This is a genomic window from Amycolatopsis granulosa (genome assembly GCF_011758745.1).
Taxonomy (GTDB): domain Bacteria; phylum Actinomycetota; class Actinomycetes; order Mycobacteriales; family Pseudonocardiaceae; genus Amycolatopsis_E; species Amycolatopsis_E granulosa.
Genome location: NZ_JAANOV010000001.1, coordinates 2,361,782 through 2,473,933 on the forward strand (window position 1 = coordinate 2,361,782; position 112,152 = coordinate 2,473,933).

At 72.2% G+C, this 112,152-nt stretch carries 120 protein-coding genes (2 of these 120 only partly in view); 53 read left to right on the top strand and 67 right to left on the bottom strand.

Features of this window, described 5'->3' with window-relative positions:
- Positions 1–91: the 3' portion of a DUF4873 domain-containing protein gene (locus tag FHX45_RS11365; protein ID WP_167099837.1), read on the top strand. The gene continues 266 nt to the left of window position 1, outside the view; the window shows 91 of its 357 coding nt (coding positions 267–357); the start codon falls outside the window, past its left edge; its stop codon occupies positions 89–91.
- A 65-nt stretch (positions 92–156) separates the two neighbouring features.
- On the opposite strand, the gene FHX45_RS11370 is transcribed toward FHX45_RS11365, so the two are convergent.
- Both FHX45_RS11370 and FHX45_RS11375 read right to left on the bottom strand, forming a co-directional pair.
- A complete protein-coding gene (locus tag FHX45_RS11370; RefSeq protein ID WP_167099838.1) occupies positions 157–387 on the bottom strand; it encodes a DUF3107 domain-containing protein in 231 nt (76 codons plus the stop codon).
- 43 nt (positions 388–430) lie between these two features.
- Positions 431–1,078 (bottom strand): ferritin-like fold-containing protein, encoded by a 648-nt coding sequence (locus FHX45_RS11375; RefSeq protein ID WP_167099840.1) that lies wholly within the window; start codon positions 1,076–1,078, stop codon positions 431–433.
- Between the two features lie 337 nt (positions 1,079–1,415).
- On the opposite strand from FHX45_RS11375, the gene FHX45_RS11380 reads away from it, so the two are divergent.
- From FHX45_RS11380 to FHX45_RS11390, 3 genes are read left to right on the top strand one after another with little or no spacing between them, the layout of a single operon-like run.
- Positions 1,416–3,023 carry a DEAD/DEAH box helicase gene (locus FHX45_RS11380; protein WP_167099841.1) on the top strand — a complete coding sequence of 536 codons (1,608 nt, stop codon included), beginning with the start codon at positions 1,416–1,418 and terminating at the stop codon, positions 3,021–3,023.
- Positions 3,024–3,068: 45 nt separating this feature from the next.
- Complete coding sequence (locus tag FHX45_RS11385; protein ID WP_341771431.1) at positions 3,069–4,421, top strand: Rv3212 family protein; 1,353 nt, start codon at positions 3,069–3,071, stop codon at positions 4,419–4,421.
- Positions 4,418–5,254 carry an alpha/beta fold hydrolase gene (locus FHX45_RS11390; RefSeq protein WP_167099843.1) on the top strand — a complete coding sequence of 279 codons (837 nt, stop codon included), beginning with the start codon at positions 4,418–4,420 and terminating at the stop codon, positions 5,252–5,254. Before FHX45_RS11385 ends, FHX45_RS11390 begins: the two co-directional genes overlap by 4 nt.
- Here the strand turns inward: FHX45_RS11390 and FHX45_RS11395 are convergent.
- The 4 genes from FHX45_RS11395 to FHX45_RS11410 form a co-directional block, all read right to left on the bottom strand.
- Positions 5,225–7,147: a M48 family metallopeptidase gene (locus FHX45_RS11395; RefSeq protein ID WP_167099845.1), complete on the bottom strand. Its 1,923-nt coding sequence runs from the start codon at positions 7,145–7,147 to the stop codon at positions 5,225–5,227. The two genes, FHX45_RS11390 and FHX45_RS11395, sit on opposite strands and share 30 nt — an antisense overlap.
- A gap of 3 nt (positions 7,148–7,150) precedes the next feature.
- Complete coding sequence (locus FHX45_RS11400; protein ID WP_167099847.1) at positions 7,151–7,738, bottom strand: LemA family protein; 588 nt, start codon at positions 7,736–7,738, stop codon at positions 7,151–7,153.
- A gap of 131 nt (positions 7,739–7,869) precedes the next feature.
- Positions 7,870–8,202 carry a hypothetical protein gene (locus FHX45_RS11405; protein WP_341771432.1) on the bottom strand — a complete coding sequence of 111 codons (333 nt, stop codon included), beginning with the start codon at positions 8,200–8,202 and terminating at the stop codon, positions 7,870–7,872.
- Between the two features lie 432 nt (positions 8,203–8,634).
- Positions 8,635–9,492 carry a PD-(D/E)XK nuclease family protein gene (locus FHX45_RS11410; protein WP_167108762.1) on the bottom strand — a complete coding sequence of 286 codons (858 nt, stop codon included), beginning with the start codon at positions 9,490–9,492 and terminating at the stop codon, positions 8,635–8,637.
- Between the two features lie 100 nt (positions 9,493–9,592).
- On the opposite strand from FHX45_RS11410, the gene FHX45_RS11415 reads away from it, so the two are divergent.
- Together FHX45_RS11415 and FHX45_RS11420 are read left to right on the top strand one after the other, a co-directional pair.
- Complete coding sequence (locus FHX45_RS11415; RefSeq protein ID WP_167099850.1) at positions 9,593–10,327, top strand: ESX secretion-associated protein EspG; 735 nt, start codon at positions 9,593–9,595, stop codon at positions 10,325–10,327.
- Between the two features lie 59 nt (positions 10,328–10,386).
- The gene (locus FHX45_RS11420; protein ID WP_167099853.1) at positions 10,387–11,826 is read left to right on the top strand and encodes a hypothetical protein; all 1,440 of its coding nucleotides are present in this window, start codon (positions 10,387–10,389) and stop codon (positions 11,824–11,826) included.
- A 9-nt stretch (positions 11,827–11,835) separates the two neighbouring features.
- Here the strand turns inward: FHX45_RS11420 and FHX45_RS11425 are convergent, their stop codons facing one another.
- From FHX45_RS11425 to FHX45_RS11440, 4 genes are read right to left on the bottom strand one after another with little or no spacing between them, the layout of a single operon-like run.
- Complete coding sequence (locus FHX45_RS11425; RefSeq protein WP_167099856.1) at positions 11,836–12,465, bottom strand: MarC family protein; 630 nt, start codon at positions 12,463–12,465, stop codon at positions 11,836–11,838.
- A gap of 2 nt (positions 12,466–12,467) precedes the next feature.
- Positions 12,468–13,316 carry a PHP domain-containing protein gene (locus tag FHX45_RS11430; RefSeq protein WP_167099859.1) on the bottom strand — a complete coding sequence of 283 codons (849 nt, stop codon included), beginning with the start codon at positions 13,314–13,316 and terminating at the stop codon, positions 12,468–12,470.
- A gap of 56 nt (positions 13,317–13,372) precedes the next feature.
- A complete protein-coding gene (locus FHX45_RS11435) occupies positions 13,373–13,933 on the bottom strand; it encodes a PH domain-containing protein (protein WP_167099862.1) in 561 nt (186 codons plus the stop codon).
- 20 nt (positions 13,934–13,953) lie between these two features.
- Positions 13,954–14,118: a hypothetical protein gene (locus FHX45_RS11440; protein WP_167099864.1), complete on the bottom strand. Its 165-nt coding sequence runs from the start codon at positions 14,116–14,118 to the stop codon at positions 13,954–13,956.
- A 170-nt stretch (positions 14,119–14,288) separates the two neighbouring features.
- Here FHX45_RS11440 and FHX45_RS11445 point away from each other — a divergent pair, with 170 nt between their 5' ends.
- Positions 14,289–14,690 (top strand): NUDIX hydrolase, encoded by a 402-nt coding sequence (locus tag FHX45_RS11445; RefSeq protein WP_167099867.1) that lies wholly within the window; start codon positions 14,289–14,291, stop codon positions 14,688–14,690.
- 257 nt (positions 14,691–14,947) lie between these two features.
- On the opposite strand, the gene FHX45_RS11450 is transcribed toward FHX45_RS11445, so the two are convergent.
- Genes FHX45_RS11450 through FHX45_RS11460 form a run of 3 tightly spaced genes read right to left on the bottom strand, consistent with a single transcriptional unit; the run spans position 14,948 to position 18,197 of the window.
- The gene (locus FHX45_RS11450; protein WP_167099870.1) at positions 14,948–16,540 is read right to left on the bottom strand and encodes an acyl--CoA ligase family protein; all 1,593 of its coding nucleotides are present in this window, start codon (positions 16,538–16,540) and stop codon (positions 14,948–14,950) included.
- 39 nt (positions 16,541–16,579) lie between these two features.
- Positions 16,580–17,683 carry a DUF2332 domain-containing protein gene (locus tag FHX45_RS11455; protein WP_167099873.1) on the bottom strand — a complete coding sequence of 368 codons (1,104 nt, stop codon included), beginning with the start codon at positions 17,681–17,683 and terminating at the stop codon, positions 16,580–16,582.
- Positions 17,684–17,693: 10 nt separating this feature from the next.
- Entirely contained in the window at positions 17,694–18,197 is a 504-nt protein-coding gene (locus FHX45_RS11460) for a MaoC family dehydratase (RefSeq protein ID WP_167099876.1), read from the bottom strand.
- A 313-nt stretch (positions 18,198–18,510) separates the two neighbouring features.
- On the opposite strand from FHX45_RS11460, the gene corA reads away from it, so the two are divergent.
- The 3 genes from corA to FHX45_RS11475 all read left to right on the top strand — a co-directional run bounded on the left by corA (position 18,511) and on the right by FHX45_RS11475 (position 21,283).
- A complete protein-coding gene (gene corA / locus FHX45_RS11465; RefSeq protein ID WP_167099879.1) occupies positions 18,511–19,596 on the top strand; it encodes a magnesium/cobalt transporter CorA in 1,086 nt (361 codons plus the stop codon).
- A 173-nt stretch (positions 19,597–19,769) separates the two neighbouring features.
- Complete coding sequence (locus tag FHX45_RS11470) at positions 19,770–20,438, top strand: metallophosphoesterase family protein (protein WP_167099881.1); 669 nt, start codon at positions 19,770–19,772, stop codon at positions 20,436–20,438.
- Complete coding sequence (locus FHX45_RS11475) at positions 20,435–21,283, top strand: ParB N-terminal domain-containing protein (RefSeq protein WP_167099884.1); 849 nt, start codon at positions 20,435–20,437, stop codon at positions 21,281–21,283. Before FHX45_RS11470 ends, FHX45_RS11475 begins: the two co-directional genes overlap by 4 nt.
- 8 nt (positions 21,284–21,291) lie before the next feature.
- On the opposite strand, the gene FHX45_RS28385 is transcribed toward FHX45_RS11475, so the two are convergent.
- The 8 genes from FHX45_RS28385 to FHX45_RS11515 form a co-directional block, all read right to left on the bottom strand.
- On the bottom strand, positions 21,292–22,692 hold the full coding sequence (locus FHX45_RS28385) for a nitroreductase family protein (protein ID WP_167099887.1): 1,401 nt from the start codon (positions 22,690–22,692) through the stop codon (positions 21,292–21,294).
- A gap of 147 nt (positions 22,693–22,839) precedes the next feature.
- Positions 22,840–24,024, bottom strand: a complete 1,185-nt coding sequence (locus FHX45_RS11485; RefSeq protein WP_167099890.1) for an ABC transporter ATP-binding protein — start codon at positions 24,022–24,024, stop codon at positions 22,840–22,842.
- A gap of 4 nt (positions 24,025–24,028) precedes the next feature.
- On the bottom strand, positions 24,029–24,871 hold the full coding sequence (locus FHX45_RS11490; protein ID WP_167099893.1) for a carbohydrate ABC transporter permease: 843 nt from the start codon (positions 24,869–24,871) through the stop codon (positions 24,029–24,031).
- Entirely contained in the window at positions 24,871–25,821 is a 951-nt protein-coding gene (locus FHX45_RS11495) for an ABC transporter permease subunit (RefSeq protein ID WP_167099896.1), read from the bottom strand. Before FHX45_RS11495 ends, FHX45_RS11490 begins: the two co-directional genes overlap by 1 nt.
- Positions 25,818–27,134: an ABC transporter substrate-binding protein gene (locus FHX45_RS11500; RefSeq protein WP_167099899.1), complete on the bottom strand. Its 1,317-nt coding sequence runs from the start codon at positions 27,132–27,134 to the stop codon at positions 25,818–25,820. The genes FHX45_RS11495 and FHX45_RS11500 overlap by 4 nt, the downstream gene beginning before the upstream one ends.
- Before the next feature lie 157 nt (positions 27,135–27,291).
- A complete protein-coding gene (locus FHX45_RS11505; RefSeq protein WP_167099902.1) occupies positions 27,292–27,825 on the bottom strand; it encodes a YflT domain-containing protein in 534 nt (177 codons plus the stop codon).
- An 84-nt stretch (positions 27,826–27,909) separates the two neighbouring features.
- On the bottom strand, positions 27,910–29,133 hold the full coding sequence (locus FHX45_RS11510) for an acyl-CoA dehydrogenase family protein (RefSeq protein ID WP_167099905.1): 1,224 nt from the start codon (positions 29,131–29,133) through the stop codon (positions 27,910–27,912).
- A gap of 77 nt (positions 29,134–29,210) precedes the next feature.
- Positions 29,211–30,044 (bottom strand): slipin family protein, encoded by an 834-nt coding sequence (locus FHX45_RS11515; RefSeq protein WP_167099908.1) that lies wholly within the window; start codon positions 30,042–30,044, stop codon positions 29,211–29,213.
- Between the two features lie 344 nt (positions 30,045–30,388).
- Between FHX45_RS11515 and FHX45_RS11520 the strand changes: the two genes are divergently transcribed.
- From FHX45_RS11520 to FHX45_RS11530, 3 genes are read left to right on the top strand one after another with little or no spacing between them, the layout of a single operon-like run.
- Positions 30,389–31,681: a magnesium transporter MgtE N-terminal domain-containing protein gene (locus FHX45_RS11520; RefSeq protein ID WP_167099911.1), complete on the top strand. Its 1,293-nt coding sequence runs from the start codon at positions 30,389–30,391 to the stop codon at positions 31,679–31,681.
- Entirely contained in the window at positions 31,674–32,195 is a 522-nt protein-coding gene (locus FHX45_RS11525) for a DUF1003 domain-containing protein (RefSeq protein WP_167099914.1), read from the top strand. The genes FHX45_RS11520 and FHX45_RS11525 overlap by 8 nt, the downstream gene beginning before the upstream one ends.
- 9 nt (positions 32,196–32,204) lie before the next feature.
- The gene (locus tag FHX45_RS11530; RefSeq protein ID WP_167099917.1) at positions 32,205–33,359 is read left to right on the top strand and encodes a P-loop NTPase; all 1,155 of its coding nucleotides are present in this window, start codon (positions 32,205–32,207) and stop codon (positions 33,357–33,359) included.
- A 134-nt stretch (positions 33,360–33,493) separates the two neighbouring features.
- Here the strand turns inward: FHX45_RS11530 and tatB are convergent, their stop codons facing one another.
- From tatB to sigE, 4 genes are all read right to left on the bottom strand, one after another.
- The gene (gene tatB / locus FHX45_RS11535; RefSeq protein ID WP_167099920.1) at positions 33,494–33,904 is read right to left on the bottom strand and encodes a Sec-independent protein translocase protein TatB; all 411 of its coding nucleotides are present in this window, start codon (positions 33,902–33,904) and stop codon (positions 33,494–33,496) included.
- A gap of 102 nt (positions 33,905–34,006) precedes the next feature.
- Positions 34,007–35,533 (bottom strand): S1C family serine protease, encoded by a 1,527-nt coding sequence (locus FHX45_RS11540; protein ID WP_167099923.1) that lies wholly within the window; start codon positions 35,531–35,533, stop codon positions 34,007–34,009.
- A gap of 81 nt (positions 35,534–35,614) precedes the next feature.
- Positions 35,615–36,271: an anti-sigma factor family protein gene (locus FHX45_RS11545; protein ID WP_167099925.1), complete on the bottom strand. Its 657-nt coding sequence runs from the start codon at positions 36,269–36,271 to the stop codon at positions 35,615–35,617.
- On the bottom strand, positions 36,268–36,885 hold the full coding sequence (sigE, locus tag FHX45_RS11550; protein WP_167099928.1) for an RNA polymerase sigma factor SigE: 618 nt from the start codon (positions 36,883–36,885) through the stop codon (positions 36,268–36,270). Before sigE ends, FHX45_RS11545 begins: the two co-directional genes overlap by 4 nt.
- Positions 36,886–37,048: 163 nt before the next feature.
- Here sigE and FHX45_RS11555 point away from each other — a divergent pair, with 163 nt between their 5' ends.
- Together FHX45_RS11555 and FHX45_RS11560 are read left to right on the top strand one after the other, a co-directional pair.
- Positions 37,049–37,687 (top strand): class I SAM-dependent methyltransferase, encoded by a 639-nt coding sequence (locus tag FHX45_RS11555; RefSeq protein ID WP_167099931.1) that lies wholly within the window; start codon positions 37,049–37,051, stop codon positions 37,685–37,687.
- 110 nt (positions 37,688–37,797) lie between these two features.
- Positions 37,798–38,577, top strand: coding sequence for a helix-turn-helix transcriptional regulator (locus tag FHX45_RS11560; RefSeq protein ID WP_167099934.1), 780 nt, complete (start codon positions 37,798–37,800; stop codon positions 38,575–38,577).
- Between the two features lie 7 nt (positions 38,578–38,584).
- On the opposite strand, the gene FHX45_RS11565 is transcribed toward FHX45_RS11560, so the two are convergent.
- Positions 38,585–39,748: an MFS transporter gene (locus FHX45_RS11565; protein ID WP_424923834.1), complete on the bottom strand. Its 1,164-nt coding sequence runs from the start codon at positions 39,746–39,748 to the stop codon at positions 38,585–38,587.
- Positions 39,749–39,850: 102 nt separating this feature from the next.
- On the opposite strand from FHX45_RS11565, the gene FHX45_RS11570 reads away from it, so the two are divergent.
- Positions 39,851–40,780: a LysR substrate-binding domain-containing protein gene (locus FHX45_RS11570; RefSeq protein WP_167099937.1), complete on the top strand. Its 930-nt coding sequence runs from the start codon at positions 39,851–39,853 to the stop codon at positions 40,778–40,780.
- Between the two features lie 10 nt (positions 40,781–40,790).
- Here FHX45_RS11570 and FHX45_RS11575 read toward each other — a convergent pair whose 3' ends face one another.
- Both FHX45_RS11575 and FHX45_RS11580 read right to left on the bottom strand, forming a co-directional pair.
- Positions 40,791–42,206 (bottom strand): leucyl aminopeptidase family protein, encoded by a 1,416-nt coding sequence (locus FHX45_RS11575; protein ID WP_167099939.1) that lies wholly within the window; start codon positions 42,204–42,206, stop codon positions 40,791–40,793.
- A gap of 72 nt (positions 42,207–42,278) precedes the next feature.
- Positions 42,279–42,446, bottom strand: a complete 168-nt coding sequence (locus FHX45_RS11580) for a DUF3117 domain-containing protein (RefSeq protein ID WP_081617745.1) — start codon at positions 42,444–42,446, stop codon at positions 42,279–42,281.
- 167 nt (positions 42,447–42,613) lie between these two features.
- Between FHX45_RS11580 and FHX45_RS11585 the strand changes: the two genes are divergently transcribed.
- Positions 42,614–43,408, top strand: coding sequence for an enoyl-CoA hydratase-related protein (locus FHX45_RS11585; protein ID WP_167099942.1), 795 nt, complete (start codon positions 42,614–42,616; stop codon positions 43,406–43,408).
- Between the two features lie 38 nt (positions 43,409–43,446).
- Here the strand turns inward: FHX45_RS11585 and FHX45_RS11590 are convergent, their stop codons facing one another.
- From FHX45_RS11590 to FHX45_RS11605, 4 genes are read right to left on the bottom strand one after another with little or no spacing between them, the layout of a single operon-like run.
- Positions 43,447–44,016: a DNA-3-methyladenine glycosylase I gene (locus tag FHX45_RS11590; protein ID WP_167099945.1), complete on the bottom strand. Its 570-nt coding sequence runs from the start codon at positions 44,014–44,016 to the stop codon at positions 43,447–43,449.
- Positions 44,013–44,468: an SRPBCC family protein gene (locus FHX45_RS11595; protein WP_167099948.1), complete on the bottom strand. Its 456-nt coding sequence runs from the start codon at positions 44,466–44,468 to the stop codon at positions 44,013–44,015. The genes FHX45_RS11590 and FHX45_RS11595 overlap by 4 nt, the downstream gene beginning before the upstream one ends.
- Positions 44,465–44,767 (bottom strand): DivIVA domain-containing protein, encoded by a 303-nt coding sequence (locus tag FHX45_RS11600; RefSeq protein WP_167099951.1) that lies wholly within the window; start codon positions 44,765–44,767, stop codon positions 44,465–44,467. Before FHX45_RS11600 ends, FHX45_RS11595 begins: the two co-directional genes overlap by 4 nt.
- The gene (locus FHX45_RS11605; protein ID WP_167099954.1) at positions 44,764–45,714 is read right to left on the bottom strand and encodes a glucosyl-3-phosphoglycerate synthase; all 951 of its coding nucleotides are present in this window, start codon (positions 45,712–45,714) and stop codon (positions 44,764–44,766) included. Before FHX45_RS11605 ends, FHX45_RS11600 begins: the two co-directional genes overlap by 4 nt.
- A gap of 47 nt (positions 45,715–45,761) precedes the next feature.
- Here FHX45_RS11605 and FHX45_RS11610 point away from each other — a divergent pair, with 47 nt between their 5' ends.
- Positions 45,762–46,433 (top strand): 1-acyl-sn-glycerol-3-phosphate acyltransferase, encoded by a 672-nt coding sequence (locus FHX45_RS11610; protein WP_167099957.1) that lies wholly within the window; start codon positions 45,762–45,764, stop codon positions 46,431–46,433.
- 48 nt (positions 46,434–46,481) lie between these two features.
- On the opposite strand, the gene FHX45_RS11615 is transcribed toward FHX45_RS11610, so the two are convergent.
- Positions 46,482–47,096 (bottom strand): TetR/AcrR family transcriptional regulator, encoded by a 615-nt coding sequence (locus FHX45_RS11615; RefSeq protein ID WP_167099960.1) that lies wholly within the window; start codon positions 47,094–47,096, stop codon positions 46,482–46,484.
- An 87-nt stretch (positions 47,097–47,183) separates the two neighbouring features.
- On the opposite strand from FHX45_RS11615, the gene FHX45_RS11620 reads away from it, so the two are divergent.
- Entirely contained in the window at positions 47,184–47,957 is a 774-nt protein-coding gene (locus FHX45_RS11620; RefSeq protein WP_167099963.1) for an SDR family oxidoreductase, read from the top strand.
- Between the two features lie 114 nt (positions 47,958–48,071).
- On the opposite strand, the gene FHX45_RS11625 is transcribed toward FHX45_RS11620, so the two are convergent.
- Genes FHX45_RS11625 through dapE form a run of 3 tightly spaced genes read right to left on the bottom strand, consistent with a single transcriptional unit; the run spans position 48,072 to position 50,511 of the window.
- Positions 48,072–48,638, bottom strand: a complete 567-nt coding sequence (locus FHX45_RS11625) for a TIGR00730 family Rossman fold protein (protein ID WP_167099966.1) — start codon at positions 48,636–48,638, stop codon at positions 48,072–48,074.
- On the bottom strand, positions 48,639–49,409 hold the full coding sequence (locus FHX45_RS11630) for a TIGR00730 family Rossman fold protein (protein WP_167108766.1): 771 nt from the start codon (positions 49,407–49,409) through the stop codon (positions 48,639–48,641).
- A 25-nt stretch (positions 49,410–49,434) separates the two neighbouring features.
- On the bottom strand, positions 49,435–50,511 hold the full coding sequence (dapE, locus tag FHX45_RS11635) for a succinyl-diaminopimelate desuccinylase (RefSeq protein WP_167099969.1): 1,077 nt from the start codon (positions 50,509–50,511) through the stop codon (positions 49,435–49,437).
- 34 nt (positions 50,512–50,545) lie between these two features.
- On the opposite strand from dapE, the gene FHX45_RS11640 reads away from it, so the two are divergent.
- Positions 50,546–50,980, top strand: coding sequence for a hypothetical protein (locus FHX45_RS11640; RefSeq protein WP_167099972.1), 435 nt, complete (start codon positions 50,546–50,548; stop codon positions 50,978–50,980).
- Between the two features lie 15 nt (positions 50,981–50,995).
- Complete coding sequence (gene dapD, locus FHX45_RS11645; protein WP_167099975.1) at positions 50,996–51,976, top strand: 2,3,4,5-tetrahydropyridine-2,6-dicarboxylate N-succinyltransferase; 981 nt, start codon at positions 50,996–50,998, stop codon at positions 51,974–51,976.
- 76 nt (positions 51,977–52,052) lie between these two features.
- Here the strand turns inward: dapD and dapC are convergent, their stop codons facing one another.
- Positions 52,053–53,144 carry a succinyldiaminopimelate transaminase gene (dapC, locus tag FHX45_RS11650; RefSeq protein ID WP_167099978.1) on the bottom strand — a complete coding sequence of 364 codons (1,092 nt, stop codon included), beginning with the start codon at positions 53,142–53,144 and terminating at the stop codon, positions 52,053–52,055.
- Positions 53,141–53,461 carry a ferredoxin gene (fdxA, locus tag FHX45_RS11655; RefSeq protein WP_020420964.1) on the bottom strand — a complete coding sequence of 107 codons (321 nt, stop codon included), beginning with the start codon at positions 53,459–53,461 and terminating at the stop codon, positions 53,141–53,143. Before fdxA ends, dapC begins: the two co-directional genes overlap by 4 nt.
- Positions 53,462–53,579: 118 nt before the next feature.
- On the opposite strand from fdxA, the gene FHX45_RS11660 reads away from it, so the two are divergent.
- The 5 genes from FHX45_RS11660 to FHX45_RS11680 are packed head-to-tail and all read left to right on the top strand — an operon-like array spanning position 53,580 to position 57,540.
- A complete protein-coding gene (locus FHX45_RS11660; RefSeq protein WP_167099981.1) occupies positions 53,580–54,335 on the top strand; it encodes a GNAT family N-acetyltransferase in 756 nt (251 codons plus the stop codon).
- Positions 54,332–55,327 (top strand): 2-phospho-L-lactate transferase, encoded by a 996-nt coding sequence (gene cofD, locus FHX45_RS11665; RefSeq protein ID WP_167099984.1) that lies wholly within the window; start codon positions 54,332–54,334, stop codon positions 55,325–55,327. Before FHX45_RS11660 ends, cofD begins: the two co-directional genes overlap by 4 nt.
- The gene (locus tag FHX45_RS11670; RefSeq protein WP_167099987.1) at positions 55,320–56,651 is read left to right on the top strand and encodes a coenzyme F420-0:L-glutamate ligase; all 1,332 of its coding nucleotides are present in this window, start codon (positions 55,320–55,322) and stop codon (positions 56,649–56,651) included. Before cofD ends, FHX45_RS11670 begins: the two co-directional genes overlap by 8 nt.
- Positions 56,648–57,181: an NUDIX domain-containing protein gene (locus tag FHX45_RS11675; protein ID WP_167099990.1), complete on the top strand. Its 534-nt coding sequence runs from the start codon at positions 56,648–56,650 to the stop codon at positions 57,179–57,181. The genes FHX45_RS11670 and FHX45_RS11675 overlap by 4 nt, the downstream gene beginning before the upstream one ends.
- Positions 57,178–57,540, top strand: a complete 363-nt coding sequence (locus FHX45_RS11680) for a GntR family transcriptional regulator (protein WP_167108770.1) — start codon at positions 57,178–57,180, stop codon at positions 57,538–57,540. Before FHX45_RS11675 ends, FHX45_RS11680 begins: the two co-directional genes overlap by 4 nt.
- Positions 57,541–57,551: 11 nt before the next feature.
- Here FHX45_RS11680 and FHX45_RS11685 read toward each other — a convergent pair whose 3' ends face one another.
- Entirely contained in the window at positions 57,552–58,448 is an 897-nt protein-coding gene (locus FHX45_RS11685; protein ID WP_167099993.1) for a DNA-3-methyladenine glycosylase family protein, read from the bottom strand.
- Complete coding sequence (gene manB, locus FHX45_RS11690; protein ID WP_167099996.1) at positions 58,448–59,527, bottom strand: mannose-1-phosphate guanylyltransferase; 1,080 nt, start codon at positions 59,525–59,527, stop codon at positions 58,448–58,450. Before manB ends, FHX45_RS11685 begins: the two co-directional genes overlap by 1 nt.
- Before the next feature lie 143 nt (positions 59,528–59,670).
- Here manB and FHX45_RS11695 point away from each other — a divergent pair, with 143 nt between their 5' ends.
- The gene (locus FHX45_RS11695) at positions 59,671–60,012 is read left to right on the top strand and encodes a hypothetical protein (protein ID WP_208405891.1); all 342 of its coding nucleotides are present in this window, start codon (positions 59,671–59,673) and stop codon (positions 60,010–60,012) included.
- A 31-nt stretch (positions 60,013–60,043) separates the two neighbouring features.
- On the opposite strand, the gene FHX45_RS11700 is transcribed toward FHX45_RS11695, so the two are convergent.
- Positions 60,044–60,916 carry a glycosyltransferase family 2 protein gene (locus FHX45_RS11700; RefSeq protein ID WP_167099999.1) on the bottom strand — a complete coding sequence of 291 codons (873 nt, stop codon included), beginning with the start codon at positions 60,914–60,916 and terminating at the stop codon, positions 60,044–60,046.
- A 106-nt stretch (positions 60,917–61,022) separates the two neighbouring features.
- Here FHX45_RS11700 and FHX45_RS28040 point away from each other — a divergent pair, with 106 nt between their 5' ends.
- Both FHX45_RS28040 and FHX45_RS11705 read left to right on the top strand, forming a co-directional pair.
- The gene (locus FHX45_RS28040) at positions 61,023–61,172 is read left to right on the top strand and encodes a hypothetical protein (RefSeq protein ID WP_243869001.1); all 150 of its coding nucleotides are present in this window, start codon (positions 61,023–61,025) and stop codon (positions 61,170–61,172) included.
- 57 nt (positions 61,173–61,229) lie between these two features.
- Entirely contained in the window at positions 61,230–61,556 is a 327-nt protein-coding gene (locus FHX45_RS11705; RefSeq protein WP_243869004.1) for a hypothetical protein, read from the top strand.
- A 113-nt stretch (positions 61,557–61,669) separates the two neighbouring features.
- Here the strand turns inward: FHX45_RS11705 and FHX45_RS11710 are convergent, their stop codons facing one another.
- Positions 61,670–62,815, bottom strand: coding sequence for a glycosyltransferase (locus FHX45_RS11710; protein WP_167100002.1), 1,146 nt, complete (start codon positions 62,813–62,815; stop codon positions 61,670–61,672).
- Between the two features lie 42 nt (positions 62,816–62,857).
- Entirely contained in the window at positions 62,858–63,907 is a 1,050-nt protein-coding gene (locus FHX45_RS11715; RefSeq protein ID WP_167100005.1) for a glycosyltransferase, read from the bottom strand.
- 18 nt (positions 63,908–63,925) lie between these two features.
- Between FHX45_RS11715 and FHX45_RS11720 the strand changes: the two genes are divergently transcribed.
- Genes FHX45_RS11720 through FHX45_RS11730 form a run of 3 tightly spaced genes read left to right on the top strand, consistent with a single transcriptional unit; the run spans position 63,926 to position 68,450 of the window.
- Positions 63,926–64,831: a glycosyltransferase gene (locus FHX45_RS11720; protein WP_167100008.1), complete on the top strand. Its 906-nt coding sequence runs from the start codon at positions 63,926–63,928 to the stop codon at positions 64,829–64,831.
- 36 nt (positions 64,832–64,867) lie between these two features.
- Entirely contained in the window at positions 64,868–67,372 is a 2,505-nt protein-coding gene (locus FHX45_RS11725) for a glycosyltransferase (protein WP_167100011.1), read from the top strand.
- Complete coding sequence (locus tag FHX45_RS11730) at positions 67,365–68,450, top strand: glycosyltransferase (RefSeq protein WP_167100014.1); 1,086 nt, start codon at positions 67,365–67,367, stop codon at positions 68,448–68,450. Before FHX45_RS11725 ends, FHX45_RS11730 begins: the two co-directional genes overlap by 8 nt.
- A 66-nt stretch (positions 68,451–68,516) precedes the next feature.
- Here the strand turns inward: FHX45_RS11730 and rfbD are convergent, their stop codons facing one another.
- Both rfbD and rfbB read right to left on the bottom strand, forming a co-directional pair.
- Complete coding sequence (rfbD, locus tag FHX45_RS11735) at positions 68,517–69,425, bottom strand: dTDP-4-dehydrorhamnose reductase (protein WP_208406929.1); 909 nt, start codon at positions 69,423–69,425, stop codon at positions 68,517–68,519.
- A 2-nt stretch (positions 69,426–69,427) separates the two neighbouring features.
- The gene (gene rfbB / locus FHX45_RS11740) at positions 69,428–70,420 is read right to left on the bottom strand and encodes a dTDP-glucose 4,6-dehydratase (RefSeq protein WP_167100020.1); all 993 of its coding nucleotides are present in this window, start codon (positions 70,418–70,420) and stop codon (positions 69,428–69,430) included.
- A 152-nt stretch (positions 70,421–70,572) separates the two neighbouring features.
- Here rfbB and FHX45_RS11745 point away from each other — a divergent pair, with 152 nt between their 5' ends.
- From FHX45_RS11745 to FHX45_RS11755, 3 genes are read left to right on the top strand one after another with little or no spacing between them, the layout of a single operon-like run.
- Complete coding sequence (locus FHX45_RS11745; RefSeq protein WP_167108775.1) at positions 70,573–71,847, top strand: LCP family protein; 1,275 nt, start codon at positions 70,573–70,575, stop codon at positions 71,845–71,847.
- A 53-nt stretch (positions 71,848–71,900) separates the two neighbouring features.
- A complete protein-coding gene (locus FHX45_RS11750) occupies positions 71,901–73,097 on the top strand; it encodes an LCP family protein (RefSeq protein WP_167100023.1) in 1,197 nt (398 codons plus the stop codon).
- Between the two features lie 56 nt (positions 73,098–73,153).
- Positions 73,154–73,852, top strand: a complete 699-nt coding sequence (locus FHX45_RS11755; protein ID WP_167100026.1) for a TIGR03089 family protein — start codon at positions 73,154–73,156, stop codon at positions 73,850–73,852.
- 86 nt (positions 73,853–73,938) lie between these two features.
- Here the strand turns inward: FHX45_RS11755 and FHX45_RS11760 are convergent, their stop codons facing one another.
- The gene (locus FHX45_RS11760) at positions 73,939–75,141 is read right to left on the bottom strand and encodes an acyl-CoA dehydrogenase family protein (protein WP_167100028.1); all 1,203 of its coding nucleotides are present in this window, start codon (positions 75,139–75,141) and stop codon (positions 73,939–73,941) included.
- Between the two features lie 63 nt (positions 75,142–75,204).
- Between FHX45_RS11760 and FHX45_RS11765 the strand changes: the two genes are divergently transcribed.
- Positions 75,205–76,863 (top strand): class I adenylate-forming enzyme family protein, encoded by a 1,659-nt coding sequence (locus tag FHX45_RS11765; protein ID WP_208405892.1) that lies wholly within the window; start codon positions 75,205–75,207, stop codon positions 76,861–76,863.
- On the opposite strand, the gene FHX45_RS11770 is transcribed toward FHX45_RS11765, so the two are convergent.
- From FHX45_RS11770 to FHX45_RS11795, 6 genes are all read right to left on the bottom strand, one after another.
- The gene (locus FHX45_RS11770; RefSeq protein ID WP_167100034.1) at positions 76,860–77,894 is read right to left on the bottom strand and encodes a F420-dependent hydroxymycolic acid dehydrogenase; all 1,035 of its coding nucleotides are present in this window, start codon (positions 77,892–77,894) and stop codon (positions 76,860–76,862) included. The genes FHX45_RS11765 and FHX45_RS11770 overlap by 4 nt on opposite strands.
- A 75-nt stretch (positions 77,895–77,969) precedes the next feature.
- Entirely contained in the window at positions 77,970–78,503 is a 534-nt protein-coding gene (gene purE / locus FHX45_RS11775) for a 5-(carboxyamino)imidazole ribonucleotide mutase (protein ID WP_167100037.1), read from the bottom strand.
- Positions 78,476–79,657 carry a 5-(carboxyamino)imidazole ribonucleotide synthase gene (locus FHX45_RS11780; RefSeq protein WP_167100041.1) on the bottom strand — a complete coding sequence of 394 codons (1,182 nt, stop codon included), beginning with the start codon at positions 79,655–79,657 and terminating at the stop codon, positions 78,476–78,478. Before FHX45_RS11780 ends, purE begins: the two co-directional genes overlap by 28 nt.
- A 16-nt stretch (positions 79,658–79,673) precedes the next feature.
- Positions 79,674–80,864 (bottom strand): glycosyltransferase 87 family protein, encoded by a 1,191-nt coding sequence (locus FHX45_RS11785; RefSeq protein WP_167100044.1) that lies wholly within the window; start codon positions 80,862–80,864, stop codon positions 79,674–79,676.
- Positions 80,839–82,170: a glycosyltransferase 87 family protein gene (locus FHX45_RS11790; RefSeq protein WP_167100047.1), complete on the bottom strand. Its 1,332-nt coding sequence runs from the start codon at positions 82,168–82,170 to the stop codon at positions 80,839–80,841. The genes FHX45_RS11785 and FHX45_RS11790 overlap by 26 nt, the downstream gene beginning before the upstream one ends.
- 43 nt (positions 82,171–82,213) lie before the next feature.
- Complete coding sequence (locus FHX45_RS11795) at positions 82,214–83,026, bottom strand: GGDEF domain-containing protein (RefSeq protein WP_167100050.1); 813 nt, start codon at positions 83,024–83,026, stop codon at positions 82,214–82,216.
- 166 nt (positions 83,027–83,192) lie between these two features.
- Here FHX45_RS11795 and FHX45_RS11800 point away from each other — a divergent pair, with 166 nt between their 5' ends.
- On the top strand, positions 83,193–85,391 hold the full coding sequence (locus FHX45_RS11800) for a sigma-70 family RNA polymerase sigma factor (RefSeq protein ID WP_167100053.1): 2,199 nt from the start codon (positions 83,193–83,195) through the stop codon (positions 85,389–85,391).
- A gap of 68 nt (positions 85,392–85,459) precedes the next feature.
- Positions 85,460–85,987 carry a GtrA family protein gene (locus FHX45_RS11805; RefSeq protein WP_167100056.1) on the top strand — a complete coding sequence of 176 codons (528 nt, stop codon included), beginning with the start codon at positions 85,460–85,462 and terminating at the stop codon, positions 85,985–85,987.
- A gap of 32 nt (positions 85,988–86,019) precedes the next feature.
- Here the strand turns inward: FHX45_RS11805 and FHX45_RS11810 are convergent, their stop codons facing one another.
- Together FHX45_RS11810 and FHX45_RS11815 are read right to left on the bottom strand one after the other, a co-directional pair.
- Positions 86,020–87,309, bottom strand: coding sequence for an ATP-binding protein (locus tag FHX45_RS11810; protein ID WP_167100059.1), 1,290 nt, complete (start codon positions 87,307–87,309; stop codon positions 86,020–86,022).
- Complete coding sequence (locus FHX45_RS11815; protein WP_167108779.1) at positions 87,309–88,001, bottom strand: response regulator transcription factor; 693 nt, start codon at positions 87,999–88,001, stop codon at positions 87,309–87,311. The genes FHX45_RS11810 and FHX45_RS11815 overlap by 1 nt, the downstream gene beginning before the upstream one ends.
- Before the next feature lie 47 nt (positions 88,002–88,048).
- Here FHX45_RS11815 and hisN point away from each other — a divergent pair, with 47 nt between their 5' ends.
- Positions 88,049–88,831, top strand: a complete 783-nt coding sequence (gene hisN / locus FHX45_RS11820) for a histidinol-phosphatase (RefSeq protein ID WP_167100062.1) — start codon at positions 88,049–88,051, stop codon at positions 88,829–88,831.
- Positions 88,832–88,900: 69 nt separating this feature from the next.
- On the opposite strand, the gene FHX45_RS11825 is transcribed toward hisN, so the two are convergent.
- The 6 genes from FHX45_RS11825 to FHX45_RS11850 form a co-directional block, all read right to left on the bottom strand.
- Complete coding sequence (locus tag FHX45_RS11825; protein ID WP_167100065.1) at positions 88,901–89,179, bottom strand: hypothetical protein; 279 nt, start codon at positions 89,177–89,179, stop codon at positions 88,901–88,903.
- Complete coding sequence (locus FHX45_RS27785) at positions 89,176–90,945, bottom strand: TNT domain-containing protein (RefSeq protein ID WP_208405894.1); 1,770 nt, start codon at positions 90,943–90,945, stop codon at positions 89,176–89,178. Before FHX45_RS27785 ends, FHX45_RS11825 begins: the two co-directional genes overlap by 4 nt.
- Before the next feature lie 2 nt (positions 90,946–90,947).
- Positions 90,948–91,268 carry a PE domain-containing protein gene (locus tag FHX45_RS11835; RefSeq protein ID WP_167100067.1) on the bottom strand — a complete coding sequence of 107 codons (321 nt, stop codon included), beginning with the start codon at positions 91,266–91,268 and terminating at the stop codon, positions 90,948–90,950.
- Positions 91,265–91,690 carry a YbaB/EbfC family nucleoid-associated protein gene (locus FHX45_RS11840; RefSeq protein WP_167100070.1) on the bottom strand — a complete coding sequence of 142 codons (426 nt, stop codon included), beginning with the start codon at positions 91,688–91,690 and terminating at the stop codon, positions 91,265–91,267. Before FHX45_RS11840 ends, FHX45_RS11835 begins: the two co-directional genes overlap by 4 nt.
- 234 nt (positions 91,691–91,924) lie before the next feature.
- Positions 91,925–92,470, bottom strand: coding sequence for a PH domain-containing protein (locus tag FHX45_RS11845; protein ID WP_167100073.1), 546 nt, complete (start codon positions 92,468–92,470; stop codon positions 91,925–91,927).
- Positions 92,471–92,492: 22 nt separating this feature from the next.
- On the bottom strand, positions 92,493–93,314 hold the full coding sequence (locus tag FHX45_RS11850) for a biotin--[acetyl-CoA-carboxylase] ligase (RefSeq protein ID WP_167100076.1): 822 nt from the start codon (positions 93,312–93,314) through the stop codon (positions 92,493–92,495).
- A gap of 99 nt (positions 93,315–93,413) precedes the next feature.
- Between FHX45_RS11850 and FHX45_RS11855 the strand changes: the two genes are divergently transcribed.
- The gene (locus FHX45_RS11855; RefSeq protein ID WP_167108785.1) at positions 93,414–94,550 is read left to right on the top strand and encodes a C40 family peptidase; all 1,137 of its coding nucleotides are present in this window, start codon (positions 93,414–93,416) and stop codon (positions 94,548–94,550) included.
- A gap of 380 nt (positions 94,551–94,930) precedes the next feature.
- On the opposite strand, the gene FHX45_RS11860 is transcribed toward FHX45_RS11855, so the two are convergent.
- From FHX45_RS11860 to FHX45_RS28050, 3 genes are all read right to left on the bottom strand, one after another.
- On the bottom strand, positions 94,931–95,329 hold the full coding sequence (locus FHX45_RS11860; RefSeq protein ID WP_208405895.1) for a DUF5360 family protein: 399 nt from the start codon (positions 95,327–95,329) through the stop codon (positions 94,931–94,933).
- 85 nt (positions 95,330–95,414) lie between these two features.
- Entirely contained in the window at positions 95,415–96,074 is a 660-nt protein-coding gene (locus FHX45_RS28045; RefSeq protein WP_341771433.1) for a zinc-dependent alcohol dehydrogenase family protein, read from the bottom strand.
- On the bottom strand, positions 96,064–96,429 hold the full coding sequence (locus FHX45_RS28050) for an alcohol dehydrogenase catalytic domain-containing protein (RefSeq protein WP_243869006.1): 366 nt from the start codon (positions 96,427–96,429) through the stop codon (positions 96,064–96,066). The genes FHX45_RS28045 and FHX45_RS28050 overlap by 11 nt, the downstream gene beginning before the upstream one ends.
- A gap of 181 nt (positions 96,430–96,610) precedes the next feature.
- Here FHX45_RS28050 and FHX45_RS11870 point away from each other — a divergent pair, with 181 nt between their 5' ends.
- Entirely contained in the window at positions 96,611–97,336 is a 726-nt protein-coding gene (locus FHX45_RS11870) for a helix-turn-helix domain-containing protein (RefSeq protein ID WP_208406938.1), read from the top strand.
- Between the two features lie 53 nt (positions 97,337–97,389).
- Here FHX45_RS11870 and FHX45_RS11875 read toward each other — a convergent pair whose 3' ends face one another.
- On the bottom strand, positions 97,390–97,956 hold the full coding sequence (locus tag FHX45_RS11875) for a peroxiredoxin-like family protein (RefSeq protein ID WP_167100079.1): 567 nt from the start codon (positions 97,954–97,956) through the stop codon (positions 97,390–97,392).
- Positions 97,957–98,029: 73 nt separating this feature from the next.
- Between FHX45_RS11875 and FHX45_RS11880 the strand changes: the two genes are divergently transcribed.
- Positions 98,030–98,638, top strand: a complete 609-nt coding sequence (locus FHX45_RS11880) for a TetR/AcrR family transcriptional regulator (protein WP_167100082.1) — start codon at positions 98,030–98,032, stop codon at positions 98,636–98,638.
- A 44-nt stretch (positions 98,639–98,682) separates the two neighbouring features.
- On the opposite strand, the gene FHX45_RS11885 is transcribed toward FHX45_RS11880, so the two are convergent.
- Positions 98,683–100,158 carry an MFS transporter gene (locus FHX45_RS11885; RefSeq protein ID WP_167100084.1) on the bottom strand — a complete coding sequence of 492 codons (1,476 nt, stop codon included), beginning with the start codon at positions 100,156–100,158 and terminating at the stop codon, positions 98,683–98,685.
- 243 nt (positions 100,159–100,401) lie between these two features.
- Between FHX45_RS11885 and FHX45_RS11890 the strand changes: the two genes are divergently transcribed.
- The 5 genes from FHX45_RS11890 to FHX45_RS11910 are packed head-to-tail and all read left to right on the top strand — an operon-like array spanning position 100,402 to position 104,643.
- The gene (locus tag FHX45_RS11890; protein ID WP_167100087.1) at positions 100,402–100,713 is read left to right on the top strand and encodes an ArsR/SmtB family transcription factor; all 312 of its coding nucleotides are present in this window, start codon (positions 100,402–100,404) and stop codon (positions 100,711–100,713) included.
- Positions 100,710–101,654, top strand: coding sequence for an SRPBCC domain-containing protein (locus tag FHX45_RS11895; RefSeq protein WP_167100090.1), 945 nt, complete (start codon positions 100,710–100,712; stop codon positions 101,652–101,654). The genes FHX45_RS11890 and FHX45_RS11895 overlap by 4 nt, the downstream gene beginning before the upstream one ends.
- 55 nt (positions 101,655–101,709) lie before the next feature.
- Positions 101,710–102,702, top strand: a complete 993-nt coding sequence (locus tag FHX45_RS11900) for a hypothetical protein (protein WP_167100093.1) — start codon at positions 101,710–101,712, stop codon at positions 102,700–102,702.
- A 47-nt stretch (positions 102,703–102,749) separates the two neighbouring features.
- A complete protein-coding gene (locus tag FHX45_RS11905) occupies positions 102,750–104,390 on the top strand; it encodes an acyl-CoA carboxylase subunit beta (protein ID WP_167100096.1) in 1,641 nt (546 codons plus the stop codon).
- A gap of 10 nt (positions 104,391–104,400) precedes the next feature.
- Positions 104,401–104,643: an acyl-CoA carboxylase epsilon subunit gene (locus FHX45_RS11910; RefSeq protein ID WP_167100099.1), complete on the top strand. Its 243-nt coding sequence runs from the start codon at positions 104,401–104,403 to the stop codon at positions 104,641–104,643.
- Positions 104,644–104,689: 46 nt separating this feature from the next.
- On the opposite strand, the gene FHX45_RS11915 is transcribed toward FHX45_RS11910, so the two are convergent.
- Positions 104,690–105,940 carry an MFS transporter gene (locus FHX45_RS11915; protein ID WP_341771434.1) on the bottom strand — a complete coding sequence of 417 codons (1,251 nt, stop codon included), beginning with the start codon at positions 105,938–105,940 and terminating at the stop codon, positions 104,690–104,692.
- 59 nt (positions 105,941–105,999) lie between these two features.
- On the opposite strand from FHX45_RS11915, the gene FHX45_RS11920 reads away from it, so the two are divergent.
- The 5 genes from FHX45_RS11920 to FHX45_RS11940 all read left to right on the top strand — a co-directional run bounded on the left by FHX45_RS11920 (position 106,000) and on the right by FHX45_RS11940 (position 110,893).
- Positions 106,000–106,647: a GntR family transcriptional regulator gene (locus FHX45_RS11920; protein WP_167100102.1), complete on the top strand. Its 648-nt coding sequence runs from the start codon at positions 106,000–106,002 to the stop codon at positions 106,645–106,647.
- Positions 106,648–106,745: 98 nt separating this feature from the next.
- On the top strand, positions 106,746–107,384 hold the full coding sequence (locus FHX45_RS11925; RefSeq protein WP_167100105.1) for a PadR family transcriptional regulator: 639 nt from the start codon (positions 106,746–106,748) through the stop codon (positions 107,382–107,384).
- A complete protein-coding gene (locus FHX45_RS11930; RefSeq protein WP_167100109.1) occupies positions 107,368–108,816 on the top strand; it encodes an MFS transporter in 1,449 nt (482 codons plus the stop codon). The genes FHX45_RS11925 and FHX45_RS11930 overlap by 17 nt, the downstream gene beginning before the upstream one ends.
- A gap of 18 nt (positions 108,817–108,834) precedes the next feature.
- Positions 108,835–109,461, top strand: a complete 627-nt coding sequence (locus tag FHX45_RS11935; RefSeq protein ID WP_167100112.1) for a Maf family nucleotide pyrophosphatase — start codon at positions 108,835–108,837, stop codon at positions 109,459–109,461.
- Positions 109,462–109,561: 100 nt separating this feature from the next.
- Complete coding sequence (locus FHX45_RS11940; protein ID WP_167100115.1) at positions 109,562–110,893, top strand: cation:dicarboxylate symporter family transporter; 1,332 nt, start codon at positions 109,562–109,564, stop codon at positions 110,891–110,893.
- Positions 110,894–110,917: 24 nt separating this feature from the next.
- Here FHX45_RS11940 and FHX45_RS11945 read toward each other — a convergent pair whose 3' ends face one another.
- On the bottom strand, positions 110,918–111,574 hold the full coding sequence (locus FHX45_RS11945) for a hypothetical protein (RefSeq protein WP_341771435.1): 657 nt from the start codon (positions 111,572–111,574) through the stop codon (positions 110,918–110,920).
- Positions 111,575–111,720: 146 nt separating this feature from the next.
- Between FHX45_RS11945 and FHX45_RS11950 the strand changes: the two genes are divergently transcribed.
- On the top strand, positions 111,721–112,152 hold the 5' portion of the coding sequence (locus tag FHX45_RS11950) for an ATP-binding protein (RefSeq protein ID WP_167100118.1). The gene runs 1,371 nt beyond the window's last position; 432 of the gene's 1,803 nt are visible here — the first part of the coding sequence; it begins with the start codon at positions 111,721–111,723; its stop codon lies off the right edge, out of view.

The following is a 112,152-nucleotide window of genomic DNA, read 5'->3' on the forward strand; positions in this document are numbered from 1 at the left end:
TCCCGACCCCTGGGGCCGCTACCGCATCCTCGGCACGAGCACGCCACCGTTCACGGTGCCGAAAACCCTCGCCCAGCTGGCCGATCAGTGAAAGCCGGTCAGTGAAAAAAGGGGCGCCCGCCGAATTCGGCGGGCGCCCCTTTTTCCGGGAAGACTTCAGGAGCCGACCGCGAACCCGACCCGGCGCACGTCCGAGGGGGCGATCTCGACGTAGGCGATCCGGTCCGACGGGACCAGGAACTTCCGGCCCTTGTCGTCGGTGAGGCTGAACAGGCCGTCCGCGGTCTTCAGCGCGTCGGCGACCAGCTTCTCGACCTCCTCGGCGGACTGGCCACTGGACACCACCAGCTCACGCGGGGTGTCCTTGATGCCGATCTTGACCTCCACCTGTTACCTCCGACTGGTTCTGCCACGTTCTGCAAGGCCCAGGCTAGCCCAGCCCGAGCACCTGCATCCGTTTGGTGTGCCCCTGCTGCAACCGGCGGAACAGTCCCGCGATTCCCGACAGGTCGCCCGAGGAGGACACGATCAACTCGGCCAGCGGGTCCCGCTCGGCCACCACGTACTGCGCCTGGGTGAGCGCCTCGCCGAGCAGCCGCCGCCCCCACAGGGCCAGCTTGTCCCGTGTCTTCGGATCGGCCTGGATGCCGGCGGCGACCTCGCGCTCGGCGAAGGCCGAGTGCCCGGTGTCGGCCAGCACGGTGACCACGAGATCCTTGGTCTCCGGGTCCAGCCAGCTGCCGACCTCCCGGTACAGGTCGGCCGCCAGCCCGTCGCCGACATACGCCTTGACCAGCGATTCCAGCCACGACCTGGGCGCGGTGGAGGCGTGCCAGGCGTCGAACCGGGCCACGAACGGCGCCATCGCGTCCTCGACCCGCCGGCCGTGGTCGGCGAGGAACTTCGCGAGCATCTCGTAGTGCCCGATCTCGGCGGCCGCCATCGACGACAACGCGGCGCGCCCGGCCAGGGTGGGCGCCTTGCGGGCGTCCTCCGCCATCCGGTCGAACGCGGACAACTCGCCGTAGGCGATGACCCCGAGCAGGTCGACGACGCCTTCGCTGATCTCTCGTGTCACGGGCGTGAGCGTACCGCCGTGACGAAGAGACGAATCTTACGCGGACACACCGGGCCGAAATACCGGGGCCGGGCCGGTACCGGTTACAATTGGACGGGAAAGCTACCGCATCCGCAGTAGCGCGCCCCATCCGAGGCACCCCCGCCTCGACTCGCCGGAGGACGAGCAGACCCGGGCGCCATTGCGAGCGGCAGGTAATGCGCGTGCACGCCGTCCAGGCAATCCCGGTGGACCTTCCCGCCGGTTGAGTGCCCAGTCTCGACCAGGCCGTGCGCGCTGGTAGAGAGAGGCGATCACACTGACCGCGACCGAATCCGACCACAACCAGATCGACCCGGTGGCCCTGGAGCACAGCGAGACCGGGGTCCCCGATACCGACACCTCCCACCCGCTGCAGGCCGACCACCTCGAACCGGCCACGCCGACCTTCGCCGAGCTGGGCGTCCGCCCCGAGATCGTGCGGGCGCTCGCCGAAGCCGGCATCGAACGCACCTTCGCGATCCAGGCCCTGACCCTGCCGCTGGCGCTCGCCGGCGACGACCTCATCGGCCAGGCCCGCACCGGCATGGGCAAGACCCTCGGGTTCGGCGTGCCGCTGCTCCAGCGCGTGGTGACGCCCGGTGACGGCACGCCGCAGGCACTGGTCGTCGTGCCGACCCGCGAGCTGTGCCTGCAGGTCACGCGCGACCTCACCGACGCCGGCAAGCACCTGGACGTGCGCACCCTGGCGATCTACGGCGGCCGCCCGTACGAGCAGCAGATCAGCGCCCTGCGCAAGGGCGTCGACGTGGTCGTCGGCACCCCCGGCCGCCTGCTGGACCTGGCCGAACAGAAGGCGCTGGTGCTGGGCAAGGTCCGCGCCCTGGTGCTGGACGAGGCCGACGAGATGCTCGACCTGGGCTTCCTCCCGGACATCGAGCGCATCCTGGGCATGGTGCCCGACCAGCGCCAGACGATGCTGTTCTCGGCCACGATGCCGGACCCGATCATCAAGCTGGCCCGCACCTTCCTCGACCGCCCCACGCACGTGCGGGCCGAGGAGAACGACTCGAGCGCGGTGCACGAGCGCACCGCGCAGTTCGCCTACCGGGCGCATTCGCTGGACAAGCCGGAGCTCATCGCCCGCGTCCTGCAGGCGAAGGACCGTGGGCTGACCATGATCTTCACCCGCACCAAGCGCACCGCGCAGAAGGTGGCCGACGACCTCGCCGAGCGCGGGTTCGCGGCGGCCGCGGTGCACGGTGACCTGGGCCAGGGCGCCCGCGAGCAGGCGCTGCGCGCGTTCCGCTCGGGCAAGGTGGACGTGCTGGTGGCCACCGACGTGGCGGCACGCGGGATCGACGTCACCGACGTGACGCACGTGATCAACTACCAGACGCCCGAGGACGAGAGCACGTACGTGCACCGCATCGGCCGCACCGGCCGCGCGGGCAAGACCGGTGTCGCGATCACCCTGGTCGACTGGGACGACCTGCACCGCTGGCAGAGCATCAACGACGCGCTCAAGCTCGGCATGCCCGAGCCGGTGGAGACGTACTCGACGTCGAAGCACCTGTTCAGCGACCTGGACATCCCGGCGGACGCCACCGGGCGGCTGCCGCTGTCCCAGCGCACCCGGGCCGGCCTGGCGGCCGAGCCGGAGGAGCAGATGGGCGGGCGCCGGCGGACCGCCGCGCCGCCCCGCGCCCGCCGGCGCACGCGGGGCGCGAAGACGACCGAGGGCGAAACGGCCGAAACCACCGAAACCGCTGGTGAGGAGCGCCGCCGGCGGCGCACCCGCGGCGGCAAGGCGACCGGTGAGACCTCCGGACCGGCGGAGAAGGGCCCGGCCGAGCGCGAGGCCGGCGAGTCCGCCGACCGTCCCGCCCGCCGTCGCCGCCGTCGCCGTCCGGGCTCGGCGGGGGCCGCGGCGAACACGTCTGATACACCGGGTTCGGCAGACTGAGGCCGACCGGCGCCGTCGGCGCCGTCGAACACCGGGAGCAGGAACGTGAGCGAGCCCGTGGAAGGGGGACGTCATCGCCGTCCCGAGGGCGGTGAGACCACCGGGCTGATCGGCGCGGAGGACGTGCTGGCCGGCGGCCCCGCCGCGGCTCACGGTACGAAGCCACGCCGGAGCCGCCCGTCGCCGTGGAACCGCCCGCGCGACCGGGTGACCGCGGTCGTGCTCGCCGTCGCCGTCATCGCCACCGGCCTCGCCGTCTGGGCCGGAAGCGAGAGCCGGGCCACGGTCCAGCAGACCTCCGCGCCCGGCGCCCCGGTGCCGCTCGGGCCGGACGCGGTGCCGGCGACCCTGCGTGAGCTGTGGCAGGCGCCCAGCGGCGCGGCCCCGGTCCCGATCGCCGAGGGGACGGCCGTGGCCACCGCGAACGGCGACGAGATCACCGGCCGGGACCCGTTCACCGGCCAGGTCCGCTGGCGCTACGCCCGCGACCTCCCGTTGTGCACCGCGGCGGAGGTGTGGGGCCGCGTACTGGCGGTCTACCGCAAGGACGGCCTGGACGGTCGGTCCGGCTGCTCGGAGGTCGTCGGCCTCGGCATCGACACCGGCCTGCGCAAGGCCCAGCGCACCGGCAGCGCCGAGCTGGGCACGGGGCTGGTGACCGACGGCAGCCAGGTCACCGCGACCGGCCCGGACCTGCTCGTGACGTGGCGGGACGACCTCGTCGAGACCAACGAGTACGGCCGGGTTCCCGCGCTGGTCAACCCGGACAAGCAGCCGCGCACCGGGTGCACCTACGGCTCGGTCGCGATGGCTTCCGGCCGGGTCGGCGTGATCGAACGCTGCGCGGGCGACCCGGGCGACCGGTTGACCGTGATGAAGGCTGTGCCGAAGGAGTCGGACCAGCCGCAGGTCTCGTTCAGCACGATCGTGGCCGGTCACCACGCGCAACTGGTCGCGATGTCCGGCGACTACACCGCGGTGGCGCTGCCAGACCAGCGGCTGCTGGTCCGTTACGACGCGGACGGCGAGCAGACGGCGGCGTACCCGCTGGACCTGCCGGCGCCGGACCTGGGGCAGGATCCGCCGGGCCGGGTTGCCGCGACGGAGTCCACCTCCGCGAACGTGTACTGGTACACCGGGTCGAAGGTGCTGGCGCTGTCCCGGGACAACCTGACTCCACTGTGGACGGTTAATGGCGCTCTCGGTCCGGGGGTCACCTTCGCGCACCAGCTGGTCGTGCCGATCCCGGGCGGGCTGGCGGTGCTGAACGAGTCGGACGGCTCGACGATCCGCACGATCGCGGTGGACCGGCACGGCTACCCCGGCCCGGTGCGCCTGGCCGCACTGGGGCCGGTGCTGCTCGAACAGCGCGGCGGGACGCTGGCCGCGTTGTCGTGACCGCTCAGTTGACGCCGCACGGCGCGGAGAAGGTCCGGGTGCGGGGCCTGGCGGCGTTGCGGACTCCGGCTCCGGCGAAGGCGACGGCCGTGCTGGTTCCCGGCTACACCGGGTCCAAAGAGGACTTCGCGCCACTGCTGGACGGATTGGCGGCCGGTGACTTCCGCGCTCTCGCCATCGACCTGCCGGGCCAGTTCGAGTCGCCCGGTCCGGCGGATGAGACCGCCTACCTGCCCGCACCGCTGGGCGCCGTGGTGGCCGGGCTGGTCGAAGACGTCGCGGCCGAGGGGCCGGTGGTGCTGCTCGGGCACTCCTACGGTGGCCTGGTCGCGCGCGCCGCGGTGCTGGCGGGCGCGCCGGCAACGGGGCTGACCCTGCTGGACAGCGGCCCGGCCGAGCTGCCCGACGGTGCCCGGCGGCAGGCGCTCGGCGCCGGTGAGCCGGTGCTGCGGGCGTCCGGCCTGGACGCCGTGTACCGGGTGCGCGAGCAGGTGAGCGCACGGTCACCGCTGTGGGCCGCGCTGCCACCTGATCTGAAGGACTTCCTGCGGGAGCGGTTCCTGGCCTCCAGCCCGGCCGGCCTGCTGGGGATGGCCGCGGGGCTGCGCACGGAACCGGACCGGGTCGAGGAGCTCGCCGCGACCGGCGTGCCGATCCTGGTGGTGGCCGGTGAGCGCGACGACGCGTGGAGCGTGCCTGCGCAGCGCGCGATGGCCGCGCGGCTCGGCGCCCCGTTCGAGCTCATCCCGGGCGCCGCGCACTCGCCGAACACCGAGAATCCCGCTGCACTCGTGCGTGTGCTGCTACGTGCGTGGCGGCAGTGGCTGGTGTGAGACGCCCACGGTCATCAGCGGCGGCAGCGGGCAGTGCAGCATCGCGCAGACGGTGCGCAACAGCTCGCTCTCGGCCACGCCCACCACGCCGTCGTTGCCGATGACCGTGGTCAGCCCTTCCACCACCAGTGCCTTGTCCGGCCCGGCAAGACCGTCGAGGACCGGCCACACCCCGTCCAGCGCCTGCCACGCCTGAGCGGGCGGCTGGAACGGGACCGTCGCCACGAGCACGACCCGCGACAGCCCGGCGCGGAACGCGGCCTCGGCCGCCGCCTGCTCCCGGTGCCCGACCGCGGCGACCACGGCGAACAGCGCGGCGACCGCGGGTCCGGCGTGCGGCAGCGCGATCCGCCGCACCGGCCACGGCGGCCGGTGGTGCACGGCCTCGTGCAGGTCACGACTGAGCAAAGTGGACAGGCAATACTCGAAGGTGTCCACGTTCCCGTCGAGACGGACCACTTCGGACAGCACCGCCTGGACCGCGTGCAGCTCGTGCGCGGGCCGTCCGCTCAACGCGGGGAAGGCCAGTTCGGTGAGCGGCAGCCGCAGCGCGGGATCGAGCCCGCGGAGCCGCTCGCCCTCGCGCCACGCGGCATCGGCGAGCGGGGTGCCCAGCCGGGCCGCGAGCAGCCGGTACTGCGCCGTGCGCATGTGCGGTTGCGCCGACAACAGCAGGCCGAGGACCAGCGGCACGACGGTTTCGGCTCGCCGCGCCTGCGCCTGCACGTCCTCCGGGATGCCGCGCAGCAAGCCGCCGGCATGACCGAAGGAGCCGCTCGCCGGGTTGCCGATCGACGCGACCACCGTGGCGGGTGGCGCGGCCACCGAGGCCGGTACGGCCACCGGCGCCGCGGGACCGGCCAGGCCGAGCGCCCGGTCTTCGTCCGTGCCGGACGGTGGCACGGCCGTCCACCGCGCGCCCAGCTCGTCCAGCTCGCGCACGTCGAAGGCCGGGTCGAGCAGCTGGATGCGGCGCTCCAGCGGCGGGTGGGTGGCGAACAGGGGCAAGGACTTCCGGCCTTCCCCGAACAGCATGTGGCTCACGTCCTCGGCTTTCGCCGCGTGCAACCGGGAACCGGCGGGCACCCCGCCGATCTTCTTCAGCGCACCCGCGAGCCCTGCGGTCTGCCGGGTGAACTGCACGGCCGAGGCGTCGGCGAGGAACTCCCGCTGACGGGACACGCCGGCTTTGATGAGCCGTCCGATGAGGACACCGGCGTACCCGGCGGCCACCGCGGCCAGCGCCGGGAGGACCAGCGGGCCGGCCTGGCGCCTGCTGCCGCGCCCGGACAGCAGCATCCGGCCGAGGACGGCGAGGCCGACGATGCCGGCGAGCACGCCCATCAGCCGGATGTTGAGCCGCATGTCGCCGTTGACGATGTGGCTGAACTCGTGCGCGACCACGCCCTGGAGCTCGTCGCGGTTGAGCCGGGCGAGGGCCCCGCCGGTGACGACGATGGCCGCGTTGGCGGGAGTCCACCCGGCCGCGAAGGCGTTGATGCCGGGCTCGTGCGGCAGCACGTACAGCTGCGGCACCGGCATGCCGGAGGCGATCGCGATCTCCTCGACCACGTTCCGCAGGCGCCGCAGGCCCGGGGCCGCGGTGTCCGGCGGGACCACCACCCCGCCCAGGGCCACGGCGACCTTGCCGCCGCCACCACGGCGCAGCAGCAGGGTGCGGATCCACGAGGTGAGACCGATGACGAGCACGGTGAGCAGACCGGCCGCGACCAGCACGCGCACGGCAACGCCGGTGGGCCGGTGCCCCAGCCGGAAGGCCACCCAGACGGCCAGGTCCACGAACGCGACGATGATGAGCACGGCGAGCGCGAACAGCCACACCAGCCGCGCCGAGGCGCGGCGCACTTCCAGTTGTCGTTCGAAGAAGTTCATGGGTCAGAAGGAGATCCGGGGCGCCTCGCGCTGTTCGGGCGACTCGATCTCCAGCAAGGCGGCCGGGGCGAACCCGGACACGCTCGCGATCAGGTTGCCGGGGAACACCTCGCGCTTGGTGTTGTAGGCCATCACCGAGTCGTTGTAGCCCTGCCGCGCGAAGGCCACGCGGTTCTCGGTGGAGGTCAGTTCCTCGGACAGCTGCATCATGGTCCGGTCGCCCTTGAGGTCCGGATAGGACTCGGCGAGCGCGAACATGCGGCCCAGGGACCGGGTGAGGGTTTGCTCGGCGCCGGCGAGCCGCCGCATCGCGCCGGGCTCGCCCGGGTTCCCGCGGGCGGCGGCCCGGGCGCGGACGGCGCCGCCGCGGGCCGCGACGACGGCTTCGAGCGTCTGCCGCTCGTGCTGGAGGTAGCCGCGGGCGATCTCCACCAGGTTCGGGATCAGGTCGTGCCGGCGCGTCAGCTGCACGTCGATCTGCGCGAACGCGTTCCGGTACGCGTTGCGTCGCTTGACCAGCCCGTTGTAGATCCCGATCGTCGCGATGGCGAGCACCAGCACGACGACCACGACCAGGATCGCCACTGTCACCCCAGTACCGTTCCCTTGAACCGTGTTCTCGGCGGGAACGATAGGGGTGCCGCGGAACCGGCGGAGTCCAGTTCGCGAAGATCGCCTCGGCTGTACCCGTTAGGGTGAAATGGGTGAGCCGGGGGCCGGGTCTAGGCCCACCAGAAGGTCCACAGCGCCACGGCAACGATGACGACGACCGCGACCCCCGCGACACCGGCCACCGGACCGTCCCGCCGATCGGCGGCGCGTTGCGCGAGGAGGGCGAGCACGGCGGCGACGGGGTGAGCGATCATCGGAACGGCACCGGGGCCGGGCACGTCGAGGAAGGTGCACAGCAGCCCGGCGCCCAGAACCACGACCGCGAGCGCGACGAGACCCGCGGCGAGCGAGCCGGTGAACCCACGCCACCAGCGGGACATCCACCGCCGCCCACCGGCCGGGGGCCGTGCCAGCTCCTCGGTGTCCATCGTTTCGTCGCTCACCAGTGCCACCGGATTCCTCCCCACCGAGCCGCCGTCGAAGATTCCACCATGCCCCACGCCCCGGGGAACAGGACCACCCGGGCCGGGACCTCGTGCGCGTGCCCGTGCCATGGCGTCCGGGTCGGAGACCCACCGGCGCCACCGACGCCACCGGCCCGCCACAACGCCCTGCTCCGCCGGCCCGGTGCAGCCCAGCACTCCCGGCCTCTCCCCCGGCCCGCGGGAACCCACCCCGAGCCGGCCGCCCAGCCACCGTTCCCCACCTGCGCCCTGCCCTTCCGGCTCACCACGTCCGCGCACCCCGGCAACCGGCAGACGCACCCGACCACGAACCCGGCCGACGCTCGCCCCTCATCTCCGGCGCCGGTCCGCCGGATCCCAGCTCCCCGCGGCCACCGTCGGTAACCCATCCGCGAACCCGTCCGCGAACCCCTACGGGGACAACAGCTCCCACGGCTTCGCGGCGGGACCCGCTTCCCGGCCCACTGCGCAGCTGGGACGGAAGTCGCACCAGGCGCAGCGGCGATCGGGGCGGGCGGGAAACAGCTCGTCGGCGTCGCCGCCCGCGTCGAGGCTGTCCGTGGCCAGCCGGACGTCCTCCGCGGTCTCCTGCGCGCGGCGGAGGTGCCGGGTCAGGCTTTCCGGCGTGTGCGCCGCCTCGGCGACCGTGCCGCTGGGCAGGTGGTGCAGCTCGACCTTCCGGCACGGCCGCCGCAGCGTGCGTTCGGCCGCCACCGCGTACATCGCCAGCGCCTGTGAGCTACGCGCCTCGAACTCGTCCGGCGCGCGGCGGCCCGTCTTGTAGTCCACGATCACCAGTTCGCCGCCACGCTGGTCGATGCGGTCGGCCCGGCCCTCGATGATCATCGACGCGGGCTGCCCCGGCTCCGGGTTCACCGGCGCGGACACCCACCGCTCCAGTCCGACCGGGTCGCTGCTCACGTCGTGGTGCTCGGCGTACCCGGCGACCCACTCCTTCGCGCGGGCGCGGTACACCGCCGCCTGCTCCCGGTCGGCGAAACCCGCGTCCTGCCAGTGTTCGGACAACAACGCCGCCGCGCGCTCCGGGGTGCGGCGCTCCGGTGGCAGGTCGAACAGCGCACGCAGCGCGTTGTGGACGACCGCGCCGAGCGTGCTGTGCGCCCACGGCCCGGTGCGCGGCGGGGTCGGCCGGTCCAGGTAGGTCATGCGGTACCGGCGCGGGCAGTCCGCGAAGGTGGCCAGGCGCGCCGGACTCACCTTCGTCAACCGCCGCGGCTGGACCGCGAACTCGAACCCCAGTTGCTCCACGTCCACTACGGTACGCACCACCACCGACACTTTCGGCTCCGCCCGCCTTCCACGCCCCCTATGATCTGGGCGGTTGGCTTTCGAATCCGGGGGGAAATGGGTGTTGACGTTCGAAACCGCGCCTGCCGAACTGGACGTGCTCGACGAGGAACTGGGGCTCGGGAGGTTCGTCTATCCGCACCGGATCCCCTTCGTCAGCGGCACCCACACCGAACGCGCCGAGCAGCGGCAGCGCGTGTTCGACCACTGGCAGCGCCTCGGGCGCATGTCGCGGGACCGGCTGCGCGGCGAGTTCGAGGACCTGCTGCGGTTGTGGGCGCGCCCCACGGTTGTCGTCACCCAGGTCCTCGCCGAGCTGTCGGCGGACGTCACCGTCCTGTCCCGCGGCGGGTGGACCGGTGAGCACGGCGTGCTGAGCCGTCAGACCGGGGACCGGGTCAGGTTCACCGAGCTGCGTGCGGGCCAGGTGCTTCCCCAGCTCCTCGACGCCCTGCCGGAGGTGCCGCCGGCACGGATGACGCCGGTGAGCTACGTGTCGCCCGGCCGCGATGACGCCGATCCGTTCGGCGGTGCGGAGCCGCCGCGCGAGAAACGGCTCGCGGACCGGTACTTCACGGTGCCGCCGCAGCGCGCCGGGGTGATCTCGTGCTCCGTGCGGGGCACCGACGCGGGTCGGCTGACCTGGTTCGACACCCCGGACGGCCGCTTCTTCACGACAGTCGAGACCCTGCCCGACGGTGCCCAGCGGCACACGTTCACCCCGGCCGACCGGGCACGCATCGGGCAGTGGGTGCGCGACCACGTCAACCGGCTCCTGTCCGAGGCGAACCGGTAACACGATGAGCGGGAAAGCGCTACCGTGAGCAACCGGGAGCCAGGGGAGGACGAACAACCATGACACAGCCGGACAGCGGGTACTCCCGCCGCAGGTACGAGGCCGAGGTCTACGCCGAAACGGCGGGCAAGTCGGCCGGGAAGTTCTTCCGCCCGGACCCCGCGGCGGTCGCGGGCAAGTACTCGACCAAGTCGGCCGAGATCTACACGACCAAGCTACAAGCCGAGGGCGGCGGCTACCGCGACGGGCTGGCTCCGTCGGACATGCGGTACGAGTCGATGCCGCACCAGCAGCTGGCCGAGATGGTCAAAGCCTCCTCGCCAGAGGAGGTCGACGAGCAGGGCGTCATCGTCAACGACCTCGGCAACGCGTTCGGCGAGATGTCGACCGCGCTCCGGCAGGGGGTCGCCAAGGAGCAGGCCGGCTGGCAGGGCAACGGCGCGTCGTCGGCGTTCGGGTACTTCACCACCCTGGCGGGCTGGGCGGACACCTCGCGCGACGCGGCGTTCCTGTCGGCCAACCGGTATTCGCAGACCTCCGCGGCGCTGGTCGACGCACGCAACAAGATGCCGGAACCGGCGGGCCGCACGGTCGAGGAGTCGGTCGCCACCGCGCGCCGGCAACTGGTCGGCGGTGACTGGGAGGCCGCGAGCGCCACCATGAACGACATGCAGAACCAGGCCGCGCTGCAGCACCAGGCGCAGCAGCAGGCCGCGGCGGTCCTGGCGCAGCGGGACGTCATGCTCCACTCGGGCGGCTCCACCCAGCCGGTCTACGCGACGCCGACCGCGCCGGCCGGCACCGGTCAGCGCACCGCTCCGCAGTTCCCCTCCGACGACCACACCGTCGCGGCCCACGCGGGCGGTGTCGGCCCGATGGGCGCGCCGACGGGAACCGTGCGGACCACGGCGGGCATCGCACCGCCCAGCACGGCACTGCCCAGCGGCGCCGGATCGGCCACCGGTGCCGTGCCGCCCGGCGGCTGGGCCGACGCGGGCGGTGGCTGGGGTCGTTCCCCCGCGCCCACCGTGCCCGGCAGCAGCACCGCGGCATCGGCAGGTGCGGGGATGATGCCGGTCGCCCCGGGCCAGGCCGAGCAGAACCGCACGGCACCGCGGCCGGGTTCGGGTGGGGGCCGGACGGGATCGTCTCCGTACGGGGGCGGTGGCGGGGGCGGCCGCGCCGCCGGGGGCGCGGGCGGCCGTCTCGGCGGTGCCGCCGGTGCGGAACGGGCTCCCGGCCGCAGGGCCGGGATCGGCGAGCCCGGCGCGCGGGCCGCGGCGGAAAGCGCCGGCAGCGGCCGGGCGGGAGCCGCCGGGAAGGCGGGCACGTCCGGGGCCCCGGGCGTGGGTCCGGCGGGCGGCAAGAAGAAGGACGAGGACAAGGACCACGAGCGCGCCGCGTACCTGCTCGAGGACGACCCGGACAGCATCTTCGGCCTCGACGGCGCCACGGACGAGAACGGCAACCGCATCAGCCCGCCGGTGATCGGCGGGTGACGCCGGGAATCAGCCGCCCGCGATGAAGCCGCGCACCGAGTTCGCCACCAGCTCCACCGCGATCGCGGCCAGGAGCAGGCCCGCGATCTTCGCGAGCAGGGTGATACCGCTTTCCCGGATGACCCGGATCACCAGGCCGGAGAACCGCATGGCCGCGTAGATCACGAGGTGCACCGCGACGATCGCGCACGCCAGCGCGACGTAGGCACCAACGTGCCCGGCCGCTTGCCGGGCGAAGACGATCGTCGCGGCGATGGCGCCCGGCCCGGCCAGCAGCGGAGTGCCCAGCGGCACCAGCGCGACGTTGACGTCCTCGACCACGTTGGGCTCGCTCGTCGCGCCGCGTCCGGTCAGCAGGTCCAGCGCGATCAGCAGCAACAGCAGGCCGCCGGCGCCCTGCAGCGCCGGCACCCCGATCCCGAGGTAGGCGAGGATGGCCTGCCCCGCGATCGCGAACAACGAGATCACCAGCAGCGACACCAGCGCCGCCTGCCGGGCGGCGCGTGCCCGCACCGCCGGTGGCTTGCGGCCGACCAGGCTCAGGAACACCGGCACCGTCCCCGGCGGGTCCATGATCACGACTAGCGTGATGGACGACGCCAGAAACAGCTTCACGTCGAAGAAGTCGGCGACGGCCAAGGTCAGCCCACCGCGATCTGGGCGCCCGACGCCTTGTCGATCAACGCCTCGAACTGGTCCGGATCGGTGTTCTCGGCACCGATGGGGATCGTCTTGTTGGTTCCGTGGTAGTCGCTCGATCCGGTCCGCACCAGCCCCAGCTCACCGGCCAGCCCGCGCAGCTCGGCGCGCGTCCCCTCGTCGTGGTTGGGGTGGTCGACCTCGAGCCCGGTCAGGCCGATCTCCGCCAGGTCGGCGATCACCTCCGGCGAGACGATCCGGCCGCGGCTGCGCGCGAACGGGTGCGCGAACACCGTCACACCGCCGGCCTCGGCGATCATCTCGATCGCCCGCTCCACCGGCGTGTCCTGCCGCGGCAGGTAGTAGCCGCGGCCGCCGCCGAGGTACTCGGCGAACGCCTGGTCCACACTGGTCACCAGCCCGGCCCGCACCAGTGCCTGCGCGAGGTGCGGCCGCCCGGCCGGCGAGTCCGGTCCGAGGGAGTCGAGCAGCTCGTCCGGATCGATCGGCAGTCCGTCGGCCGCCATCCGCACCGCCATCGCCCGCAGCCGGGTGCGACGTTCCTGGCGCAGCCGGGTCTGCTCGGCCACGATCGCCGGCGCGGTCGGGTCGAACAGGTAGGCCAGCAGGTGGATGCTGATGCCGAGACTGCTCACGCAGGACAGTTCCGCTCCCGGCACGAGCGTGAGGCCTGGCGGGAGCGCGGCGGCCGCCTCGGCCCAGCCGGCAGTGGTGTCGTGATCGGTCAGTGCGACCACGTCGAGCCCGGCGGCGGCGGCCGTGGCCACGAGTTCGGCGGGAGTGTCCGTGCCGTCCGACACGGTGGAGTGGGTGTGCAGGTCGATGCGCATCGCCCTACATTGTCGCCTACCCGGCCGGCAGGCCGCCGACCAGGCACGACGACCGGTCAGCCGACGATCTTCTTGCCGCGCGCGAGACGCTGCGCCTTGATCATCGAGAAGCGCTCGCTCTGCTTGTGCTTGTCGCCGAACACGAGCTCGGAGATGGTGTCGTAGAAGTCCTCGGGGCTCGGCAGGAACTCGATGCGGTTCAGTGCCTGGATCTGACCCGCGGACTCGACCACGACCGTGCCGTAGCCGAACATCCGGCCCCACCACGTGCGCTCGTAGGTCAGGTCGGTGACCTTGGAGATCGGCATCATGGCGACCTTCGTGGTGAAGACACCGGTGGTGAGCACGAACCGCTTGTCGGTGACCACCAGGCGTTCGACCCACCACTCGATGACCTTGAACGCGTACACGAGGACCACCAGCAGCGCCGCGTACCAGAGGATGTTCTGGACCACCCACAGCGACGGCGGCAGCAGGTAGGACACCATGACGCAGATCGCGAGCAGGGCGATCGCCTCGAACGTGTCCCAGGCGAGGTACGCCCAGTGCCTGCGAACCCGGACGACGCGCCGCTCGGTGTCGAGCAGGTACTCGTCGGGGTCCCGTGGGGCGAACATCAAGCCAGCCTACCGGCCGACTACGAAGTGAACACGTTGCTGACGAAGGTGATGACGGCTTCGGCCGATTCACGCAGGAAGCCGACGATGTTGCCGACGAGGTTGGCCGCGTTGGCCGGCTGGGCGATCACGAAGAACAGCACCAACGCGATACCCACGAGCCCGGCAATCTTCTTCGCGTTCACAAGATCAATCCCGTCTCTTACTCCGGCATCGGACTGGCAAGGTCACCAGTAACGTTGTACCGCACTCCGCAGTGTTACGGGAGGTAAGTCCCGCGCTTGGGTCAGTGTCCGGGTGTGATCTCATCGGTCGATTACTCTCCGCTTCCACCCTGCCGGGCTAGGCTGCGGTCATGAGCGCGAGCGGCCGGGCCCGGGTGCGGTGCGTGGGCGGGATCGTGCACGATCCGGCGGGCCGGCTGCTGCTGGTCAAGCGCGCGAACGAGCCCGGGCGCGGGCTGTGGTCGATCCCCGGCGGACGGGTGGAGCCGGGGGAAACCGACGGCGCGGCCCTGGTCCGGGAGATGCGCGAGGAGACCGGTCTGCGGGTGCGGCCGGACGAGCTGGCGGGCCACGTGGTCCGTGGCCGCTACGAGATCTACGACTACGTCTGCCACGTCGAGGGCGGTGTGCTGCGCGCCGGGGACGACGCGGCGGACGCGCGCTGGGTCGACGCGGCGGCCTTCGCGGCACTCGCCTTGACCGATGGGCTGGCCGACACGCTCCGCGGCTGGGCGATGCTCCCGCGCTGCTGATTGCGCTTTCCGCCGGACTGCGCGTCCCCGCCCGACCCGCGGGACGCCTCCGCCCAGCCAACACCCCGCCCGCAACGGCAAACACGCCAACCCGAACAGCGAACACGCCACCCACCCGGCGTGTTCGCCGCTCCCCGCGGCGTGTTTGCCGCTGGCGGCGGCGTGTTTGCCGCTCCCGGTGGTGTGTTTGCCGCTCCCGGTGGTGTGTTTGCCGCGCGCGGCGGCGTGTTCGGCGCTCGTGGCGGCGTGTTGGGTGCTCAGCCCTGGATGCGTGCCTCCGCGCCGCCCCACTCGCGTTCCCGCAGCTGGAACTTCTGGATCTTGCCGGTCGAGGTCTTCGGCAGCGCGTCCAGGAACTCGACCTGGTCCGGCACCTTGAAGCGCGCGATCTGGCTGCGCACGTGCGCCCGCAGCTCGTCCGCCGACACCGATGCCCCCGGCCGCAACACGACGTACGCCTTCGGCCGCTCGCCCCACTTCTCGTCCGGCACGCCGACGACCGCTACCTCCGCCACGGCCTCGTGCGAGTCCAGCGCCGCCTCGACCTCGATCGTGGAGATGTTCTCGCCCCCGGAGACGATGATGTCCTTGGCGCGGTCGCGCAGCTGGATGTAGCCATCGGGGTGCCACACGCCCAGATCGCCGGAGTGGAACCAGCCGCCGCGGAACGCCTTCTCCGTCGCCTCCGGGTCGGCGAAGTAGCCGGACATCACGTTGTTGCCGCGCATCACGACCTCGCCCATCGTGGCCCCGTCGCGGGGCACGTCGCGCATCTGCTCGTCAACCACGCGGATCCCGTCGGTGACCACCATGCCGACGCCCTGCCGCGCCATCAGCGTGCTGCGCTGGGCGATGTCCAGACCGAGCCACCCCTCCTGCGGCTCGCACACCGTGTACGGGCCGTACGTCTCGGTCAGCCCGTACACGTGCACCAGCCGGGCGCCGAGGTCGGTCATCCGGCGGATCACGGTCGGCGACGGCGGTGCGCCCGCCGTGGTCACCACCACCTCGCGCGCGAGCGGGTGCGCGCCCGAGTAGCCGGCGATCGTGTTCAGCACCGTCGGCGCGCCGTTGAGGTGCGTGATCCGCTCGGTGTCCAGCAGCCGCCAGATCTCCGCCGCGTCGACCGCCCGCAGGCACACGTGCGTGCCGCCGATCGCCGTGACCGCCCACGTGGTGCACCAGCCGTTGCAGTGGAACATCGGGAGCGTCCACAGGTACCGCGACTCCGGCGAGTGCCCCGAATGGATGATCTCCGCGAGCGAGTTCAGGTAGGCGCCGCGGTGGTGGTACTGGACGCCCTTGGGCCGCCCGGTGGTGCCGGACGTGTAGTTGATCGAGATCGTGGACCGCTCGTCCGCGACACGCCACGGCAGCGGCTCGTCGCTGCCGCGCGCCAGCAGCTCGTCGTAGGTGATGCCGCCGACGGCCGGGTCGGGAACAGCTCCGTCGACGACGGTCACGATGTCCACCGCGGCGTCGCGCGGCACCGAGGAGTGCAGTGCGGCGTCGACGACCAGCACCTTCGCGCCGGAGTGCTCGAGGATGTAGCGGATCTCGGCCGCCGCGAGCCGGGTGTTGATCGCCACCAGCACCGCGCCGGCGAGCGGCACCGCGAAGTGCGCGACCAGCATCTCCGGGATGTTCGGCAGCAGGTAGGCGACCCGGTCACCGGGCTCGACGCCGCTCGCCCGCAGCGCGTGCGCCACCCGGGTGGTCTCGGCGGCGAACTCGCGGTAGCTCACCCGGCGCTCGCCGTGGACGATCGCCTCCTTGTCGCCGAAGACCTCGGCGGATCGCTCCAGGAAGGCCAGCGGGGTGAGCGGGGTGAACCACGTGTCCTCAGCCATGACGACATCCTCACCGCAGTGGCGGCCATCACACAACAGCTAGGCGGCCAGCCAGGTCATCCGGGCGCCGTAGCGGGTGGTGCGGGCCAGCGCGACGGCGTCCCAGCCACCGGCGACCGGTCGCGCGAGGCCCAGCGTGGTCAGCCCGTCCGCGGCGAAGGCCAGCTCGTCCCGGCCCGGCAGGACCGCCGACAGACCGTGCTCGTAGGTCTCGTCCATGACCCACCACAGTGGACGGGACTCGCCCAGGGCCGCGAGCTTGGACCGGAACTCCGCGCGGTCACCGTCCGGTATGTGCCCCATCGTCCGGCTGGTGAGCACCACCAGCGGCAGCTCGGCGGGGAACCGGGAGACGGCCTCGTCGAACCCGCCGACCGCGTCCGCGGCGATGATCTCCGGCGGCGACTTGCGCTGGGCGAGCGCGGCCGCCCGCAGCAACCGCACCCGGTCCGGCTGGTCGGCCCAGACGCACGCCTCCAGCCACGCCAGCTCGTCCTCATCGGACAGATCGATCGGCTGCGGGTCGAGACCGGCGCGGGCCGCGACCGTGAGCTTCTTCGGCAGCTTCGGCAGCGTCGCGCCGGGCGCCAGGTCCAGCGCACAGTGCAGGCCGACCGCCGCCTTCGCCGGGCCGGCCACCAGCTGCTCACCGCCGTCGCACTGGTAGCGGTAGGCGAACTTGTCCATGCCGAGCAGCAGGCCGCCCGCGGTGCCCACCTCGAGCAGCGCGATCTTGCCGCCGGCCTGCTTGGCGGCCATCGCGACCGCCGGGAACGCGCACGCGGCCCGGCGCACCTCGTTGTTCGCCAGCGACCGGGACGCGAGCATCTCCGCCGCGACATCGGCGTTGGCGAGCAGGAACTCGCGGAACACCGCCCAGGTCCCGTCGTCCACGCCGTCGAACCCGCCCAGCGACGGGTAGTAGCGCGACAGCGGGTGGATCGGATCGGCCTGGATGAGCCGGTGCGCGACCGCGAACAGCAGCGCGGGACTGGCACTGTCCGGCGCGGCGGCAAGCAGGCCGGCCACCTCGTCGTCCTCGGCGGCCCGGGACGCGAGGTATTCGTAGAGCGGCGACTCGTCCGCCGCGCCCCCCGCGAACTCCGCCAGCTGCCGCTTGGCCCCGGTCAGCCCGATCGCCACCGGCCCTCCCTCACTCGTGCGGAACGGGACGGCCCGGCTGCTCGCCCCCGCGCGCCTCACCGTAGTTCTGCTTCGGCACCAGAACCTTACGCCGGAAAACGCACACTACCGTGCCGTCCTGCTTGTAGCCCCGGGTCTCCACGTACACCACGCCGCGGTCGTCCTTGGACTTCGACGGCGTCTTCTCCAGCACCTCGGTCTCACCGTAGATGGTGTCGCCGTGGAACGTGGGCTTGACGTGCCGCAGCGATTCGATCTCCAGGTTCGCGATCGCCTTGCCCGACACGTCCGGCACCGACATGCCCAGCAGCAGGGAGTAGATGTAGTTGCCCACCACCACGTTCTTGCCGAAATCGGTGGTCTCGCCGGCGTAGTGGGCGTCCAGGTGCAGCGGGTGGTGGTTCATGGTGAGCAGGCAGAACAGGTGGTCGTCGTATTCGGTCACCGTCTTGCCGGGCCAGTGCTTGTACACCGCGCCCACCTCGAACTCCTCGAAGTACCGCCCGAACTGCACTGCTGGACCTCCCTGCGGGTAACGCCACACCGACCTGGAGCGACGTCAGCTGATGTTGAGGAGTACCCTCGACCAATGGTGGCAGTGCGTCAACGCGACAGCCGCCACGTTGCCGGTCCGGCTGGAGGAGGTGAGGAACGCGCGATGAGTAGTGGCGATAGTCCGCTCCCTAGTGAACCCAGCGTTTCCCTCCGGACGACCGGATCCCGTTTCCGTCGTTAGGCGCAATTTCCCGGGAAAACGCTGGTAGTGCCGGGCGGACACCTGTGCCGCCCGGCGGTCGTGGTACGCACTGCGAAAGCCAGGAGATCCCATGCCTGCGATTCCCTCCCTCGGTGGCCTGCGCGGCCGGGGCAACGGCCGCACCAGCCGTGTCGAGCCGCCCGTGCCCGTGCCGGTCTCGGCCTACATCGTCGACTGCGCCGTGTACGTCGACGGTGCACGGCTGCCCGGGCGCTGGACGCACGCCGAGGCCATCAAGGAGGTCCGGCGCAGGCGGGACGGGTTCGTCTGGATCGGCCTGCACGAGCCGGACCAGCAGCAGATCCAGGGCATCGCGGACGTCTACGGCCTGCACGAACTGGCCGTAGAGGACGCGGTCCAGGCGCACCAGCGGCCCAAGCTGGAGCGCTACGACGACACGCTGTTCATGGTGCTCAAGACGGTCCGCTACGTCGAGCACGAGTCGCCGACCACGGCCAACGAGATCGTGGAGACCGGCGAGCTCATGGCGTTCCTCGGGCTGGATTTCATCATCACGGTGCGGCACGGCGCGCATTCGGGCCTCGCCCGGCTGCGCCGCGACCTCGACCAGGACCCGGAGCGCCTGGCCGCCGGGCCGGCCGCGGTGCTGCACGCCATCACCGACCTGATCGTCGACCAGTACCTCGACGTCACCGCATCGATCGAGGACGACATCGACGAGATGGAGACGCGCGTGTTCGCGCCCCGCTCGACCGTCAGCGCCGAGCAGATCTACCTGATGAAACGCGAGGTGCTGGAGCTGCGCCGCGCGGTGCTGCCGCTGGTCACGCCGGTGCGCCGGCTCGCCGAGGGTTTCACCCGGCTGGTGCCGGAGGAGGTCCGGTCCTACTTCCGGGACGTCGACGACCACCTGGCCACCGTGTCGGAACGGGTGAACAACTTCGACGAGCTGCTGACCACGCTGGTCGACGCGACGGTCGCGAAGATCACGCTCCAGCAGAACACCGACATGCGCAAGATCACCTCGTGGGCCGCGATGATCACGGTGCCGACGATGATCGCGGGCATTTACGGGATGAACTTCGATTTCATGCCCGAGTTGCACTGGCGCTTCGGATATCCGGTGGTGCTCGTGCTGATTCTCGGGATCTGCCTGCTTCTCTACCGAATATTCAGGAAGAACAACTGGCTGTGAGTCCCGTTTCCTGAACTGTTCGCCGGAAGGAGTTGAGCGATGACCAGACTGCTCACGAGCCTGAAGTTCTGGGCCCTCACGCTCACCGTCGCGTGGATCGCGGTGGTGGCGGTCCTGATCGCCGACCACCCGGAACTCGCGCAGGCCCGCTGACGAGTCCCTATCGTGGAGTCATGCGTGCACTGGTGGTCGCCGACGAGGTCGACGAACAGCTGTGGGCCGGTCTCGGCCCGGGCGGCGAGGTCGATCTCGTGCTGGCCGCCGGTGACCTGCCGTTCGACTACCTGGAGTTCCTGACCGACTCGTTGGGCGGGGTGCCGTGCGTGTTCGTGCCCGGCAACCACGACCCGGACCTGTCCGGGTTCACCCGCCACGGCGGCCTGTTCCTGCGCGCCGGTTTCCCGCAGGCGTGGCCGGGCCCGGCCGGCGGCATCAACGCCGACGGCCGGGTCGTCGACGTGTGCGGCCTGCGCATCGCCGGCCTGGGCGGTTCGGTCCGCTACAACGACGGCCCCAACCAGTGGACGCAGGCGCAGCAAGCCCGGCGGGCCCGGCGACTGGTCCGGCTGGCCGCGCGCCGGAACCGCCGCGACGGACGCGGGGTCGACGTGCTGCTCACGCACGCCCCGCCGCGCGGCGTCGGCGACCGCGAGGACCCGCCGCACCACGGGTTCGACTGCCTGCACGGCGCGGTCGCGAAGATGCGGCCGGACTGGTTGCTGCACGGCCACATCCACCCCTACGGCGAGCATCCCCGGGAGCACCGGATGGGCGGCACGCGCGTCCGCAACGTCGTCGGCAAGCACGTCATCGAGTTCACCCCGCACGGAGTGCGGGCATGAACGCCGCGCGCGACACCGGTTTCCCCCGCGCGGACGCCGAGCACGACTTCCTGCGCGCGCGGCGGCGCCAGGTGCTGTCCCGGCTGGCGAACTGGCTGCGCCGGGAACCCGACGACGTCAACATCATGCTGCCGTTCGACGAGGTGGTGGACGCGCTCGGTTACCTGAGCGAGCGGCGGATCGGGCTGCGGGTGATCCCGCTCAGCTCGATCGTCGGCAGCGTCGACCGCGGCCGCGACTTCGACCGCCGGTTCCGTCCCACGTCCGGGCGGGTGCGGGAACGCTGGGAACGGCTCGCGCTGGCGGCCCGCCGCGGCGAGAGCATTCCGCCGATCGAGGTGTACCGGGTCGGTGACCTGCACTTCGTGATCGACGGGCACCACCGCGTTTCGGTCGCCTACGCCCTGGGGCTGACGACCATCGACGCGATGGTCACCGAGGTGCGGACGAAGCTGAACCCGCAGGGCATCCGGTACCGGGGCGACCTGATCGTCAAGGACTACCGGCGGTTGTTCCTCGCCCGGGTGCCGCTGCCGGGCGAGGCCCGCGCGTCGGTGGTGGTGACCGACCCGTGGGACTACGCGCACCTCGGCGAGCACGTGGAGGCGTGGGGGTTCCGCCTCATGCAGGACGAGGGACGGTTCCTGGACCGGCCGGCCGTGGCGAAGCGCTGGTACGAGGAGGAGTACCAGCCGGTGGTGGAGATGCTTCGCCAGGCCGACCTGATCGGCGACCGGACCGAGGCGGAGGCGTACATGTGGGTCGCGGGTGAACGCTACCGCCTGATCCGGACGCACCGCTGGGACGACGAGGTCATCGAGGCCCTGCGCTCCCGCCGGCGCTGAGCCCCGGGTCAGCCGCGCTCCCCGCTTCCCGGTGACGTGGTGGCCAGCGGGGCCGGCCGGCCGCGGAGCCTGCGGAACGCCGCGTCGCTGAGGGCCCGGCCGCACACCGTCACCGAGCCCACGGCCCGCCCGTCGGCGTCGAGGATCTGCACGTCGTAGCGCGGCCGGTTGCCGCGCTCGCCCGCCTTGGCCCAGCTCAGGACCGCTCCGGCGGACGGTCCAGCGGGCACCGTGGCGGCGAGCCGGGTGAGCACGAAGCGGGTGCCCTCCTGCCGCTGGTTGTCCGCGTACTCCAGGAGGGTCACGAACTGCCGCGCCGCTTCGATGAGCCGTTCCGCGGTCCGCCCGCCGTCGAGGTGGTGCCCGGCGGGCGGCGGCAGCACGGTCACACGCCAGTCGTGTTCGCTCTCCACGAGGTCACCGACGAACACGTTCTCCGCGCGCCTGCGGTGCACGAGCCGTTGATCGACGGGCTGCACGGGCCAGGAGGGCGACCCCGGCGAGGTCTCGGCCGGGTCGCCTTGCTCGATCGTGCCGGTCATGATCGTTCTGCCGTCCTGGTCGGCGTGGACCTGCCACAGCCGGCCGGTGGAGTCCGGCGAGTCGGCGGACAGCCGGACCGGCGCGTCCAGCTCGCCCATGCCGCGGAAGTCGAGCGTCAGGGTGACGGCGGGGTCCGCGCCGGCCGGGCGGACGAGGTCGAGCGCGGCGCTCAGGAGCATCATGCCGGGCAGGTGGTCGAGTTCGTGGTCGAAGAAGAACGGATCGTCGAGGTCGGCCAGGAGCTCACGGGTCCGCCGCTCGGGCCGCGGCCACCGGTCGACCACGAGCACGTCGGCGAGCGGCGCGCGCCGGGCGGGGCGGAACGATCCGCCGTCGTGGTAGGCGGTCGGGATCAGCACACCCTGCCGGATCCCGGGCGGCAGGCCGAGGATGTCCGCGATCTCGGCCTCCCGGCGCAGGTGGCAGGTGGTCCACGCGGTGCCGAGCCCGCGTGTGCGAGCGGCGAGCATGTAGCTCCAGGCGGCCGGCAGCAACGACCCCCACGAACCGGCCTGGCTGCCCTCGGGCAGCCGCGGCGCGACGAGGCACGGCAGCACGAGCACGGGCACGCGGTGCAGGTTGTCGGCCAGGAACCGGGCGCTGTCCAGGTCCCGGGACGGTCCCGGGTTGCCCAGCTCCGCGACGTACTCGGCGAAGCACCGCCGGTACACCTCGGCGATCCTGGCGCGCTGCACCTCGTCCCGCACGACGATCCACCGCCACGGCTGGCGGTTGCCGCCGTTGGGCGCCTGCAAGGCGACCTCCAGGCACTCTTCGATCACCTGCTCCTCGACGGGCACGTCGAGCAGCAGCCGCCTGCGAACGGCCCGAGTGGTGGTGAGCACCTCATCGACCGGCAATGTCATCGGAATCTCCTTCCGCAATACCAACGGTATTTCGACATTACCGAACGAGGCGTCACCCTCGTGGGCCAATTCACACTTCGCTTTGGTAACGACAGAGGGCCACTCCTCCAGCCGGAGGAATGGCCCTCGTCGCACACCGCGGTGCGGTCACTCCTCGTACGTCAGGTTCCGTCCCGAGGCCGGGTCGAACAGCTGGACCTTCTGCACGTCGAACCAGACGTCGAGCGACCCGCCCTCCCGCGCCGCCGACGACGGCGACAGCCGGGCCGTGATGGACGCGCCACCGCCGGGCACGTCGTCCGCCCCGGCGTCCGCCGCCAGCTCGGCCAGCTCCGACGTGGTGGCCACCTCGCCGCCCTCGACGGTGAAGTAGGCGTACTTCTCCGAGCCCATCGACTCCAGCACGTCCACGTGCGCGCTGAACACGCAGCCCCGGCCGACGGCCGCCTCGTCGAGCAGGCCGGCGTCCTCGAAGTGCTCCGGCCGGATACCGGCGATCAGCTCACGCGGCGCGTTCGCCTCCTCCGCCAGCCGGCGCAGCCGGTCCGGCAGCTGGACCGTGCCCAGAGCGCTCTTCAGACTGCCGTCCTCGAGCGTCGCCGGGACGAAGTTCATCGACGGCGACCCGATGAACCCGGCCACGAACAGGTTCCGCGGGTGGTCGTAGAGGAACTGCGGCGAGCCGATCTGCTGCACGTACCCGGCCCGCAGCACCACGACCCGGTCGCCCAGCGTCATCGCCTCGGTCTGGTCGTGCGTGACGTACAACGTGGTGGTGCCGAGCTGGCGCTGCAACTTCGACACCGACGTGCGCATCTGGCCACGCAGCTTCGCGTCCAGGTTGGACAGCGGCTCGTCCATCAGGAACGCCTTGGGGCTGCGCACGATCGCCCGGCCCATCGCCACCCGCTGCCGCTGCCCGCCGGAGAGGTTGGACGGCTTGCGATCCAGGTGCTGGGTCAGGTCCAGGATCTCCGCGGCCTCCTCGACCTTCGCCTTCACGGTCGCGTCGTCGACCTTGGCCAGCCGCAGCGGGAAGGCCATGTTCTCCCGCACGCTCATGTGCGGGTACAGCGCGTAGGACTGGAACACCATCGCGATGTCCCGGTCCTTCGGCGCCCGCTCGTTCATCCGCTCACCGTCGATGCGCAGCTCACCGGAGGAGATGTCCTCCAGCCCGGCCACCATGTTCAGCGTGGTCGACTTCCCGCAACCGGACGGGCCGACCAGGATGATGAACTCACCGTCGGCGATCTGCAGGTCCACTTCGGACACGGCGAGCGCGCCGTCCGGGTAACGCTTGCTCACCTTGTCCAGCACGATCTCAGCCATGGCGCTACCCCTTCACCGCACCGGAGGTCAGCCCCGCGACGATGCGGCGCTGGAAGAACAACACGAACAGGATGATCGGGACGGTGATCACCACGGCCGCGGCGCAGATCGTCCCGGTCGGGTCCTCGAACTGGGAGGCCCCGGTGAAGAACGACAACGCCGCCGGCACCGTCCGCGACGCGTTGGTCGAGGTCAGCGAGATGGCGAACAGGAAGTCGTTCCAGCAGAAGATGAACACCAGGATGGCCGTGGTGAACACGCCCGGCGCGGCCAGCGGCGCGATCACCCGCCGGAACGCCTGCCCCGGCGTGGCACCGTCCATCTTGGCCGCCTTCTCCAGCTCCCACGGGATCTCGCGGAAGAACGCCGACAGCGTGTAGATCGCCAGCGGCAGGGCGAAGGTGATGTAGGGCAGGATCAGCCCCGGCCAGGTGTCGAACAGCCCGAGCGTGCGCTCGATGTTGAACAGCGGGCTCACCAGCGACACCTGCGGGAACATCGCGATCAGCAGCGAGACGCCGACCAGCAGCTGCTTGCCGGGGAAGTCCAGCCGCGCGATCGCGTACGCCGCCATCGTCCCCAGGACCACCGCGATCAGCGTCGCGATGAGCGCGATGCCGATCGAGTTGATCAGCGCCCGCACGAAGTCCAGGGTCTGGAAGATGTCCCCGTAGTTCTGCAGCGTCCACGAGCGCGGGATGAACTTCCCGTCGTCGATCGTGTCCTTGGTCTTCAGCGACAACGACAGGATCCACAGCACCGGGACCAGCGCGTAGACCACCACGACGATGTCGATCAGCGTCCACCGGGTCTTGCGGGCGGTGGTGACCGCTCCCCCCATCACCATCAGCGCTTCCCTCCCTGGTCACTGCCCGGCGCCGCGGTGCCGAACAGCTTGATGAAGATGAACGCGATGATCGCGACCGTGATGAAGATGAGCACCGACATCGTGGACCCGATCCCCAGGTTCAGACCCTTGATCAGGTTGTTGTACGTCTGCATGGACACCGACGACGTGTTGTTCTGCCCGCTGGTGAGCACGTAGATGTTGTCGAAGATGCGGAACGCGTCCAGCGTCCGGAACAGCAGCGCCACCAGGATCGCCGGCTTCATCACCGGCACCATCACCTTGATGAACCGCTGCCACGCGTTCGCGCCGTCCATCGCCGCCGCCTTGAGCAGGTCGTCGGGCACCAGCGCGAGACCGGCCATCAGCAGCAGCGCCATGAACGGCGTCGTCTTCCACACCTCGGCGAGGATGATGATCGCCAGCGACGGGATGTACTGCGTCAGCGGCGCCGAGTTCCCGGCGAGGGTGTTCGCCAGGTAGCCGGTGTCCGGCGTCCACGCGTAGTACCACGAGAACGCCGCGACCACGGTCACGATGCCGTACGGGATCAGCGAGACGGTCCGCACCAGGCCGCGCCCGACGAGCGTGCGGTGCATGATCAGCGCCAGCAGCATGCCCAGCACCAGCTCGACGGCCACCGAGATCACCGTGATGACCATCGTGGTGGCGAACGCGGTCCACCAGTAGGAATCGGACAGCACGGCCGCGTAGTTCGCGAGTCCCACGAACGCGGTGTCCTGCGGGAACCGCAGGTCGTACCGCTGCAACGACAGCCAGACCGAGTACACGATCGGGTAGGCGGTGACCGCGACCATCACGATCGCGGCCGGTGCGCAGAGCAGCCACCCCAGCCGCCGCTCCGCCCGCTTCCCTTCGCTCAGCGCCGGTTTGCCGGATCTTGCCGTGGTCTGCCGCGGAGTCGCGGAGACGTCCTCGACCGTGCTCACGGAATCACCCCTTTCGAGTTCAGCGCGTCGGTCAGCTTGCTGCGCAGCTCGTCGGCCGTCTTCTGCGGGTCGATCTTGGACGGCGGCGACAGCACCTTGGAGATGACCGTCGACAGGCTCTGGTACGCCGGGGTCAGCGGGCGCACCGCGGAGTCCTTGAGCGCGGCGAGGATGGTGTCCCGCATCGGGTACGCGGTGGCCATGCTCGGGTTGTTGTCCGCGTCGACGGGTTTGGCCGGGTCGAGCGGGGTGTTGTCGGTGTAGAGGGACTCCAGGCTCGGCGGGACACCGTCCTTGACCGCGGAGAACTTCTGGTTGTCCCGGTTGCGCAGGCACAGCGCCGCCTCGAACGCTTCCGGCTTGTGCTGCGACGTGGTGCTGACCGCCAGGTCGTAGCCACCGATCGTGGTTTTCGCCGGGACGCCGGGCTGGACGGACGGGTAGGTGGACCACTTGAAGTGCGCGAGGTCCTTCGGCTGCTCGTCGGCGTAGGACGCGTAGACGAACGGCCAGTTCAGCTCGAACGCGCCGTTCCCGCGCTGGAACGCCTGCCGGACGTCGTCCTCCTTCTGGTTCGTCAGCGACGGGTCGGTGATGCCGCTGGAGGTGACCCGTTTGAGGATCTCCAGCGCCTGCACCGCGCCCTGGTCCATCACGACGGACTTCCCGTCGGCGGACAGGATGTGCCCGCCCGCGGAGGCGACCAGGGTGTTGTAGATGACCACCAGTCCCTCGTACTGGGCGCCGGTGAACAGGATGTTGTGCGGCTTGCCCGCGGCCTTGAGCTGCTCGGCCTCACCGATCATCTGGTCCCAGGTGGCCGGTGGCTGCGGCGTGATCCGGTCGTCGTACCAGAGCAGCTGGACGTTGGTGTTCTTCGTGGCCGCGTAGAGCTTGTCGTTCCAGGTCGCCGTGGCCAGCGGGCCGGGCAGCACGCCCGCCTCGGCCTGCGCCTTGTTCGCGCCCGTCCACTCCTCGGCCCAGCCGGCCTCGGCGAACTCCGGCACCCAGGTGACGTCCAGGCCCAGGATGTCCAGGCCCTTGTCACCGGCGGCGAGCCGGCGCGCCATCTGCAGCCGCTGGTCGTCGGCGCCGCGCTGGAGCTTGTTGTAGACGATCTTGTAACGACCGGCCGCCTGCGCGTTGCAGTTGTCCACGACCTTCTGGAACGTGTCCTCCGGCGCGTAGTACAGGTTGAGCGTGATTCCCTGATCGGATCCGCAGGCGGTGACGAGACCAGCGGTCAGCATGCCCGCGCCGACCACCGCCGCCATCCTGCCGGGCGGCCTGCCCCGCCCCGTTCCGTTCCCCATGAGGCCTCCTACTCGGCACGCGGCCGGCGGGAGACCCACCCCACACGCCGTCGTGCATGCAATCAAGCAACCCGAGGCTGTCAACCCGGGTCGCACGATCGGTGGGAAGTCAAACTATTCCTAGCGATCACGGCCCGCAACCGCTGGAGGTCACGATTCAGCCGGTTGACCCGGATGGCCGCATCGCGAGCTTCGCGAGCAGGTTGCGGCCCTGCTCGGCGTTCCGCGGCTGGCACAGCACGTCGTACCGGCCGGCCACGAGCTGGCTCGCCGACGCGAAGTCCCGGCGCCCGCGTGAAGAGGCGTAGCTGATCGCGGCGAACACCAGCCCGAACAGCACACCGGAGGCCAGGCCGACCAGGATCGGCTGGTAGGTGACCGTCGCGCCGGAGGCGAACATCGCCAGCAGGAAGCCCACGAACAGGCCGAACCAGGCGCCCGACATCGCGCCCGTCATCAGGACGCGGCCCCACGACAGCCGGCCCAGCACCCGCTCCACGAGCATCAGGTCGACGCCGACGATGGTCACGTCCTCGACCGCGAACTGGTTGTCGGCGAGGTAGTCGACGGCCCGCTGCGCCTCCTGGTAGGTGGCGTACGACCCGATCGGCCATCCGGTGGGCGGGGTGGGCAAGCGCGGCAGACCCTGTGCGGGGCGGCCGCCGGAGCTGAACGGGCTGGTCACGGTCATCACCTGTGCTGTCGTAGTGATCGAGTGACTTCATCCTGCCAACCCCCATGAAACCACGCGAACCCGACACTCCAGGGGCTTCGGTCAGGAGCGGGACCGGTAGTCGCGCAGGAGGCCGCGGCTGATGATGGTTTTCTGGATCTCGCTGGTGCCCTCGCCGATGAGCAGGAACGGCGCCTCACGCATGAGCCGTTCGATCTCGTACTCCTTGGAGTAGCCGTAGCCGCCGTGGATGCGGAACGCATCCTGGGTCACCTCGGCGCAGTACTCCGAGGCGATCAGCTTGGCCATGCCGGCGGCGACGTCGTTGCGTTCGCCGGTGTCCTTGAGCCGGGCCGCGTTGACCATCATCAGGTGGGCCGCCTCGACCTTGGTGGCCATCTCGGCCAGCTTGAACGCGATCGCCTGGTGCTGCGCGATCGGCTTGCCGAACGTCCGGCGCTGCTGCGCGTACTCGATCGCGAGCTCGAAGGCCCGGATCGCGATGCCGCACGCCCGCGCCGCGACGTTCACCCGGCCGACCTCGATACCGTCCATCATGAACGCGAACCCGCGGCCCGGCGCCTCACCCAGCACCTGCGACGCCGGGATCCGGAAGCCGTCGAACACCGCCTCGGTCGTGTCGACGCCCTTGTAGCCCATTTTGTCGATCTTGCCCGGGATGGTCAGGCCCGGTGCGACCTCGCCGAAGCCCTCCGGCTTCTCCACCAGGAACGTGGTGAGGCGATCGTGCGCCTTCACCGGTTTCTGATCGCCGGCACCGTCGGCAGGACCCTCGTCGGTGCGCACCAGCAGCGCGATCAGGTTCGACGAGCCGCCGTTGGTCAGCCACATCTTCGACCCGTCGATGACGTAGCTGTCCCCGTCGCGCTCCGCCCGGGTCTTGATGGCGGCGACATCGGAGCCGAGGTCCGGCTCCGACATGGAGAACGAGCCACGGATTTCCCCGGCCGCCATCCGCGGCAGGTACTTCCGCTTCTGCCCGTCCGTCCCGTGCCGGGAGATCATGTGCGCCACGATGAAGTGCGTGTTGATCACGCCCGACACGCTCATCCAGCCCCGCGCGATCTCCTCCACCACCAGCGCGTAGGTCAGCAGCGACTCGCCCAGCCCCCCGTACTCCTCCGGGATGGTGATCCCGAACAGCCCCATCTCCTTCATGCCCTCGACGATGTCGGCCGGGTAGGCGTCCGCGTGCTCCAGCTCCTGGGCGTGCGGGATGATCTCCTTGTCCACGAACGACCGGACCGTGGACAGGATTTCCGCCTGCACGTCGGTGAGGCCGGCGGTCTGGGCCAGACGGGCCATGGGGCGACTCCTGTCGTCTGCGGGACGTGTTACCGGCGAGTATGGCCGTCGGCACCGCCGCCCGCATATGGCGCGTCTCACCCAGCGGCGCGGTCCTCCGACTGGCGGGGAATCGTGGCGTGGCCGTTCACCGGCTGCTCGGCGGGCGGCTTGTCGGGCTGGGTGGTCTGTCGTTCGAGAAAGCGCAGCAGCTCCACCGGGAACGGCAGCACCAGCGTGGAGTTCTTCTCCGCCGCCACCTGCACCACCGTCTCCAGCAGCCGCAGCTGCAAGGCGGCCGGGGTGTCGGCCATGACGCCCGCCGCCTCGGACAGCTTGTGCGACGCCTGCAGCTCGCCGTCCGCGGAGATCACCCGCGCCCGGCGCTCCCGCTCGGCCTCGGCCTGACGCGACATCGAGCGCTTCATCGACTCGGGCAGCGCGACGTCCTTGATCTCCACCCGGTCGATGTGCACGCCCCAGTCCAGGGCCGGGCTGTCGATCATCAGCTCGAGCCCCTGGTTGAGGCGCTCGCGGTTGGACAACAGGTCGTCCAGGTCGCTCTTGCCGATGATCGAGCGCAGCGACGTCTGCGCCACCTGCCCGACGGCGAACCGGTAGTCCTGCACGTTGATCGCGGCGACCACCGGGTCGATGACCTTGAAGTACACGACCGCGTCCACGCGGACCGTGACGTTGTCCCGCGTGATGCCCTCCTGCGCCGGCACCGGCAGGGTGACGATCTGCATGTTCACCTTCTGCAACCGGTCGGCGCCCGGCACCAGCAGGGTCATGCCGGGCTCGCGGACGGCGGGCCGGACCCGGCCGAACCGGTAGACCAGTCCGCGTTCGTACTGCCGGATGATGCGGACGCTGGTGGCGAGCCCGGTGACTCCCACCGCGGCGACGATGGAGATGATTTCGGCCAGCATGGCGGCTCCCGGGGGTGCGTGTCCCTTGACGCGATGTTACCCCCGTCACAGCGGATGGGAAGTGCCTGATCAGGGCCCCGCGCGGCCCGCGGATGCGGCCCCGTTCGTCCCCCGGTGCCCCGACGGGCCCGGACACCGGGGACGAACCGGCGGAACTGTCCACCTGGGACGGCTCGGGCGTTCCGGCACGCCCGGCGCGCGGGCCCCGATTCCCTGCCGTGGAACCGGTCCACCCGGTCCACAGTGGAAGCACGGCCCGGCGGCGGCCCGCGCCCCCGGCCGGTGCCCGCGCGCGGGCACGCGCTGAGATCGCCGAGCGCGCGGCGCTCGAATAGTGTGACGGCATGGCTGGAGTGAACAGGGTCTTCGCCGCCCAGCTGGCCGGCCTGCCGGTGTTCGGGCCGGACGGCGAGTCGATCGGCAAGGCACGCGACCTGGTCGCCGGCCTCCGGCTCGACCAGCAGCCGCCGCGGGTGCTGGGGCTCGTCGTCGAGCTCGCCACCCGGCGCCGGGTCTTCGTCCCCATGCTCCGGGTCACCGCGATCGAGCCCAACGCCGTCACGCTCGCCACCGGTTCGGTCAACATGCGCCGGTTCCACCGGCGCCCCAACGAGGTGCTCGTGCTCGGGCAGCTCATCGACGCCCAGGCGCACCTGGCGTCCACCGGTGCGCGGGTCACCGTCGCCGACGCGGCCATGGAACCGCTGCGCAGCCGGGACTGGGTGCTGACGAAGCTCGCGGTGCGGGAACGCGCCACCCGGCTCGGGCTGGGCCGCCGGCGGTCGGCGCTGCAGGTCCTGCCGTGGTCGGACGTGCGCGGCCTCGGCCTGACCGATCTGACCGGCCAGCCGCAGGGCGCCGGTCAGCTGCTGATGCTGTTCGACACGATGCGCGCGGTGGACATCGCGGCGACGATGCGCGACCTGCCGACCAAGCGGCGGCACGAGGTGGTCGACTCGATGGACGACGAGCGGCTCGCGGACGTGCTGGAGGAGCTGCCCGAGGAGGACCAGAAGGAGCTGCTCGCGCACCTGGCCGAGGAACGCGCCGCCGACATCCTCGAAGCGATGAACCCGGACGACGCCGCCGACCTGCTCGCCGAGCTCGCACCGGCCGACCAGAGCAGGCTGCTCGACCTGATGCACCCCGACGAGTCCGAGCCGTTGAAACGGCTGCTCACCTACTCCTCGGACACCGCCGGCGGCCTGATGACGCCGGAACCGGTCGTCCTCACCCCGGACGCCACGATCGCCGAAGCACTGGCCCACATCCGCAACCCGGACCTGCCCGCCGCGATAGCCAGCCTGGTGTTCGTATGCCGCCCGCCCACCGAAACCCCCACCGGGCGGTACGTCGGCTGCGTGCACTTCCAGCGCCTGCTGCGGGAGCCACCGGCGGAGCTGGTCGCCACCGCCGTGGACACCGACCTGCCCGCGCTCGGCCCCGACGCCACGCTGCCCGAGATCACCCGGTACTTCGCGGCCTACAACCTCGCCTGCGGCCCGGTCGTGGACGACCAGGACCACCTGCTGGGGGCCGTCACCGTCGACGACCTGCTCGACCACCTGCTGCCGGACGGCTGGCGGGAGACCGGGCTGCACGACATCACCGAAGGACAGGAGATCGACAGTGCCTGAGCTGACCACGCGCCGCCGTCTCGACCAACCCCGCGCCGGGCGGGGTCTTCTGGTAAGCATCGACCCGGACAGTTTCGGCCGGGTGTCGGAGCGGCTGGCCCGGTTCCTCGGAACCGGGAAGTACTTGTTCTGGCAGACCCTGATCGTCGTCGTCTGGATCGCGATCAACCTCGGCGCGGCCACGCTGCGCTGGGACCCGTACCCGTTCATCCTGCTCAACCTGGCGTTTTCCACCCAGGCCGCGTACGCCGCGCCGCTGATCCTGCTGGCGCAGAACCGGCAGGACGACCGCGACCGGGTGTCGCTGGAGGAGGACCGGCACCGGGCGGCGCAGACCAAGGCCGACACCGAGTTCCTGGCGCGCGAACTGGCGGCGCTGCGCCTGGCCGTCGGCGAGGTCGCCACCCGCGACTACCTGCGCGGGGAGCTGGACAAGCTGCGCGAGGACCTCAACACCAAGCCCCGGCGTGGCAAAGGCAATAGGGCCCAGGCGGATGCCACTACCGGTCCGTAGCATGGTGGGGTGACCAGTACGCAGCAGATCCCCAGCGTCGAGGACGTCCGCGCGGCGCTGAAGGACGTTCACGACCCCGAGATCCGCAAGCCCATCACGGAACTCGGCATGGTCAAGGACGTCACGGTCGGCTCGGGAGACACTGCCGGCGTCGTGACCGTCTCGGTGTACCTGACGGTGGCCGGTTGTCCGCTGAAGGACACGATCACCAAGGACACCCAGGCCGCGGTCGGCAAGCTCGACGGGGTGCGGGAGGTGCGGGTCGAGCTCGACGTGATGAGCGACGAGCAGCGCACCAAGCTGCGGAAACAGCTGCGTGGGGACGCGGCGGAGCCGGTCATCCCGTTCGCCCAGCCCGGCTCGATGACGCGGGTGTACTGCGTGGCGTCCGGCAAGGGCGGGGTCGGCAAGTCCAGCGTGACGGTCAACCTCGCGGTGGCGATGGCGCAGCGCGGGCTGTCGGTGGGGGTCGTCGACGCGGACATCTACGGGCACTCGGTGCCGCGCATGCTGGGCGCGCGCGAGAAGCCGACCAAGGTCGAGCAGATGATCATGCCGCCGCAGGCGCACGGCGTGAAGGTCATCTCGATCGGCATGTTCACCCCGGGCAACACCCCTGTGGTGTGGCGCGGCCCGATGCTGCACCGGGCGTTGCAGCAGTTCCTCGCCGACGTGTTCTGGGGCGACCTGGACATCCTGCTGCTCGACCTGCCACCGGGCACCGGTGACATCGCGATCTCGGTGGCACAGCTGATCCCGAACGCGGAGATCCTGGTCGTGACGACCCCGCAGCAGGCCGCCGCCGAGGTGGCCGAACGCGCGGGTGCGATCGCCATGCAGACGCGGCAGCGGCTGGCCGGCGTCATCGAGAACATGTCGTGGCTGGAGACGCCGTCCGGGGAGCGCATGGAGATCTTCGGTTCGGGCGGCGGCCGGACGGTGGCGGAGTCGCTGAGCAAGTCGGTGGGCACCGAGGTGCCGCTGCTGGGCCAGGTCCCGCTCGACCCGCGGCTGCGCGAGCAAGGGGACGCCGGAACGCCTCTCGTGCTGGCCGAACCGGACGCCCCGGCGTCGGAGGTGCTGCGCGACGTGGCGAAGAAGCTGTCCGTCCGGGCCCGCGGCCTGGCCGGCAAGATGCTGAACCTCAGCCCCAGCGGCCGCTGATCAGGAGCCCGACGCCACTCCCGGCGCCGTGTTCGCCGCTGCGGGCGCCGTGTTGGCCGGTGCGCTTCAGCCCGTTCGCGTTCCGGCTCCGCTCGCGCTGACCGGCGAGTCAACGCGCAACAGCGAGCCCCGGCTCAGGTGGCGTCCGGGTCCACCGGGGGCTTCTCGCCGGGCTTGAGGGTCTCCGGCTCCGCCTTCGCGGTCGGGCTGGTGGCCGCGGGGTAACCGTTGGGCTTCGTGCTGCCGCCGGACAGGCCGTTGATCCCGAGCGGGTCCGGGTCGCCGTCGAACAGGTGCTGCGTCACCGCGCGGCGGGGATCGAAGTTGCGCAGCTGCCGCAGATCCTCGAGCGGCTTCTGGAACTGCTCGAAGTCCGAGCCCATCTCCTCCTTGAGCTGCTGCCGCGCCCCGTTCGCGAACTCGCGCACCTTCCGCACGTTGCGGCCCAGCCACGCGGCCGCTTCGGGCAGGCGCTCCGGCCCGAGGATGAACAGGCCCGCGACGATGAGGACGAGGATCTCGCCCCAGCCAACGCTGTCGAACATTCGCGAACCTCCGCCTCACCCGGCCGTAGCTTCCTCAGATTACCTCGTCACCCAGCCCGTCCGGGGCTGCCGAGAGGAGTTCACCGCGCGTCCACCGGGCTGTCAGTCCGAGCCCAGCGTCACATCCACGACCAGCGCGCGGCCCTGGCGCACCAGCTGCACCGGCACGGTTTCGCCGATCCCGTGCTGCCGCACCGCCACCGTCAGCTCGGCCGCGTTGCGGACCAGCCGGCCGCCGAGCTTGGTGATGACGTCACCCTCCGCGATGCCGGCCCGGGCGGCCGGACCGCCGTCGGCGACGTTGAGCACCTGCGCGCCCTCCGACGTCTCCGCCGCGACCGACGCCGCGTTGACCCCGATGTCGGAGTGCCTGACCTGGCCACTGCTGATGAGCGTGCGTGCGATCTTGATGGCGTCGTCGGCGGGGATCGCGAACCCGATGCCGATGCTGCCGCCGGAACCGTCCGCACCGCCGTCGGTGCGGATCGAGGAGTTGATGCCGACCAGCGCGCCCGTCGAGTCGACCAGCGCCCCGCCGGAGTTGCCGCGGTTGATCGGCGCGTCGGTCTGGATGGCGTCGTAGGTGACCGGTGGCTCACCGTTGTCCCCCGCCGCGGTGACCGGCCGGTGCAGCGCGCTCACGATGCCCGATGTCACGGTGTTCTCCAGACCCAGCGGCGAGCCGACGGCGATCACCGAATCGCCCGGCTCGAGCTTGGCCGGATCGCCGATCTGCAGCACGACCGGGTTGCGCACCGCGACCTTGATCACCGCGAGGTCGGTCTTCGGGTCCGTCCCGACGATGCGCGCCTCGGTGCGGGTGCCGTCGGTGAACACCGCGGTGATCTTGGCCTGCGGGTCGCTCGTGGCCAGCGAGACGACGTGGTTGTTCGTGATCGCGTAGCCCTGCGGGTCGATCACGACCCCCGAGCCGACACTGCCGGACTGACCGGACTTGACCTCGATGGAGAGCACCGCGGGCGCGACCCGTTGCGCGATGTCCGCGATCGACCCGGGCGCGCGCTCCTTGCCCGCCTCGGCCTCGGAGATCGTCGCCGACCCGGTCAGTGCATCACCCGCGCCGCCCAGCCACCAGCCGATCAGACCGCCGACCGCACCGATGAGCAGGCAGACCACCCCGAGCAGGCCCAGCGCGACCGGCTTGACCCGGCGGCCGAACAGCAGCTCGGGCAGGGACAGCTGGGCGCTGCGCGGGCGGGTGGCGTCCGCGTTGTCCTCGTCACCGGGCTCCAGCGCGGGCCGGCCCAGCACCGCCGCGGATCCCGGATCGCGCCACGGGTCGGTGACGCGCGACCACAGCGGTGGCTCCGGATCACCACCCGGCCGCCTGCCGTTGTCCCCGGCGGGGCGCTGGAGCTGGACGTCCTCGGCGCCGGGCGGGCGGCCGAACGCCTCGGCGAGCGATTCGGGCGCGGGCGGAGCCGCGGCCACCTTGTCGCCGTTGCGCGTGCCGGGGGTGTAAAGCTTGTCGAACGCGCCGTCCACGCCGCGCGGACGGCCGAACACACCCGCCTCGGCCGGATCCACCGGCGGCCGCGCCAGGGGCCGCGGCGCCAGCCGCGGTTCGGCCTGCGGCGCGCTGTCCTGTGGCGGATTCGGCTGACTCATCGTTCCCCGGGTGGCTGGCTCGTCGTGCTGTCGGCGCGACCCTACGCCACCGATTGTCCCGGGCGGACGGTGAAGGGCGCGTCAGCGCCCGGCCACGGGCGTGGGAGCCGTCGTGGTCGTCGTGGCACTCGCCGGGACGGCGGGCTCGCCACCGAGCTGGGCACGCAGCACACCCGGTGCGGGCGCCGGACCCGGCTCCGGGTTGGACGGGGTCGGGTCGGCGCTGGTCGCCGAGGTCGCGACGAGCGCCAGCGCGCTCAGGACGAGACCGGACACGGCCACTCCCGCGCCCTGCGCGACGCGGCGCCGCACGGACGGCTGGCGCTGCGCGCCCAGTACCGCGGAACCGCTACCGAGTGGCGCGCTCGACCCGAGCGGCGCCGAAGATCCGAAAGGGGACGATTGGAGACCGGCCACCCGGTCGGGTCGCTGGATCGCCACCAGCTGCCCGTCCTCGGTCATCGCGAGGTTGTCCGGGCTGGTCGGCAGGTCGGTGTCCTGCGGGATGTTGCGCAGGACCGCCATCAGGCCGGCGGGCATCGAGGGTGCCTGCGCGTGTCGCACGGCCGCGCGCACCTGACGTTGTGAGGTCACCTCGGCCGCGCAGACCGGGCACCGCGCCACGTGCGACGCGGCGCGCTCACGGGCGCCCAGGCCCATCTCGCCGTCCACGAAGGCGACGACGGCGTCGGGAAGCAGGTGAGACTCGGGCAGGCCCCAGCCTCGCGGTTCGCTCATGCGGAAACCCCCACGGACTCCTCCTTGGCCGCCCGGCGCCGTTCGAGCGAGGCACGCAGCGCCTGCCGGCCGCGGTGGATCCGGCTGCGCACGGTGCCCAGCTTCACGCCGAGCGTCGCACCGATCTCCTCGTAGGACAGTCCTTCGACGTCGCACAGCACCACGGCGGCGCGGAACTCCGGCGGCAGCTCGTCGAGCGCGGCCTGCAGGTCCGGATCCAGGTGGGTGTCGCTGTAGACCTGCTCGGGGCTCGGGTCGTCACCGACGATGCGGTCGGTGTCCTCGGGCAGCCCCTCCATGCGCACCCGCGAACGGCGGCGCGCCATGTCCAGGAACAGGTTCGTGGTGATGCGGTGGAGCCAGCCTTCGAAGGTGCCGGGCTTGTAGGAGGCCAGCGAGCGGAACACCCGGATGAACGTCTCCTGGGTGAGGTCCTCGGCGTCGTGGCTGTTGCCCGTCAGCCGGTAGGCGAGCCGGTACACCCGGTCGCCGTGCTCGCGGACAACCTCGTCCCACGACGGCGGAGTCCACGCGGACTCGTCCACCGTGACCGGCTGGCCCTCGGCCTGGTCGTTCTTCAGGCTGTTCTGCATCGTGGGGGACGGCACCTCCATCAGGCTGTTCTCCCAACTGATCTCTCCAACGCGGGCCATCGGCCCCGTGTTCCCAGCATCGCCCCTCTCCTTATGGAGGTGGTGAGACGAGACTGAGAGTCACCTGAGAGAACTGTGCACGTCCTGCACGGGTTTGGCGGCGGCCGGCGCTAACCTTGCCCGCGTGACCTCCGAGACGCTCGCGGCGAGTGGCGGCGACCACACCGAGGGCTACCTGCCCGGCCACCCCGCCGACGCCGCGCTGCTCACCGCACGCGTGCGGGCGGAGGAGCTGGGTTGCGCGGTGCTGGAGCCGGACGCCGGGGCGGCGCTGTGCTTCCTGGCGACCAGCCTGCGCGCCCGCGCGGTTGTCGAGATCGGCACCGGCGTCGGGGTCAGCGGGCTCTACCTGCTGCGGGGCATGGCCCCGGACGGCGTCCTGACCTCGATCGACATCGAGCCGGAGCACCACCACGCGGCGCGTCGCACGCTCCGCGAGGCGGGGTACCCGCCCGGCCGGACGCGGTTGATCATGGGCCGGGCGCTGGACGTCCTGCCGCGGCTGACCAGCGGCGGGTACGACCTGGTGTTCGTGGACGCCGCGCGGGCGGAGTACCCGCGCTACTACGAACACGGGGTGCAGCTGCTGCGGCAGGGCGGGGTGATCGCGTTCCACGGCGTGACGGACGCCGCGCGCGGCGAGCGGCGGGATCCGGCGCTGCTGGCGGCGCGTGAGCTGGCGCGGGCGATCCGCGAGGACGAGCGGTTGGTGCCGGCACTGCTGCCGGTCGGCGGGGGGATGCTGGTCGCCGCGGTCCAGTAGCGCTGGTCCGTGTCGGCGCGCGGACCGGGAGTGACGCCGCTCGAAATTGTCGTACCCCTGGGGCACGATCTGCTCATCTGGAACTGTCCGGATCGGCGAGGGGTCGGCACATGCGTGAGGCAGTCGTCAGCGCCGCGCGGTTCATCAGCACCCGCGCGGCGGAACCCATCGGGCTGGGGGACGTCGCGGACCACGTCGGCTACAGCCCGTTCCACCTGGCGCGCGTGTTCGAGCAGGAGCTGGGCCTGCCGCCCGGCCAGTACCTCACCGCGCGGCGGTTCGAGAAGGCCAAACAGCTGCTGTTGCGCGGTGACGAGCGGATCATCGACGTCTGCAACGCGGTCGGGTTCTCCGCACCGGGCACGTTCACCACGCGGTTCACCGCGGCGGTCGGCGCCACGCCGGTGGAGTTCCGGCGGCTGCCGGAGGTCCTCACCGGCTCGCCGCCGCGACCGGTCGTCCTCCCGGGCGGCGATCGCACCGGTGGCACGGTGATGGGCACCGTCCGGCTGAGCCCGGCGGCGGCGGTGGCGCTCGGCCCGGACCCCGCGGTGTACGTCGGCCTGTTCCCGAAGCGCGTGGCGCGCGGGTTCCCGGTCAGCGGCACGCTGCTGGCGCAGCCGGGTGATTTCCTGCTCGGCGGCGTTCCGCCGGGCACGTACTGGGTGCTGTCCTCGGCGCTGCCGAGCCGGGCCGGTGCGGCGGCGCAGCTCCTGCCGGGGCGCAGCGTGGTCGGGGCGTCCTCCCGGGCGGTCCACGTGTCGGCGCAGGCCCCGGTCCACCAGCGGGACGTGCACCTCGACCTCGGCGCGGACTGGTCGACGCCGGTCCTGATCGCGCTGCCCGCTCTCGCCTCGGCCGGCGCCCAGGACCGGCGGCGGCGCCGGTGACGCGAGGTCAGGCCGGAACCGCCGCGCGCGAGCGGGCCCGGCCGGTCAGGCGCGCCACCGCCAGCCCGGCCAGCCCCAGCCACAGCACGGCCACGCCGACGAGCCAGCTCCAGCCGAAGTGGCCGAACACCACGCTGCCGAGCGTGCCGCCGACGCTGCTGCCCAGGTAGTAGGCCAGGGTGTAGGCGCCGGACGCCTGGCCGCGCGCGCCCTCCGGGGCCTCGGCCGCGGCCCACCCGTTCGCCACCGCGTGGGCGGCGAAGAACCCGCCGGTGAGCACCACGAATCCGGCCACCACCAGCGGCAGCGAATCGGGCAGCGTGAGCAGGATCCCGGTCGCCATCACGGCCAGCCCGCCGAGCACCGCCCGCCGCCGGCCGAACCGGGCGACCAGCCGGCCCGCGTTCGAGGACGACACCGAACCCACCGCGTAGGCCAGGAACACCAGCGACGCCACCGCCGGTGACAAGTTGAGCGGCGCACCGGTCAACCGGAAGCCGGCCGCGTTGTACATCGCCACGAAGGCGCCCATCGCGAGCATCGCCACGCCGTACTGCACCAGCAGCACCGGCCGCCGCAGCGCCATGCCCACTCCGCTCAGCACGTTCGGGGACCGCTCCCCCGGCGCCGTCCGGGAGGCGCCGGGCAGGGCCAGGATCGTCGTCGCGCTGAAGGCCAGCGCCACCCCCGCGACGACAGCCAGTGCGCCGTGCCAGCCCAGCGCCCCGGCGCTGAACCCGGCGGACAGCCGGCCGAGCATGCCGCCCACCGTGTTGCCCGCGATCATCGCACCGACCGCCGCGGCCACCCCGGTCTTGCCGAGCTGCTCCACCAGGTAGGCCGAGGCGACCCCCGGGAAGCCGGCGATCGCCACCCCCTGCAGCGCCCGCAGCACGAGCAGCACCGGGTACGACGGTGCGAGCGGCATCACCAGGCCCAGCACGACCGACAGCGTCACCGACGCGATGATGATCGGCCGCCTGCCGAGGATCTCCGACAACGCCGCGATCGGCAGTACCGCGATGGCCAGCGCCCCAGTCGCCACCGACACGGCGAGCGAGGCCGAACCGGGGTCGAGGTGGAACTGCGCGGCAAGCTGCGGCAGGACCGGCTGCGGGGCGTAGAGCAGCGCGAACGAGGAGATACCCGCGGCGGCGACCGCGAGCTTCACCCGGCGGGTGACCGGCATGGCGAGCACATCGACTGACACGACCTCGAAAGTAAGCTTCGCTAATCAATACGTCCAATACGACGAAGTGGCATCATCCATACCGTGTCGTATGAGATTGGCGGGGAAGCCTCCGACCAGCGGCTGGCCGCGCAGCTGGCGCCCAGCCTGGCCCTGCTGGCGGCCGTCCGGAACACTCGCAACATCACCCGTGCGGCGGAGCGGCTCGGCATCCCGCAACCGACGGTGAGCCGACGGCTCGCCGCGCTGTCCGAAGTCGTCGGGGCGCCGCTGACCCAGCCGGACGGGCGCGGGGTGCGCCTGACGCGGGCGGGCGAAATCCTCGCCGCGAGTGCGGCCCGGGCACTCACCGTGGTCGAGACCGGCGTGCGGCAGACCCGGGAGGAGATCGCACCGGACAGCGGGCACGTGGTGCTGGGCTTCCTGCACCTGCTCGGCCGGTGGCTGGTCCCCTCGCTGCTGCACGGTTTCCGGGCCGGCCATCCGGGCGTGCGGTTCTCGCTGGTCCAGGGGTCGCGACAGCACGTGCTGGACCGTCTGGCCGGCGGCGAACTGGACCTCGCCCTGGTGGCTCCGCTGCCCGACGACCCGGCGCTGGACGGTTTCGCGCTGTCGGAGCAGGAGCTGCTGCTGTCGGTTCCGGAGGCGCACCCGCTGGCGCGGCGCCGCCGGATCCGGGTCGCCGAGCTGGCCGACGAGCCGTTCGTGACGCTCGAGCACGGCTACGGGCTGCGCCAGATCGTGGACGACCTGTGCGCGGCGGCCGGGTTCGAGCCGAAGATCGCGTTCGAGAGCCAGGAATCGGACACCGCCCGCGGCCTGGTGGCGGCGGGACTCGGGGTCGCGCTGCTGCCGCACTTCGCGGGCGCATCACCGGCCGGAGTGGTGGAGGTGCCGCTGTCCCCCCGGGTCAGCCGCACGATCGGGGCGGCCTGGCGGGCGGGCGAGCAGCTGACCCCGGCGGTGCGCACCTTCCGCGACTACGTCCGCGCGAACGGCACGCGCTACGCCTGACGCGCCGGGTCTAGGCCTGGTCCGACCCGAACGCCTCCGCGAACGCCACCAGCGTCCGCGCCGCGAAACCGGTCGCGCCGGGGACCACTTCCGCGTAGGGCTTCTCGGCGCGGGCGGGACCCGCGATGTCCAGATGGGCCCACGGCAGGCCCTCGGTGAACTCGCGCAGGAACAGCGCCGCCGTGATGCCGCCGGGACCGCCGGGCGCCTGCCTGACGTCGCCCAGCTCGCCGCGCACCGCGTCGGCGTGGGCGTCCAGCAGCGGCATCCGCCACCACGCCTCCCCGACGCTCGCGCCGGCCTCGCGGATCTCGTCGGCCAGCTTGTCGTCCGTCGCGAACAACCCGCCGGTCCGCAGGCCCAGCGCGACCTTCATGGCGCCGGTCAGGGTCGCCACGTCGACCACCGCGTCCGGGCCGAACCGGCGGATGCCGTACGCCAGCGCGTCGGCCAGCACCATCCGGCCCTCGGCGTCGGTGTTGGACACCTCGGTGGTCCGCCCGCCGTAGTGCCGCACCACGTCGCCCGGCCGGTACGACGACCCGGACACGTGGTTCTCGGCCGCCGGCACCAGCGCCGTCACGCGCACCGGCAGGCGCAGCGCGGCGATCGCCCGCGCCGCGGCGATGACCGCACCACCGCCGGCCATGTCGGTGCGCATCAGGTGCATCCCGTCGGCGGGCTTCACGGACAGGCCGCCGGTGTCGAACGTGATGCCCTTGCCGACCAGCAGCAGGTGCCGGAGCGCGCCGCGCGGCCGGTAGGTCAGCTCGATCAGCCGCGGCGGGCTCGCCGAGCCGCCGCCGACCGCGAGCATCCCGCCGAAGCCCTGCGCGGCCAGCCACTGCTCGTCCCGGATGGTGGCCGACAGGCCGGGCACCTCGCCGGCCAGACGCGCGGCCGTGTCCGCCAGCCACTCCGGGTTCTTGATGTTCGATGGGGTGTTCGCGAGGTCGCGGGCCAGCGCCGTCGCCTCCGCCAGCGCCCGCACGCGCGCCACGACCCGCTGGTGCCCGGCGTCCTGGGTGACCAGCCGCAGGGTGCGCAGCACACCCGGGCCGGCATCCGCACTGACCCGGAAGCGGTACCCACCGAGCAGGGCACCCAGCATCAGCTCCGCCACCTGCTCCCCGGTGGTGTCCGCGGGCAGTTCGACCTGGACCGCCGGGACGGCGTCGGCGGCCTCCCGGGCGAGCGCGGCGCCCGCGGTGCGCCACCGCGCGGGCTCACCGTCGCCGATCCCGACCAGCCAGCGCGCGTCCCCGCCGGGCATCCGCCGGACCTCACCGGCCTTGCCGGAGTGCTCCGCCCCACCGGCCGGGCCCGCCGGAACCAGCACGGCCCGCTCGGCGCCGCGGCGGCGCTCGCCGGCGACCTCGACGTCGATCAGCCGGCTGGGAACGGACGGCAGGGGAAAGCGCGCCATCTGGCGACCTCCTGGAACTCGGGGACTGCGGCCGCGCGTGACGTCAGCCGGTGACGACGGGACGGGAACAGCTCAGCTGGTGGCCTCCTGCAGGGCGACCCCCAGGTCCTTGGCCTCTTCGGCCGACAGCTCGACGACAAGTCGCCCACCGCCCTCGAGCGGAACGCGCATCACGAGGCCCCGCCCCTCCTTAGTCACCTCGAGGGGACCATCTCCGGTCCGGGGCTTCATGGCCGCCATAGCGTGCTCCCTCCGTATCAACCGGCGCGCCCGGGTCGCGCTCTTCAAGCCAACCGGGTCAGGCCCATTCTCCCTCATCAGGATGGGCGCGCGAACGCGGACCGATCTTTTCGTGTTTGCTTGGGTGTTTGGTATCCCCCGTACCCGAGATATCAGGAGGACCTCCGGTGACCTCAGAGGACGTGCTGCTCACCGCCGACGCCGAGGGCGTCCGCACCGTGACGTTGAACCGCCCCGCCGCGTACAACTCACTCACCGTGGAACTCAAGGAGCGCCTGCTGGCCGCGCTGCGCGAGGCGGCCGGGGACCCGGCGGTGCGCGCGGTGGTGCTGACCGGAGCAGGCAAGGCGTTCTGCGCGGGCCAGGACCTCAAGGAGCACGTCGGGCTGCTCCAGGCCGGCGACCCGGCGCCGCTGCGCACGGTCCAGGACCACTACAACCCCATCGTCCGGGAGATCGTCGGCATGCCGAAGCCGGTCGTCGCGGCGGTCAAGGGGCCGGCCGCGGGCGCCGGGGCGGCCTTCGCCTACGCCGCCGACCTGCGCATCGCGGCGTCCTCGGCGAACTTCCTGATGGCCTTCGCGAACGTCGGGCTGGGTCCGGACTCGGGCGCGTCGTGGACGCTGCAGCGGCTCGTCGGGTACGGGCGGGCGGCCGAGCTGATGCTGCTCGCCCGCACCGTAGACGCCGGGGAAGCGCTCTCCCTGGGACTGGTCACCGAGGTCGTCGGGGACGAGGAGCTGGCCGACCGGGCCCAGGCGGTCGCGGCGAAGCTGGCCGCCGGGCCGACGGTGAGCTACGCCAAGATCAAGCAGGTCCTGACGGTCGCCGCGGAGGGCTCGCTGGAGGACGCGCTCGCCGCCGAGGACGCCGCCCAGACGGTGCTCGGCTCGACGGCCGACCACCGCGAGGCGGTGGAGGCGTTCGTCGCCAAGCGCAAGCCGGACTTCCAGGGCAAGTAGGTCGAGGTCCGGACCGCGGAGCCACGGCCGGCGCCGGGTCACGGAGTCGCGCGGAAGCAGGTCGCCAGGTGGTCGTCGACCATGCCGGTGGCCTGCATCAGCGCGTAGCACGTGGTCGGCCCGACGAAGGCGAACCCGCGTTTCTTCAGCGCCTTCGCCATGGCCGTCGACTCGGGCGTGATCGCCGGGACGTCGGCCATGGTGCGGGGGCGCGGGCGCTCCCCCGCCGGCGCGAACGACCACAGCAGCTCGTCCAGCGGCTGGTCCAGCGCGACGACCGCGCGGGCGTTGGTGATCGCGGCGAGGATCTTGGCCCGGTTCCGCACGATGGCGGCGTCGGCCATCAGGCGCTCGACGTCGTCGTCGCCGAACAGGGCCACCTTCTCCGGCACGAACCCGGCGAACGCGGCCCGGAAGCCGGCGCGCTTGCGCAGGATGGTGATCCAGGACAGCCCCGACTGGAACGCCTCCAGGCACAGCCGCTCGTACAGCGCGTCCTGCCCGCGCACCGGCACGCCCCACTCGGTGTCGTGGTACTCGGCGTAGTCCGGGGCCGAGTTCCCCCACGGGCACCGCGCCACCCCGTCGGCGCCGACCGTCGCCGTCATGCCTGCCCCACCGTGTAACCCTCCGCGAACCTGGCGAACCGTTTCAACGAGTACCGCAGCCCGAGCACGAACGCGGGCTTGACGACCGGCCAGCCCAGCTGCCCCGCGGGCCCGAGCGGCGGCACGAGGCTCTCCGCCCAGACGAACGTGGACCGGTGCGGTCCCTTCGCGTGCACGTGGAACGCCCCGGTGCCCTTGACGACGCTGCCCACGTGACGGACCGTGCACCGCACCGGCGGCTCCCAGCTGGTGATCTCCATCGGATCGGTGAACCCCACCCCGCGCACGCCGGTGAACGCCGTCAGCTTCGACCCGACGCTGCGGCCGTCGCCCTCGGCCACCTCGACGTAGGTGCCCAGCATCCACTCGTGCTGCCGCTCCCAGTCGGTCAGCGCGAGCCACGTGGTGCCGGCGTCCGCCTGCACGTCCACCGACAGGACCAGATCGATCATCCCGACGTCTGCCGTTCCGCCTCGAGCTCGGCGACCCGGTGCCGGAGCGTGTCGATCTCGCCGCCGAGGCGCCGCATCACCCAGTCCACTTCGGACATCTTGTACCCGCGCAGGACGAGCTGGAAGCGCACCTCCCGCACGTCCTCCCCGGTGATGTCGCGCACCGGCAGCCGCGTCGGCGAGCTGCCCGGCGGCAGCGGCGCGAGCTCCTCGCCGCGGCCGAACACGACGGCGGCCAGCAGGAACACCACCGCCGCCACCAGCAGCATGATCACGAGGTAGATCAGGGCGGTCGTCACGCAGGAAATCGTGTCACACCGGGCCGTGGTTCGTCCCGCGAGCGCACCTGCCGCATGGGCGGCCGGTCGGCGACCAGGACGTCGGTGACCTGCGGCCGCCACGTTCCGTCGTCGGGGACGAACTGGGTCAGCGCACCGGAGGCGCCCGCGTCGATCCCGCAGCGCGCCAGCGCCGTGCCGAGGATCTGCCGGGCCATGACGCCCAGCTGCAGCAGCGACCGGTTGCGGTGCTTGCGCACCCCGAGGTTGACCTGCGCGAGCCCGTCCATGCCGTACCGGGCCTCGGCGTCGAGCAGCAGCCCGATCTCCACGCCGTACCCGGCCGCGAACGGCACCGACTCGAGGAACTCGCGGGTCGCCGCGTACTCGCCGCCCAGCGGCTGGACCACCGACGACAGCGCGGGCCGCAACGCGGACAGCACCGGCCGCGCGAGCAGCTCGGTGACCCGGCCGCCGCCGGTGCCTGCCTCGGCCGTCTCCAGCCGCAGCGGCCGCCGGTAGAACCCCTTCACCAGGTGCACGTCCTCGGCGAGCAGCAGCGGGCCGAGCAGCGCGGGCACGAACCCGGGGTCGGGGTCGACCAGGTCGGAGTCGAGGAACACGACGAGGTCCCCGGTGGTCGCGGCGAGCGACCGCCACAGCACCTCACCCTTGCCCGGCAGCGGTTCGAGGTGCGGCAGCACGTCCTCGCGGCGCACGACCCGCGCGCCGGCCGCCGCGGCGACCTCGATCGTCGCGTCCGTGGAACCGGAGTCCACCACCACGAGCTCGTCGACGAGGGTGCCGGCCAGTGGCCGCACCGAGGCGATCACGTCACCGACCGTCTCCTCCTCGTCGAGCGCGGGCAGCACCACCGACACGGTCCGGCCCGCTTTCGCCCGAACCAGGTCAGCCGGGTCGAAATCGGGCTCCTGCCACGTGCGCCGCGCGAACCAGCCGGTGTCCATGACCGCCGATCGTGCCATGCTGGGATCGACGACGAACGGGAGGAACCGTGCTTTACCAGCTCATCCGCGTCCTGGCGGTCCCGGTGGTCAAACTGATCTACCGGCCGGAGGTGCGTGGCGCGGACCGGGTTCCCGAGCACGGGCCGGTGATCCTCGCGCCGAACCACCGGGCGGCCGTGGACACGACGCTGCTCGCGCTGGTCAGCCCGCGGCGGGTGCGGTTCCTCGGCAAGGCGGAGTACTTCACCGGCAAGGGGCTGAAGGGCCGGTTGATGGCCGCGTTCCTGGACGCGGTGGGGTTCGTGCCGGTCGAACGCGGCAACGCGAAGGCCGGGCTGGCCGCGCTGGAGTCCGGCCGCAAGGTGCTCGACGAGGGCGGCGTGTTCGGCATCTACCCGGAGGGCACCCGGTCGCTGGACGGCCGGCTGCACCGCGGGCACACCGGCGTCGGGTCGCTCGCGCTGGCGACCGGCGCGAAGGTGGTGCCCGTGGCGCTGATCGGGACGGAGAAGCTGGTGCCGAACGGCAAGCTGTTCCCGCGGTTCGCGAAGGTCGTCGTGGAGTTCGGCGAGCCGCTGGACTTCTCGCGCTACGACGGGCTGGACGCCTCACCGGCCATCCGGCGCGCGGTCACCGACGAGGTGATGTACGCGATCGCCGAGCTGTCCGGGCAGGAGTACGTGGACAAGTACCACAAGCGGCCCGGGGAAGCCGCCTAGCACTCCCGCTGAAGATCGTGCTCCGGCCGGCCGGACCGGGTGGACTGATCAGCGTTGCGCTGCCGGCCAGGCCGCCAGCGCCAGTTCGGCCACCTCGGTCAGCTGAGTGGCGGTGGCGCCGTCCTGGGCTCGTTGCGAGAGTCCCTGGAGGACGGTGGCGAAGTACTCGGCCAGGGCGCGGGGGCTGGCCTCGGCGGGCAGTTCCCCCGCCCGCTGTGCCTCCCGCAGCCGGGCCTCGAACCCCGCTACGTTCTTGTTGCGCAGGTCACGCAGGAATGCGCGCACTTCGGTGTCCTGCGGGCTGACGTTGATCGCCGCGCTCATGGCCAGGCAGCCCGCCGGGTGCGAGGGGTCCGGGTAGATGACCGCGGCCTCCCGGAGGATGCGCGCGAACGCCCGGTAAGCCGTGGGCTCCTCGCGAAGCGCCGCACCGGCGAAGCCGCCGACAGCTGACCGGCCGTAGGCCTCGACGACTTCCTCGAACAGCGACTTCTTGTCCCCGAAGGCCGCGTACAGGCTTCCTGAGCGGATGCCCATCGCCTCGGTCAGCTCGCCGATGGAAACGCCTTCGTAGCCGCGCTCCCAGAACAGGCGCGTGGCCGCGGTGAGCGCGGCTGCGCGGTCGAAGGTGCGCGGGCGGCCGCGTTTCGCTGTCTCGGTCATACGTCACATTCTAGAACGCTCGACCAACAAACCGTGCTACGGTCTTTCTTGGTCGATCACTCAACAAATGGAAGGTGGCCTACGATCATGGGTACGCAGCAGCTCGAGGGCAAGATCGCGCTCGTCACCGGAGGCAGCAGGGGCATCGGGCGCGCCGTCGCGGAGCGGCTCGCCCAGGACGGTGCCCTCGTCGCACTGACCTACGCCCGCGACGAAGACGCGGCGCACGACACCGTGGAGCGCATCCGGAAGGACGGCGGCCGGGCCTTCGCCATCCACGCACCGCTGGGCCGGCACGGCGACGCCGCGGCCCTGTGGTCGGGCTTCGACGCCGAGATCCGCCACCACGCACCCGGGCCGGCCGTCGACATCATCGTCAACAACGCGGGTATCGGACGCAGTGCGGACCTGGCCGCACTGACCGAGGACGGGTTCGACGAGGTCTTCGCCGTCAACGTGCGAGCGCCGTTCTTCATCGTGCAAGAGGGCCTGAAACGACTGCGCGACGCCGGCCGGATCATCAACATCTCCAGCGGCGCGGCCCACCTCGCCATGCCGGAGGCCATCGCCTACGGCGCCACCAAGAGCGCCCTGGACAACTTCACCCGCAACCTCGCCAAGGAGCTGGGCGCCCGGGGCATCACCGTGAACTCGGTCGCGCCCGGGATCATCGACACCGACGTCAACGCGGGGTGGCTGCGGGGCAACCCGGAGGCCGAAGCCCACGCGGCTTCCCTCGCCGCGCTGGGCCGCGTGGGCCGCCCGGAGGACGTGGCCGACGTCGTGGCCTTCCTCGCCTCGGACGACGCGCGCTGGGTCACCGGCAAGGTGGTCGACGCGACCGGCGGCTCCGGCCTGTGAGCCCGCGCCCCCGGGCGGGAGTCCCACCACGGGACCTCCCGCCCGGGGGAACTCACCGGTGGGATCGGGTGCGAGAGGCGAACCGGTTCGCGCGGTGGGCGGGGTGCCCGGCCGCTACTGCCACTTCGCCACGTCGGGCGCCCGGTAGGCCGCGAACGCGTCCAGCAGCGCGGCGGGGTCCTCGTCCACGAAGACCAGGTCCCGGTGCTCCGGGCGCAGGAACTTCTCCGCCACCATGTGGTCGATGAAGTCGCGGAACGGCCGGTAGTACCCGGCCACGTCGACCAGCCCGATCGGCTTGCCGTGCAGCCCCAGCTGCGCCCAGGTCCAGACCTCGGCCAGCTCCTCGAGGGTGCCCGCCCCGCCGGGCAGGGCGAGGAAGGCGTCGGCGTACTCGGCCATCTTCGCCTTGCGCTCGTGCATGTCGGCGGTCACCACCAGCTCCGACAGGTGGTCGTGAGCGATCTCGACGCGCTTGAGGTGCTCCGGGATCACGCCGATCACCTCGCCGCCCGCGGCCAGCGCGCCACCGGCGACCGCACCCATCAGGCCGACGCTCGCGCCGCCGTACACCAGTCCGATGCCGCGCTCGGCGAGCAGCTTGCCCAGCCCGGTGGCCGCGTCGGCGTACACCGGATCGCCGCCGCCGGACGACCCGCAAAACACACAGATCCGCTTCACCTAGTGCGTGTCCTCCCATGCCTTGTAGGCATCCTCGACCATCGCGACCGCCTCGTCCACGTCGTCGGTGAGGTGCAGCAGCGCGAGGTCCGAATCGCTGATCTTGCCCTGGGCGTGCACCGAGTCGCGCACCCAGTCGTAGAGCCCGCCCCAGTAGGACCGTCCGAACAGGACCACCGGGAACTTCGTCACCTTCTTGGTCTGGACCAGCGTGAGCGCCTCGAACAACTCGTCCAGTGTGCCGAACCCGCCGGGCAGGCAGATGAACGCCTGCGCGTACTTGATGAACATCGTCTTGCGGGCGAAGAAATACCGGAAGTTCACCCCGAGATCGACCCACGGGTTCAGACCCTGCTCGAACGGCAGCTCGATGCCCAGCCCGACGGACAGACCGCCGGCTTCCGACGCGCCGCGGTTGACCGCCTCCATCGCGCCCGGGCCGCCGCCGGTGATCACGGCGAACCCGGCGCCGGCCAGGCCGGCACCGATCTTGCGGCCCAGCTCGTACTCGGGGTGGTCGCGGGGCGTGCGGGCGGAACCGAACACGGTGACCGCGCGCGGCACCTCGGCCAGCGCGCCGAAGCCCTCGACGAACTCGGCCTGGATGCGCATGACCCGCCACGGGTCGGTGTGCACCCAGTCGCTGGGCCCGCGCGAGTCGAGCAGGCGCTGGTCGGTCGTGGTCGACTCGATGCGCCGGTCGCGGCGCAGCACGACCGGTCCCCGCTGCTTCTCCCGCGGGTGCTCGGGATACTCGGACGTTCCGTCCACCTCTGACCCTGTCACCTCGCCGAGCTTACTGGGCCAGGAAGTCCCGCAGCACCCGCGTAACCTGCCGGATCTCCCGGGCCGCCACGCGCTCCTCGCGGGTGTGCGCGAGGGTCGGATCACCCGGGCCGAAGTTCACCGCCGGCATGCCCAGCGCGGCGAACCGGGCCACGTCGGTCCAGCCCAGTTTCGCCGCGACCCGGCCGCCCGCCGCCTCGACCAGCTCGGCCGTCGCGGGCGCGGTCAGCCCGGGCAGCGCGCCCGGTGACAAGTCCACAACGGACAGTTCGTAGCCGTCGAACACCTCCCGCAGGTGCTTTTCCGCCTGTTCCGCGCTGCGGTCCGGGGCGAACCGGAAGTTCACCGCGAGCACCGCCTCGTCCGGCACGACGTTGCCGGCGACGCCGCCGGAGACCCGCACCGCCTGCAGGCCCTCCCGGTAGGTGAGGCCGTCGATGTCCACGGTCCGCGCCTGGTACGCCTCCAGCCGCCGCAGCGGTTCGCCGAGCGCGTGGATCGCGTTCACACCCATCCACGCCCGCGCGGTGTGGGCGCGCCTGCCGGGCAACCGCAGCTCGACCCGCATGGTGCCCTGGCAGCCGGCCTCGACGACCGCGTTCGACGGTTCGCCGACGATCGCCAGGTCACCGGCGAGCCAGTCCGGCAGCTCCCGCTCGATGCGGCCGAGACCGTTGCGCACGGCCTCGACCTCCTCGTTGTCGTAGAAGACGAACGTGACGTCGTGCCGCGGCTCGGTGACGGTGGCCGCGAGGTGCAGGAACACCGCGTCGCCGCCCTTCATGTCCACCGTGCCGAGCCCGTGCAGCACCTCGTCGTCGCCGGAGCCCTCGCGGCGCACCGGGAGGTTCTCGTTGACCGGCACGGTGTCCAGGTGCCCGGCGAGCACCACGCGCGAGCGGCGGCCCAGGTTGGTCCTGGCGAGCACGGCGTCGCCGTTGCGCACCACCTCCAGGTGCCCGGCCTGCGCACGGAGGGCGGACAGCACCGCGTCGGCGAGCGCGGCCTCCTGACCGGAGACGCTGTGGACGTCCGCCAGCGCGGCGGTCAGGTCGACCGGGTCGGCGTGCAGGTCGAGAGTGGTCATGCCCCGACTCTAAGGGGTGCCGTACGGTGAACACGTGCGCACGTGGAAGCCCCTGATCACCCTCGGCGCGGTGGCACTGGTGCTGGCGGGCTGCTCCAACGAGGCCGGGCCGACCCCGAAGGGCAGTGTCGGCCAGGCGACCAGTCCGTACGCGCTGTCGGTCAAGCTCGACGCCATCACCACCGACGGGTGCTTCCGCGAGCCGGCCGGATCGACCCCCCGGGGCTGCGCCAAGTACGTCACCGAGCTGGGCAGCGTCCCCGGCCTGGCGCGCGAGCAGGCCGGCACCAAGCACCCGGACCTGGTCGCCACGGCGAACGACCTGGACAAGGGCATCGGCGCCTACCGCGACAACCACTGCGACACCGTCCCCCAGCCCGGTGGCGCGTGCACCACGGCGCTCACCGCGATCGCGGACAGCCTGCGGTCGGCGAAGCAACTGGTGGACACCCAGCTGACGAACCACTGAGTTACGGTTACGGCCGTGAGCGAGCAGACCCCGAACCCCGAGACCACCGGTGCGCACGGCGTCGGCCTGGCCACCGTCACCACCGACGGGACCGTGCTGGACACCTGGTTCCCCCAGCCCAAGCTGAGCGAGCCCGGCACCAGCGGGACCGAGCGGCTGACCCGCGACCAGGCCGCCGAGCTCCTGGGCGAGGAGGCCGCCGCGCTGCTCGGGCCGGACGACGCCCGCGGCGTCGAGGTGGTCGCGGTCCGCACCACCATCGGCACCCTCGCGCAGCCCCCGGCCGACGCGCACGACGTCTACCTGCGCCTGCACCTGCTGTCGCACCGCCTGGTGCAGCCGCACGGGCAGAACCTCGACGGCATCTTCGGGCTGCTGGCCAACGTCGTGTGGACCAACCACGGCCCGTGCCAGGTCGAGGGCTTCGAGCGGACCCGCCTGCGGCTGCGCGCACGCGGCCCGGTCACCGTCTACAGCGTCGACAAGTTCCCGCGGATGGTCGACTACGTGGTGCCGGCCGGTGTCCGGATCGGGGACGCCGACCGCGTGCGCCTCGGCGCGCACCTGGCCAGTGGCACCACGGTCATGCACGAAGGTTTCGTGAACTTCAACGCCGGCACGCTCGGCGCGTCGATGGTCGAGGGCCGCATCTCGGCCGGGGTGGTCGTCGGCGACGGCACCGACGTCGGCGGCGGCGCGTCGATCATGGGCACGCTGTCCGGCGGCGGCAAGGAGATCATCTCGCTCGGTGAGCGCTGCCTGATCGGCGCCAACGGCGGGGTGGGCATCTCGCTGGGTGACGACTCGGTGGTCGAGGCCGGGCTGTACGTCACCGCGGGCACGAAGGTCGTGGTCGAGGGCAAGACCGTCAAGGCGCGTGAGCTGTCCGGCATTTCCGGCGCGTTGTTCCGGCGCAACTCCGGGACCGGCGCGGTCGAGGCCGTGCCGCGCACCGGGGCCGGCATCGAGCTGAACGAAATGCTGCACGCGAACTGAGTTCGTCCCGCGGCCAGGCGCCGGGCTCACCGGCGCCTGGCAGGCGGCAGTGCCGCGGCCGATGCCGCACGGGGTGCTACTGGAGCCGCTCGGCCGCGGCCTCGACGCGCTCGTCGGTCGCGGTCAGCGCGATCCGGACGTGCCGGCCGCCCGCGGGACCGTAGAAAGTGCCCGGCGCGACGAGGATCCCGCGCTCGGACAGCCACTGCACGGTCTGCCAGGCGTCCTCCCCGCGGGTGGCCCACAGGTACAGCCCGGCCTCGGAGTGGTCGATGTCGAAACCGTTGTCCTGCAACGCCTTGTGCAGCACCACGCGGCGGCGCGCGTAGCGTTCGCGCTGGGTCTCCAGCGCGCTGTCGTCGGCCAGCGCGGCGGTCATCGCCTCCTGCACCGGGCGCGGCACGATCATGCCGGCGTGCTTGCGCACCGCCAGCAGCCCGGCGACCAGCTCCGGGTCACCGGTGACGAACCCGGCCCGGTAGCTCGCCAGGTTCGCGGACTTGGACAGCGAGTGCACGGCCAGCAGGTTGTCGTGGCGGCCGCCGCACACCGAGGGGTGCAGGATCGACACCGGATCGGCCTCCCAGCCGAGCGCGAGGTAGCACTCGTCGGAGACCACGATCACGTCCTGCTCACGCGCCCACTCCACGATGCCGCGGAGGGTGCCCGCATCGGCCACCCGGCCGGTCGGGTTGGACGGCGAGTTCAGCCAGACCATCGCGGGCGGCTCGGCGAGCTCCCGCGGATCGTCGCTGCGCAGCACGCCGGCACCGGCCAGCAGCGCACCCACTTCGTACGTCGGGTACGCGAGTTCGGGGATCACCACGGTGTCGCCCGGCTCGGCGCCGAGCAGCCGCGGCAGCCATGCCACGAGCTCCTTGGACCCGATCGTGGGCAGCACCGCCACCGGGTCCACGCCCGTCACGCCGTGCCGCCGGCGCAGCGCCGCCACCGCGGCGGCGCGCAGTTCGGGCGTGCCGTGCGTGGTCGGGTAGCCCGGGATCTCGGAGACCGACGCCAGCGCGGCCCGGATCGACTCCGGCACCGGATCGACCGGAGTGCCGATCGACAGGTCGACCAGGCCACCCGGATGGGACTTGGCCCGCGCCGCGGGCCCGGCGAGCGAGTCCCAGGGGAAGTCGGGCAGGCCGGTACCGCCGCGGTTCATTCGCCCTGCGGCGGCAGGTCCTTGATCCACTGGGGATCGTTGCTGGTCTTGCCGACCTTGGAGGCGCCGCCGGGCGAGCCCAGGCTGTCGAAGAAGTCGACGTTGGCCTTGGTGTACTCGGCCCACTCGTCCGGCACGTCGTCCTCGTAGTAGATCGCCTCGACCGGGCACACCGGCTCGCAGGCGCCGCAGTCCACGCACTCGTCGGGGTGGATGTAGAGCATGCGGTCGCCCTCGTAGATGCAGTCGACAGGGCACTCGTCGATGCACGCCTTGTCGAGCACGTCGACGCAGGGCTCGGCGATCACGTACGTCACTGCGGTCTCCTGCTAGGTCAAAGGATCCACTACTCATGCTGGACATTACGCGCAGACGTGGTGGCCTTCCACAGTGAGGCCACCCTTAATCCGGCGGCCGGCGAGCACAATGGGAGCCGTGGACGCCTTCGAGGAGCTCGAGCTGCGCTGTGCCGACGCCTGGCCCGCAGTGACCGTGGACAAGATCGGTGACTGGCGGCTTCGCGCCGCGGGCGGGTTCACCGGCCGGGCCAACAGCGCGCTGGCGGTCGGCGATCCCGGGATGCCGATCGCGAGCGCCCTGCGGGAGGTGTGTGACTTCGCCCACGCCCACGACATTCCGCCGGTCCTGCACGCGGTCGTGGGCAGCGCGAACGAGCGCGCGATCGAAGCGGCGGGCTGGGTGCCGAACACCGGCCACGTGGCCGGGCACCGCGTGTCGGTGCTCACCGGTCCGCTGGGCACCGGCGCCGAGGGTGCCGGGGGCGCCACGGTGCTCGCGTCCCCGACGGCCGGGTGGTGGGAACTGACTGTCGGACGGCCCGAGCCCACCGCGGCCGAGCGGCACGTGCTGACCACCGGCGAGGTCGGCTACGGGGTCGCGGAAGTGACCGGCGTCACCGCGGGCGTGGTGCGCGCGGCCGTCGCCGGCGACGTCCTGCACCTCGCCCGGCTCGAGGTCCGGTCCCGGCACCGCCGCCGTGGCCTCGGCTCGGCGCTGATGGCCGCGTGCGGGGCGTGGGCGGCACGCCGCGGCGCGCGGCGGACGGTGCTGCAGGTCGCGGCCGGCAACCACGCGGCGCTCGCGTTGTACCGGCGGCTCGGGTTCACCGAGCACCACGAGTACCGGTACTGGGTCCCCCGCCCCCGGGCGTGCGAGGATCGCTCGCTGTGAAGGTTGTCGTAGTTGTCGGCGGGGTGGGCGGCGCCCGCTTCCTGCTCGGAGTCAAAGCGGCGCTGGGCCTGCCCCCGATCGGCCCTGGCGAGTCACCGCACGAGATCACCGCGGTGGTGAACACCGGTGACGACGTGTGGATGCACGGTCTGCGCATCAGTCCGGACCTGGACACCTGCATGTACACGCTCGGCGGTGGCATCGACACCGAGCGTGGCTGGGGCCACCAGGGCGAGACCTGGGTGGTGAAGGAGGAGCTGGCCGCCTACGGCGCCGAGCCGACCTGGTTCGGCCTCGGCGACAAGGACATCGCCACCCACTTGATCCGCAGCCGCATGCTGCGCGCCGGCTACCCGTTGTCCGCGGTCACCGAGGCGCTGTGCGACCGGTGGCAGCCGGGCGTGCGGCTGCTGCCGATGACCGACGACCGGGTCGAGACCCACGTCGTCATCGACGACCCGGACGAGCCCGGCAACCGCAAGGCGATCCACTTCCAGGAATGGTGGGTGCGCTACCGCGCGGAACCCCCGGCGCATTCGATCGTGCCGGTCGGCGTCGAGGAGGCCAAGCCGGCACCGGGCGTGCTGGACGCGTTCGCCGAGGCCGACGCGGTCCTGTTCGCACCGTCCAATCCGGTCGTCTCGGTCGGGACGGTGCTGGCCGTGCCCGGCGTCAAGGAGGCGCTGCGCAAGACCGACGCCGGCGTGGTCGGCGTGTCCCCGATCATCAGCGGCAAGCCGGTGCGCGGCATGGCCGACGCGTGCCTGACCGCGATCGGGGTGGAGACATCGGCGGAGGCGGTCGGCATCCACTACGGATCGCGGCAGACCTCGGAGGACGGGCTGCTCGACGGCTGGCTCGTCGCGGAGGGCGAAACCGTGCACGTGCCGGGCGTCGCGGTGCGCGCCGTGCCACTGTTGATGTCCGATGTGGACGCCACCGCCGCCATGGCCGCTGCGGCCCTGGAACTCGCGGGGGTCGACGTTGACTGACCACTCCACCCGACGGCTGGAGATCCTGCCGGTGGAAGGGCTGCCGGAGTTCCGTCCCGGCGACGACCTGACGGGCGCGATCGCGTCCGCCGCGCCGTGGCTGCGCTCCGGTGACGTCGTCGTGGTCACCAGCAAGGTCGTGTCCAAGATCGAGGGACAGCTGGTTCGCGTGCCCGCCGATCCGGAGGCGCGCGACGCGGCCCGGCGCGAGCTGGTCGAGCGCGAGGCGGTGCGGGTGCTCGCGCGGTTCAACCGGACGCTGATCACGCAGAACCGCATCGGCATCGTCCAGGCCGCGTCCGGGGTGGATGCGTCCAATGTGGAGGGCGACGAGATCGCGCTGCTGCCGGCCGACCCGGACGCCTCCGCGCTGGCGCTGCGCAACGGGCTGCGCGAGCGGCTCGGCGTGGAGATCGCGGTCGTGGTCACCGACACGATGGGCCGGGCGTGGCGGGTCGGGCAGACCGACAACGCCATCGGCGCCAGCGGCATCCGGGTGCTGCACTCCTACGAGGGCGAGGTCGACGCCCAGGGCAACGAGCTGCAGGTCACCGAGATCGCGGTGGCGGACGAGATCGCGGCGGCCGCGGACCTGGTGAAGGGCAAGCTGACCGCCACCCCGGTCGCGGTGGTACGCGGGCTGGAGCTGACCGACGACGGGTCCACCGCGCGCAAGCTGGTGCGACCGTCCGAAGAGGACATGTTCTCGCTCGGCACGCGGGAGGCGATCGCGCAGGGCCGGCGCGAGGCGGTGCTGGTGCGCCGGTCGGTGCGCTCGTTCACCGGCGAGCCGGTCGACCCGGAGGCGGTGCGCCGCGCGATCGGCGCCGGGCTGACCGCGCCCGCGCCGCACCACACGCGGCCGGTGCGGTTCGTCTGGCTGCGCGACCGCGGGCTGCGCACGAAGCTGCTGGAGGCGATGCGCGCCGCCTGGCGGGCCGACCTGTCGCGCGACGCGTTCACCGAGGAGCAGATCGCGAAGCGGATCGCGCGCGGCGACATCCTGTTCGACGCGCCGGAGGTGGTGATCCCGTTCCTGGTGCCCGACGGCATGCACACGTATCCGGACGAGCGGCGCAACGCCTGCGAGCGGACGATGTTCACCGTCGCCGGGGGTGCCGCGGTGCAGGGGCTGCTCGTGGCGCTGGCGGCCGAGGACCTGGGATCCTGCTGGATCGGGTCGACGATCTTCGCCGCGGACGTGGTGCGCGAGGTGCTGGGGCTGGAGCCGTCGTGGCAGCCGCTGGGCGCGGTGGCCATCGGACATCCGGATGCGGCCGCCTTGCCGCGCGAGCCGAGGACCGACGGACTGGTGGAGCTGTGAGCCTGCACGCGGACGCCGTGGCGACGCTGACGAAGTGGCCGGCGGGGACCAGCGGGCAGGAGGCGCTGCGGCACGCGTTCCTCGGTTTCCTCGCCGCGCGGGAGGACGCGTGCCGCCGGGCGTGCGCGGCCGGGCACATCACGGCCTCGGCGGTGGTGCTCGACCAGTCGCGTACGCACGTGCTGCTGACCCTGCACCCGCGGGTCGGGCGGTGGGTGCAGCTGGGCGGGCACTGCGAGGAATCGGATGCTTCGCTGTCGGCGGCGGCGCTGCGCGAGGCGTCGGAGGAGTCCGGGCTGAGCGGGCTGACCATCTCGGCTGAGCCCGTGCACCTCGACGTGCACCCGGTGACCTGCTCGCTCGGGGTGCCGACGCGGCACTTCGACGTGCGGTACGTGGTGACCGCACCGGACGGTGCGGCACCGGTGCGCAGCGCGGAGTCCGACGACCTGCGCTGGTGGCCGCTGGCCGCGCTGCCGCCCGGGTCGGAGGCGGATCTGACGGAGCTGATCGCGGCGGCGTGCGCATGATCGTGCCGGTCGACCCGTCGTCCGGGGTGCCGCCGTTCGAGCAGGTCCGGTCCGGACTGGCGCGGCGGATCAACGACGGGACGCTGGCGGTGGGCACGAAGCTGCCGACGGTGCGGGGGCTGGCCGGGGAACTGGGCATCGCGCCGAACACGATCGCGCGCGCGTACCGGGAGCTGGAGGACGCGGGCCTGATCGAGACCCGCGGCCGGGCCGGTTCCTTCGTGGCCGCCGCCGGCGACGAGTCACGCGCCCGCGCCCGCGAAGCGGCGGAGAGCTACGCCGCCGTGACCCGCGCACTCGGCCTGTCCCCGGACGAAGCGCTGCAGATCGCCCGCGCCGCACTGAACCACACCCGCTGACCGCGCGGGCGTCAGATCGCGCGGTAGTCCCGCGGCGAGAACCGCGGCCCGAAGCGCGGGCGGGAGAAGCCCGCCGCCTCCAGGTACCGCACGGCGCGCTGGCGCTGCGGCGCGTAGGGCGCCAGGACTTCGGCCATGCCCTCGTCGTCCAGCGGCTCACCGAGCAGCGCGTAACCGACCACCGCCGGGATGTGGACGTCGCCGAAGCTGACCGCGTCCGGGTCGCCCCACGCGCGCTGCGCCACCTCCGCCGCGGTCCACACCCCGATGCCCGGCACCTTGCGCAGCCAGGCCCGGCCCTCCGCGCCACGCAGCGTCGCGGCACGCTCCAGCCGGTGCGCCACCTGCGCGGCGAAGATCAGCGCCTTGCGCCGCGCCAGGTCCACCCCGGCGCGATGCCAGGTCCAGTCCGGAATGGACAGGACCGCCTCCGGTGCCGGCGGCACCCGCATGCCCGCCGGGGCGGGGCCGGGCGCCGGCTCGCCGAACCAGCGGCACAGCTCCCGCCACGACCGGCGCGCCTCGTAGCCGGTGACCTTCTGCTCCAGGACCGCGGGCAGCAGCGCGTCCCACACCCGGCCGCTCGCCCCCAGGCGCAGCCCCGGCATCCGGCGCCGCACCTGGGCGATCCGGTCGTGGTGCGAGACGAACCCGCTGTCGTCGTCCCCGGCGCCGACCAGCGCCGGCACGCCGTCCAGCAGCCGGTCCGCTCCCGGTCCCCAGGCCGCGGCCTCGATCTCGCCGTCCGCGTACCGGCGCAGCGCCAGCGTGCCGGGGCCGTCCGGCGTGTTGCCGGTCAGCCACGTCGTGCCCGCCTCGTCCGCGCGCAGGCACGGGTCGCCCTTGCCCCGCCGGTGCGGCCGGAGGACCGCGTCGAGGTCGAGGGGGAACGGCGGGCGGTACCGCATCAGGCGTCGCTGGAGAACCGGATCGAACCGTCGGGCAGGGTCACGTCCGGCCACACGCGGGCGCCGTCGAGCAGCTCGCACCCGGCGCCGACGACCGCGCCGTCCCCGACGACGACGCCCTTGAGCACCGCGCCCTTGCCGACACGCGCACCCACCCCGAGCACGGAGTTCTCCACAACCGCATTCTCCGCCACGGACACCCCGTCGAACAGCACCGACCCGGCGATCCGCGCGCCGGCGGCCACCTGCGCCCCGCTGCCGACCGTCGACCCGCCGGTGACGGACGCGTCCGCGGCGACGTTCGCGCCCTCCAGGACCAGGGCCGCTCCCGCCGGACCGGGCAGCGCCGAGGTCGGGGCGAGCCCGCGCACCAGGTCCGCGCTGCCGCGCACGAACGCCTCGGGCGTGCCCACGTCGAGCCAGTAGGAGGCGTCGACGAACCCGTGCAGGTGCGCGCCCTCCGCCAGCAGGCCCGGGAACGTCTCGCGCTCGACCGACACGCGACGGCCGGCCGGGATCGACTCCAGCACCGGGCGCCGGAAGACGTAGCAGCCGGCGTTGATCTGATCGGTCGGCGGGTTCGGGGTCTTCTCCAGGAACGCGGTGACCCGGCCCTCGGCGTCGGTGGGCACCGAGCCGAACCGGCTCGGGTCCTCGACGCGCTGGAGGTGGAGGGTCACGTCGGCGTCCGTGTCGAAATGGGTCTGGACCAGAGCCCGCAGATCGGCTCCGGAGAGGATGTCGCCGTTGAAGATCACCGCGTGATCGGCGCGCAGGTGGTCCGCGACGTTGCGGATCGCGCCGCCGGTGTCCAGCGGCTCGTCCTCGACCACGTACTCCAGCTCCAGCCCCAGCGCGGCGCCGTCGCCGAAGTGCTCCTCGAACACCTCGGCGCGGTACGACGTGCCGAGCACGACGTGCCGGATCCCGGCCGCGCGAACGCGCGACAACAGGTGCGTCAGGAACGGCACGCCCGCGGTGGGCAGCATCGGTTTCGGGGCGGACAGGGTCAACGGCCGCAGGCGCGTCCCCTTGCCGCCCACGAGAACAACGGCATCGACATCAAGTTCCGATGTCACGTCAAGATCCTTCCCATTATCACGCACCGGCGGGCGACAAACCGCGGGAAACGATGACGGCGACGGCCCCGAGGGCCTACCCTAGACAGCACACGGAGGGCCCCGTTCGGAGAGGGCCCACGTCGAGCCGGGAGGCCTAGCGGATGGACCCCCGCGATCGAGCGGATGCTCTGCTGGCCAGAGCACAGTCCCGGGGCGCGTTCGTCGTGACTCCGGACGCCGCGACCTCGCCGATGGACGCGTCGACCACCCAGCAGATCCCCCGGAGCGTCGTCGCGAAGATCGACGAGGAGGACCCGGATACGACCGCCGTCGTGCCGGCGTCGGTGATCGAGTCGGTGCAGGGCACCCTCACCGCCGCGAAGCCGGACACCCGCGTCTTCCTCCGGCCGGTGCCGCCGGAGGAAGAGGTCGAGGGCCTCGTGCCGACCACCAAGACGCAGAGCGGCACCTCCGACTTCGCGCGCAGGCTGGACGGGCTGTAACACCGCCGGGCCGGGCTCAGGCCACGACGCCCTAGGCGCCGCGGGTCTCGAACTTCAGGCGCAGCTTCAGACCCAGCCGCACCACGGCCAGCACCGGCTTCCAGGCCGGGCCCCGGTGCCGGTCCGCGAGGTAGCGGTAAGCGCTTTCGTGGTGCGCCGCCAGCATCTTCTTCGGCGCGCGGGACGTGGCCTTGCCGCCGATGTGCGTCACCGCGGCCGAGGGCACGTACACGTTGTGCCAGCCGGCGCGGCCGATGCGGTCGCCGAGGTCGACGTCCTCGAAGTACATGAAGTAGCGCGTGTCGAAACCGCGGACCGAGTCCCACGCCTCCCGCCGGATGAGCTGGCACGAGCCGGACAACCAGCCGGACGTGCGTTCCACCGGCGCGCCGCGTTCCTGCCGGTAGGCGCGGGTCCACGGGTTGGCGGGCCAGACCTTGCCGAACACCGCGTGACCGATGCCGCGCCCGAGCGAGGGCAGCAGCCGGGCGCTCGGGTAGACGGTGCCGTCCGGGTCCCGGATGAGCGGCCCGAACGCGCCACCGCGCGGCCAGCGCCGCGCCGCGTCGAGGAGGATGTCGAGCGAGCCGGGTTCCCATTCCAGGTCCGGGTTGGCGATGACGATCCAGCCGTAGCGGTCGTCGAGCGTGGCCACCCCGCGGTTGGCGCCGCCACCGTAGCCGAGGTTCTGGCCGATGCGCAGGACGTGGGTGTTGTTCCGCTGCTCGGCCCGGTCGAGGGCGTCGTCGGTCGAGTCGTTGTCGGCGACCACCACGTGCACGTCGCGGGTGGTCGCCTTCTCCAGGCTGTCGAGGAAGCGGTCGAGGTCCTCACCGGGGAAGTACGTCACGACAACCACGGCGACCCCGTCGCCATAACGGCTCGGCTCGGTCACGGGCGCCATTGTGCCCCGGCTACGCACCGCACGGGGACAGGCACCCCTCGACGGTGAACCGCGGCAATCCGCTACCGCGCGCAACCGGACGTGCACGCACCGGGAGAATGGCTCGGTGTCGGTACACGCCTTCATCGACGAGTCGATTCGCGACAGCCGCTACATCCTGTGCGTCGCCGTGCTCGACCCGGCCCAGCTCGTGCCCGCGCGCAAACAGCTGGCCCGTCTCCTGCTGCCCGGACAGCGCGAGTTGCACTTCAAGTAGGAAAAGCCGCCGCGGCGCGGGCTGCTCGCCGACCGCATCGGCGGGATCGAGGCGTCGGTGACGATGTACGTCACCACGCGGACGCGGAAGACCGAGGAGCAGGACCGGCAACGCTGTCTCGAGCAGGCAGTGCACGACCTCCTGGAGCTGCGGGCGAATCGCCTCGCGCTGGACAGCCGGAGTCATCGGGACATCCGCGACCTGACGACGATCTACCAGGCACTGGGGCGGCGACCGGCGGACACGAATGTCACCTACGAGCACCTGAAGTCGGCCGGCACGCCGCTGCTCTGGATTCCGGATGCTGTCGCGTGGTGCTACGGCGCCGGAGGGGACTGGCGCCGCCGGGTCCTGCCGATCGTGCGGAAGGTCGTCGACCTCTAGACAGCGCGAAGCCCGTGAGACGACCGTCCGGACGCGTCACGGGCTCACTTCTCGGCCCTACGGGGGCCTCGCAGGAGCCACTATACCCCAGCCGCCCGAACAGCGTCCAACGACTACCGCTCGCGCTGGCGCAGGTGCCACGCCCTGGCGTACGCCTCGCGGTGCTTCTCGGCGCTCGTGGACCAGGAGAACTCCTTCGCGCGCCGCTGGGCGGCCGCGGCCAGGAACGCGCGCCGCGCCGGGTCGTCGAGCAGCTCGCCGAGCGCCGCGGCCACGTCGCCGGGGCCGACACCGCAGTAGGCGACCGCGTCGCCGCCGACCTCGGGCAGCGACAGGCGCCGGGTGGTGAGCACGCACGCACCGCAGGCCATCGCCTCCAGCACCGGAAGCCCGAAGCCCTCGCCGAGGCTCGGGTAGGCCACCAGCTCCGCCCCGCCGAGGAACCCGGCCAGCGTGTCGAACGGCAGGTACCCCGCGCGGATCACCCGCAGCCGCAACGGCGCCGCCGCCAGGGCGTTCTCCACCTGCGTGTCCCAGCCCGGCTGCCCGGCCAGCACCAGCGCGGGCGGGTCGGGACGGTTCTCCACCGCCTTGACGAAGCCGCGGATCAGCGCCGGCACGTTCTTGCGCGGCTCCAGCGCACCCAGGAACGCCACGTACGGCGTTCGCTCCAGGCCGATCGCCACCCGCGCCGCATGCACCTCTTCCGGGGCCGGCGGGTGGAACCGCTCGACGTCGACCCCGTGCTCGATGATCTCCAGCCGCCGCGGCCGCGCCACACGGGCCAGCTCCGACGCGGTCGCCCGCGACGGCACCACGCACAACGTGGCGCGCTGCAACGCCGTACGTGTCCACCCGCGGAAGAACCGCGCCTTCACCGACGAATGCAGCACCGCGTCGGTGAAGAAGGTCGCGTCGTGCAGGGTGACCACCGACGCGGACGGCCCGGCGAGCGGCATCGTGTAGTGCGGCGAATGGACGACATCCGCACCGAGCCGTCGCGCCAGGGACGGCAGCGTGGTCTGCTCCCAGATCAGCCGCCCGGTGCGGGTCGCGGTGGACTGGACCGCGGGGACGACCCGCGAGCGCGGCGCGAGCCGGCCGAAGAGCCGGAAGTCCCGCGGCTGGCACACCACGGTGACGGGTGCCCCATCGGCGTCCAGCGCCGCCACCAGCGAGTCCACGTAGCGGCCGACCCCGCCCCGGTCCGCGGGTACGGCCGTGGCGTCGATCAGGACGCCGGGTTCGCCTCTTCCCACTCGTGCAGGGTACGGCGGCGCGGCAACCGGGCGATGAGGAACTCACGAAGTGGCACGCTCGTGCACCGCCCAGACGGCGCGCGCCGCCCGCTCCCAGGAGAATTCGCGCGCCCGGGCGCGGCCCCGATCCGCCAGGTCAGCCGCCCGCTGGGGGGAGGACAGCACCTCGCGCAACGCCGTGGCCAGCGCCTCGGAATCCCCGCGCGGGACCCGCACGCCCGCTCCGCCGGCCACCTCGGCCAGCGCCGGAGCGTCCGAGTGCACCACCGGCACGCCGGCCGCCATCGCCTCCAGCACCGGCAACCCGAATCCCTCCGCCAGGCTCGGCGCGGCCAGCACGGACGCCCGGCGCAGCACCGCCGCCAGGCGGGCGTCGTCCAGCCGCCCCAGAACCCGCACGTCGACCCGGTCCCCGGCCATCGCGCGGGGGTCCAGACCACCCCAGCCCGGCTGCCCGGCCAGCACCAGCGGCACGCCGACCCGCACCATCGCGGAGATCAGGACGTCGATCCCCTTGCGTGGTTCGATCGTGCCGATCGCCAGGACGTACCGGTCCGGTACATCCACTCCGGGGAGATCCGCCCGGGTGAACACCTCCGCGACCCCGTGCCCGGCCACGGTCACCGGCACCGGCACCGGCACTCGCGTGGCGAGGTCGTCGGCCACCGCGCGCGTCGGGACGACCAGGCCGTCGGCCCGCCGTGCCACGCGCGCGATCATGGAGCGGTGCCAGCGCACGCCGCGCGGCGTGAGCGTCTGCGGGTGCGTCCACGGCACCGTGTCGTGCACGGTGACCGACAACGTCCGCCCGTGCGGCGCGCGCGGCGGGGCCAGTGGCGTGGGCGCGTGCACGGCGTCCCCGCCCGGCCAGTACGGCAACCCCGCCTGCCACGCGGCGGCCAGCACCCGCGGCGGCAACGGCAGCATCCGCGCGCCGGGCAGGCCGTCCGGATGCCGCGCGGTGACGCTCGACACCGTCCACCCGCCCGGCGCGGTCGAGGTCAGGGCGCGCAGCAGCTCGGCGGTGTAGCGGCCCGTCCCACCGGGCACGGGTGCGAGCAGCTGCTCGGCGATGACCACGAGTTCCGGCACGGCCCGTATTCTTCCCGCGTGCCGATCCGCAGCACCGTCGTGGTGGTCACCTGGCGCGGCCACGACCACATCACCGCCTGCCTGGACGCCGTCGCCGCGCAGACCCGGCCGCACCGGCTGCTGGTGATCGACAACGCCTCCGACGACGGCACCGCACACCTCCTGGCCGCACATCCCAGCGCACCCGAGGTGATCCGGCTGCCCCGCAACGTCGGGTACGCCGGGGCCATGGCCCGCGCCCTGTCCGAAGTGGACACCGAGTTCATGGTGTGGCTCAACGACGACGCGACCCCGGCGCCCGGCTGGCTCGCCGAGCTGGAGGACAACCTGGGCGATGCGGCCGCCGCCTCCGCGCGCCTCGAACACCCCGGCGGAGGGGTCCAGTCCCTCGGTGTCGGCCTGACCCCGGACGGCCACGGACGGGACGTGACGACCGGCCCGGTGTTCGGCTTCTGCGGCGGCGCCGCGTTGATCCGCACCGCCGCCCTGCGCGAAGTGGGCGGCGTGCCGGCGAGCTATTTCTGCTACTACGAGGACACCGACACCGCCTGGCGGCTGCGGCTCGCCGGCCACACCATCGTGACGGTCCCCACCGCTCGCGTCACCCACCGCCACGGTGCCAGCACCGGACTGGGATCGGTGACCTTCCACCGGTGGAACGAGCGCAACCGCCTGCTGACGCTCCTGCGGTGCGCCCCAGGAGTGGTCGCCGCGCGCGAGCTGGCCCGGTTCGCGGCGATCACCGCCACGCTGCCGCTGCGCCGGAACGTGCCGGACGCGCCCAATTTCCGCCCCGGCCTGCGCTGCCGCGTCCTCGGTGCCGTGGTCCTCCGGCTACCGGCCACGATCGCCGCGCGGAAGTCGATCACACGCCGCTCGACGGTCCGCCGAGGCGCGGTCTGGGCGGCCTGGACCTCCCGATAGTCTCTGCGCACAGTCGGCGAGTACGGAGGTCGGGCGTTGGTCCAGGGGGACACACCACTGCCGCTGGTCTCGGTGATCTTGGTGAACTACCGGGGTGCGGAGCACACGATCGCCTGCCTGCGCGCCCTGCGCGAGGACCTCGACTACCCGGACCTGGAAGTACTGGTGGTCGACAACGCCTCGGGCGGGGACGACGTCGCCCGGATCACGGCCGCCGCGGGTGACGCACGCGTGATCGAGTCGCCCGCCAACACCGGCTTCGCCGGCGGCTGCAACCTCGGCGCCCGGCACGCCCGCGGCTCCGTCCTCGCCTTCCTGAACAACGACGCCCGCCCGGATCCCGCGTGGGCGAAGGCCGCCGTCGACGTGCTGCGCGCCGACCCCACGGTCGCGGCCGTGGCCAGCAAGGTCCTGGACTGGGACGGCACCGGGGTGGACTTCGTGGACGCCGGCCTGACCTGGTTCGGCATGGGCTACAAGCGGCACGCCGGTGGCGCGCTGGCCGACGTCCCCCGTGGCGAGCACGAGGTCGCCAAGGACGTGCTGTTCGCCACCGGGTCCGCGATGTTCGTGCGGACCGAGGTGTTCCGGGCGCTGGGCGGGTTCGACGAGCGCTTCTTCATGTTCTACGAGGACGTGGACCTGGGCTGGCGGCTGAACCTGCGCGGCTGGCGCGTGCGGTACGTGCCGGAATCGGTGGCCTACCACCGCCACCACGGCACGATGTCCGAAGTGGACGTCCCGGAGACCGGCCGGGAGACGTTCCTGCTGGAGCGCAACGCACTCGCCGCCCTCTACAAGAACCTGTCGGACGAGACCCTGGCGAAGGTGCTGCCCGCCGCGCTGGCGCTGGCCGTGCGGCGCGCGACCGCCCGCGGCGAGCTCGATCCCACGCAGCTGGACCTCGCCGGCGGCGGAGCGATCGAGACCGCGCCGGTGCCGATCCCGCGCACCACGCTGGCCGGGGTGCTGGCGATCGACCAGTTCGTCGAGCTGCTGCCGTCGCTGGCCGGGTCGCGGGCGACCGAGCAGGCCGCCCGCGTTCGCACCGACGCCGACCTGGTCCCGCTGATGCGCAAGGCGCTGGAGCCGGCCTACCCGCTGCCGCGCTACCTGGCCGCGCACGACATCCTGGCCGGCGCCTTCGGCATCGAGGGCGTGTTCGGGCAGCGCCGGAAGGTCCTGGTGATCACCGGCGACGCGATCACCGAACGCATGGCGGGGCCGGCGATCCGCGCGTGGAACATCGCCTCGGTGCTGTCCGCCGAGCACGACGTGCGCCTGGTCACGGTCAACCCGCTGGCCGCGCCGCCGCCCGCGCCGTTCCCGGTCGGCGCCGCCGGCAAGCGCGACCTGACCGAGCCGGTCGAGTGGGCCGACATCGTGATCCTGCAGGGTCACGTGCTGGAGATGGCGCCCGCGCTCAAGGCCCGGGACTCGAACAAGATCGTGGTCTGCGACCTCTACGACCCGATGCACCTGGAGCTGCTGGAGCAGGGCAAGAGCGCGCCCGACGACCGGCGCGCCGCCGACCTGGCCGGGGTGACCCGGGTGCTGGACGCGCAACTGCTGCGCGGCGACTTCTTCCTGTGCGCGTCGGAGCGGCAGCGGTTGTTCTGGCTGGGACACCTGGCCGCGCTCGGCCGCCTCTCGCCGCGGCTCTACGACGCCGACCCGACCACCCAGTCGCTGCTCTCGGTCGTCCCGTTCGGCCTGTCGCCCGAACCCCCGGTGCGCACCGGGCCGGGCCTGCGGGACACCCTGGACCTCGACGACGGCGACCGGGTCGTGCTGTGGGCCGGCGGCGTCTACAGCTGGTTCGACCCGCTGACCCTGGTGGAGGCGATCGACCGGTTGCGGCAGCGGCGGCCGGACGTGAAGCTGGTGTTCCTCGGCATGAAGCACCCGAACCCCGAGGTCGCCGAGATGGACATCGGCGCACGCACGATCCGGCTCGCGGACCGCCTCGGGCTCACCGACAAGCACGTGTACTTCAACGAGCAGTGGGTGCCCTTCGCCGACCGGCAGAACTGGCTGCTCGACGCGAACTGCGGTGTCACCACGCACTTCGAGCACGTGGAGACGACGTTCGCGTTCCGCACCCGCGTTCTGGACTACCTGTGGGCCGGGCTGCCGATCGTGACCACGGACGGTGACGCGTTCGCCGACCTGGTCCGCGACGAGCAGCTGGGCGTGGTGGTGCCGGCCGAGGACGTGGACGCCCTCGCCGACGCGCTGGAGCGGGTGCTCTACGACGAGGAGTTCGCCGCGGGATGCCGCGCGCGGATCGAGGTGGTCGCGAAGCGGTACGCGTGGCCGACCGCGCTGGCGCCGCTGGTGGAGTTCTGCCGCGACCCGCGTCCGGCGGCCGACCGGCTGGTCGGCGCCGCGGACCTGACGGTGTCCGCGCCGGTGCGCGGCGCCGAAGCGGTCCGCCGCGATCTGGCTCTGGTGAAGGAATACCTCGCCGACGGCGGCCCCAAGGAACTGGCGCGCCGCGTCGCGGGCCGGGTGCGGAAGGTAGCGCGCCGCCGTGGCTGAGCGAGCGCTTCGGGTCCTGCTGGACGGCACTCCCCTGCTCGGGAACCGGACCGGCGTCGGGCGCTACACGGCGTCCCTGGCCGAAGAGCTCGCCTCGATGTCCGATGTGGACATGCGGGCGGTGGCGTTCACCCTGCGCGGCTGGCGCCGCCTGCGGCACGTGCTGCCGCACGGCGCCCAGGCCCGGGGCATGCCGGTGGCCGCGCGGATGCTGCGCAAGGCGTGGCTGCGCTCCACGTTCCCACCGATCGAGTTGTTCGCCGGGCGCGCGGACGTGGTGCACGGCACGAACTTCGTGCTGCCCGGTGCGGTGCGGGCCGCGGGTGTGCTGACCATCCACGACCTGGCGTTCCTGGACGCGCCGGGCGAGCTGCCGCCCAGCGACCGGGAGCTGCCCGAGCTGGTCCGCCGCGGCGCCGCGCGCGCCGATGTGATCTGCACACCCACGGCAGCGGTGGCCGACGCGGTCGCGGCCCGGCTGGATGTCGATCGGGCGAAGGTCGTGGTCACCCCGCTGGGCGTGGACGCGGCGTGGTTCACCGGACGCCCGCCCGACGAGCCGATGCGCGAGCGCCTGGGCCTGCCGGAGCGGTACCTGTTGTTCGTGGGCGCCGCCGGACCGCGCAAGGGCGTGGACTGGCTGTTGCGGGCTCACACGGCGGCGGACGATCTGCCACCACTGGTGTTCTCCGGCCCCGGACCGGCACCGGGCACGCCGCGCACCCGGCGGCTGGGGTACCTGTCCGAACGGGACCTGCACAACGTGGTGGCCGGAGCGGCCGCACTGGTGCTCCCGTCACGGGACGAGGGTTTCGGGCTGCCGGTGCTGGAGGCGCTGGCCTCGGACGTCCCCGTGGTCTGCTCGGACATCCCCGCGCTGCGGGAAATCTCCGGGGGCTTCGCCCACCTCGCGCCGTACGGCGAGGTGGACGCGCTGATCGCGGCGTTGCGGAAGGCGGTGGCGGAACTCCCGCTCGCGTCCCGGTCGATCGAGCGCCGCGCCCATGCGGCGAGCTTCACCTGGCGCCGCACCGCGGAAACGACACTGGCCGCCTACCAGCAAGCCACCCAGCGCTAGTCCCCCGACCCCGACCACCCCCGCGCACCGCATTCGCCCCGGCGGCTGGTGATGCGGAGACGGTCGTCAGTGCGCCGTGCGGCTCTCCTGCCCCGAAGCGGCGAGGTAGTCGTGCAGCGCCTCGCGCCACGAGCGCAGCGGCGTCAGCCCGGCCTGGCGCCACGCCTCGTTCGACAACACCGAGTACGGCGGCCTCGGCGCGGGCCGCGGGAACTCCGCGGTCGCGCACGGTTTCACCCGCGCCGGGTCCGCGCCCAGCTCCTCGAAGATCGCCCTGGCGAAGCCGTACCACGTCGTCTCGCCGGCGTTCGTGCAGTGCAGGATCCGTCGCTGCGGTGCGTCTCCCGCCGCGATCCGCCCGCCGAGCTCCAGCAGCCCCGCCGCCAGATCGGCCGACCACGTCGGCGAACCCCGCTGGTCGTCCACAACGGACAGCGTGTCGCGTTCGCCTTCCAGGCGGCGCATGGTGTCCACGAAGTTCGCGCCGTCCGCGCCGTAGACCCACGCGGTCCGCACCACCCACGCTCGCGCGCCCGAACCCAGCACGGCGTCCTCACCCGCGGCCTTGGTCCGGCCGTACGCGCTGCGCGGCCCGAGCGGATCCTCCGGCTCGTACGGGCGGGACGAGTCACCGGGGAAGACGTAGTCCGTGGAGACGTGGATCAGCGGCACGCGGCGCGACGAGCACGCCGCGGCGAGGACCCGGGCGCCGTCGGCGTTCACGGCGAACGCCCGGTGCTCGTCGCTCTCCGCGGCGTCCACCGCGGTGTAGGCGGCGGCGTTGATCACCAACGGGTGCCGCCCGGCTTCCGCGGCCCCGGCGGCGAGCGTCCCGACCGCGGCGATCACCTCGCCGGCGTTGGTCACGTCCAGCTCGGCCGACGCCGGCGCCACCACCTGGACCTCCGGCGAGGCGAGCGCGGACAGAGCACTGCCGAGCTGACCCGTCCCGCCGGGTACGAGCACACTGAGCATCGTCACTTCCCCACCAGCGTGGCGCGCCGCTTCAACGGCTCCCACCACGCGCGATTGTCGGCGTACCAGCGCACCGTATCCGCCAGACCCTCGTCGAAGGAAACCCTCGGCGCGTACCCCAGCTCGGTGCTGATCTTGGTGATGTCCACCGAGTACCGGCGGTCGTGCCCCTTGCGGTCGGGGACCGGCTCGACGCGCTCCCAGCCGACACCCACCGCCGCCAGCAGCCGCTCGGTCAGCTCCCGGTTGGTCAGCTCGGTGCCGCCGCCGATGTTGTAGATCTCGCCAGGGCGGCCCTCCTCGGCGACCAGCTGGATGCCGTGGCAGTGGTCGTCCACGTGCAGCCAGTCCCGCACGTTCAGCCCGTCCCCGTACAGCGGAACGGTGCCGCCGTCCAACAAGTTGGTAACGAAAAGGGGTACGACCTTCTCCGGGAACTGGTAGGGACCGTAGTTGTTCGAGCACCGGGTCACACACACGGGCAGTCCGTGCGTCCGGAAGTAGGAGCGGGCGATGAGATCCGAAGACGCCTTCGACGCCGAGTACGGCGAATTCGGCTCCAGCACGTGATCCTCCGACCACGATCCGCTCTCGATCGAGCCGTAGACCTCGTCGGTCGAGACGTGCACGAACTTGCCCACCCCGGCGTCCAGCGCCGCCTGCAACAGGGTCTGCGTGCCGAGCACGTTGGTCAGCACGAAGTCGGCCGGGCCGACGATCGAACGGTCCACATGGGACTCGGCGGCGAAGTGGACGACCAGGTCGACGCCCGCCATCAGCTCCGTCACGACCCGCGCGTCGGTGATGTCGCCACGCACGAACCGCAGCCGTGGCGAGCCGGAAACCGGCGCCAGGTTCGCCTCGTTGCCGGCGTAGGTGAGCTTGTCGAGCACCACCACCTCGGCGTCGGCCAGGGACGGGTATGCCCCCGAGATCGCCTGCCGGACGTAGTGCGAGCCGATGAAACCCGCGCCCCCGGTCACCAAGACCCGCATCGCCTTCTCCTCCTCAAGATCGTCACGGACCAGCCCACGGCCGCTTCACTCTCCGAAACAGTAATCTGGTGCCATTCACTCGGGTCGGGGGCTGGGAGGGATCGAGTGTGACCGGAGGAGTTACCACCCGGCTGGAGGCCACGGACGAGACCATGTGGCCGGCCCGGCCCGTCCCGTCCACCAGGCGGCGGCGCCGTGGCGTCGCCGTCCTCGCGCGGCGCGGCGGCAAACTCGTCGTCGCGCTGGTGTCGGTCGCCGTGCTGGCCGTGACCTGGTACGGCTGGCAGTTCATCGGCGACCCCAGCTCGGGCCTGTCCACCACGCCGGTGTTCGACGACGAGCAACTCCACGCGGTGCCGCTCGACGGCGCGATCGACATCCTCCTGGTCGGTATGGACAGCCGCACCGACGCGCAGGGCAACCCGCTGCCGCGCGAGGTGCTGGACATGCTGCACGCCGGGGACGCCGACGGCGAGAAGCAGACCGACACCATGATCCTCGTGCACATCCCGCAGGACGGCCGCCGCGCGGTGGCCATCTCGTTCCCCCGCGACTCGTGGGTGGAGCTGGCCGGCGGGTTCGGCAAGCACAAGCTCAACGGCGCGTTCGTCTACGCCTACAACGACAAGTTCAAGCAGCTCCAGCAGCGCGGCGCCGACATCAAGGAAGCCGACAAGCAGGCCAAGGTGGCCGGGCGCAAGAACCTGATCACCACGCTGGAGACCTTCATCGGCAAGCCCGGGATGATCGACCGCTACGCGGAGGTCAACCTGGCGAGCTTCTACGAGGTGACCCGTGCCCTCGGCGGCATCGAGGTGTGCCTCAAGGCGCCGGTGCGGGAACGCAAGTCGGGCGTCGACCTGCCGGCCGGGCGGCAGTCCGTCGAAGGTGTGCAGGCGCTCGCGTTCGTCCGGCAGCGCTACGACCTGCCGGACGGGGACCTGGACCGGATCGGCCGCCAGCAGGCGTTCCTGTCCGGGCTGGCGCGCAAGATGCTGTCCCGGGACGTGCTGGCCAATCCCGGCAAGCTCTCCGACGTGATCAACGCGGTCAAGAAGTCCGTCGTGCTGTCGGACAACTGGGACCTGAGCGAGTTCGCCGCGCAGATGCGCGGCCTGAACGGCGGGAACATCGAGTTCTACACGATCCCGGTGGTCGGCAACGCGGTGATCGGCGGCGCCGACGTGGTGCGGGTCGATCCGCAGGCCGTGCACGCGTTCGTCGACCAGCTGACCTCGGATTCGGGCAGCCGGACGTCGGCCAGCGCCACACCCACCCCGGGACCGCCGTCCAGCACATCGTCCAGCTCCGGCCCGCGGCCGGGCACCTCGCCCGTGCCGTCGAGGGCGTCGAGCACGTCGAGCAACCCGGTGCCCTCCCCCGCCGCGCCGCCCATCACGGCGGGCGACGTGCCGTGCGTGAACTGACGCCCGTGGTGCCTTAACCTGGGACCGGAGGGGCTCAGGAGGGGGAACCGGGGATGGACGACGTGCCGAAACCGACGCCCTACCCCCGGCCGGCGGCCACCGGTGACGCGCCGCCGCGACCCCGGCGGCGCCCGTTGCGCACGGCCGGGAGGGCGCTGCTGGCGCTGGTGTCGGTGGCCGCGCTGGCCACGACCGGCTACGCGTGGGCGACCTACCACGAGGTGCAGGGCAACGTGCACACCACGGACGCCCTCGACCTGCCGGCGGACAAGCCCGCGCCACCCGCGGACGACGGCGGTGAGGACATCCTGCTGGTCGGCACGGACGCGCGCACCGACATGCAGGGCAACGCCCTGCCGCCGCAGGTGCTCAAGACGCTGCGCACCGAGCAGACCAGCGGCGTGAACACCGACACCATCATCGTCGTGCGGTTGCCGAAGAACGGCGCCAAGCCGTACGCGGTGTCGATCCCGCGGGACACCTGGATCGACGTGCCGCGTGGCGGCCAGGGCAAGATCAACTCGGTGTACGGGCCCGCCAAGCAGGCGAAGGCCGACGAGCTGCGGCGCCAGGGCCGGCGCGACGCGGCCGGTATCGAGCGGGACTCCGACCAGGCCGGGCGGCAGGCGCTGGTGCAGGCCGTGCAGGACTTCACGCAGGTGCGCATCGACCACTACGCCGAGGTCAACCTGCTCGGGTTCTACCTGATCACCGAGTCGCTCGGCGGGGTCCAGGTGTGCCTGAACCACGCAACCGAGGACAAGGACTCCGGCGCCGACTTCCGCGCGGGGGTGCAGACGGTGTCCGGCGGTGCGGCGCTGTCGTTCGTGCGGCAGCGGAAGAACCTGCCGCGCGGCGACCTCGACCGGATCGTGCGGCAGCAGGCGTTCCTGTCCTCCGCGCTGCACCAGGTGCTGTCGGCCGGGGTGCTGGCGAACCCGGGCACGCTCGGTGACCTGGCCGACGCGCTGCACCGGTCGCTGGTCCTCGACCCGGGCTTCGACCTGCTGCAGTTCGCGGAGAAGGCCAAGGGCCTGGCCACCGGGGACGTCACGTTCACGACGATCCCGGTCATCACGATCAACGGCCGCAGCCCCGACGGTCAGCAGAGCGTCGTCGAGGCCGACCCGGTGGCGGTCCGGCAGTTCTTCGCGGGACTGGCGGGCCGGAGTGCGGGCGCGGGCGGGGGTGGCGCGCCCGGTGGCGGCGTGGCGCAAGCGGTGCCCGCGGGGGTCTCCTGCGTCAACTAGGCAGGCGCCCACCACCCGTGACCGGCGCGCTGCGCCCGGCGGCTACATTCAAGCCCGTGTCCTTGACTGATGCGCTGTTCCGCCCCCTGCTGGCGCAGCCGGGAAAACCGCTGATCACCCATTACGACGACGCCGCGGGCACCCGGGTGGAGCTGTCCGTGGCGACCACCGCGAACTGGGCCGCGAAGACGGCGAACTGGCTGGTCGAGGAGTTCGACGTGGAGCCGGGCGATCCGGTCGCCGTGGCGCTGCCCGCGCACTGGCAGACGGCCGGTGTGCTGCTGGGCGCGTGGTGGTGCGGGGCCGAGGTGGTGGCGTCACCCGCGGGGGCACGCGTGGCGTTCGTGGCGCCGGACGGCTCCGGAGCGGGCGCCGAGGCGACGGCGATCGTGGCGCTGGACCCGATGGGCCGCGGTCTCCGGGCGCCGGTCGAGGGGGCGCTGGACTACCTGAACGAGGCCCGCGCCTACGGCGACGACTTCCGTCCGATGACGCCGGTCCCCGGGGACACCCCGGCACTGGCTGGTTCCACTGTGGACGAGGTACTGGCGGAAGCCCGGTCCCGCGCGGAAAAGATCGGCCCGGGTGCCCGTATTTTGTCCACTGTGGAGTGGGAGGTGCCCGACGGTGTCCTGCACGGGCTGCTGACCCCGTTGGCCGCCGGCGCCCACCTGGTGCAGATTTCCCACCCCGATCCGTCGAAGCTGGACGACCGCCGGGCCGCGGAGCGAACGACGGTCGACCTGCCCGGCTAAGCGGCCTGCGGGTCGCTCTCGGGTGCCTTCGGAACAGAAAGGCGCGGCGCCCGGGCTGGGCGCCGCGCCGGGACAGGCCGGGGTGGTCAGCTCTTGAGCAGGGCGCGGGCCATGACCATGCGCTGGATCTGGTTGGTGCCCTCGTAGATCTGGGTGATCTTGGCGTCACGCATCATGCGTTCCACCGGGAAGTCACGGGTGTAGCCGGCGCCGCCGAACAGTTGCACCGCGTCGGTGGTCACCGACATCGCCACGTCGCTGGCGTAGGCCTTGGCCGCCGAGGCCATGAACCCCGCCCGCGCATCACCCCGCTCGGTGGCCGCGGCCGAGGCGTACACCAGGTGCCGGGCCGCCTCGATCTTCATGCCCATGTCGGCGAGCATGAACTGCACACCCTGGAACTGTCCGATCGCCGTGCCGAACTGCTTGCGCTCCTTCACATACGCCACCGCCGCGTCCAGCGCGCCCTGCGCGATACCCAGCGCCTGCGCCCCGATCGTCGGGCGGGTGTGATCCAGCGTGCGCAGCGCCGTCTTCAACCCCGTACCCGGCTCACCGATGATCCGCTCCGCCGGGATCGTGCAGTTCTCGAAATGGATCTCCCGCGTCGGCGAGCCCTTGATCCCCAGCTTGCGCTCCTTCGGCCCCACCGAGAACCCCGGATCGTCCTTGTGCACCACGAACGCCGAAATCCCGTTCGACTTCTTCGGCGCCTCCGGATCGGTCACCGCCATCACCGTGTACCACGCCGACTCCCCGGCATTGGTGATCCACGCCTTCGTGCCGTTGAGCACCCACTGGTCCCCGTCCAACCGCGCCCGGGTCCGCATCGACGCCGTGTCCGACCCCGCCTCCCGCTCCGACAACCCGTAAGACGCCGTGGCCCCCGCCGCGATCTCCGGCAGAACCAGCTTCTTCAACTCCTCCGACGCCGACAACAGGATCGGCTGCGTCCCCAGCTTGTTCACCGCCGGAATCAACGACGCCGACGCATCAACCCGCGCCACCTCCTCGATCACGATGCACGCCGCCACCGCGTCCGCACCCTGACCCTCGTACTCCTCCGGAATGTGCACCGCGTTGAACCCCGACGCGTTCAGCGCCTCGAGCGCCTCCACCGGGTACCGCTCCTGCTCGTCCACCTCGGCGGCGTACGGCGCGATCTCCTTCTCCGCCAGCGCCCGCACGGCGGCACGCAGCTCCTCGTGCTCCTCGGCCAGCTGGTAGAGGCCCGGGGTCTCCGACACCTGCGTCACCTTCCTCGTACGGGTAAGAAGTCCGCCATCCATGTTAGTGGTCGTTCACCAGCGCCAATTGTGTTCTGGGCCGCAGATCCGTCCTATGGTGGAGTGATGCCGATCACTGCTGGGTCATGGCCGCCCCACCTCCCGCGATCGCTGGACTACCCCGACGTCCCCGCCGGCTCGATCCTCGCCGGTGCCGCGAAGCGATACCGGGACCGAATCGCGTTCGCCCACCAGGACCGTTCCCTGACGTACGCGCAGACGTACGCGGGCGCATGCCGGTTCGCCAACGCGCTACGGGCACAAGGGATCGGGCCGGGTGCGACCGTCGCCATCCACCTGCCGAACTGCCTCGCCTACCCCATCGCCTATTACGGGATTCTGCTCGCCGGCGCGACCTTCACCCCGGCGAACCCGCTGCTGCCGCCCGCCGACCTCGCCCACCAGCTCGCCGACTCGGGCGCCGTCGCGGTGGTCACCCTCGGCAGGGTGGCACCGGCGCTGACCGCCGTCCGCGACCGGACGCCGGTCCGCCTGGTGGTCGTCGTCGCTCCGGACGACCTCGCCGGCGACCAGGTCGAGTTCCAGTCGTTCCTCGCCGGTCAGCCGGACACCCGCCCCGCACTCGACATCGACACCCGCACCCACCTCGCCCACCTGTCCTACACCGGCGGCACCACCGGCCGGTCCAAGGGCGTTCGCCTGCCGCACCGCAACGTCGTGGTCAACACGCTCCAATACGCCTGCTGGGGCACCGGGTCGGTCCCGGCCCTCGACGAGGACGGCGACCTCACGCTCGACCAGGTCGGCGGCGCGGACGAGTGGCCCACCCGGCTGGGCACCGGCTCGGGCATCAACCTCACGCCGTGGTTCCACGCGATGGGCACCATCGGGGGGCTGAACGTCCCGGTCATGGGCGGCGGCTCCACCACGCTGCACGACCGGTTCGACCCGGTCGCCTACCTCGCCGATGCCGAGCGGCTGCGGGTGACGTCCATCGGCGGCGCGCCCGCCCTGTTCGCCGCGTTGCTGGCCTGCCCGGACCTGGCCACCCGGGACCTGTCGTCGGTGCGCGGGATCAGCTCCGGCGCCGCACCGATGCCGCACGAGATGCTCAAGGCGCTGGCCGCCCGGTTCCCGGACGCGGTCATCACCGAGGGCTACGGGCTCACCGAGGTGACCATGGGTGCCACCATCAACCCGGCGTTCCGGTCCGGGCTGCGCAAGCAGGGCACCGTGGGCGTGCCGGTATTCGACACCGAGGTCAGGATCGTGCCGCTGGAGGGCGGTGCGGACCCGGTGCCGGAGGGCGAGCAGGGCGAAGTGTGCATCCGCGGCCCGCAGGTCATGGCGGGCTACCACGACCGGCCCGAGGAGACCGCGGCCGTGCTGGTCGACGGGTGGCTGCACACCGGGGACGTCGGCGTGCTGGACAAGGACGGCTATCTGTCCATTGTGGACCGGAAGAAGGACATGCTGCTCTACAAGGGGTACAACGTGTACCCGCGCGAGCTGGAGGAGCTGCTGATCGCGCACCCCGGCGTGGCCGCGGCGGCGGTCGTCGGACGCAAGCAGGACGAGGTCGGCGAGTTGCCCGTGGCGTTCGTCGTACGCGCGGACGACAACGTGACCGCGGAGGAGATCCTGTCCGCGGTCAACGACAACGTGCTGCCCTACAAGCGGATCCGCGAGCTGAGGTTCGTCGACGAGATCCCGGTCTCGGCGGCCGGCAAGATCCTCAAGCGCGAGCTGCGGCAGCGGCTCTAGAGCGCGGGCAGCACCCGGACGCGGTAGAACTCGATGGCCGCGCCCGGGTCCTCCTGCGGGAAGTGCAGGAACGGCGTCACCCCGGCGTCGAGCAGCTTCCGCACCGCCGCGACGTGCACCGCCGGATCGGTGCCGACCACCCACCGGCCGGCGACCTCGGCCAGCGATGTGGACTGGGCCGCCTGCTGGATCGCCTCCGGGTTGGGCAGGTCGGCCGGCCGGACCGTGAACCGCCACCGCCGCGCGGCCAGGTCGATCTCCCGCTGGTCGCCGACCACCGCGAACAGCTCGGCCCACTTCGGCATCGCGTCCGGGTTCTTGCCCGCCTCCCGGGCGCCCGCGGCGAACGCGTCCCGCAGCGCGGGGTCGAGAGCGGCGCCGGCCTGCGTGATCCAGCCGTCGCCGTACCGGCCGGCCAGCCGCGCGCTCTTCGGGCCCTGCGCGGCGACGTACACCGGGGGCGGGTTCGCCGGCAGGTCGTACAGCTTGAGCTGGTCGGTCGCGAAGAACCGGCCGCGGAAGGTCACCCGCTCCCCCGTCCACAGGCGCCGGATCAGCTCGATCGCCTCGACGAGCCGGTCGTGCCGTTCCGGGTAGCGGCCGTACTGTCCCGTGCCGGCCTGCTCGTTGACCGCCTCACCGGTCCCCGCGCCGAGGAACGTCCGACCGGGCGCCAGCAGCTCGAGGGAGGCAAACGCTTGCGCCACCTCCGCCGGGTGGTACCGGTAGCTGGGACAGGTCACGCCGGAACCAAAGGTGACCCGCCGCGTGCGCTCGCCCACCAGGGCGAGCGTCAGCCACGGGAACATCGCGTGCCCCTGGTTGTCCTGCCACGGCTGCAGGTGGTCACTGGCCCAGACGAACCCGAAACCCGCCGCCTCGGCCTGCCGGGCGAAATCCAGCAGCCGGGACGTCGGGAACTGCTCGTGCGACAACACCAGCCCGACCGGCACGCGTGTCACCGGCGGCTCGGTCCGGACCAGCCCGGCGGAGGCGGCGAACAGGCCCAGCCGGCGACGCGAGAACTCCATGATCGGCGGTTACCCGGCCGGCCACGCGGCGACCAGGAGTTCACCCGCGCGTGTCGGCCCCTCCGGACAGCGCGGCTAGGACTGCACCTTCTCGCGCAGCTTCGCGTCCTTGTCCAGCACGAGCTGTTCGAGATCGGCCTGGAAGGCCGCCATCTTCTCGCGCAGCGCGGGGTCCTGGGCGGCCAGGATCCGCACGGCCAGCAGCCCGGCGTTGCGGGCACCGCCGATCGACACGGTCGCGACCGGAACCCCGGCCGGCATCTGCACGATCGACAGCAGGGAGTCCATCCCGTCCAGGTACTTCAGCGGCACCGGCACGCCGATCACCGGCAGCACCGTCGCCGACGCGACCATCCCGGGCAGGTGCGCCGCGCCCCCGGCACCAGCGATGATCACCTTGATGCCGCGGTCGGCCGCGGTGCGCGCGTAGTCCAGCATCCGCTGCGGCGTCCGGTGCGCGGAGTACACGCCGACCTCGTAGGACACGCCGAACTCGTCCAGCGCCGCCCCGGCCGCTTCGAGCACGGGCCAGTCCGAGTCGCTGCCCATGATCACGCCGACGTCGGTCACGCGTGCTCCTCTCAGTGGATGTCGTATCCGTCGGGCCATTCGGCGTGCGACAGCCAGTGCGCGGCCAGCTTGGCGCGGGTCCGCAGGTTCGGCAGGTCGCCGCCGACGAAGTTGACGTGCCCGAGCTTGCGGCCGGGCCGTTCGCCCTTGCCGTACAAGTGCACCCGGGCGTCCGGGAAACGGGCGAACAGGTGGTGCAGCCGCTCGTCCGTGGTCATCTCCGGGGTGGTCGGCGCGCCCAGCACGTTGGCCATCACGGTTGGTGCGATCAGGTCGGTCACGCCCAGCGGGTAGTCCAGGACGGCGCGGACGTGCTGCTCGAACTGGGAGGTCGCCGACCCGTCCATGGTCCAGTGGCCGGAGTTGTGCGGGCGCATCGCCAGTTCGTTGACCAGCAGACCGCCGTCGGTCTCGAACAGCTCGACCGCCAGCACCCCGACCACGTTCAGCTCGTCGGCCAGCCGCAGCGCCAGTTCCTGCGCCTCGTGCACCTGGCCCGAGGTCAGCCCCGGCGCGGGCGCCAGCACCTCGGTGTTGATGCCGTTCTCCTGCACGGTCTCCACCACCGGCCACGCCGCGCCCTGCCCGAACGGTGAACGCGCGACCAGCGCGGACAGCTCGCGCTTCATCGCGACACGCTGCTCGGCGAGCAGCTCGGTGCCGGCCGCGAGCAGCTCGGGCACCAGGGTGCGCGCCTCGGCCTCGGACTCGACCATCCACACGCCACGGCCGTCGTAGCCGCCGGTCGCGGCCTTGAGCACGACCGGCCAGGAGTGCTCCGCGCCGAACTTGACCAGGTCCTCCACCTCGGACACCTCGGCGTACGGCGGGCACGGGAACCCGGTCGCCGACAGCCGGTCACGCATCACCAGCTTGTTCTGCGCGAACGTCAGCGCGTCCGGCCCCGGCCGCACCGTGAAACCCTCGTTGACCAGCGCGAACAGGTGTTCCCACGGTACGTGCTCGTGGTCGAAGGTGACCACGTCGACGCTGCGGGCGAACTCGCGCAGCGCGTCCAGGTCGGTGTGGTGCCCGAGCTGGACGTCCCCGGCGACCATCGCGGCCGAATCATTGGCGTCGACGGCGAGGATCCGCATCGACTGCCCCAGCGAGATCGCGGCCTGGTGTGTCATCCTGGCGAGCTGGCCGCCGCCCACCATCCCGACGATCGGGAGCCCTGTGCGCTTGTCCATAACGGCTCCAGATTAGTTACCGCAACGCGGAGGGCTTCGGTCGAGGGTGGTGCTCGGCCAGCGGCGGGCTCGACGGGAGACGCAGCTCACGCGCGGCGAGCCCGAGGATCCCCAGTGCCGCGGCCACCACGTAGGCGTTGCCGGGCACGAACAGCTCCGGCCCCCAGCTGAACTCGGTGACGCCGCCGTTGGGCACCACCATCACGATGCAGCTGGCGAAGAACACGGTCACCAGGCCGGCCCACACCCAGCGGCCCTTCGAGGCCAGCAGCACGATCAGCGGCACCGCCCACACCCAGTGGTGCGACCACGACACCGGCGAGACCAGCAGTCCGAGGAACGCCGTCACCAGCACCGCGACGAGCGTCTCGCCGCGCCGGTGCAGCCGTCGCACCAGCCACGCCGCCGGCACCGCGAGCACCGCGCCGATGCCGAGCGCGAGCGCGGGCGACCAGGACGCCTCGTGCGACGCGCGGTTGATCATGCCGGTCAGTGACTGGTTGAAGATCCAGGACGCGCCGCCGACGCGGTGCGGGTCGAAGACCGCCGTCGACCAGTACCGCGCCGCATCGCCGGGCATCAACGCGAACATCACGATCTGCAGCCCCGCGAAGGTGCCCAACGCCCGCAGGCCGTCCCGCCACCGCCCGGTGACGAACAGGTGCGCCACGAAGATCAGCGGCGTCAGCTTGATCGCGGCCGCGACGCCGACGAGCACACCGGACCACCGCGTGCCGGCCAGGACCAGCACGTCGAGCACGATCAGCGCGAGCAGCACCAGGTTGATCTGGCCGAGGAAGATCGTCTTCCACACCGGTTCCAGCACGAGCGCCGCGACCGTCAGCCCGGCCAGCGCCCAGCCGCGGAACCGCCCGGTCACCCGGATCACCACGGCCAGCGACAGCACCGACGCCGCGATCAGGAAGCCCCAGGTCAGACCGCTCGGTACGGCCACCAGCGGCACGAACAGCAGTGCCGCGGCCGGCGGGTAGGTGAACGGCAGCGACACCCACGACGGCAGCGCGGTGAGCCGCTCCGTCGTGTAGACCTGGTCACCGTGCAGGAAGGTCAGCGCCCCCGCGCGGTACACGGCGCTGTCGGCGCCCAGCTGCCAGCCCCCGAGCCAGCAGATCACCCCTACCGCGAACGCCCCCAGGACGAGTGCGCCGACCAGTGCCGGCTCAACCCGTGATCGCAGCGTCGTCACGCACCTTCTCCCGCCTGCGCTGCAATGCCCAGCGCGTCACCAGCACCACGGTCAGCACCACCGGCGTGAGGATGTAGGCGTTGCCCAGCACGCTCTGCCAGAACTTCCAGTGCAGCTCGATGTTGCGCCCGTTGGGCAGCGCGAGCAGCACACAGCTGATGAACACCGCAGCCACCGCACCGATGCCCGCCCAGCGCTTCCAGGCACCAGCGCGCGTGGTCTGCGGCAGCCGCGACACGAGCAGGACGATCAGCGGCACCGCCCACACCCAGTGGTGCGACCAGGAAATCGGCGAGGCCAGCAGCCCGAAGAACGCCGTCACCAGCAGCGCGGCCAGCGCCTGCCCGCGGCGGTGGAAGCGCAGCACGAGCCACACGGCCGGGACGGCCAGCACCGCGGCGATCCCCAGGGCCGCCTTCGACGCCCACGGCGCGAGGTCGGTGACCCGGTTCATCAGGCCGTTGAGCGACTGGTTGCCCGCCCAGTGCACCGGGCCGATCCGCCCCGTGTCGGAGATGGTCTTGGTCCAGTAGCGGATGGTGTCCCGCGGGATGAGCGCCAGCATCAGCAGCTGCAGGCCGGCGAACACGCCGAACGCGCGGACCGCTTCGCGGCGGCGTCCGGTGAGGAACAGGTGCGCCACGAACACCAGCGGCGTCAGCTTCACCGCCGACGCGATGCCGACGAGCACCCCGCCCCAGCGACTGCCGCGCGTGGTGACGACCAGGACGTCGAGCACCACGATCGCCATGAGGATCAGGTTGATCTGGCCGAGGAAGACCGTCCGCCACACCGGCTCGAGGCCGAGCATGAGCACCGAACACACCAGCGTCGCCCGCGCGGGCGAGGACCACCAGCGCCGCACCGTGGGTGGTGTCGGCAGCGAGCCGATCGCCACGCGGATGACCAGCGCCATCGCCAGCACTGAGATCGCGGTCAGCACACCCCAGGCGATCTGCACCGGCAGGGCCGCCAGCGGCACGAACAGCAGCGCGGCGGTCGGCGGGTAGGTGAACGGCAGCAGCGCCCACCACGGCTCGGACGCCAGTGTGCTGGCGTCGTAGAGCGGGTCGCCGTCGAGCAGGGTGATCGCCCCGGCCCGGTAGACCGCGCTGTCCACGCCCAGCCGCCAGTCCAACAGCCAGCCGAGGACACCGGCGACGAGCGCGAGCAGCGGCACGAGTGACAGCAGCAGGATCGAACGCGGCCGCACCGACAACCGGGCGAGCGAAGTCCGCAGCGCCAGGCGCGGTTGCGCCGGCTCGCGGAGCGGGTCGCCACCGGCGGCGGGCACTGACTGTGTCACCCTTCCAGGAAATCACGAAACCATGACGCCGGAGCGACAAGGGTCAGGTTCGCGCGAGCCGCTGGAGGAGCTGGCACGCGGACTCGTGGGCCCCGGGCAACCGGACCAGCCTGATCTTCGGCGGGCCGACGGATTCCAGCTGGTCGTCGACCGACAGGCGCTCGTGCAGCTCGCGTCGCAGCATGACGGCCTTCGCCGCGATCCGGCCGTCCCGGGGCACCGCGGCGGCGACCGTGGCCGGGCCGAGCGAGGCGATGCTCTCGCCGCCGTCGAACACCACGCGCATGGCCTCCGCGATCAGGATCATCGCGGTCATCCGGGGCCACCCGCGCACCCCGGACAGGTCGACCGAGACGACCAGCAGCGTGTGGTCCTCGCCGGTCCGGCAGCCGGACCGGCCGTACAGCTCACGCAGGCGCGTGCGCAGGTAGGCGGCGGTGGGCAGGCCGGTCAGCGGGTCGATCACCTCGGTGCTGGCGAGCTTGTCCATCGCGACCTCGGCCCACGCCAGGGCCGCGACACGCAGCAACCGGGACGGCAGGGCGTCCACGTCGGGCGGCGCGGCCTCACCCGATGAGGTGGTCACGGAGTGCAACGCCGCGAGGTCCAGCAGTGTCTCCCCGAGCCCCGCCCCGGCCGCGGCACGCGCCCGGGCCAGGCCCGCGACCGGAACCTCCACCGAGCGGTCGCGCACCAGCGCCGCGCACACCGTGTCGACCTCGGGCAGGCCCCAGTCCCCGGGGAACCGCCATCCCGCGGCCAGGCTCGCCGACCGCCAGCGCGTCCGCAACGCACGCAGCGATCCGTCGCCGCCGGGCTCCGGTTCGCGCCGCAACCTCATGGCCGGCACGTCCACTGGCAACCGTCCTTCCGTCCCGCGACCGCTGTTCCGGTGAAGTGACGATCGAAGCGGCGCGGTGTGACGGAATTACACCGTGCGGGTCAATAGGGCGAGGTGGCGCGTGACGTGGGGGGGCCAGTCAGTCACACTGATCGCGCGCAACACTGGGATAAGGAGAGCGGTGTCCACCCTACCGGCCGATTTCGAGGGCAAGAGCGACGCGGAGCTGATCACCGAGGTCCGCACCGGCACCCTGGCCGCGTACGGCACCCTCTACGAGCGGCACGTCGCCGCGGCCTACAACCTCGCGCGGCAGCTCGCCCGGTCGGCCGCCGAAGCCGACGACCTGGTGTCCGACGCGTTCGCCAAGGTGCTCGACACCCTGCGCGGCGGCAAGGGCCCGGACAGCGCGTTCCGCGCCTACCTGCTCACCGCGCTGCGGCACACCGCGTACGACAAGACCCGCAAGGACAAGCGCGTCGACCTGAACGAGGACATGACCACGGTCGGCAGCGAGGCGCTGACGGTCCCGTTCTCCGACACCGCGCTGGCCGGCCTGGAGCGCACCATGGCGGCCAAGGCGTTCGCGTCGCTGCCCGAGCGGTGGCAGGCGGTGCTGTGGCACACCGAGATCGAGCAGCAGAGCCCGGCGGAGGTCGCGCCGCTGCTCGGCCTGACGCCCAACGGCGTCTCCGCGCTCGCCTACCGGGCCCGTGAGGGGCTGCGGCAGGCGTACCTGCAGGTCCACCTGGTCGAGACGTCCGCCGAGAAGTGCCGCGCGTGTGCCGACCGGCTGGGCGCCTGGACCCGCGACGGCCTGTCCAAACGGGAACGCGCCCAGGTCGAAGCCCACCTGGACGAGTGCGCGGACTGCCGCGCCCTGGCCGCCGAGCTGGCCGAGGTCAACGGTGCGCTGCGGGCGATCATCGCCCCGATCGTGCTGGGCGGGGCCGCGCTGGGCTACCTCGCCGCCGCCGGCAAGGCGACCGCCGCGACCGCGGCCACCGCCGGCGCGGCGGCCGGTTCCGCCGGTGGTGCCGCCTCGGTGGCGGCCGCGGGACCGCGTCAGTTCGTCGGGCTGGGCGTCGCCGGCACCGCGGTGGCCGCCGCCGTCGCGGCCGCGCTGGCGGCGGGCGGCGGCACCCAGGAGATCCCGGCCGCCGCCTCCGTTCCGGCACCGCCGCCGGTGGTCGCGCCGGCACAGCCCCCGGCCGTGCCGCCGGTTCCGGCCGCGCCGCCCGCCGCGCCACCACCCGCGCCCGCGGTCGAGCCGCCACCCGCGCCGGTCGCGCCGCCGGCGCTCGCACCCGTTCCGGCGCCGCCACCTCCGCCCGGCGCGCCGGCGAACATCACCGCGGACGGCCCGTCCTCGGGCCTCGAACTCCAGCCGGGCGGCGACCCGGTCGCCCTGCCGATCACCGTGCGCAACACCGGTGGCTCGGTGTCCGACCCGGTGACGGCGACGCTGAACCTGCCGCCCGGCATCCAGGTGCGGCCGGCGGGCGGCGGTGGCGGCGCGGCCGGCACGTTCGGGACGCAGGCGCCGGCCGGTCCGCTCCTGGTCGACTGCCCGCCCGGGGCGGGCACGGTCACCTGCACCACGCCACGCGGGCTGCAGCCGGGCGAGACCGCGGTGCTGACGTTCCTGCTCGAGGCCACCGGCGCGGCAACGTCGGGACAGGTGACCGGCACGGTGAACGCCGGCGCGGACGTCCGGATCGCGGTCAACGTGCCGGTGGCCGTGTCGGAGGCACCGGACCAGCTGGCCCTGGACGCCCGGGGCTGGGCCGGCGAGCAGCTGTGGGACCGGCGGGCGTGGCTGTCGGTCGACGTCACCAACAACGGCCCGAACACCAAACCGGTCAGCCTGCGGATCGACGACGACGCGCACCTGGTCACCGGTGGCTTCCAGGCGGCGTGCACCAGCGGCCCGACCACCACCTGCACCAGCCTCACCACGCTCGCGCCGGGCCAGCACCTCCGGCTGTGGTTCGCGCTGGACCGGCCGGAGAAGCAGACCCGGACCGTCACCGTGTCGGCGACGCTGGGCACCGCGAGCGCCTCGCGCACGGTCGGTTTCGACTGCTGGTTCCCGTTCTGCGAGGTGACGCCACCCGGTCTGACCCCGCCCATCACCCCGCCCTCGGTGACCTCGTCGTCGGGCTCGGCGACCACCACGACGGGTGCGCCGACGACCAGCACGACGACGACCGCACCGACCACGACGACCAGCACGACGACCACACCGGGCAGCACCACCACGACCACCACGCCGGTGCCACAAACCACGGGCTCCTCGGCGACGGCACCGCACCCGCCGCCGAAGGACCACGGACGGCCGTGGTGGTGGCTGCCGTGGGTCCCCTATCCGCGGAATTGAATCGGATAAATCCGGCTTACGCCGCCGCCAGCCGATCCCCGGGGCGGACGACTACGTACACTGCGCAAGTGACCGTTGTGGAAAGCGTGTTGTCGCACACGCCCGAGCCATTGCGCTCGGTGTTGATCAAGCATCGGGAGCTGCTGAAGTTCGGGATCGTCGGCGGCACCACGTTCGTCGTCGACAACGGTATCTGGTACCTGCTGAAACTGGGCGTGCTGGAGGACAAGCCGACCACCGCGAAAGCGATCGCGGTCATCATCGCGACGATCGTGTCCTACATTCTCAATCGCGAATGGTCGTTCCGCACCCGTGGTGGCCGGGAAAGGTCCCACGAGGCCGCGCTGTTCTTCGTGATCAGCGGTCTGGCCGTGGTGGTGAACCTGATTCCGCTGTACGCGTCCCGGTACGTCCTGCACCTGGAGGTGCCGAACGTGACCCGGTTCGTGCAGGAAACGGCGGACTTCATCAGCGGGTCGATCATCGGCATGCTGCTGGCGATGGTCTTCCGCTTCTGGGGGTTCAAGAAGTGGGTCTTCCCGGACGATCTGGGGCAGCGCCGCCGGGACGTCACCCGCAGCAGCACCGACGCCTGACCCGGCCGCGAGCCCGGTCAGCGCGAGCCCGGTCAGCGCGGCACCCGCTCCGCCGGCCAGCGCACCTCCGGCACGTCCCCCGGGTTCGGCACGCGCAGGAACAGGCTGAACACCGCGGGCCGGCGGCTCGACAACTCCAGCCGTCCGCCGTCGGCCTCCGCCAGTGCCCGGGCGAGGGCCAGGCCGACGCCGGTGGAGCCACCGCCGGAGAAGCCGCGCTCGAAGATGTGCGGCGCGAGATCGTCCGGGATACCGGAACCGGTGTCGCTCACCTCGACCACCACCGTGCCCTCGGTCTCGCCGCGCCGCGCCGCCAGCGTGACCGTCCCGGCGCCGTGGCGCAGCGCGTTGTCCAGCAGCACGCCGACCACCTCCCGCAGCCGGCCGGGCGTCGCCCGCGCCATCAGGCCCTCACCGATCCGCAGCCGCAGGTTGCGGCCCTCCGCCCGCAGCAGCTCGCGCCACTCCTGGGCCACCTCGGGCAGCTCCGCGGCCAGCTCCAGCGCCTCGGTGTCCACCTCGCTGGCCGCGCGTGCCGCGGCCAGCAGCTCCTCCAGCGCCTCCGACAGCCGGTCCGCCTGTTCCTGCGCCGCCCGCGCGTCCTCCGCGGTGTCCGGATCGCCGGTGACGGCCAGCGATTCCAGCCGCAATTGCAATGCCGTCAGCCTGCTCCGCAGCTGGTGCGAGACGTCGCCGACCAGCTGCCGCTCCCGCTGCACGAGCTGCGCCAGGGCGGTGCCCGACGTGTCCAGCGCCTCGGCCACCATGTCCAGCTCACCGATGCCGTACCGGCTGGGGTCCGGCCGGAAGTCGCCACCACCGAGACGCGCGGCGCGGTCCGCGACGTGCCGCAGCGGCTTCGCGAGCCGCCGGGCCGTCACGGTCGCCACCACCGTCCCGATCGTCACCGAGAACACGACCAGCAGCAGCACGGCGAGCGTCACCGTGGTCTGCCGCGACCGCAGCGGCCCGGACGGGATCGACAGCTCGAGGTGCCCCTGCCGCGCCAGCTGCACCGTCGCCGTGACCGGATCCGGTCCCGGCGCGGCACCCTCGGTGATGCGGCCGCGGCCCGGCACGTCCACGACCAGCTCACCGCCCTGCGGGATCGCCACCGACACCTGGGTGAGGTCGTTCTGGTCGAGCACGCCGTCGGCCAGTTCGGTGTCCAGGGTCGCGGCGATCTGCGCGGCGCGCCCGGCGAGGTCTTCGTTGTAGATGCTGTCCACCAGCTTCCACGCGGTGACGCCGAGCGGGATGCCCAGCGCCGCCGCGGTGACCGCCACGGCGAGCAGGATGGCGAGCAGGATCCGGCGGCGCACTAGTCTGTGTTGAACCGGAAGCCGACGCCGCGCACGGTCGCGATCCGCCGCTCACCGTCGCCGTGGTGGATCACCGACCCCTTGCCGTCGCTGCTCACCGACAACTTCCGGCGCAGCCACGACATGTGCATGTCGAGCGTCTTCGACGTCTTGGACTCCAGGTCGTTCCACACCTCCGCGAGGATCTCGTCGCGGCTGACCACCTGGCCGGCGTGGCTCATCAGCACCCGCAGCAGCTCGAACTCCTTGTTCGCCAGCTGCACCTCGCGGCCGTCCACCAGCACCATCCGGGCGCCGAGGTCCATCCGCACACCGCCGGCCTCGAGCACGTCGGGCGCCCGGCGGCGCAACAGCGCGCGGATGCGGGCCAGCAGCTCGGCCAGGCGGAACGGCTTGGCCACGTAGTCGTCGGCACCGGCGTCGAGCCCGACGACGAAGTCCACCTCGTCGGTTCGGGCGGTGAGCATCAGCACCGGCAGCTCACTGCCGTGCGCCCGCAGCCGACGGCACACCTCGAGCCCGTCCATGCCGGGCAGGCCCAGGTCGAGCACGAGCAGGTCGACCCGTTTGGCCAGGGTGACGTCGAGTACCGCGGGGCCGTCGGCGACCACCTCGACGTCGTAGCCTTCCCGTTCCAGGGCGCGCGACAGCGGGTCGGCGATCGCCGGGTCGTCCTCGGCCAGCAACACCATGCTCACCTGGCCAACTCTACGACCGGGGGTCGTGAAAACATCGTCGCGTGGCGAGCTACACGGACGATCTCATCCTCGCGGGGAAGCTCGCGGACGCGGCGGACTCGATCACCACGGCCCGGTTCCGCGCCCGTGACCTGAAAGTCAGCAGCAAGCCGGACCGCACCCCGGTCACCGACGCGGACACCGCGGTCGAGGACGCCGTGCGCGAACTGCTCGCCGCGGAACGCCCGGACGACAACGTGGCCGGCGAGGAGCGCGGCGGCACGGCGTGGCAGTCCGGGCGGGCGTGGGTGCTGGACCCGATCGACGGCACGAAGAACTTCCTGCGGGGCGGCCCGGTGTGGGCGACGCTGATCGCACTGGTCGAGGACGGCCGCCCGGTGGTGGGCATGGTGAGTGCCCCGCTGCTGGGCCGCCGGTGGTGGGCCGCGGCGGGCGAGGGCGCGTGGATGAGCGATCAGGCCGGCGAACGGCGGATCGGCGTGTCGGCGGTGTCCGCGCTGTCCGACGGGTACCTGTCGACCACCGACCTGGGGTCGTGGACCGAGTACCACTCGCGCGAAGCGTACCTGGGGCTGGTCGACGCGTGCTGGGAGACGCGCGCCTTCGGCGACTTCTGGCAGCACTGCCTGGTGGCGGAGGGCGCGATCGACCTGGCGGCCGAGCCGATCGTCAACCCGTGGGACGTCGCGCCGATGCAGATCCTCCTCACCGAGGCCGGTGGCCGGTTCAGCGATCTGACCGGCGCGGCCCGCTTCGACGGCGGTTCGGCGTTGTCCTCGAACGGCCACCTGCACGAGGAAGCACTGCGGCACCTGAGCCGCTGAGCCGTGTGGCGGCGATCGAACGGCAACGCCAGCGGGGACACCGGGTCGTCCTCGCGCATCTGCGTCGCGTCACGCCGGCGCCGGCAGCAATCCGACGGCTCCGCGCGCGACCTGCGACCACGCCAGCCTGCCGAACAGGTAGTGGCAGGCGACCTGCTCGTTGGTGAAGCGTGCCCAGTCGTAGCGGTTGCCCTGCTCGCGCCAGAACACCTCCCAGACCGGGCCGCCCTCTTCGGACTCCTCGACCCGCAACAGGCACCACGCGTTGTCGGCCTCGCGGCCGATCGAGATCACCTCACCCGGCACCCCGATGGCTGCCAGCCACCGCACGATCGACTCGACGTTCACTGCGCAGCGCCCTCCTCGAACGTGATGTCCGCCAGGTATCCCAGGGTGACGAGCTCGTCGGCGGAGTAGATCGCGCGGTACCGGGCGCCGCCGCCGGGCTGGCCGAACCACGGCGCGGACACCGTGTGCCACACCGGCACCTCCCGCAGCACGCGGTATCGCCGGTAGCCGGCGTCGCGCGCCGCCGGCGGCAGCGACCGGTGCGCCAAGGGCGTGTCGGCGGGCGCGAACACCCGGCCACGTGGATCACCGAACCGGTCCAGCACGGTGCCCGCGGTCAGCACTTCCGGCTCGCCCTCGCCGGTGCCGCCCTCGGGATAACGCTCTCCGGGTGGCCACGCGTACTCCGGCACCTCCCGGCGCTTCCCGGCCAGGAACCGCCGGTCCCAGTCGCGTTCGGGCAACCCGCCGCGCGGGTCGTACCCGGCGAGCACCTCGGCCGGAGGCGGCGCGGGCGGTGACGGCAGCCGGCCGTACCCGGCCTCCACCTTCGCGAGCGCGTCGTCGGTGCGGATCAGGTCCGACCGCGGGTGGTCGTGGGGCGGGAACCGCAGTCCCGGCGCGAAATCGACATCGAACGGCGGCGGCGGCAGCTGCCGCGCGGGCTTGTCGGTCGCGACGGGCAGATGGCCGATCGGGAACATGTGGACCCGGAACAACGCGACGACGGCTTCCCGCTCCTGCCGGGGTGCCCCCACCGGCGGTGGCGGTTCCGGAGCGGGCCGCACGTCCGGCGAGTACGTCCGGGGCGGACCTGGTGCGTAGGGCATCGCGACCGGTGGAGCGGGCGCGGGGACGACCGCGGCGGGCGGCGCGAACTGCGCGGGCGGCCCGTACCCGCCCACCGGTGCCGGGACCCCCTGTGCGGCGGGCACCGGAGGCGGCGGCACGACCGCGCCGGTGAACCCGGCGGCGACGGTGGCGTTCGCGACGCCGGTGGACGGTGTCGGCACCTCGTCGAAGCCGCGGGACTCGAGCAGCCCGCCGTACTGCGGCGAGGACGGCGGTGCCGGCGGATCGGGCAGCCGGATCGGGCCGGTGTCGGTGTCGGCCAGGGCCGGTTCGGGGACCACGGGCGGGATCACCGGCGGGGTCAGCAGGGACGAGGACACCACCGGCGCCGCGCCGAGCGCCGCGGGCGACGGCACGATCGCGGGCGCAACCAGTCCCGGGGCCAGACCGGTGACCACACCGAGCAGCGCGCCCTGCCCGTCCGGGGTCCGGACGCCCGGATTCGGCTCGACGAGCGGGGTGACCAGCGAGCCGCCCGGCTCCGGCCCGAGCGTCGCGGCCAGCCCGCCCGCCACGACGGCCAGGTTTGCCGCCGCGCCGCGCAGAGTCGTGTCCACGCCGAGGATCGCGGTCGGATGCCCGTTCCCGGCGGCGGCGAGGCTCGCGTCCCGGTTCTTCGCGGCCTCGACGAGCTGCCGCACGAGTTCCACCTTCGCGGCGCCGACCTGCTCGGCCGCGTTCTCCAGCCGGTCGGCCGCCTCGGCGGCGCCACGCGCGGCGACGGTCAGGTGACCCTTCTCCGGATCGACGAACTCCGACCAGACGTGGCCGGCGGCCTCGCCCGCGTCCGCGGACAGCGCGGCGACCGCGCGGCCGGCGTGCTCGTCGGCTTCCCGGGCCAGCGCGGTCAGCTCCCGATGCGCGTCACGCCACGCCACAGCCTGTTCCCGTAACCGGTCCTCGTCCGCTTCGGGCCAGGACAAACCGGTCTCGGCGGCGAGATCGGCGAGTTCCCGCGGCAGCTCGATGCCCATGTCTACCCCCGCGCCGTGTCGGTGATCGCCTGCTCCGCGTCCTCTTCGGACCCGCGGAAGCTGCCGGCGGCCTCGCCGACGGTCTGCCCGAACCGCGACAGCCGCCCGGCGAGGTTGCGCAGCACGTCGAGGGTTTCGCCGGCGCGGCTGACGTGCACGGCCGCGAAAGCCTGCCCCACGGCGTCCGTGCCCCACGCGCGCTCGGCCCCGTCGAGGGCGCGTTCGAGTCGTTCCGCGACCGCCGCCGCCCGGATGGCGAGGCCGTCGAAGTCGCCGGAGGAGACCGTGAGCCGGTCGGCGTCGGTCTCGAACCCGGCGCTCATCTGGTCATCCAGCGGTGGTCCTCGAGGCTCTCCTCGTCGGGCGCGGGCCGCGGTTTCGCGGGGGCGATCTCGGTCGCGTCGAGGTCACCGGTGCCGAGCAGCAGCGCCTGCGGATCGGTTCCGGCCGGCAACACGGGCGCCAGCACCTCCCCCGCGCGGGCGAGCGCCCGCACGGTGGCCTCGGCGGTGATCCGCACGATCTGCTGCGCCAGCTCGTTCGGCCGGTAGCGCCAGTACGCGCCCTCGGCGACGGTCAGCGAGGTCAGGGTGCCGCGCGGGCCGACGGTCGCCGTGATCAGCCCATCGGCGTCGGTCGCCGAGGCGGTGACGGCGGCGAGCGCGCGTTGCGCGGCGGCGAGATCGTCCCGGCTGCGGCGGTAGTCGGCGAGCAGTTCCTCCACCTGCGCCCGATGCTCGGTCACGGCACCCCTCCTCGCGAGTAGAGCAGTCGGCTCGGACTCGGACGCGCGCCGCCGCGCTCCGGTTCCCCCTCCGACAACAGGTTGCCTCATCGCGGCGAAATACGCATCGGGGCGCCGAGGTGTGTCGGGCACGCGACGCAATCGAGACCGGGCGGAGAGAATTCCACGCGGTACCAACGGTTTTCGGCGCTCGTGTCACGGAGCGCGCTCGGCGATTCGCTGGATCGGGTGAAGTCAGCGGGCGCCGCGGCCACGCGCGTGCGGACCTTGCTCGCCGGGGAAGTCGTCGTAGGGGTTGTCGTTGACCTGGCGGTAGATCATCGTGTGCACCCGCTCGACACGCGGGATGTCCTCGAACCGCAGCGGCTCGTCCGAAGCGGACTCGATCACCAGCGTGCCGCAGCCGAAGATCCGGTCCACCAGACCGTGCTCGAACTGGACACTGCTGATCCGGCCCATCGGGATGTCGATCCCGGTCCGCTTGATCACGCCCTCGCGGACGATGAGGCGATCGGTCGTGACGATGAAGTGGGTGGTGCGCCAGCGGATCAGCGGCACCACGAAGAACGCGATGATCAGCACGACCGCGGCAACGGCGATCGCGATGCGGGCCACGTCGTGCCACGGGGCGGGCGCGCCGGCGGCGAGCGTGACCAGCCAGATGGCTGCCCCCAGTGTCACGAGGAACCCGAGCACCGGCCCGATCAGCATCTTGGCGTGCGGATGGCTGTGCACTACGACCTGCTCGTTCTCACTGAGCAGATCGTCGGGGTAGGCCACTGCGAACTCCTCTCGCGACGATTCACCGTACCGGGCGCAGGTGCACGACGTCCCCGGCGAACACGGTGTGCCGCCTGCCGTCCTGACCGGTCACCTGCAGCTGGCCGGACCCGTCGACGTCCTCCGCCGTGCCGATGATCGTGTGGTCGCCCGGCATCAGCACCCGCACCTCCTGACCGAGCGTCTCGCAGCGGGCCCGGTAGTCGGCCAGCAACCCGGCTCGCGCCAGGTCACCACCGGCCGCTCGCCAGCGGTCCTCGCGGTCGGCGAGCGCGGCCAGCAGCAGCGCCGCGATGTCGGTGCGGTCGGTGGTGCGCGCGCCCTGCTCGGCCAGCGAGGTCGGCACCAGCCCGCCCGCGCCCGGCTGGACACCCGGGCCCAGCGGGCGCACGTTGAGCCCGATGCCGAGCACCACGGCGACCTCGTCCCCCGCGACCGCCTCGGACAGGATCCCGGCGCACTTGCCGCGATCCGGTCCGGCGAGCACGTCGTTGGGCCACTTCAGCACGGCGTCCACGCCGAGTTCGGCGGTCAGGTCGGTCACCGCGAGCCCCGCGGCGATCGCGAGCGAACCCAGCGCGCTGAACGGCACCCCGGCCGGGCGCAGCAGCACGCTGAGGTACACGCCACTGCCCTGCGGCGACGCCCACAGCCGCGCCCGCCTGCCCACCCCGGAAGTCTGCTCCTCGGCGATCAGCACGGTGCGGTCCGCCGCGCCCTCGACACCGGCCTTGCGCAGGTCGGCGTTCGTGGACCCGGTGCTGGGGACGACGTCCAGCGCCGCGTACGGACCCTCCGGCGCGAGCAGTTCGGCCCGCAGCCGCCCGGTGTTGATCGCGTTCATGGGGGAAGCCTATTCGCCTGCCGTCACGCGGGCGGGGGTCCGGTCGTTGGATCCCTGTGACGGCCGAGGGCGGTGTCTTTTAGTGTGAACGGGGTGACCATGCGTTTCCGATCGTGGGGGCGGGCCGCCGCCGGGCGTGCCCTGATCGCGCTGATCCTCGTTGCCGCCGTGGCGACCTGCGGGTGGCTGCTGGTGGAGCCGCCACACCGGACGGTGCAGACCGCTGCCGACGTGGTGCCGGCCGAACAGCCGGGCGGGAACGCGGCGATCGCGGCCGCGCCCACCGTGCTGGAGCCGAACGCGCCGGAGCAGGCGCAGGCTCCCCGGGAGCAGGGCCGCAGCGAGCTGGAGAAGTGGGCGGCGAACCTGAGCGGGCCGCTGGACATCCCGGAGCGCGCGCTGATCGGGTACGCGACGGGCGAGCTGACACTGCGCGACGAGGATCCGGGCTGCCACCTGTCGTGGGTGACGCTCGCCGGGATCGGCAAGGCCAGCTCGAACCACGGCCGGTTCGGCGGCGCTTCGCTGGCCGCCGACGGGCGGATGACGAAAGCGCTCGGCGCGGTACCGCTGACCGGTGCCGCCGGCGAGCCGGCCACCGAGCCGCGCAGCGGTCCGATGCAGCTGACGCAGGGCGAATGGCATCGCGCCGTGGCGCACGGTGATCTCCAGGACATCCAGGACATCGACGACGCGGCGGTCGCCGCGGGCCGCACGTTGTGCGCGGGCAGCACCGATCTCCAGGCCGGCCAGGGCTGGTGGAAGGCGGTCGCCGGGTACCGCGATTCGGACCTGTTCCGCCAGCAGGCGCTCGGCAACGCGCAGCTGTACGCGCAGCTGTCGCTGGACCCGGCGTCGGCGTCCGCGCCGTCGGTCCGCGCCACCCGGTTCGCCCTCGACCAGCTCGGCCTGCCGTACGTGTGGGGCGGCAACGGGCCGGACGCGGGCGCGGCCGGGTTCGACTGCTCGGGCCTGACGAAGGCCGCCTACGACGCGGCGGGCATCGACCTGCCGCGCACGGCGGACACGCAGTTCCGGTCGGTCCCGCCGGTCACCGAACCGAAGATGGGCGACCTGGTGTTCTACGGCAACCCGGCCACACGCATCCACCACGTCGGGCTCTACCTGGGCAACGGTCTCATGATCAACGCGCCGACCCAGGGCATGGCCATCCAGATCGCGACGTACCGCACCCGCACCGACGACTACGCGGGCGCGGGCCGCCCGGCGCGGTAGGGGTACTTGGCCCGCGGCACCACTCTCGCCGGGCCGGCCGCCGAACTCCCCGGCAGCGGACTCAACCCGAACTCGTCACCAGGAACGGCCGACCCCGGTGGCCGTGATCCACAGCTCACGGACGAGGTCGACGCGCAGAGTGTGGAACTGGTGATCCAGGCCGGGCTCCCGCACATGATGGCCAGGGTGCGGCGCCAGACTGGAGAACACCAGCCAGTTCCTCCTCCACGTCCTGGACGACGTGGTCCGCTCAGCCCGGCCCTGGCACAAGATCTACTCCACCACCCTCGGCAGACGTCCGAGGGCTGACCGGATCACCTGGCTTGTCCGCCCCGCCTGGTCACGACCTCGCCGAAATCCCCCGTCCGACAGGTACAGCCTCAGGTGCTCGCCGCCGGCGTGGCCGAGCTGCCTTCCCGCAGCGACAGGACCAGCGCGGCGAGGGGGAACAGGGTGAGCCACAGGTTGGGCAGCCACCAGGCGGGGTCGAACTCGCCGCGCAGAGCCCAGAAGCTGATCGCGAGCAACCCGGCCGCGTGGGTCAGGGCGAGTGAGACGGCCCGCAACGCTGTCGCGCCCGCCCGGCGACGGCGGGTCCAGCGCAGGGACATCAGGCCGGTGGTCGCGGCGATCACGTCCAGTCCCAGGAAGGACCAGTTCCACGCGTTGAGCACCGGTTCCGGGTAGGGCGGGATGATGCGGACGACGTTGGCCAGCCAGTACAGCAGGAAGCCGACGTCCGTGCCGAACATCAGGCGCTTGATCCACTTCTCGGACATCGCCACCTCCAGGACGCCGGCGGCGGCCCGCCGTTCTCACCCGCGTGACGACAGTACCGTCTGGACGGTACAGCTGGCCAGGTCCTCAGCTGTGACTGATCACGATCTTGCCGAACCCGCCGCCGGACGCGCAGTACTCGAAGGCGTCGGGAACCTTCTCGAACGGGAACTCCCGATCGATCACGGGGCGAAGCCGGTGCATCTCGACCGCGCGGGTCAGCTCCGTGAAATGGGCCCGGCTACCGGTGGCGATCCGATGCAGGACCGCGCCCGCGCCGAACAGGGCCGCGGGATCGACGGGCCGTGCGCCCTCGGCCCCGGACAACCAGTAGCCGACGAAGGCGAGGTCCCCGCTGGCTGCGACGGATTTCAGCGACTGCTCCAGCGGGCCGGTCGCGTCCACGACCCGGTCCGCGCCGCGGCCACCGGTCAGGTCGAGAACCTGTTGCGACCACTGCGGATTTTCGCGGTAGTCGATCACCGCGTCGGCACCCAGCGCGCGCAGCCGCTCCGCCTTGACCGGGCTCGACGTCGTCACGATGACCCGCGCACCCGCCAGCTTCGCGAACTGCAGGACGAACAGCGACACCCCGCCGGAGCCGAGCGTCAGCACCGTGGAACCCGGGCGCAGCGGGCCGCCCGCGCTGAGCGCGTGCCACGCGGTCACCGCCGCGAGCGGCAACGTGGCGGCCTCTTCGAACGACAGGTGCGCCGGGACGGGCACCACGGCGTCCTCACCGAACACCGGCGTACTCGGTGAGCACGCCGTCGATCATCGTGCCCAGCTGCGCGGCGTTGTCCCGGATGAACGGGCCGTCCAGCCAGCGCGGGAACACGGTGGCCGCGACCCGGTCGCCGGGCCGCACCCGGTTGACCCCGTCCCCCACGGCCACGACCTCACCGGCGCCCTCGCACCCGGGCACCACGCCGGGTGAGATCGGCAGCGGGTAGTTGCCGTCCAGGACCATGAGATCGCGGAAGCCGAGCGAGTTCGCGCGGATCCGGACCAGCACCTGACCCGGGCCCGGTTCCGGCACGTGCCGCTCGTCCAGCGTCAGCCCGGCCAGACCGTGTGCCGGGTCGAGGCGGTAACACTTCATTCCCTGTCCTCCTGTCGTCCGGTGCGGAATCGTCGGGGAAGGCCAGGCGTGACGGCAATTCCCGCGCGGGAATCGTCCGCCTGCGGGCTCGTGTAGAACGAAGCTGTGGACACCGAAGTGGACAGCGCCGGGGTCGGCGCGGAACTGAGGCGCTGGCGCCGGTCGCGCCGGCCAGCTCGAACTGGCCGCGCTGGCGGGTACCACGCAACGGCACCTGAGCTTCATCGAGAGCGGCCGGTCCCGGCCGGGGCGGGCGACCGTGGTCAGGCTGGCCGAGTCCCTGGGCCTGTCGCTGCGGGAGCGCAACGACCTGCTCATGGCCGCCGGGTACGCACCGGTGTTCACCGAGTCCACATTGGACGAGGCGGCCCTGCGCCCGGTGCGTGAGGCGCTGGAGGAGATCCTCCACGGCCACCTCCCGTACCCCGCGCTGGTCATCGCGCCCTACGGCCGGGTGGTCGCCGTCAACGACGCGGTCGAAGTGTTCACCGAAGGGGCGGCCCCGGAGTTGCTCACCCCCGAGGTCAACATGCTGCGGCTGATGCTGCACCCGGAGGGGATGGGACGCCGGGTGGCGAACCTGGCTCAGTGGGGCCGCCATGTGGTGGAGAACCTGCGCGCCCGGGCGCGGCGAAGCCCCGACCCGCGCCTCGACGAGTTCGTCGCCGAACTCGCGGGATACCTGCCCGAGGCTCCGGTCAGCGGCGATCACCTGGGCTTTTCCGTACCGATGCGGCTGGCCACCGCCGACGGGGAACTGCGGCTGATCACCACCTTGACCTCGTTCGCGACCGCCACCGACGTCACCCTCGCCGAACTGCGCCTCGAAGCGTTCCTGCCGGCCGACCAAGCGACGGCCGACGCCCTGCGCCGCCGCGCCGGGCGAAAGGGCTACCGCCGGGTGTGACCGTGCTCGGCGAACCCGGGTGAGCATCGCGTTGCGGGAGCCGCACCGGCTGCTCACCCCGGTGCCCTGACCCGAACGCCGCACGGCGTCACCCCGGCCACCGCCGTCCGGGCGTGGGCCAGCAGCTCGTCGACCGACCACTGGTCGTAGGCGTGCCCACCGTGCTTGCCGGCCAGCACACGCCCGCTCGGGTCGATCAGGAAGTCGGCGGGCAACCCGAGCCGGCCACCCTCCTGACGCGCGGCGGGTGGGCGGAACCGGCCGCGCAGCGTCAACGCGGAACCCCGCAGGATCGCGCCCCACGTGCGCGGGTGCAGCAGCGCCCGGCCCCCGGACTCGACCCCGAACTCGCGGTAGTACCGCTTGCCCGGATCGGCGACGACCGCGAACGGCAGGTCGTACTCCCGAAGCTCGTCGGCGGGCGAGTGGAAGAACACCACCTCGCGGATGCCCGCGGCGCTGATCTCGTCGTGCCGCTGGACGATCGAGCGCAGGTGGAGGTTGCAGATCGGGCAGCCGGCGAAGCGCCGGAACTGCAGGTGGACCAGGCGCGCGGGATCGGGCACGGGGACGCGCTCGCCGGTGACCGCGACCAGTTCGCGTGGGCTGACCTCTCGCATGTGCGGCTCCTTCGGTAAGCGTGTGGTGTACGCCTACGACCGTATGCGCGTATTCTGTACGCTGTCAAATGCCATGCCACGCCGCCGTTCCCTGACCTCCGCGCAGATCGCGACCGCCGCCCTGGCCGTCCTGGACCGCGACGGCCTGGAAGCACTTTCCATGCGCGCGGTCGCCCAGGAGCTCGGCATGGGCACCATGTCGCTCTACCGCTACGTGGCCGACCGCGGCCAGCTCGAAGGGCTCGTGGTCGACCTGGTGCTCCAGACGATCGACCTCACGGTCCCGCGCGGCTCGGCGGCGAAGCGGCTGAGCGTGCTGGCCGACCGGGTCCGCGTCGCCGTCGGTCGGCACCCCGCGGTCGTGCCGCTGCTGCTGATCCACCGGCACCGCGTGCCCAGCTCGATCCGGTGGGGCGAGACGATGCTGACGGTGCTGACCGGGGCGGGCATCACGGGCACGCACCGGGCGATCGCGTTCCGCGCGATCATGGGATACGTGTTCGGCGCCCTGCAGGTCGAGCACTTCGGGGCCCTGTCCGGGCCCGGCACCGCCGCGCTGGCGGATCTACCGCCCGAGGACTTCCCGATCCTGTCCGAGACCGCGGCGCAGGCGCGGTCGATCCCGCCGGCGGAGGAGTTCCGGCAGGGGTTCGACATCCTGCTCCGCGGCCTCGGCCTCTAGCCAGATCCGGGAAACGGGCCGGGTCGCCCACCGGCCACCCGAGATCACTGTGGACGGTTGCGGCCTGACGCGTCACGGGCGCGCGGGCGCAGCAGCAGGCTGCAGACGACCGCCCCGGAGGCGAAGAACCCGGCGGACCAGGAGAACGCCACGCGGTAGCCGTGCACCGCGGCTTCCGCGGCCAGTCCTGGCACCGGCGCCTTGCCGCCCGGGAACGTCGTCACCGCGTTGGCGACGAGGGTGCTGACCAGCGCGGTGCCGATGGAGCCGCCGGTCTGCTGAGCGGTGTGCACCGTGGCCGACGCGACACCCGCGTCGCCGGCCCGCACCCCCGTCGTGGCCGCGCTCATCGCGGGCGCCGTCGACACGCCGATGCCCAGACCGAACACCATCAGCGGGAACAGCACCCCGCTGAAGTAGGTGCTGACGGTGTCGATCGCGCTGAGCCAGCACAGAGCCGCCGCCGCGATGAGCATGCCGAGGCTGATCAGCGCACGCGAGCCGAACTTCGACAGCACACCGCTCGCGGCCGCGGCACCCGCCATCAGGGTGGCGACCATGGGCAGGAAGGCCACGCCGCTGGTGATCGGCGCGAGCCCGAGGTCCCGCTGCAGGTAGTAGGTGAGGAACAGCAACACCGGGAACATCCCGATGCCCCGCAGGAACACCGACAGGAACGAGCCGCCGCGGTCCCGGTCGAACAGCACGCGCATCGGCAGCAACGGATGCTCCACCCTGGTCTGCAGGTAGACGAACAGGGTCAGCAACGCCACGCCGACGGCCAGGAAACCCCACACCGAGACGGCCGACCACGGCTCGGCCTCGGCGTGGGCGAACCCTTGGACGAGGGCGAACAGACCGGCCGACGCGGTCAGCGTGCCGGGGACGTCCAGTTTGGGCCGCCGCCCGGTGCGGGGAAGCGGGCGCAGCATCGCCACGGCACCGGCGAACGCGACCGCGGCGAAGACGATGTTCACGAACATGCACCAGCGCCAGTCGAGGTACTGGGTCAGCGCGCCGCCGAGCAGCAGCCCGATCGCGGCACCGCCCCCGGCGATCGCCCCGAAGACACCGAACGCCTTGCCCCGTTCCGCGGGATCGGTGAACGTCGTGCTGAGCAGCGAGAGCGCGGTCGGCGCGAGCAACGCGCCGAACACCCCTTGCCCGGCGCGGGCGACGATCAGCAGTTCGATGCCGTTCGCCGCACCGCCCAGCGCGGACATCAGGGCGAAACCGGCCAGCCCCACCAGAAAGGCCGGTCTGCGGCCGAACAAGTCGGCGACCCGGCCGCCCAGCAGCAAAAGGCTGCCGAATGCGAGTGCGTACGCCGTGACCACCCATTGGCGCGCGTCATCGGAAAACGCGAGGTCGTGTTGCGCCGACGGCAGTGCGATGTTCACGATCGTGGAGTCCAGCACGACCATGAGCTGCGCAAGGCCGATCACCACCAGGATCCACCAGCGGTTCGCGTTCGCGTTCCCCCGTGCGGGCGCGACGGCGGCAACGGATGACGGCGGCATAGGTATGTCCTCGCAGAAGTGAAGTGGATGAGTCCCCTGGGCCATCAAGCTACGCACGGCGGGCCGCATATTTCCGCCTTGGGTGTCGCTTCTCGCGAACGCTGGCGAATGGTTATGCGATATGGCCTCGAATTGCGACGGCGCCGCAGACTGCGAGGGCACATCCAGCTTTTCGGACCAGCACCGGGTGCCCGCCGCGCCCGGCGGCGTTGACTTATATGCCAGTTGCGTTATATTACTCGTATGGCATCTACCTTCGAGGTGCTCGCCGAGCCCCGGCGCCGGGAGATCCTCGACCTGCTGCGCACGTCGGAGCGGCCGGTCGGTGATCTCGTCGAGCGCCTGTCCCTGACCCAGCCCGCGGTGTCCAAGCACCTGAAGGTGCTGCGCGAGGCGGGCCTGGTCGAGGTCCGGCAGGACGCGCAGCGGCGGTGGTACCGGCTGCGCTCGGAGCCGCTGGCCGAGATCGACGCGTGGCTGGCGCCCTACCGCCGCCTGTGGAACGCGAGCCTGGACGCCCTCGAACGGCACCTGGACACGATGGAGGAACCGTGACCGAACTGCTCACGATCGCCGGGAAACCCGTGCTCCGCTTCGAACGGCGGCTCGCGCACCGGCCCGAAAAGGTCTGGCAGGCCGTCACCGACCCCGCCGAGCTGGCGCACTGGTTCCCCGCCCGCGTGGAAACCGAGGCACGGGTGGGCGCGCCGATGCGGTTCGTCTTCCCGGACGCGGCGCCGGTCGACGACGGCGGCAGCGGCGAAGTCCTCGAGTTCGACCCGCCGAAGGTGTTCGCGTTCCGCTGGAACCTCGACGTGCTGCGGTTCGAGCTGGTGCCCGACGGGGACGGCTGCCTGCTGGTGTTCACGCAGACGATCGGCGGCGGCGACGTCGGGCGGCTCTCCGGTGGCCGCAACGCGATCGGCTGGGACTTCTGCCTGGACGGCCTGACCGCCCGGCTGGACGGGGCCGGCGCCCCGCCCGAGCCGGACTGGCTGCACGGGATGGAGCGCTACATCGAGGAGTTCGGTCTCGGCGACGGCACGGTGCACGAGACGGCGCACGGGTACGAGCTGCGGTTCGCCCGCGACCTGGTGTGGCAGCCCGCCCCTGAGGTCTGGCGGTTGCTGACCGAGGAGGCGACCGTGCAGCCGGGTGACCCCGCCCCGCTGCGCGCGACGAACGGTTACGTGCCGGCCGGGCGGGTGCTGGTGGCGTCGGCGCCGAACGTGCTGGAGTACGAGTGGCTGCACGACGGCTCGCCCGCGGGCCGGGTGCGGTGGGAAACCGTGGCCGACCGCGAGCTGGGCACCCGGATCGAGCTGACCCAGACGGTGCCGTTCGCGCTGGCGCACCTGCGGGCCGAGGCGCTGGCCGCCTGGCACACCCAGCTGGAGCTGTTCTTCGCCGCCACGTTCGGCGAGATCCGCTGCCCGTGGCCGGAGGAGCGCACGGCCGAGCTGACCCGGCGCTACGCGCAGCGGCTGACCGGGTGACAGGATTCGCGCGGAGTTCATCTCGGCGCCGCCCGCGGCGCCTAGGTTGTCGATCATGACGAAATCGGTGACCCGGCGCGCCGTGCTCGGCGGCGCCCTCGCCCTCACCGCCCTCGGCGGCGGTACCGCGGCCGCCTCGCGGTCCCCGCGCGTGCTGATCGCGACCAACGAGCCGTGGGGCACTTACCACGTCAAACCGCTGCTCGCGGAGGCCGCGCGACGCGGGTGGCGGCTCACCCAGCTGGTGCCCGATCTGACCCGCGTGACCCCCGGCGATCCGGTACCGGTCGCCACGCCGGACACCGCGCCCAGCGCCGACCTGCTCGTCGTCACCGGCGCCGGGGACTGGCCCGCCGACTGCGCGGCCCGCTTCCGGCGGCTGCCGCTCGTCGCCAGCTCCCTCGCCTACCAGCAGCCGGTCCAGGCTCCCCGCGCGCGGGAACTGCACCCGCGGCTGATCACGTCGTCCTCACCGGCCGAGGCGCGGGCGTTCGGCGCCTACCTGGGCCGTCGGCGGCACATCCGGATCGTCGGCTCGCCGCAGACCGACGACCTGCCGCGGCGGGCGCCGGAACCGGGCCTGGTCCTGGTCCTCACCAGCGTCACGCACCCCGACGGCACCGGCGCCGCCGCACCCGGCACCGAACTGCTCCTCGCCGCGGCGGAGAAGCTCGCCGCCGCCGGGAAGCGGATCCTGGTCGGCCTGCACCCGCGCGAGGACCGCACGCTGTGGGACCGCTACGAGATCAGCTCCGTGCCCTCGGTGCAGGCCGCCGCCCGCGCGGAGGCCGCCATCGGCATCCCCGGCACGGTGTTCCCGCTGGTCGTCGCCGTCGGCACGCCCGTCGTCGGGTGCACCGACCCGGCGCTGACCGTGCCCGACTACCTGCGGTCGGTGTGCTCGTCCACCATCACCGACCCCGGCCAGGCGGTCGCGGCGATCAGCGGCGCGCACCTGCCGGACGCGAAGACGCTGGCCGACGCGGTCGGACCGGTCGGCGGTTCGGCCCGGCGGCTGCTGGACGCGTGGTCGCGGTTCGCCAGGTGAGGTTCACGCCACACACGCGCCCCTTGCGCAATGGATAGGCTCCCGTCATGAGCAGCGCGACGGAGCCGATCGGGACGCCTCCGGCGGAGGAGCCGGACATCCACACCACGGCCGGGAAGCTGGCCGACCTGTACCGCCGGAACGACGAGGCGGTGCACGCCGGGTCCGCCCGGGCCGTGGAGCGTCAGCACGCGAAGGGCAAGAGGACCGCACGCGAGCGGATCGACCTGCTGCTCGACCCCGGGTCGTTCGTCGAGCTCGACGAGCTGGCCCGGCACCGGTCGACGAACTTCGGGCAGGAGCGCAACCGCCCCTACGGCGACGGCGTGGTGACCGGGTACGGCACGATCGACGGGCGCCCGGTGTGCGTGTTCAGCCAGGACGTGACCGTGTTCGGCGGTTCGCTCGGCGAGGTCTACGGCGAGAAGATCGTCAAGGTCATGGACCTGGCGATCAAGACCGGCCGCCCGATCATCGGCATCAACGAGGGCGGCGGCGCGCGCATCCAGGAGGGCGTGGTCTCCCTCGGCCTCTACGGCGAGATCTTCACCCGCAACGTCAAGGCGTCCGGCGTGGTCCCGCAGATCTCGCTGATCATGGGCGCCAACGCGGGCGGGCACGTCTACTCCCCCGCGCTCACCGACTTCGTGGTGATGGTCGACCAGACCTCGCACATGTTCATCACCGGCCCGGACGTGGTGAAGACGGTGACGGGTGAGGAGGTCACGTTCGAGGAGCTGGGCGGCGCCCGCACGCACAACACCAAGTCGGGCAACGCGCACTACCTCGCCTCGGACGAGGAGGACGCGATCTCCTACGTCAAGGAGCTGCTGTCCTTCCTGCCGTCGAACAACCTGTCCGAGGCGCCGGTGTTCGACCCGCCGGAGCCGGTGGACTCCTCGATCGCGGACGGCGTGACCGAGTCCGACCTCGAGCTGGACACCTTGATCCCGGACTCGCCGAACCAGCCCTACGACATGCACGAGGTCGTCACGCGCGTGCTGGACGACGGCGAGTTCCTGGAGGTCCAGGAGCTGTTCGCACCGAACGTGATCGTCGGGTTCGGCCGGGTGGACGGGCACGCGGTCGGCGTGGTCGCCAACCAGCCGACCCAGTTCGCCGGCTGCCTCGACATCGACGCCTCGGAGAAGGCCGCGCGGTTCGTACGGACCTGCGACGCGTTCAACGTGCCGGTGCTGACCTTCGTGGACGTGCCGGGCTTCCTGCCGGGCACCGACCAGGAGTGGAACGGCATCATCCGGCGTGGCGCGAAGCTGATCTACGCCTACGCCGAGGCGACGGTCCCGCTGGTCACCGTGATCACGCGCAAGGCCTACGGCGGGGCGTACGACGTCATGGGTTCCAAGCACCTCGGCGCGGACATCAACCTGGCGTGGCCGACCGCGCAGGTCGCGGTGATGGGTGCGCAGGGCGCGGCGAACATCGTGCACCGCAAGACGCTCGCCAAGGCCGCCGACGAGGGCAAGGACGTCGAGGCGCTGCGGGCCGAGCTGATCCAGGAGTACGAGGACACGTTGCTCAACCCGTACGAGGCGGCCGAGCGCGGCTACGTCGACGCGGTGATCGTGCCGTCCCACACGCGTGGTCACGTGGCGCGCGCGCTGTCGATGCTGCGCGACAAGCGCGAGACGCTGCCGCCCAAGAAGCACGGCAACATCCCGCTGTGAGGGAGTCGGCATGAGCGAGCCCGAGGAGAATCCCCCCGCCCGGCCGGTGCTGCGTGTGGTGCGCGGCAACCCGGACGAGGCGGAACTGGCGGCCCTAACGGCCGTCGTGGCCGCGGCGGCGTCCGCCGGTGGCGAGGAGACGCCGCGGAAGCCGGAGCGGACGTCCTTCTGGGCGGACCGCGCGGCGCTGGTGCGCCGGCCGCTGCCGCGGCCCGGCGCGGGTGCCTGGCGCGCCTCCGCCTGGCCGCGGTAGTCCCACGCTCCCGCCCGCGGGTCGCGCACTCGCGAGCGGGAGTGGCTCAGGCGGCTGGTTCCGGCACGCCTTCGGGGTGGGGTGAGCGAACCCCGGCGTGCCGGTGCAACACCAGCAGCCGCGCGGTGCCGGTCAGCGCCATCGCCAGCGCGACCAGGAACGACAGCCGGTAGGCCGGCGGCGCGGCCACGCCGTGCCGGAGCAGCTCGTCCAGCAGCAGCCCGGCCGCCAGTTCCGCGACCACCGCGAAGGTGAAGCCGCCCATGTTGGCGACCCCGCTGGCGACCCCGGCCTGATGCCCGTGGTTGGCCGAGCGCGCCAGGTCGAACGCGAGCATGCTCACCGCCCCGGCGGCTCCGACGAGGAACAGCACCGGTGCCAGCACCGGCGTCGGCACCGGGCCCGGCACCACGATCAGCACGGCCCAGCACAGCACGCTCACCACGGCCGCCGACGCGACCATCGGAGCGCGCAGGCCGGGCCGCCGGGACGCGACTTGCCCGGCGACCGTCCCGAGCAGCACGAACCCGGCCACCACGACGGTCAGCAGCGCGCCGGCCGCCGCGGGGGTCCGGCCCTGCGCGTGCACCAGGTACGGCTGCCCGAGCACCGCGGTGAACGTGACGAACGCGCCCATCAGCGTGAAGTGCGTCCACATCGCGTGCCGCGTCCCGCGATTGCGCCAGGCGTGCCGCAGGCTCACCCGCAGCGGCTCCGCCGGCACCTCGCGGGCCGCGGCCGCGGGCCCGTCCCGCAACGCGAGGGCCACCGCGACCAGCAGCACCGCCGTGATCACCCCGGCGGCGAGGAACGCGGGCGTCCACCCGAACCCGGTCAGCAGGGCGGCCAGTGGCGCGGTCGCGATCAGCTGGCCGAGACCACCGATCATCCCGGTCAGCGCGGCGACCAGCGCGTACCGGCGGCCGGGGAACCAGTTGTGGGCCAGCCGCAGCACGTTGACGAACAGGAACGCGTCGCCGGCGCCGATCAGCGCGCGCCCGGCCATCGCCGCCGGGTACGCGGTGGCGACGGCGAACACGATCGACCCGGCGGCCATCAGGGCCATCCCCAGCGCCAGCGATTTCCGTGGCCCGAACCGGTCCGCGGCGGCGCCGGCCGGCACCTGGAGCACGGCGTAGAGCACGAGCTGCACCACGGAGAACACGGCGAGCCCGGTCGCGTCGATCCCAAAGCGTTCCTGCGCGGTGAGCCCGGCTACCGACAGGCTCATCCGGTGGAACAGTGCGGTGAGGTAGCACAGCGCGCCCAGCCCCCACATGAACCAAGCCCTGGTCACCGGACCACCTCCTGTTGCATCTATCTTGTATCCATGAGCGTCGTGGCTACGATGCGCGCATGTCAACGAGGGACCGCTCACAGGCGGCCGGCGACCGGGCCTACCGCTGGACCAAGGACCGCATCCTGGACGGTCGCCTCGAGGGCGGACGGCTGATTAGCGAGGGCGAGGTCGCCGATGCGCTGGCCCTGTCCCGCACCCCGGTCCGGGAGGCGTTCCTGCGCCTGGCCGCCGAGGGACTGCTCCGGCTGTACCCGAAACGCGGCGCGCTGATCGTCCCGGTCTCCCCGGGCGAGGTGCACGACATCGCCGAGGCCCGGACCTTCCTGGAGCGGCACGCGGCGGCGAAGGTCATCGCCGCCGGCACCCACCGCGAGGTCGCCGCCGAGATGCGCGCGGTCCTCGACGAGCAGCGGGCGGTGCCGATGCCCGAGCACACCGCCCGCTTCACCCAGCTCGACCGAGAGTTCCACGCCACCCTCGTGCAGGCCGCCGGGAACGCGCTGCTCGCCGGGTTCTACTCCGGACTGCGCGACCGCCAGCTGCGGATGGTCAACACGGCACTGCGGGACAACACCGTCCGCCCGCCGATCATCATCGAGGAGCACGCGCGGATCTGCGACCTGCTCGCCGCCGGGGACACCGAGACCCTGCAGGCCCTCATCGGCAACCACATCGCCGCCGTGCGAGACGAAGCCACCCACTGAAGCTGCACTGAACCGGCACTCAACCAGCACTGAACCAGCCTTGTACCACGCTGTCCCGCGCCGTATAGTCCACGTGGAATAAACGAACTGGAGCACCGATGTCCTCCGTGAAGCTCACGCCCCTCGCACTCGCCGTCCTGGAACTGCTGCACGAGGGACCGATGCACCCGTACGAGATGACCCAGCTCATGCGGGACCGGCACATCACCAACCGGGTCCCGGTCAAACCGGGCTCGCTGTACCACACCGTCGACCGGCTGCTCACGGCCGGACACATCGCGGTCGTGGAAACCCAGCGGGAGGGCCGCCGCCCGGAACGCACCGTGTACGCGCTCACCGAGCAGGGGCGCGACGCCTTCATGGACCGCGCCCAGGTGATGCTCGGCACCGTCGCCGAGGAGTACCCGCAATACGTCACCGGCCTCAGCACCATGGACGACCTCGGCCGGGATGTGTCGCTGGAACAACTGCGGTTGCGCGTGATGCGGCTCGAAGGGAAGGTCGCCGAGCACGAGGCCATCCTCCGCCGCCTGGAAACCGAAGGCGTGCCGCGCATCCACTGGGTGGACTGGTGCTACACCACCGCCCGGCTGCAGTTCGAACTGGACTGGACGCGCGAACTGATCCAGGACATCACCACGGGACGGCTGCCGTTCCTGGCCGAGCAACGGCAGCCCGACCTCTCCATCGTCCCCACCGAATCCACCGAGGACAAACCTGATGACCGAGCGAGCTAACCCGTGGGCAGCGCTGAGCGCGCTGTGCATCGGGTTCTTCATGATCCTGCTCGACACCACGATCGTCTCCATCGCGATCCCGTCGATGGTGCGCGGGCTGCACACCGACCTCAACGCGGTCGTCTGGGTGATGAGCGTCTACCTGCTCACCTACGCGGTCCCGATGCTGTTCACCAGCAGGCTCGGCGACCGCTTCGGCCCGAAGCGGCTGTTCGTCGCCGGCCTGGCGGTGTTCACGCTCGCGTCGCTGTGGTGCGGCCTGTCCGGCTCCGCCGGCATGCTCATCACGGCCCGCGCCGTGCAGGGCCTGGGCGCCGCCCTGATGACGCCCCAGACACTGGCGTTCATCACCCACCTGTTCCCGCCGGCCAAGCGCGGCCCGGCGATGGGCCTGTGGGGCGGGGTGGCCGGGCTGGCGACCATCACCGGACCGCTGCTCGGCGGTGTCCTGGTGGACCACCTGGGCTGGGAGTGGATCTTCTTCGTCAACGTGCCGGTCGGCGCGGTCGGCCTGGTCCTGGCGATGGTGCTGGTGCCCGACTGGCAGCCGCGCAACGCGCACTCGTTCGACGTCCCGGGCATCCTGCTGTCGGTCGCCGGGCTGTCGCTGCTGGTCTTCGGCCTGCAGAACGGGCAGCACTACGACTGGGGCACGGTCGCCGGCCCGATCACCGTGTTCGAGGTGATCGCCGCCGGCGCGCTGCTGCTGGTCGCGTTCGTGGTGTGGCAGCACTACAACCGCCGCGAACCGCTGCTGCCGCTGCGGGTGTTCGGCAACCGCAACTTCTCGGCCGGGACCCTCACCGCGGTCACCATCGGCTTCACGATGACCGCGATGTTCCTGCCGCTGGTCATCTACATCCAGGACGTCCTGCTGCTCTCCCCCACCGAGGCCGGGCTGATCACGGCCCCGATGTCGCTGCTGTCCGGCGTGATGGCACCGTTCATCGGGCGGTTGTCGGACCGGGTCAACCCGAAGTACCTGGTGATCTTCGGGATCGTCGCGCTCGCCGCCGGGATGGCGCTGATCGCCCTGATGGCGCGCGAGACGAGCACCTGGTGGGTCACCTTCCCCGGCCTGCTGCTGTGCGGGATGGGCACCGGATCGGTGTTCGCGCCGATGAGCAACGCGACGATGAGCTCGGTCGAGCCGCGGCTGGCCGGCACGGCGTCGGGCATCTTCAACACCGCCCGCCAGGTCGGTGGCGTGTTCGGCAGTGCGGCGACCGGCGTGCTGTTGCAGGCGCGGATCAGCGCGGGCATGGCGAGCAGCCACGGCAACGCACCGGTCGCGCTGACGACCGCGGCCCGCGAAACCCTGATCCTGCCGATCGGGGTGCTCCTGCTCGGGATCTTGGCGGCGGCCGCGATGCACCGGCCGGTGCCGCGGCGGGCGCCCGCCCAGCCGGACCCGGCGGGGGCCCGCGCGTAAGGCGTTACCCTCGCGCTCGTGCGATTCGTTCTGGCTTCCCAGTCCCCCGCCCGGCTGGCGGTGCTGCGCGCCGCCGGCATCGAGCCGAGTGTCGTGGTCTCCGGCGTCGACGAGGACGCGGTGGCCGCGGCGCTGACCGACCCGTCCCGCGAGGAGCTCGTCACCGCGCTGGCGCTGGCGAAGGCCGGGGCCGTGCTGGCCGAGGTCGCCCGCACACACGCGAACGCGGTGGTCGTGGGCTGCGACTCGATGCTGTCGTTCCAGGGGGAGATGCTCGGCAAGCCGGGCGACGCCGGTACCGCGCGGAAGCGGTGGGCGCAGATGGCCGGTGGCTCCGGCGACCTGCTGACCGGGCACGCGGTGCTGCTGGTCGAGGACGGGCGGAAGGTCCGGCAGGCGACCGGCACGCAGTCGACGCGGGTGCGGTTCGCCAGCCCGTCGCCGGCCGAGATCGACGCCTACGTCGCGACCGGCGAGCCGCTGCAGGTCGCCGGCGCGTTCACCCTCGACGGGCTGGGCGGCTGGTTCGTCGAGGGCATCGAGGGCGACCCGTCCAGCGTGATCGGCATCAGCCTGCCGCTGACCCGGCGGCTGCTGGCGGAGGTCGGGGTGAGCGTCACCGACCTCTGGTCTCCCACATCGTGAGAAGTCGCCCACACGAACGGGTCATGGGGAAGAGTCCGGTGACGGCGCGTGTTGACCACACGCGGCACAACCAGTGACTTTCACGCCCCGGAGCGAACCAGTGTCCCTGTTACGGTCCTACACCAAACCCAAGGTCTTCGGCCTGATCGTGGTCGTCGCGCTCGTCGTGGGCGCGCTGCTGGGCGTCCTCGCCAAGCAGACCGGCCAGGACTGGCTCGTCACGACCCTGAAGACGATCGGGACGATCTTCACGAACCTGCTGCAGGTCACGGTCCTGCCGCTGGTCTTCACGGCCATCGTGCTGGGCATCGTGAGCCTGCGCGGTCTCGGCGGCGCCCGCACCGCGGCCCGGCTGGGCGGCAAGACCGTGCTGTGGTTCGCCACGACCTCGCTAATCGCGGTGCTCATCGGCATCGCCGTCGGCAAGATCGTCAACCCGGGCAGCGGGGTCTCGCTGAAGCCCAAGCCGGAGACGGTGCAGAAACTCGCCTCCCGCGACCACGGCTCGTGGCTGGACCTGATCAAGAACCTGGTGCCGAGCAACCTGTTCGAAGCCTTCGCCGACGGCGAGATCCTGCAGGTCGTGCTCGTGTCGCTGGCGGTCGGCCTGGCCGTCTACACGCTGGGCGACCGCGCCGAACCGTTCGTGAACCTCAACCGCGCGGTGTTCGACATCGTGCAGAAGGTGCTGAGCTGGATCATCCGGCTCGCGCCGCTGGGTGTGCTCGGCCTGATCGGCAACGCGTTCGCCACCTACGGCGACCAGTTCGTCCGGCCGCTGCTGTCGCTGATCATCGCCGTCTACGTGGGCACCCTGCTCGTGCTGTTCGTCGTCTACCCGCTGCTGCTGCGGTTCGTCGGCAAGGTGAGCCCGGCGCTGTTCTTCCGCAAGGCGTGGACGGCGCTGCAGTTCGCGTTCGTGTCCCGCTCCTCCGGTGCGACACTGCCGCTGAGCCGCCAGACCGCGGTCAACCTGGGCGTGGATCCGGGCTACGCGAGCTTCGCGGTGCCGCTCGGCACGACGACCAAGATGGACGGGTGCGCCGCGGTGTACCCAGCGGTGGCCACGATCTTCATCGCGAACCTGTTCGGCATCCCGCTGTCCTTCGGCGACTACGTGCTGATCGTCGTGGTCGCGGTCTTCGGCGCGATCGCCACGGCCGGGGTGACCGGCTGGTTCACCATGCTCACGCTGACGCTGAGCACGCTGAACCTGCCGCCAGAGGTGATCGCCACCGGCATCGCCGTGATCTACGGCATCGACCCGATCCTGGACATGATGCGCACCGCCACCAACGTGGCCGGCCAGATCGCCATCCCGACCTGGATCGCCCGCACCGAGGGGCTGCTCGACGACGAGGTGCTGCACTCCGACACCACGGCGCCGCTGCTCGGCGCTCCCGCCACCGAGCCCTCGCCCGCCCGGGCCTGACGCGCACCCGGCGGGCGTGCTGAGTCAGGAACACGCCCGCAGATCACCCGGCGCGAGCTGCACCTCGGGCCAGCCAGGCACCTGGCTGACCGAGGTGTAGCGCCGGGTGCACCCCAGTGCGCTGCCGTCCAGCGCGAACACCCGCGCCAGCACCGGCGCGGTCTGCACGACCACGACCTCCGGCGCGTCGTCGCCGCTGACGTCCGTCAGCCGCACCACACCGGCGCTCGAGTAGTACGGCTTGCCCACCGGCCGCCAGGTGCCGCCGCGCTCGACCACCAGCTCGGCGATCGTCGCGCTCTCCTGCCGCGCCTGCACCAGGCACGCGGACACCGCGGCCGTGGCGCAGGTCAGCGAGTTCGCGTCCAGCCGCCCGCCAAGCTCGCTGACCGCCACCTCGAGCACGCTCGCGCCCGCCTGGAACCGCACGTTGCCGCCGCCGGGGCCGGCCAGCAGCTCCACCTGCTCACCGTGCACGCTCGTCTGCGACACCACCTGGCACGGCCCGTCGCCGCAATCCGCGCCCGCGATCACCGCGCTGCTCCCGGCAGCCGCGGCGGGCGGCGCAGCGCCGCTACCGTCCGCCCGCAGCAATCGCACGGTCACCAGGGCGGACAAGGCCACCACCGCGGTCAGGACCGCGGTCACGACGACCGAACGAGGCGCGCTCCCCCTGCCCACGTGCCCACCCCTTTCCCTTTCAGGGTAAGCGTGAGCCGGGTCTCACCGCAGCTGGACTACGCCGCCGTAAACTCCGGGAAAGGCCCGCGGAAGCGCCGCGCGACGCTCCGGGGGGATTGCGTGAAGGACCAGATGGAGGTATAGGCGTGCCCGAGCAGGCCAGCGCGACCCAGGGCGGACCGGTGACGAAGATCCTCGTCGCCAACCGGGGCGAGATCGCGGTCCGCGTCATCAGAGCGGCCAGGGACGCCGGGCTCGCGAGTGTCGCGGTCTACGCCGATCCCGACCGGGACGCGCCGCACGTCCAGCTCGCCGACGAGGCGTTCGCCCTCGGCGGCACCACAGCCGCCGAGAGCTACCTGGTCATCGACAAGCTCATCGACGTCGCGAAGCGTTCCGGCGCCGACTCCGTCCACCCCGGCTACGGCTTCCTCTCCGAGAACGCCGACTTCGCGCAGGCGGTCATCGACGCGGGCCTGACCTGGATCGGGCCGAGCCCGCAGGCCATCCGCGACCTCGGTGACAAGGTCACGGCGCGGCACATCGCGCTCAAGGCCGGTGCCCCTCTGGTCCCGGGC

Coding starts and splice junctions, on each gene's coding strand:
- FHX45_RS11395 (WP_167099845.1), bottom strand. CDS start 7,147: ATGAACTTCTTCGAACGACAACTGGAAGTGCGCCGCGCCTCGGCGCGG.
- FHX45_RS11420 (WP_167099853.1), top strand. CDS start 10,387: ATGACACAGCCGGACAGCGGGTACTCCCGCCGCAGGTACGAGGCCGAG.
- FHX45_RS11430 (WP_167099859.1), bottom strand. CDS start 13,316: ATGCGCATCGACCTGCACACCCACTCCACCGTGTCGGACGGCACGGAC.
- FHX45_RS11435 (WP_167099862.1), bottom strand. CDS start 13,933: ATGTTCGCCCCACGGGACCCCGACGAGTACCTGCTCGACACCGAGCGG.
- FHX45_RS11445 (WP_167099867.1), top strand. CDS start 14,289: ATGAGCGCGAGCGGCCGGGCCCGGGTGCGGTGCGTGGGCGGGATCGTG.
- FHX45_RS11450 (WP_167099870.1), bottom strand. CDS start 16,540: ATGGCTGAGGACACGTGGTTCACCCCGCTCACCCCGCTGGCCTTCCTG.
- corA (WP_167099879.1), top strand. CDS start 18,511: ATGCCTGCGATTCCCTCCCTCGGTGGCCTGCGCGGCCGGGGCAACGGC.
- FHX45_RS11470 (WP_167099881.1), top strand. CDS start 19,770: ATGCGTGCACTGGTGGTCGCCGACGAGGTCGACGAACAGCTGTGGGCC.
- FHX45_RS11475 (WP_167099884.1), top strand. CDS start 20,435: ATGAACGCCGCGCGCGACACCGGTTTCCCCCGCGCGGACGCCGAGCAC.
- FHX45_RS28385 (WP_167099887.1), bottom strand. CDS start 22,692: ATGACATTGCCGGTCGATGAGGTGCTCACCACCACTCGGGCCGTTCGC.
- FHX45_RS11485 (WP_167099890.1), bottom strand. CDS start 24,024: ATGGCTGAGATCGTGCTGGACAAGGTGAGCAAGCGTTACCCGGACGGC.
- FHX45_RS11490 (WP_167099893.1), bottom strand. CDS start 24,871: ATGGTGATGGGGGGAGCGGTCACCACCGCCCGCAAGACCCGGTGGACG.
- FHX45_RS11500 (WP_167099899.1), bottom strand. CDS start 27,134: ATGGGGAACGGAACGGGGCGGGGCAGGCCGCCCGGCAGGATGGCGGCG.
- FHX45_RS11505 (WP_167099902.1), bottom strand. CDS start 27,825: ATGACCGTGACCAGCCCGTTCAGCTCCGGCGGCCGCCCCGCACAGGGT.
- FHX45_RS11510 (WP_167099905.1), bottom strand. CDS start 29,133: ATGGCCCGTCTGGCCCAGACCGCCGGCCTCACCGACGTGCAGGCGGAA.
- FHX45_RS11515 (WP_167099908.1), bottom strand. CDS start 30,044: ATGCTGGCCGAAATCATCTCCATCGTCGCCGCGGTGGGAGTCACCGGG.
- FHX45_RS11520 (WP_167099911.1), top strand. CDS start 30,389: ATGGCTGGAGTGAACAGGGTCTTCGCCGCCCAGCTGGCCGGCCTGCCG.
- tatB (WP_167099920.1), bottom strand. CDS start 33,904: ATGTTCGACAGCGTTGGCTGGGGCGAGATCCTCGTCCTCATCGTCGCG.
- FHX45_RS11540 (WP_167099923.1), bottom strand. CDS start 35,533: ATGAGTCAGCCGAATCCGCCACAGGACAGCGCGCCGCAGGCCGAACCG.
- FHX45_RS11545 (WP_167099925.1), bottom strand. CDS start 36,271: ATGAGCGAACCGCGAGGCTGGGGCCTGCCCGAGTCTCACCTGCTTCCC.
- sigE (WP_167099928.1), bottom strand. CDS start 36,885: ATGGAGGTGCCGTCCCCCACGATGCAGAACAGCCTGAAGAACGACCAG.
- FHX45_RS11560 (WP_167099934.1), top strand. CDS start 37,798: ATGCGTGAGGCAGTCGTCAGCGCCGCGCGGTTCATCAGCACCCGCGCG.
- FHX45_RS11575 (WP_167099939.1), bottom strand. CDS start 42,206: ATGGCGCGCTTTCCCCTGCCGTCCGTTCCCAGCCGGCTGATCGACGTC.
- FHX45_RS11580 (WP_081617745.1), bottom strand. CDS start 42,446: ATGGCGGCCATGAAGCCCCGGACCGGAGATGGTCCCCTCGAGGTGACT.
- FHX45_RS11590 (WP_167099945.1), bottom strand. CDS start 44,016: ATGACGGCGACGGTCGGCGCCGACGGGGTGGCGCGGTGCCCGTGGGGG.
- FHX45_RS11595 (WP_167099948.1), bottom strand. CDS start 44,468: ATGATCGATCTGGTCCTGTCGGTGGACGTGCAGGCGGACGCCGGCACC.
- FHX45_RS11605 (WP_167099954.1), bottom strand. CDS start 45,714: ATGGACACCGGCTGGTTCGCGCGGCGCACGTGGCAGGAGCCCGATTTC.
- FHX45_RS11615 (WP_167099960.1), bottom strand. CDS start 47,096: ATGACCGAGACAGCGAAACGCGGCCGCCCGCGCACCTTCGACCGCGCA.
- FHX45_RS11620 (WP_167099963.1), top strand. CDS start 47,184: ATGGGTACGCAGCAGCTCGAGGGCAAGATCGCGCTCGTCACCGGAGGC.
- dapE (WP_167099969.1), bottom strand. CDS start 50,511: ATGACCACTCTCGACCTGCACGCCGACCCGGTCGACCTGACCGCCGCG.
- dapC (WP_167099978.1), bottom strand. CDS start 53,144: ATGAACCGCGGCGGTACCGGCCTGCCCGACTTCCCCTGGGACTCGCTC.
- FHX45_RS11680 (WP_167108770.1), top strand. CDS start 57,178: ATGATCGTGCCGGTCGACCCGTCGTCCGGGGTGCCGCCGTTCGAGCAG.
- FHX45_RS11685 (WP_167099993.1), bottom strand. CDS start 58,448: ATGCGGTACCGCCCGCCGTTCCCCCTCGACCTCGACGCGGTCCTCCGG.
- FHX45_RS11695 (WP_208405891.1), top strand. CDS start 59,671: ATGGACCCCCGCGATCGAGCGGATGCTCTGCTGGCCAGAGCACAGTCC.
- FHX45_RS11700 (WP_167099999.1), bottom strand. CDS start 60,916: ATGGCGCCCGTGACCGAGCCGAGCCGTTATGGCGACGGGGTCGCCGTG.
- rfbD (WP_208406929.1), bottom strand. CDS start 69,425: ATGCTCAGTGTGCTCGTACCCGGCGGGACGGGTCAGCTCGGCAGTGCT.
- rfbB (WP_167100020.1), bottom strand. CDS start 70,420: ATGCGGGTCTTGGTGACCGGGGGCGCGGGTTTCATCGGCTCGCACTAC.
- FHX45_RS11745 (WP_167108775.1), top strand. CDS start 70,573: ATGTGGCCGGCCCGGCCCGTCCCGTCCACCAGGCGGCGGCGCCGTGGC.
- FHX45_RS11750 (WP_167100023.1), top strand. CDS start 71,901: ATGGACGACGTGCCGAAACCGACGCCCTACCCCCGGCCGGCGGCCACC.
- FHX45_RS11760 (WP_167100028.1), bottom strand. CDS start 75,141: ATGGATGGCGGACTTCTTACCCGTACGAGGAAGGTGACGCAGGTGTCG.
- FHX45_RS11765 (WP_208405892.1), top strand. CDS start 75,205: ATGCCGATCACTGCTGGGTCATGGCCGCCCCACCTCCCGCGATCGCTG.
- FHX45_RS11770 (WP_167100034.1), bottom strand. CDS start 77,894: ATGGAGTTCTCGCGTCGCCGGCTGGGCCTGTTCGCCGCCTCCGCCGGG.
- purE (WP_167100037.1), bottom strand. CDS start 78,503: ATGGCCCGACGGATACGACATCCACTGAGAGGAGCACGCGTGACCGAC.
- FHX45_RS11780 (WP_167100041.1), bottom strand. CDS start 79,657: ATGGACAAGCGCACAGGGCTCCCGATCGTCGGGATGGTGGGCGGCGGC.
- FHX45_RS11815 (WP_167108779.1), bottom strand. CDS start 88,001: ATGGTGTTGCTGGCCGAGGACGACCCGGCGATCGCCGACCCGCTGTCG.
- FHX45_RS27785 (WP_208405894.1), bottom strand. CDS start 90,945: ATGGGCATCGAGCTGCCGCGGGAACTCGCCGATCTCGCCGCCGAGACC.
- FHX45_RS11835 (WP_167100067.1), bottom strand. CDS start 91,268: ATGAGCGCCGGGTTCGAGACCGACGCCGACCGGCTCACGGTCTCCTCC.
- FHX45_RS11850 (WP_167100076.1), bottom strand. CDS start 93,314: ATGAACGCGATCAACACCGGGCGGCTGCGGGCCGAACTGCTCGCGCCG.
- FHX45_RS11855 (WP_167108785.1), top strand. CDS start 93,414: ATGCGTTTCCGATCGTGGGGGCGGGCCGCCGCCGGGCGTGCCCTGATC.
- FHX45_RS11860 (WP_208405895.1), bottom strand. CDS start 95,329: ATGTCCGAGAAGTGGATCAAGCGCCTGATGTTCGGCACGGACGTCGGC.
- FHX45_RS28050 (WP_243869006.1), bottom strand. CDS start 96,429: ATGAAGTGTTACCGCCTCGACCCGGCACACGGTCTGGCCGGGCTGACG.
- FHX45_RS11875 (WP_167100079.1), bottom strand. CDS start 97,956: ATGCGAGAGGTCAGCCCACGCGAACTGGTCGCGGTCACCGGCGAGCGC.
- FHX45_RS11880 (WP_167100082.1), top strand. CDS start 98,030: ATGCCACGCCGCCGTTCCCTGACCTCCGCGCAGATCGCGACCGCCGCC.
- FHX45_RS11885 (WP_167100084.1), bottom strand. CDS start 100,158: ATGCCGCCGTCATCCGTTGCCGCCGTCGCGCCCGCACGGGGGAACGCG.
- FHX45_RS11890 (WP_167100087.1), top strand. CDS start 100,402: ATGGCATCTACCTTCGAGGTGCTCGCCGAGCCCCGGCGCCGGGAGATC.
- FHX45_RS11900 (WP_167100093.1), top strand. CDS start 101,710: ATGACGAAATCGGTGACCCGGCGCGCCGTGCTCGGCGGCGCCCTCGCC.
- FHX45_RS11905 (WP_167100096.1), top strand. CDS start 102,750: ATGAGCAGCGCGACGGAGCCGATCGGGACGCCTCCGGCGGAGGAGCCG.
- FHX45_RS11910 (WP_167100099.1), top strand. CDS start 104,401: ATGAGCGAGCCCGAGGAGAATCCCCCCGCCCGGCCGGTGCTGCGTGTG.
- FHX45_RS11920 (WP_167100102.1), top strand. CDS start 106,000: ATGTCAACGAGGGACCGCTCACAGGCGGCCGGCGACCGGGCCTACCGC.
- FHX45_RS11925 (WP_167100105.1), top strand. CDS start 106,746: ATGTCCTCCGTGAAGCTCACGCCCCTCGCACTCGCCGTCCTGGAACTG.
- FHX45_RS11930 (WP_167100109.1), top strand. CDS start 107,368: ATGACCGAGCGAGCTAACCCGTGGGCAGCGCTGAGCGCGCTGTGCATC.